At 48.0% G+C, this 115,343-nt stretch carries 119 protein-coding genes, 1 tRNA gene and 1 other RNA gene; 46 read left to right on the top strand and 75 right to left on the bottom strand.

Annotation, left to right across the window (positions count from 1 at the left end; all coding sequences use genetic code 11):
• Window positions 1-56: 56 nt before the first annotated feature.
• The 13 genes from WC734_00605 (at window position 57) to alr (ending at window position 12,318) form a co-directional block, all read left to right on the top strand.
• A complete protein-coding gene (locus tag WC734_00605; protein MFA6197643.1) occupies window positions 57-1,109 on the top strand; it encodes a rod shape-determining protein in 1,053 nt (350 codons plus the stop codon).
• 2 nt (window positions 1,110-1,111) lie between these two features.
• On the top strand, window positions 1,112-1,924 hold the full coding sequence (gene mreC / locus WC734_00600; GenBank protein MFA6197642.1) for a rod shape-determining protein MreC: 813 nt from the start codon (window positions 1,112-1,114) through the stop codon (window positions 1,922-1,924).
• Entirely contained in the window at window positions 1,921-2,451 is a 531-nt protein-coding gene (locus WC734_00595) for a hypothetical protein (GenBank protein ID MFA6197641.1), read from the top strand. Before mreC ends, WC734_00595 begins: the two co-directional genes overlap by 4 nt.
• 2 nt (window positions 2,452-2,453) lie before the next feature.
• A complete protein-coding gene (gene mrdA / locus WC734_00590) occupies window positions 2,454-4,397 on the top strand; it encodes a penicillin-binding protein 2 (GenBank protein MFA6197640.1) in 1,944 nt (647 codons plus the stop codon).
• Window positions 4,398-4,474: 77 nt separating this feature from the next.
• The gene (gene greA / locus WC734_00585; protein ID MFA6197639.1) at window positions 4,475-4,948 is read left to right on the top strand and encodes a transcription elongation factor GreA; all 474 of its coding nucleotides are present in this window, start codon (window positions 4,475-4,477) and stop codon (window positions 4,946-4,948) included.
• 228 nt (window positions 4,949-5,176) lie between these two features.
• Complete coding sequence (locus tag WC734_00580) at window positions 5,177-5,917, top strand: hypothetical protein (protein MFA6197638.1); 741 nt, start codon at window positions 5,177-5,179, stop codon at window positions 5,915-5,917.
• 8 nt (window positions 5,918-5,925) lie between these two features.
• Window positions 5,926-6,480 (top strand): SprT family zinc-dependent metalloprotease, encoded by a 555-nt coding sequence (locus WC734_00575; GenBank protein ID MFA6197637.1) that lies wholly within the window; start codon window positions 5,926-5,928, stop codon window positions 6,478-6,480.
• Window positions 6,481-6,591: 111 nt separating this feature from the next.
• Window positions 6,592-8,055, top strand: a complete 1,464-nt coding sequence (gene lysS / locus WC734_00570) for a lysine--tRNA ligase (protein MFA6197636.1) — start codon at window positions 6,592-6,594, stop codon at window positions 8,053-8,055.
• A gap of 5 nt (window positions 8,056-8,060) precedes the next feature.
• Complete coding sequence (gene serS, locus WC734_00565) at window positions 8,061-9,335, top strand: serine--tRNA ligase (GenBank protein ID MFA6197635.1); 1,275 nt, start codon at window positions 8,061-8,063, stop codon at window positions 9,333-9,335.
• Window positions 9,336-9,364: 29 nt separating this feature from the next.
• Window positions 9,365-10,087 (top strand): hypothetical protein, encoded by a 723-nt coding sequence (locus WC734_00560; GenBank protein ID MFA6197634.1) that lies wholly within the window; start codon window positions 9,365-9,367, stop codon window positions 10,085-10,087.
• A 135-nt stretch (window positions 10,088-10,222) separates the two neighbouring features.
• Window positions 10,223-10,477 carry a hypothetical protein gene (locus WC734_00555; protein ID MFA6197633.1) on the top strand — a complete coding sequence of 85 codons (255 nt, stop codon included), beginning with the start codon at window positions 10,223-10,225 and terminating at the stop codon, window positions 10,475-10,477.
• Window positions 10,478-10,672: 195 nt separating this feature from the next.
• Window positions 10,673-11,095: a hypothetical protein gene (locus tag WC734_00550; protein ID MFA6197632.1), complete on the top strand. Its 423-nt coding sequence runs from the start codon at window positions 10,673-10,675 to the stop codon at window positions 11,093-11,095.
• A gap of 98 nt (window positions 11,096-11,193) precedes the next feature.
• The gene (alr, locus tag WC734_00545) at window positions 11,194-12,318 is read left to right on the top strand and encodes an alanine racemase (GenBank protein ID MFA6197631.1); all 1,125 of its coding nucleotides are present in this window, start codon (window positions 11,194-11,196) and stop codon (window positions 12,316-12,318) included.
• A gap of 60 nt (window positions 12,319-12,378) precedes the next feature.
• Here alr and WC734_00540 read toward each other — a convergent pair whose 3' ends face one another.
• The 3 genes from WC734_00540 to WC734_00530 form a co-directional block, all read right to left on the bottom strand.
• Complete coding sequence (locus tag WC734_00540; GenBank protein MFA6197630.1) at window positions 12,379-12,681, bottom strand: hypothetical protein; 303 nt, start codon at window positions 12,679-12,681, stop codon at window positions 12,379-12,381.
• Between the two features lie 119 nt (window positions 12,682-12,800).
• Window positions 12,801-14,537 carry a threonine--tRNA ligase gene (gene thrS / locus WC734_00535; GenBank protein ID MFA6197629.1) on the bottom strand — a complete coding sequence of 579 codons (1,737 nt, stop codon included), beginning with the start codon at window positions 14,535-14,537 and terminating at the stop codon, window positions 12,801-12,803.
• Window positions 14,538-14,887: 350 nt separating this feature from the next.
• Entirely contained in the window at window positions 14,888-15,151 is a 264-nt protein-coding gene (locus WC734_00530) for a hypothetical protein (protein MFA6197628.1), read from the bottom strand.
• A 234-nt stretch (window positions 15,152-15,385) separates the two neighbouring features.
• Here WC734_00530 and WC734_00525 point away from each other — a divergent pair, with 234 nt between their 5' ends.
• The 8 genes from WC734_00525 to WC734_00490 all read left to right on the top strand — a co-directional run bounded on the left by WC734_00525 (window position 15,386) and on the right by WC734_00490 (window position 22,324).
• A complete protein-coding gene (locus WC734_00525; protein MFA6197627.1) occupies window positions 15,386-16,120 on the top strand; it encodes a hypothetical protein in 735 nt (244 codons plus the stop codon).
• Window positions 16,121-16,634: 514 nt separating this feature from the next.
• Window positions 16,635-17,132 carry a hydrolase gene (locus WC734_00520; protein MFA6197626.1) on the top strand — a complete coding sequence of 166 codons (498 nt, stop codon included), beginning with the start codon at window positions 16,635-16,637 and terminating at the stop codon, window positions 17,130-17,132.
• Window positions 17,133-17,214: 82 nt separating this feature from the next.
• Window positions 17,215-17,748, top strand: a complete 534-nt coding sequence (locus tag WC734_00515; GenBank protein MFA6197625.1) for a hypothetical protein — start codon at window positions 17,215-17,217, stop codon at window positions 17,746-17,748.
• Between the two features lie 103 nt (window positions 17,749-17,851).
• A complete protein-coding gene (locus WC734_00510; GenBank protein ID MFA6197624.1) occupies window positions 17,852-19,039 on the top strand; it encodes an AAA family ATPase in 1,188 nt (395 codons plus the stop codon).
• A gap of 72 nt (window positions 19,040-19,111) precedes the next feature.
• Window positions 19,112-19,891, top strand: coding sequence for a heliorhodopsin HeR (gene heR, locus WC734_00505; GenBank protein MFA6197623.1), 780 nt, complete (start codon window positions 19,112-19,114; stop codon window positions 19,889-19,891).
• An 18-nt stretch (window positions 19,892-19,909) separates the two neighbouring features.
• Entirely contained in the window at window positions 19,910-20,488 is a 579-nt protein-coding gene (locus WC734_00500; GenBank protein MFA6197622.1) for a hypothetical protein, read from the top strand.
• Window positions 20,489-20,569: 81 nt separating this feature from the next.
• Window positions 20,570-21,157, top strand: coding sequence for an HD domain-containing protein (locus WC734_00495; protein MFA6197621.1), 588 nt, complete (start codon window positions 20,570-20,572; stop codon window positions 21,155-21,157).
• Window positions 21,158-21,229: 72 nt separating this feature from the next.
• Window positions 21,230-22,324 (top strand): hypothetical protein, encoded by a 1,095-nt coding sequence (locus WC734_00490; protein MFA6197620.1) that lies wholly within the window; start codon window positions 21,230-21,232, stop codon window positions 22,322-22,324.
• Between the two features lie 231 nt (window positions 22,325-22,555).
• Here the strand turns inward: WC734_00490 and WC734_00485 are convergent, their stop codons facing one another.
• The 3 genes from WC734_00485 to WC734_00475 all read right to left on the bottom strand — a co-directional run bounded on the left by WC734_00485 (window position 22,556) and on the right by WC734_00475 (window position 26,434).
• Window positions 22,556-23,878 carry a peptidoglycan DD-metalloendopeptidase family protein gene (locus tag WC734_00485; GenBank protein ID MFA6197619.1) on the bottom strand — a complete coding sequence of 441 codons (1,323 nt, stop codon included), beginning with the start codon at window positions 23,876-23,878 and terminating at the stop codon, window positions 22,556-22,558.
• A gap of 107 nt (window positions 23,879-23,985) precedes the next feature.
• A complete protein-coding gene (gene gltX / locus WC734_00480; GenBank protein ID MFA6197618.1) occupies window positions 23,986-25,467 on the bottom strand; it encodes a glutamate--tRNA ligase in 1,482 nt (493 codons plus the stop codon).
• A gap of 91 nt (window positions 25,468-25,558) precedes the next feature.
• Window positions 25,559-26,434 (bottom strand): WecB/TagA/CpsF family glycosyltransferase, encoded by an 876-nt coding sequence (locus WC734_00475; protein ID MFA6197617.1) that lies wholly within the window; start codon window positions 26,432-26,434, stop codon window positions 25,559-25,561.
• Window positions 26,435-26,574: 140 nt separating this feature from the next.
• Between WC734_00475 and WC734_00470 the strand changes: the two genes are divergently transcribed.
• From WC734_00470 to fmt, 4 genes are all read left to right on the top strand, one after another.
• Window positions 26,575-27,966, top strand: a complete 1,392-nt coding sequence (locus tag WC734_00470) for a hypothetical protein (protein MFA6197616.1) — start codon at window positions 26,575-26,577, stop codon at window positions 27,964-27,966.
• Window positions 27,967-28,072: 106 nt separating this feature from the next.
• Complete coding sequence (gene priA / locus WC734_00465) at window positions 28,073-29,947, top strand: primosomal protein N' (protein ID MFA6197615.1); 1,875 nt, start codon at window positions 28,073-28,075, stop codon at window positions 29,945-29,947.
• Between the two features lie 13 nt (window positions 29,948-29,960).
• The gene (gene def, locus WC734_00460) at window positions 29,961-30,449 is read left to right on the top strand and encodes a peptide deformylase (protein MFA6197614.1); all 489 of its coding nucleotides are present in this window, start codon (window positions 29,961-29,963) and stop codon (window positions 30,447-30,449) included.
• Window positions 30,446-31,387 carry a methionyl-tRNA formyltransferase gene (gene fmt, locus WC734_00455; protein MFA6197613.1) on the top strand — a complete coding sequence of 314 codons (942 nt, stop codon included), beginning with the start codon at window positions 30,446-30,448 and terminating at the stop codon, window positions 31,385-31,387. The genes def and fmt overlap by 4 nt, the downstream gene beginning before the upstream one ends.
• Here fmt and WC734_00450 read toward each other — a convergent pair.
• Window positions 31,358-32,878: a glycosyltransferase family 2 protein gene (locus WC734_00450; GenBank protein ID MFA6197612.1), complete on the bottom strand. Its 1,521-nt coding sequence runs from the start codon at window positions 32,876-32,878 to the stop codon at window positions 31,358-31,360. The genes fmt and WC734_00450 overlap by 30 nt on opposite strands.
• Window positions 32,879-33,149: 271 nt before the next feature.
• Here WC734_00450 and WC734_00445 point away from each other — a divergent pair, with 271 nt between their 5' ends.
• Window positions 33,150-33,629, top strand: coding sequence for a hypothetical protein (locus tag WC734_00445; GenBank protein MFA6197611.1), 480 nt, complete (start codon window positions 33,150-33,152; stop codon window positions 33,627-33,629).
• 83 nt (window positions 33,630-33,712) lie between these two features.
• On the opposite strand, the gene WC734_00440 is transcribed toward WC734_00445, so the two are convergent.
• The 6 genes from WC734_00440 to WC734_00415 all read right to left on the bottom strand — a co-directional run bounded on the left by WC734_00440 (window position 33,713) and on the right by WC734_00415 (window position 35,829).
• Window positions 33,713-34,141 (bottom strand): type II toxin-antitoxin system death-on-curing family toxin, encoded by a 429-nt coding sequence (locus tag WC734_00440; GenBank protein ID MFA6197610.1) that lies wholly within the window; start codon window positions 34,139-34,141, stop codon window positions 33,713-33,715.
• Window positions 34,134-34,391, bottom strand: coding sequence for an excisionase family DNA-binding protein (locus tag WC734_00435; GenBank protein MFA6197609.1), 258 nt, complete (start codon window positions 34,389-34,391; stop codon window positions 34,134-34,136). Before WC734_00435 ends, WC734_00440 begins: the two co-directional genes overlap by 8 nt.
• A gap of 75 nt (window positions 34,392-34,466) precedes the next feature.
• Window positions 34,467-34,634, bottom strand: coding sequence for a hypothetical protein (locus WC734_00430; GenBank protein MFA6197608.1), 168 nt, complete (start codon window positions 34,632-34,634; stop codon window positions 34,467-34,469).
• Between the two features lie 12 nt (window positions 34,635-34,646).
• A complete protein-coding gene (locus WC734_00425) occupies window positions 34,647-35,015 on the bottom strand; it encodes a hypothetical protein (GenBank protein ID MFA6197607.1) in 369 nt (122 codons plus the stop codon).
• 1 nt (window position 35,016) lies between these two features.
• Window positions 35,017-35,262, bottom strand: a complete 246-nt coding sequence (locus WC734_00420; protein MFA6197606.1) for a GIY-YIG nuclease family protein — start codon at window positions 35,260-35,262, stop codon at window positions 35,017-35,019.
• Between the two features lie 165 nt (window positions 35,263-35,427).
• Entirely contained in the window at window positions 35,428-35,829 is a 402-nt protein-coding gene (locus tag WC734_00415) for a hypothetical protein (protein MFA6197605.1), read from the bottom strand.
• A 55-nt stretch (window positions 35,830-35,884) separates the two neighbouring features.
• Here WC734_00415 and WC734_00410 point away from each other — a divergent pair, with 55 nt between their 5' ends.
• The 8 genes from WC734_00410 to WC734_00375 all read left to right on the top strand — a co-directional run bounded on the left by WC734_00410 (window position 35,885) and on the right by WC734_00375 (window position 41,840).
• Window positions 35,885-36,136, top strand: a complete 252-nt coding sequence (locus tag WC734_00410) for a hypothetical protein (GenBank protein MFA6197604.1) — start codon at window positions 35,885-35,887, stop codon at window positions 36,134-36,136.
• A 97-nt stretch (window positions 36,137-36,233) separates the two neighbouring features.
• Window positions 36,234-36,617, top strand: a complete 384-nt coding sequence (locus WC734_00405; protein MFA6197603.1) for a helix-turn-helix transcriptional regulator — start codon at window positions 36,234-36,236, stop codon at window positions 36,615-36,617.
• 25 nt (window positions 36,618-36,642) lie between these two features.
• Window positions 36,643-38,007, top strand: coding sequence for a permease prefix domain 1-containing protein (locus tag WC734_00400; protein ID MFA6197602.1), 1,365 nt, complete (start codon window positions 36,643-36,645; stop codon window positions 38,005-38,007).
• Between the two features lie 254 nt (window positions 38,008-38,261).
• Window positions 38,262-39,224: a hypothetical protein gene (locus WC734_00395; GenBank protein MFA6197601.1), complete on the top strand. Its 963-nt coding sequence runs from the start codon at window positions 38,262-38,264 to the stop codon at window positions 39,222-39,224.
• Window positions 39,205-39,822, top strand: coding sequence for a hypothetical protein (locus WC734_00390; GenBank protein MFA6197600.1), 618 nt, complete (start codon window positions 39,205-39,207; stop codon window positions 39,820-39,822). Before WC734_00395 ends, WC734_00390 begins: the two co-directional genes overlap by 20 nt.
• Window positions 39,823-39,869: 47 nt before the next feature.
• A complete protein-coding gene (locus WC734_00385) occupies window positions 39,870-40,217 on the top strand; it encodes a nucleotide pyrophosphohydrolase (GenBank protein MFA6197599.1) in 348 nt (115 codons plus the stop codon).
• Window positions 40,214-41,338 (top strand): hypothetical protein, encoded by a 1,125-nt coding sequence (locus WC734_00380; protein MFA6197598.1) that lies wholly within the window; start codon window positions 40,214-40,216, stop codon window positions 41,336-41,338. The genes WC734_00385 and WC734_00380 overlap by 4 nt, the downstream gene beginning before the upstream one ends.
• A gap of 19 nt (window positions 41,339-41,357) precedes the next feature.
• Window positions 41,358-41,840 (top strand): hypothetical protein, encoded by a 483-nt coding sequence (locus WC734_00375; protein ID MFA6197597.1) that lies wholly within the window; start codon window positions 41,358-41,360, stop codon window positions 41,838-41,840.
• A gap of 221 nt (window positions 41,841-42,061) precedes the next feature.
• On the opposite strand, the gene WC734_00370 is transcribed toward WC734_00375, so the two are convergent.
• From WC734_00370 to WC734_00355, 4 genes are all read right to left on the bottom strand, one after another.
• Entirely contained in the window at window positions 42,062-42,253 is a 192-nt protein-coding gene (locus WC734_00370; protein ID MFA6197596.1) for a hypothetical protein, read from the bottom strand.
• On the bottom strand, window positions 42,250-42,948 hold the full coding sequence (locus WC734_00365; GenBank protein ID MFA6197595.1) for a zeta toxin family protein: 699 nt from the start codon (window positions 42,946-42,948) through the stop codon (window positions 42,250-42,252). Before WC734_00365 ends, WC734_00370 begins: the two co-directional genes overlap by 4 nt.
• Window positions 42,949-43,214: 266 nt before the next feature.
• Window positions 43,215-43,568 (bottom strand): nucleotide pyrophosphohydrolase, encoded by a 354-nt coding sequence (locus WC734_00360; protein MFA6197594.1) that lies wholly within the window; start codon window positions 43,566-43,568, stop codon window positions 43,215-43,217.
• Between the two features lie 49 nt (window positions 43,569-43,617).
• The gene (locus tag WC734_00355) at window positions 43,618-43,875 is read right to left on the bottom strand and encodes a GIY-YIG nuclease family protein (protein MFA6197593.1); all 258 of its coding nucleotides are present in this window, start codon (window positions 43,873-43,875) and stop codon (window positions 43,618-43,620) included.
• 238 nt (window positions 43,876-44,113) lie between these two features.
• Here WC734_00355 and WC734_00350 point away from each other — a divergent pair, with 238 nt between their 5' ends.
• Window positions 44,114-44,407, top strand: a complete 294-nt coding sequence (locus WC734_00350; GenBank protein ID MFA6197592.1) for a hypothetical protein — start codon at window positions 44,114-44,116, stop codon at window positions 44,405-44,407.
• A gap of 174 nt (window positions 44,408-44,581) precedes the next feature.
• Window positions 44,582-44,725 (top strand): hypothetical protein, encoded by a 144-nt coding sequence (locus tag WC734_00345; protein ID MFA6197591.1) that lies wholly within the window; start codon window positions 44,582-44,584, stop codon window positions 44,723-44,725.
• A gap of 242 nt (window positions 44,726-44,967) precedes the next feature.
• Here WC734_00345 and WC734_00340 read toward each other — a convergent pair whose 3' ends face one another.
• Complete coding sequence (locus tag WC734_00340) at window positions 44,968-45,156, bottom strand: hypothetical protein (GenBank protein ID MFA6197590.1); 189 nt, start codon at window positions 45,154-45,156, stop codon at window positions 44,968-44,970.
• A gap of 191 nt (window positions 45,157-45,347) precedes the next feature.
• Between WC734_00340 and WC734_00335 the strand changes: the two genes are divergently transcribed.
• Entirely contained in the window at window positions 45,348-45,566 is a 219-nt protein-coding gene (locus tag WC734_00335; GenBank protein MFA6197589.1) for a hypothetical protein, read from the top strand.
• Window positions 45,567-45,653: 87 nt separating this feature from the next.
• On the top strand, window positions 45,654-45,866 hold the full coding sequence (locus WC734_00330; protein ID MFA6197588.1) for a hypothetical protein: 213 nt from the start codon (window positions 45,654-45,656) through the stop codon (window positions 45,864-45,866).
• A 62-nt stretch (window positions 45,867-45,928) separates the two neighbouring features.
• Here the strand turns inward: WC734_00330 and WC734_00325 are convergent, their stop codons facing one another.
• The 8 genes from WC734_00325 to WC734_00290 form a co-directional block, all read right to left on the bottom strand.
• On the bottom strand, window positions 45,929-46,465 hold the full coding sequence (locus WC734_00325) for a hypothetical protein (GenBank protein ID MFA6197587.1): 537 nt from the start codon (window positions 46,463-46,465) through the stop codon (window positions 45,929-45,931).
• A 68-nt stretch (window positions 46,466-46,533) separates the two neighbouring features.
• Complete coding sequence (locus WC734_00320) at window positions 46,534-46,704, bottom strand: hypothetical protein (protein MFA6197586.1); 171 nt, start codon at window positions 46,702-46,704, stop codon at window positions 46,534-46,536.
• Window positions 46,705-46,728: 24 nt separating this feature from the next.
• A complete protein-coding gene (locus tag WC734_00315; GenBank protein ID MFA6197585.1) occupies window positions 46,729-47,691 on the bottom strand; it encodes a S49 family peptidase in 963 nt (320 codons plus the stop codon).
• A 19-nt stretch (window positions 47,692-47,710) separates the two neighbouring features.
• Window positions 47,711-48,967 (bottom strand): serine hydrolase, encoded by a 1,257-nt coding sequence (locus tag WC734_00310; GenBank protein ID MFA6197584.1) that lies wholly within the window; start codon window positions 48,965-48,967, stop codon window positions 47,711-47,713.
• A 49-nt stretch (window positions 48,968-49,016) separates the two neighbouring features.
• The gene (locus WC734_00305; GenBank protein ID MFA6197583.1) at window positions 49,017-50,138 is read right to left on the bottom strand and encodes a glycosyltransferase family 4 protein; all 1,122 of its coding nucleotides are present in this window, start codon (window positions 50,136-50,138) and stop codon (window positions 49,017-49,019) included.
• A gap of 97 nt (window positions 50,139-50,235) precedes the next feature.
• Window positions 50,236-51,705, bottom strand: coding sequence for a hypothetical protein (locus tag WC734_00300; GenBank protein MFA6197582.1), 1,470 nt, complete (start codon window positions 51,703-51,705; stop codon window positions 50,236-50,238).
• Between the two features lie 9 nt (window positions 51,706-51,714).
• A complete protein-coding gene (locus WC734_00295) occupies window positions 51,715-53,748 on the bottom strand; it encodes a putative glycoside hydrolase (GenBank protein MFA6197581.1) in 2,034 nt (677 codons plus the stop codon).
• Window positions 53,726-54,958 (bottom strand): glycosyltransferase, encoded by a 1,233-nt coding sequence (locus tag WC734_00290; GenBank protein ID MFA6197580.1) that lies wholly within the window; start codon window positions 54,956-54,958, stop codon window positions 53,726-53,728. The genes WC734_00295 and WC734_00290 overlap by 23 nt, the downstream gene beginning before the upstream one ends.
• Window positions 54,959-55,135: 177 nt before the next feature.
• Here WC734_00290 and WC734_00285 point away from each other — a divergent pair, with 177 nt between their 5' ends.
• From WC734_00285 to WC734_00275, 3 genes are all read left to right on the top strand, one after another.
• Window positions 55,136-56,206, top strand: coding sequence for a hypothetical protein (locus WC734_00285; GenBank protein ID MFA6197579.1), 1,071 nt, complete (start codon window positions 55,136-55,138; stop codon window positions 56,204-56,206).
• 130 nt (window positions 56,207-56,336) lie between these two features.
• Window positions 56,337-57,539: a glycosyltransferase gene (locus WC734_00280; GenBank protein MFA6197578.1), complete on the top strand. Its 1,203-nt coding sequence runs from the start codon at window positions 56,337-56,339 to the stop codon at window positions 57,537-57,539.
• Window positions 57,490-58,911: an O-antigen ligase family protein gene (locus WC734_00275; GenBank protein MFA6197577.1), complete on the top strand. Its 1,422-nt coding sequence runs from the start codon at window positions 57,490-57,492 to the stop codon at window positions 58,909-58,911. The genes WC734_00280 and WC734_00275 overlap by 50 nt, the downstream gene beginning before the upstream one ends.
• Before the next feature lie 72 nt (window positions 58,912-58,983).
• On the opposite strand, the gene WC734_00270 is transcribed toward WC734_00275, so the two are convergent.
• The 8 genes from WC734_00270 to WC734_00235 form a co-directional block, all read right to left on the bottom strand.
• Entirely contained in the window at window positions 58,984-59,526 is a 543-nt protein-coding gene (locus WC734_00270; GenBank protein MFA6197576.1) for a hypothetical protein, read from the bottom strand.
• 32 nt (window positions 59,527-59,558) lie between these two features.
• Window positions 59,559-60,473, bottom strand: coding sequence for a hypothetical protein (locus WC734_00265; protein ID MFA6197575.1), 915 nt, complete (start codon window positions 60,471-60,473; stop codon window positions 59,559-59,561).
• Window positions 60,474-60,487: 14 nt separating this feature from the next.
• Window positions 60,488-62,392, bottom strand: coding sequence for a hypothetical protein (locus WC734_00260; protein ID MFA6197574.1), 1,905 nt, complete (start codon window positions 62,390-62,392; stop codon window positions 60,488-60,490).
• Between the two features lie 255 nt (window positions 62,393-62,647).
• Window positions 62,648-63,595, bottom strand: coding sequence for a Wzz/FepE/Etk N-terminal domain-containing protein (locus WC734_00255; protein MFA6197573.1), 948 nt, complete (start codon window positions 63,593-63,595; stop codon window positions 62,648-62,650).
• 207 nt (window positions 63,596-63,802) lie between these two features.
• Window positions 63,803-65,296, bottom strand: coding sequence for a thymidine phosphorylase (locus WC734_00250; GenBank protein ID MFA6197572.1), 1,494 nt, complete (start codon window positions 65,294-65,296; stop codon window positions 63,803-63,805).
• Between the two features lie 68 nt (window positions 65,297-65,364).
• Window positions 65,365-66,618, bottom strand: coding sequence for a ribulose-bisphosphate carboxylase large subunit (locus WC734_00245; protein MFA6197571.1), 1,254 nt, complete (start codon window positions 66,616-66,618; stop codon window positions 65,365-65,367).
• Window positions 66,615-67,532 (bottom strand): translation initiation factor eIF-2B subunit, encoded by a 918-nt coding sequence (locus WC734_00240; protein ID MFA6197570.1) that lies wholly within the window; start codon window positions 67,530-67,532, stop codon window positions 66,615-66,617. Before WC734_00240 ends, WC734_00245 begins: the two co-directional genes overlap by 4 nt.
• Before the next feature lie 362 nt (window positions 67,533-67,894).
• Complete coding sequence (locus WC734_00235; protein ID MFA6197569.1) at window positions 67,895-68,245, bottom strand: hypothetical protein; 351 nt, start codon at window positions 68,243-68,245, stop codon at window positions 67,895-67,897.
• Between the two features lie 303 nt (window positions 68,246-68,548).
• Here WC734_00235 and lexA point away from each other — a divergent pair, with 303 nt between their 5' ends.
• From lexA to WC734_00220, 3 genes are all read left to right on the top strand, one after another.
• Window positions 68,549-69,205: a transcriptional repressor LexA gene (gene lexA, locus WC734_00230; GenBank protein ID MFA6197568.1), complete on the top strand. Its 657-nt coding sequence runs from the start codon at window positions 68,549-68,551 to the stop codon at window positions 69,203-69,205.
• A 286-nt stretch (window positions 69,206-69,491) separates the two neighbouring features.
• Window positions 69,492-69,740, top strand: coding sequence for a hypothetical protein (locus tag WC734_00225; protein MFA6197567.1), 249 nt, complete (start codon window positions 69,492-69,494; stop codon window positions 69,738-69,740).
• Between the two features lie 349 nt (window positions 69,741-70,089).
• Window positions 70,090-71,310 carry a hypothetical protein gene (locus tag WC734_00220; GenBank protein MFA6197566.1) on the top strand — a complete coding sequence of 407 codons (1,221 nt, stop codon included), beginning with the start codon at window positions 70,090-70,092 and terminating at the stop codon, window positions 71,308-71,310.
• Window positions 71,311-71,376: 66 nt separating this feature from the next.
• Here WC734_00220 and WC734_00215 read toward each other — a convergent pair whose 3' ends face one another.
• On the bottom strand, window positions 71,377-72,519 hold the full coding sequence (locus tag WC734_00215) for an aromatic amino acid transport family protein (GenBank protein ID MFA6197565.1): 1,143 nt from the start codon (window positions 72,517-72,519) through the stop codon (window positions 71,377-71,379).
• A gap of 151 nt (window positions 72,520-72,670) precedes the next feature.
• Window positions 72,671-73,120 (bottom strand): hypothetical protein, encoded by a 450-nt coding sequence (locus WC734_00210; GenBank protein MFA6197564.1) that lies wholly within the window; start codon window positions 73,118-73,120, stop codon window positions 72,671-72,673.
• Window positions 73,121-73,184: 64 nt separating this feature from the next.
• Here WC734_00210 and WC734_00205 point away from each other — a divergent pair, with 64 nt between their 5' ends.
• Window positions 73,185-73,424 carry a DUF5654 family protein gene (locus tag WC734_00205; GenBank protein ID MFA6197563.1) on the top strand — a complete coding sequence of 80 codons (240 nt, stop codon included), beginning with the start codon at window positions 73,185-73,187 and terminating at the stop codon, window positions 73,422-73,424.
• A gap of 3 nt (window positions 73,425-73,427) precedes the next feature.
• Here WC734_00205 and WC734_00200 read toward each other — a convergent pair whose 3' ends face one another.
• The gene (locus WC734_00200) at window positions 73,428-73,778 is read right to left on the bottom strand and encodes a VanZ family protein (protein MFA6197562.1); all 351 of its coding nucleotides are present in this window, start codon (window positions 73,776-73,778) and stop codon (window positions 73,428-73,430) included.
• 165 nt (window positions 73,779-73,943) lie between these two features.
• On the opposite strand from WC734_00200, the gene WC734_00195 reads away from it, so the two are divergent.
• Window positions 73,944-74,022, top strand: a tRNA-Asp gene (locus WC734_00195).
• A gap of 82 nt (window positions 74,023-74,104) precedes the next feature.
• Here the strand turns inward: WC734_00195 and WC734_00190 are convergent.
• The 38 genes from WC734_00190 to WC734_00005 all read right to left on the bottom strand — a co-directional run.
• Complete coding sequence (locus WC734_00190; GenBank protein MFA6197561.1) at window positions 74,105-77,347, bottom strand: FG-GAP-like repeat-containing protein; 3,243 nt, start codon at window positions 77,345-77,347, stop codon at window positions 74,105-74,107.
• 19 nt (window positions 77,348-77,366) lie between these two features.
• Complete coding sequence (locus tag WC734_00185) at window positions 77,367-78,233, bottom strand: MBL fold metallo-hydrolase (protein ID MFA6197560.1); 867 nt, start codon at window positions 78,231-78,233, stop codon at window positions 77,367-77,369.
• Window positions 78,223-79,695, bottom strand: a complete 1,473-nt coding sequence (locus tag WC734_00180; protein MFA6197559.1) for a ComEC/Rec2 family competence protein — start codon at window positions 79,693-79,695, stop codon at window positions 78,223-78,225. Before WC734_00180 ends, WC734_00185 begins: the two co-directional genes overlap by 11 nt.
• A gap of 40 nt (window positions 79,696-79,735) precedes the next feature.
• Window positions 79,736-81,142 (bottom strand): CAP domain-containing protein, encoded by a 1,407-nt coding sequence (locus WC734_00175; GenBank protein MFA6197558.1) that lies wholly within the window; start codon window positions 81,140-81,142, stop codon window positions 79,736-79,738.
• Between the two features lie 63 nt (window positions 81,143-81,205).
• Entirely contained in the window at window positions 81,206-81,880 is a 675-nt protein-coding gene (locus WC734_00170) for a class D sortase (protein ID MFA6197557.1), read from the bottom strand.
• On the bottom strand, window positions 81,864-83,729 hold the full coding sequence (locus tag WC734_00165) for an NEW3 domain-containing protein (GenBank protein MFA6197556.1): 1,866 nt from the start codon (window positions 83,727-83,729) through the stop codon (window positions 81,864-81,866). The genes WC734_00170 and WC734_00165 overlap by 17 nt, the downstream gene beginning before the upstream one ends.
• 20 nt (window positions 83,730-83,749) lie before the next feature.
• Window positions 83,750-84,319: a DUF5668 domain-containing protein gene (locus WC734_00160; GenBank protein ID MFA6197555.1), complete on the bottom strand. Its 570-nt coding sequence runs from the start codon at window positions 84,317-84,319 to the stop codon at window positions 83,750-83,752.
• 159 nt (window positions 84,320-84,478) lie between these two features.
• The gene (locus WC734_00155) at window positions 84,479-85,918 is read right to left on the bottom strand and encodes a L,D-transpeptidase family protein (GenBank protein ID MFA6197554.1); all 1,440 of its coding nucleotides are present in this window, start codon (window positions 85,916-85,918) and stop codon (window positions 84,479-84,481) included.
• Between the two features lie 208 nt (window positions 85,919-86,126).
• A complete protein-coding gene (gene pgeF, locus WC734_00150) occupies window positions 86,127-86,846 on the bottom strand; it encodes a peptidoglycan editing factor PgeF (GenBank protein ID MFA6197553.1) in 720 nt (239 codons plus the stop codon).
• Between the two features lie 103 nt (window positions 86,847-86,949).
• Window positions 86,950-87,684 carry a hypothetical protein gene (locus tag WC734_00145; protein MFA6197552.1) on the bottom strand — a complete coding sequence of 245 codons (735 nt, stop codon included), beginning with the start codon at window positions 87,682-87,684 and terminating at the stop codon, window positions 86,950-86,952.
• 61 nt (window positions 87,685-87,745) lie between these two features.
• Window positions 87,746-90,058, bottom strand: coding sequence for a DUF4012 domain-containing protein (locus WC734_00140; protein ID MFA6197551.1), 2,313 nt, complete (start codon window positions 90,056-90,058; stop codon window positions 87,746-87,748).
• Entirely contained in the window at window positions 90,055-91,179 is a 1,125-nt protein-coding gene (locus WC734_00135) for a glycosyltransferase family 1 protein (protein ID MFA6197550.1), read from the bottom strand. Before WC734_00135 ends, WC734_00140 begins: the two co-directional genes overlap by 4 nt.
• Window positions 91,176-92,315, bottom strand: a complete 1,140-nt coding sequence (locus WC734_00130; GenBank protein ID MFA6197549.1) for a glycosyltransferase family 1 protein — start codon at window positions 92,313-92,315, stop codon at window positions 91,176-91,178. Before WC734_00130 ends, WC734_00135 begins: the two co-directional genes overlap by 4 nt.
• Before the next feature lie 4 nt (window positions 92,316-92,319).
• On the bottom strand, window positions 92,320-92,928 hold the full coding sequence (locus WC734_00125) for a hypothetical protein (GenBank protein ID MFA6197548.1): 609 nt from the start codon (window positions 92,926-92,928) through the stop codon (window positions 92,320-92,322).
• A 14-nt stretch (window positions 92,929-92,942) separates the two neighbouring features.
• Window positions 92,943-94,043, bottom strand: coding sequence for a glycosyltransferase (locus WC734_00120; GenBank protein MFA6197547.1), 1,101 nt, complete (start codon window positions 94,041-94,043; stop codon window positions 92,943-92,945).
• 9 nt (window positions 94,044-94,052) lie between these two features.
• Window positions 94,053-95,441 carry a sugar transferase gene (locus tag WC734_00115; protein MFA6197546.1) on the bottom strand — a complete coding sequence of 463 codons (1,389 nt, stop codon included), beginning with the start codon at window positions 95,439-95,441 and terminating at the stop codon, window positions 94,053-94,055.
• Window positions 95,442-95,457: 16 nt separating this feature from the next.
• Window positions 95,458-96,165: RNase P RNA component class A (gene rnpB / locus WC734_00110), an RNA gene on the bottom strand.
• Between the two features lie 149 nt (window positions 96,166-96,314).
• Window positions 96,315-97,277, bottom strand: a complete 963-nt coding sequence (locus WC734_00105) for a phosphotransferase (GenBank protein MFA6197545.1) — start codon at window positions 97,275-97,277, stop codon at window positions 96,315-96,317.
• Window positions 97,261-97,746 (bottom strand): NUDIX hydrolase, encoded by a 486-nt coding sequence (locus WC734_00100; GenBank protein MFA6197544.1) that lies wholly within the window; start codon window positions 97,744-97,746, stop codon window positions 97,261-97,263. The genes WC734_00105 and WC734_00100 overlap by 17 nt, the downstream gene beginning before the upstream one ends.
• Before the next feature lie 2 nt (window positions 97,747-97,748).
• The gene (locus WC734_00095; protein ID MFA6197543.1) at window positions 97,749-98,609 is read right to left on the bottom strand and encodes a metal ABC transporter permease; all 861 of its coding nucleotides are present in this window, start codon (window positions 98,607-98,609) and stop codon (window positions 97,749-97,751) included.
• On the bottom strand, window positions 98,560-99,291 hold the full coding sequence (locus WC734_00090; GenBank protein ID MFA6197542.1) for a metal ABC transporter ATP-binding protein: 732 nt from the start codon (window positions 99,289-99,291) through the stop codon (window positions 98,560-98,562). The genes WC734_00095 and WC734_00090 overlap by 50 nt, the downstream gene beginning before the upstream one ends.
• On the bottom strand, window positions 99,288-100,178 hold the full coding sequence (locus tag WC734_00085; GenBank protein MFA6197541.1) for a metal ABC transporter substrate-binding protein: 891 nt from the start codon (window positions 100,176-100,178) through the stop codon (window positions 99,288-99,290). The genes WC734_00090 and WC734_00085 overlap by 4 nt, the downstream gene beginning before the upstream one ends.
• A 14-nt stretch (window positions 100,179-100,192) precedes the next feature.
• Window positions 100,193-100,588, bottom strand: a complete 396-nt coding sequence (locus WC734_00080) for a Fur family transcriptional regulator (protein MFA6197540.1) — start codon at window positions 100,586-100,588, stop codon at window positions 100,193-100,195.
• Window positions 100,589-100,671: 83 nt separating this feature from the next.
• Window positions 100,672-101,088 (bottom strand): ribonuclease HI family protein, encoded by a 417-nt coding sequence (locus WC734_00075; GenBank protein ID MFA6197539.1) that lies wholly within the window; start codon window positions 101,086-101,088, stop codon window positions 100,672-100,674.
• Complete coding sequence (recJ, locus tag WC734_00070) at window positions 101,085-102,791, bottom strand: single-stranded-DNA-specific exonuclease RecJ (GenBank protein ID MFA6197538.1); 1,707 nt, start codon at window positions 102,789-102,791, stop codon at window positions 101,085-101,087. The genes WC734_00075 and recJ overlap by 4 nt, the downstream gene beginning before the upstream one ends.
• A 48-nt stretch (window positions 102,792-102,839) precedes the next feature.
• Window positions 102,840-103,295, bottom strand: coding sequence for an NUDIX domain-containing protein (locus tag WC734_00065; protein MFA6197537.1), 456 nt, complete (start codon window positions 103,293-103,295; stop codon window positions 102,840-102,842).
• On the bottom strand, window positions 103,292-103,600 hold the full coding sequence (locus WC734_00060) for a hypothetical protein (protein ID MFA6197536.1): 309 nt from the start codon (window positions 103,598-103,600) through the stop codon (window positions 103,292-103,294). Before WC734_00060 ends, WC734_00065 begins: the two co-directional genes overlap by 4 nt.
• Window positions 103,597-105,699 (bottom strand): acetate--CoA ligase family protein, encoded by a 2,103-nt coding sequence (locus WC734_00055; protein ID MFA6197535.1) that lies wholly within the window; start codon window positions 105,697-105,699, stop codon window positions 103,597-103,599. Before WC734_00055 ends, WC734_00060 begins: the two co-directional genes overlap by 4 nt.
• A complete protein-coding gene (locus WC734_00050) occupies window positions 105,680-106,705 on the bottom strand; it encodes a carbohydrate kinase family protein (protein MFA6197534.1) in 1,026 nt (341 codons plus the stop codon). Before WC734_00050 ends, WC734_00055 begins: the two co-directional genes overlap by 20 nt.
• Window positions 106,706-106,720: 15 nt before the next feature.
• Entirely contained in the window at window positions 106,721-108,316 is a 1,596-nt protein-coding gene (gene gpmI / locus WC734_00045; GenBank protein ID MFA6197533.1) for a 2,3-bisphosphoglycerate-independent phosphoglycerate mutase, read from the bottom strand.
• Window positions 108,316-109,587: a phosphopyruvate hydratase gene (eno, locus tag WC734_00040; GenBank protein MFA6197532.1), complete on the bottom strand. Its 1,272-nt coding sequence runs from the start codon at window positions 109,585-109,587 to the stop codon at window positions 108,316-108,318. Before eno ends, gpmI begins: the two co-directional genes overlap by 1 nt.
• A 2-nt stretch (window positions 109,588-109,589) precedes the next feature.
• Entirely contained in the window at window positions 109,590-110,780 is a 1,191-nt protein-coding gene (locus tag WC734_00035) for a phosphoglycerate kinase (GenBank protein ID MFA6197531.1), read from the bottom strand.
• Window positions 110,781-110,829: 49 nt separating this feature from the next.
• On the bottom strand, window positions 110,830-111,714 hold the full coding sequence (locus WC734_00030; protein MFA6197530.1) for an alpha/beta fold hydrolase: 885 nt from the start codon (window positions 111,712-111,714) through the stop codon (window positions 110,830-110,832).
• Window positions 111,715-111,793: 79 nt separating this feature from the next.
• Window positions 111,794-112,192, bottom strand: coding sequence for a pilin (locus tag WC734_00025; GenBank protein ID MFA6197529.1), 399 nt, complete (start codon window positions 112,190-112,192; stop codon window positions 111,794-111,796).
• 175 nt (window positions 112,193-112,367) lie between these two features.
• Window positions 112,368-113,129 (bottom strand): hypothetical protein, encoded by a 762-nt coding sequence (locus tag WC734_00020; GenBank protein MFA6197528.1) that lies wholly within the window; start codon window positions 113,127-113,129, stop codon window positions 112,368-112,370.
• Between the two features lie 204 nt (window positions 113,130-113,333).
• The gene (locus tag WC734_00015) at window positions 113,334-113,939 is read right to left on the bottom strand and encodes a hypothetical protein (protein ID MFA6197527.1); all 606 of its coding nucleotides are present in this window, start codon (window positions 113,937-113,939) and stop codon (window positions 113,334-113,336) included.
• Between the two features lie 62 nt (window positions 113,940-114,001).
• Complete coding sequence (locus tag WC734_00010) at window positions 114,002-114,469, bottom strand: NUDIX domain-containing protein (protein MFA6197526.1); 468 nt, start codon at window positions 114,467-114,469, stop codon at window positions 114,002-114,004.
• Between the two features lie 151 nt (window positions 114,470-114,620).
• Window positions 114,621-115,343 (bottom strand): FlgD immunoglobulin-like domain containing protein (locus tag WC734_00005; protein MFA6197525.1); only part of this gene is annotated, 723 nt, incomplete at its 5' end.

The raw sequence follows: 115,343 nt of genomic DNA, 5'->3' as shown, positions 1-115,343 counted from the left end.
ACAGTGTTGGTTTTAGTGCATATATAATCAAAACGGAAGAGAAATAATAATAGCCTATGTTCAGCATATTTAATCGTTTTTTTGGACGCTTTTCCAAGGATATGGGGATCGATTTGGGCACGGCCAATACTCTGGTCTATGTTAAAGACCGGGGTATTGTTATAAACGAACCGTCAATAGTGGCCATAAACACAAGAACTGATCAGATTTTGGCTGTTGGTGAAGAAGCGCGGCGCATGATCGGCAAAACACCGGCACATATTATCGCTTCAAAAGCACTAGTTGACGGGGTGATATCAGACTTTGAACTCACCGAACGTATGTTACGCCATTTTATTGAAAAAGTGCATCGGGAAACATTTACCGTATTACCTCGTCCGCGAGTAGTAATCGGCGTACCTTTGGGAGTCACTGAGGTAGAGATAAAGGCAGTAGAAGATGCTACTTTGAATGCTGGAGCCAGACAAGTATTTTTGATCGAGGAACCAATGGCAGCCGCTATCGGTGCTAGGTTGCCGATACAAGATGCCTCTGGCAATATGATTGTAGATATTGGCGGCGGTACGACAGAAATTGCCGTAATATCTTTGGGCGGAGTCATAGCGTGGCGCTCACTTAGAATCGCAGGCGATGAATTGGATCAGAATATTGTTCAGTATGCCCGTGAAAATTTTAATTTATTGCTGGGGCAGCCAACAGCTGAGGATATTAAACTTAAAATATCCATGGCCGGGGACATAACCGAACCATTAGAAACAAAAATGCGCGGCCGAGATCTAATTACCGGACTGCCGAAAGAAGTGGCTATAAATAGCCATCATGTTCAAGAAGCTATTCAAAGGTCTCTGCGCTTGATTACTGAAAATATCAAGGATACGATCGAAGCCACACCACCCGAGCTTGTGTCGGATATTTATGAGCGGGGTATTGTATTAACTGGCGGCGGCGCATTATTACGTGGCATTGATAAGCTAATCAGCCAGGAAACGCAAATTCCGGTTCATATTGCAGACGATCCATTAACTTGCGTTGTCCGTGGCACCGGATTAGTACTAGATGACCTTGAAAAGCTAAAGGACGTACTTTCGGTGTCAACTAAGGAGGAATAATCATGGGTCGAAGGCTCCTAACAATTGGAGCAATTATAATAAGTAGCATCGTATTGCTAATTACTTTTAGAAGTGTGGCCTGGATACGCCCGGTAGCCGATAGTTTTACGTATATACTAAAACCACTAAACGGTAAGATTTATCCCGGATCTGCCGCGATTCAAAAATATCTAAATGAATCAAAGACGAATTCGGAATTACTTCAAAATAATGACATAGCACAAGTAGAAATTGATAGATTAATGCAGGAAAATAGCCGGTTAAAACAGGAAATGTCAGATTTGAAACTACTGCGCGAAGAGCAAGAATTCTTAAATCAACTGGGTTATCGTTATCTATCAACTCATGTAATTGGACGATCGACTGACAATTTTACACATACGGTTATTATCGGCATCGGCAGCCATGAGGGCGTGGCTGTTGGGCAAGCTGTTATTGCCGAGCGGGGTTACATGATTGGTAAAGTAACAAAGGTTGGAACCACCGTGTCCCAGGTGTTGTTGATTACCGACAGCCAAAGCCAGGTTGCCGCCGCTGTACAGAACGAAACCAGCTCTCCAGGCTTGGTTGTCGGCGAGCGCGGTACGTCGATTGAAATGCAGCTTATCCCACAGAATGAGGTAGTGACCAATGATCAAATGGTGATAACCTCGGGCCTTGAACCAACCATACCACGCGGTTTATTGATCGGTAAAATCATAAATACGACCACCCCAGCTGGTGAAATATTTCAAAACGCGACAATAACAACTAACCCCTTAACCGAGCAGGCGGGCGTGGTTTCGGTGGTGATTAATCAAAACAACTCGCTATGATAAAGCAAATATTTATCGGATTAGCGTGCGCGTCGGTTATATTATTACAAGTATCTTTATTATCTAATTACTCATTAGTAAGAAGCAGTATCAATGTATACATACTAGTATTAGTTTGGTTTATGTTAGCTTTTAAGTTAAAGCAGTTCTTAGTCTGGGTGTTGCTTTTGGGATTGGGTCTCGACGTCTATTCCAGCCTAGGATACGGAATCATTACAATATCACTATTGGCATCAGCCATAATGGCATATCTACTGTATATGAATTTTTTTTCGCACCAAACATATTTTAGTTTAATATTATTAACGGCGGTAATGGTGGTGGTATACAACCTATTCCTTTCTTTAGCATCGGTGGTTTTTTATGCCGTAGGATTTAGTTGGATTTATGTATCGATAGATTTGCCTTGGATGATTGGATTGGGTTGGCAATTACTCGGAACCTGTACGGCATTTATCGTTTTCTACGTCATATTCCACCCAACAATTGAACGTTTTCGAGAACAATTTATGATCCGACGTCATTAAAAATGAGCTACGATCCATTTTCTACATATACCAGCTCTGATGATATCCGGGATAAGAATGTTCGCGACTATTCTTTTAAACAACACCTGGGCGACGAATACCGCCCAGAAGATGATAACAAGGAGTCGTTTCGTCTTAGCATCTCCACCCAAAAGCTAAACTATCTTTATTACTTTGTAATTTTGGTATTTATCGCACTCTTTTGCCGTAGCGGGTATCTTCAAATTGCCAAAGGTGCGGATTATCGCGAGATGGCTGAAGGTAATCGTATCCGAATTGAACGGATCAAACCAGCTCGCGGCATAATCTACGACGCACAAATGAGGCCATTAGTAGAAAATGTGCCGAACTTTACTCTTCAGGCGGTACCAGCTGACATTCCAAAAACTATTGAACAGCGCACCGACGTATACGGCCAAATCATGCATATAATGGGCTCAAGAGATAACGATTTTGAAAGCCGTTTGCCTCATGATAAGGATAAACCCGGTACGCTTCTATCAACATATCAGCCAGTAACTTTGATAGAGCACTTACCGATGGATAAGGCGATATTACTCAAGATACGCAGCAGTTCGCTCCCTGGTATAGTGGTTTCTGCCGATTCGTCTCGTCATTATCTTATGGGTAATGAATACTCCCAACTATTGGGATATATCGGTAAAATTACCGACACAGAACTGTTATCAATGAAAGATAAGGGTTATGCGATAGATGATTATACAGGTAAAACAGGCCTTGAAAGATCCTACGAGGCATATTTACGTGGCAAAATTGGTCGACGCCATATCGAGGTAGATTCGCTCGGTAAAATTAAGAAGGTGGTTGCGTCAGAACAGCCCAGACCTGGACAAAGCATCGTCATGTCAATAAACAAGGATTACCAGGCCAAACTACAACAACTACTGGACGATACCGTAAATCGTTTGAGAGTGCCGGGCGGGGCAGCTATTGCACTTGACCCAAGAAATGGTGAAGTATTAGCTATGGTGACAAGCCCAACATACGATAACAATCTATTCAGTCAGGGTATTAAATCAGACGAGTATGGTGCATTATTAAATGATCCGCGCCAACCCTTATTTGACCGCTCGATCAGTGCCGAGGTACCCTCGGGGTCAACTATCAAACCTATGATTGCGGCGGCGGCTTTAGCCGAACATTTAATAACTCCCAGCACGACAGTAAACAGTGTTGGCGGCATCAAGATTGGCCAATGGTACTTTCCAGACTGGAAAGCAGGCGGACACGGCTTAACCAATGTTACCAAAGCAATAGCAGAATCGGTTAATACATTCTTCTACGCTATCGGAGGGGGATTCGAAAATATAACCGGCTTAGGAGTTCAGCGTATCAAGGAATACGCCACTCGATTCGGTTTCGGCAGTGGTCTCGGAATTGATTTGCCGGGTGAAGCTTCCGGATTTATACCCGACCAGGCCTGGAAAGAACGAGTTAAAGGAGAATCGTGGTATATTGGTGATACTTATCATATGGCAATTGGCCAAGGAGATGTTATGGTCACGCCTTTGCAGATAGCGAACATGACGGCCACAATTGCAAACGGCGGCACGTGGTACAAACCGCACATAATTCGTGCTGCCATAGATCCAGAAAACAACCAGACAACCCTAATTGAACCAGTGATTGTTAATCAGCAAGTGGTGCCCAGTTTTGCTATCGAACCAGTCCGTGAGGGTATGCGCCAGTCAGTTACTTCTGGTAGCTCAAGGGCGTTAAGTAATTTACCCGTGCCCGCAGCCGGCAAAACCGGGACGGCACAGTTTACCCAGGAAAAGACTCACGCCTGGTTTACTGGGTTTGCACCTTACGATCATCCTGAAATATCAGTTACGGTTTTTATAGAGGGGGGTGGCGAGGGGAGCGCAACCGCCATACCCATTGCACATGATTTTTTAGCTTGGTATTTCGGAGGCATGAAATGAAATCTGGCACTTGACACCTTTTAATAGACGTACTATATTTCTCAAAGTAATTTACAGACTATCACAAGACAGACCCCATGACTGAAAAAATGAACTACATTACCAGCGAAGGTTATGAAAAGATCGTTCAGGAACTTAACGAACTAAAAAGTGTCAAGCGTAAGGAAATAGCTAATCGCATCCAAGAAGCCAAGGAGCTGGGTGATTTGTCAGAAAATGCCGAATACGCCGAAGCCAAGAATGAGCAGTCATTTACCGAAGGAAGAATATTCCATTTAGAAAATTTTATACGCAACGTTACCATCATTGATAAAAAAGCCCATAATCACAAAAGCAAACGCATCGAAATTGGTTCGATGATTACTATCAAATCCGGTGAAAACGAAGCGACATATACGATTGTAGGGTCAAACGAGGCCGATCCTCTAAAGGGATTAATATCGAATGAGTCCCCCATGGGACAGACATTTATTGGTCACTCCATAGACGACGAAGTTCAAGTGGCCGCTCCCAAGGGGATTATTACCTATCGAGTGATAAGTATCAGCTAGCGCTTCAAAATACGGTTTACGCCCCGTTTTTTAGTTGCACTTGTCATCGATGAGGTTATCATCTAAGATTACTACTGAAGAACAAACAACCAAATCATGACAACCCAAAACATTGATTATCATCGTCGGCCATACAGGAAATATTTGTTCTGGACATTTTTGATAATGGGTATAATTTTGATGTTTATAGGCGATTTGACGGTATATACAGTGCGCAGCAGTTCAATTATGTCTGATATTAAGGATACCCTACGTGAATCTGCTTCTAGCATAGCCAGTTTAGTGCCGACTCAGATACATGAATCATTAATAGACCCAGCACAACAAAGCTCATCTGATTATAAGTTTATTGAAACTGATTTTAGATTAGTCATGGCTGGCAATCCTAATATTGCCGATATATATACGCTTAGGCCAACCACCAAACCGCATACGATGATTTTTGTGGTTGATGCCCAAATAACGGAGGATTCTAATCACAACAACGTTATTGATGATGACGAAATCAAAGCTTCACTAGGTGAATCTTTTGACACAGGATTGTTGCCTCGTCTTGAAGAAGCGGTAAACCAACCCACGGTTGACGACGAAATAAACTATGACAAATGGGGCGCTTGGCTTTCTGGATACGCCCCTATAAAAGATGACTCCGGCAAAACTGTCGCTGTTTTGGGCGTTGATTATTCAGCTGATTATATTTCAAAATTGCGAAACGAGACATGGCACACGATCATATACATTGATCTGATACTAATACCATTGATTATATTATCGGCCTGGTATGTCAGCCGCCGAGTCAGTCGACCCTTCTCAATTTTGGCCTATGGTTTGGAAAGGCTATCTCATGGCGATTTTGAATACCGGCTACCCATATCCAAGCATAAGGATGAGCGTATTTTTGAGGAATTATTTGATCGCATTGTTTCATTGTTCAATACATTAAAGAGTCGCAAGCCGCCGGAGGATTAATAATCGTGGTGCCTCCTTTGCTCGAGACTGATTATCGTATCAGAGTAAGTCCGCGCGCCAAACACCTCCGGTTGACCATTTCTAACCAAGGAAGCGTGGTTATCACAATACCACGCGGTTTTTCGTTATCTAAAGCCTGGGATTTTGTGGCCGAAAAAGAGAGTTGGATTCAGAAAAAACTGCGTCAAGTTCGGAGTCAAAAACCTAAGTATGCCTATCCATCCGGCATTCAAGCGTATAAAAAATATCACAAAGCTGCAGAAACCTTAGTGCGCCATAGGATTATCCAGTATAATAATTTCTATCGCTTCAAGTATCGCAGCATTAGCATTAGAAATCAAAAAACTCGTTGGGGTAGCTGTTCAAATCGTGGCAATCTGCAATTTAACTATCAAATAATGTTTCTACCCATACACCTAGCTGACTATTTAATTGTTCACGAGCTTTGCCATCTTTCCGCCATGAATCATTCGTTAAATTTTTGGCAGCTGGTTGAAAAAACGATACCAGACTACAAGTTAAGACGGAAAGAATTAAGAACGCTTGGTTTGCATACTGGGTAGCATAAGACCTTCCACATTTGGCTATTAATGCTTGTTTATTATTGAATAAATGCTATACTTTGTAGGAATTGCAATAATATTCGTTAATTTATTAATAATTGTTCGCTCGGTATGGGCCGACTTGAAGAAACACGCGATATTCGACTAAAAAAGCTGGCTCTTATCAAAGAATTGGGTATTGACCCGTATCCAGCGCAATCACTCCGTACCCACAGTACAGCCGATTTAGCAAATAATTACGAGCGTCTAGCTAAGTCCGAACGGCTTCTCACCATAGCGGGCCGAATTCGTTCAATCCGACGTCATGGCGGATCGGGATTTGTTGATGTCGAAGACGGTACTGGTCATTTTCAAGTGTTTATAAAGAAAGATGCTTTGGGAGAAAATGATTATCGTAACTTTACGGAGCTGATTGATTCAAGTGATGTTGTGGAATTTACCGGCAAACTGTTTCTAACGAAACAAAATACTAAGACTTTGGAAGCAAAAACATTTAGATTGCTAACAAAATCTATACGGGCAATACCCGAGTCATATTTTGGTTTGAAAGACATTGAAACTCGTTTACGCAAAAGATATATCGACTTGGCAGTAAATCCAGAATCTCGCGAATTATTTGTCAGGAAATCGATGTTTTGGAAAGCGATCCGCCAGTTTCTTGAAGACCGTGACTTTATTGAAGTACAGATTCCAGTATTTGAAGATGTGCCTGGTGGGGCCGAGGCTGAGCCTTTCGTAACACACCACAATGCGCTCGACCGAGACTTCTTCCTGCGCATATCGCTTGAATTACCACTGAAGCGTTTACTAGTTGGCGGTTTTGAGAGAGTATACGAAATTGGACGTATTTTTCGTAATGAAGGGATATCGGCCGAACATCTTCAAGATTATACACAAATGGAATTTTATTGGGCCTATGCTGACTACAACAATTTGCAAAATATGTTGATTGCTTTTTACAGATCGATAATAGAGAAAACGTGCGGTTCTCTTGTAGTAAAAAGTTGCGGCCATGAAATTGATTGGGGCCAAGAATGGAAAACATATGATTACTATCAGCTGTTTAATGTACACGCGGGAATCAACTTACACCAAACAACGGAATTAGAGCTGAAGAAAAAAGCCGATGAATTAAAAATTAAATATGAAACTTACGTCAAAAAAGGCCGCTTGATTGACCTGATATACAAAAAAACAATTCGCCCATTATTGATTAAACCCGGCTTTCTGATCAATCCGCCTGTAGAAATTGAACCCCTCGCCAAAAGAATGCCCGAAGATCCCGATCGTGTTCAGCGTCTGCAAGTAATGGCTTGGGGTACCGAACTTGGCAAGGGCTTTTCGGAACTGAATGATCCCATCGATCAACGTCAGAGATTTGAAGATCAAATGAAACTACGCCAAGCCGGTGACACGGAGGCACAGCAGCTCGACGAAGACTATATTGAAGCCCTAGAGTACGGCCTGCCGCCAACTGCCGGTTTCGGTTTATCTGAGCGATTATTCTCGGTGTTGATGGATCGGCCTATCCGAGAAACGACCCTTTTTCCGCCTATGAAATCAACTGATAAATAACATATATGCTGGATATAAAATTAATCCGCAGTAAACCGGAATTATATATTAAGGCGCTGGATAGGCGCGGTTGCGGTCATTATATTTCGGAATTGTTAAAAGTTGATGCTGACCGGAGACGGATTACCAAAGAACTCGACGATTTAAGGGCAGCCATGAACAATGCGGCAAAGGAAATTGGCACCTCTTCCAATAAAGATCGTGTTGATAAAATTGAATCAGCCCAAAAGTTAAAAAGCCGGGTTAAAAACGCTGAGGATACGCTTAACTTGGCTACAGCGAAGTATAACGAATTAATATATAAGTTACCCAATATCCCATTTGAAGAAGTTCCGGTAGGTGACAACGAAGAAGCAAATGTGGTGCTTCGCGAAGTCGGTAAAAAGCCTAAGTTTACGAAACCTCAAGATTATCTAACTATTGCGGAAAAAAAAGACTGGATTGATATCGAACGTGCATCAAAAGTATCTGGAACTCGCTTTGGCTATATCAAGGGTGATTTAGCGATGGTACAGTTCAGTTTGGCTCAAATGGTATTTCGTCGTTTGGGGGATCAAAAATGGCTCTCCAAGGTAATAAAAAAAACCAAGCTAGATCTGCCCAATACCTCGTTTGTTCCGATGGTGCCGCCAGTCATGATTCGGCCGGAGGTATTCCGCGCCATGGGAAAACTTGATCCGGGACAGGAAGAGGAGCGCTACCATTTGCCGAGCGATGGCTTATATTTGGTTGGTAGCGCCGAACATACACTTGGGCCATACTTTATGAACGAAACATTATCAGCCAAAGATCTGCCGATACGATTCATTGGTTATTCAACTTGCTTCCGACGCGAAGCTGGAAGCTACGGCAAAGATACCAAAGGCATCCTCAGGGTTCATCAATTCGACAAACTTGAAATGTTTTCGTATTCAATACCAGAATTTTCAAGAATGGAGCATAAATTGTTCTTAGCAATTCAAGAGGAGTTAATGCGGGAATTAAAGCTGCCGTACCGCGTTGTCCATGTTTGCACTGGCGACATGGTTTCAACCGACGCCGAGCAATTTGACATCGAAACATGGATGCCGGGACAAAACAACGGGCTGGGGGAGTACCGTGAAACACACTCAACATCAAACTCCACCGATTTTCAAGCACGTCGTTTGAATATCAAGTATCGTAACGGCGAAAAGACCGAGTTAGTACATACGATCAACGGCACCGCCTTTGCGATCGGTCGGACGCTGATTGGTTTGATTGAAAATACTCAAGGAGATATTGGCTCAGTAAATATCTAATACTTTTACTCGACCAAAAATACACACATATGACTGACTTGAACGAACAACCACAGGCAACCGAACCAATTAAAGCAAAACCGCACCCAAAGCATAAGGGCTGGGTTTGGGCCGTAATAATTATTTTTGTCTTGTTGCTTGTTATCGGAGCTACAGGACTGGTAAGCATTCCCGTTATATCTTCGATATTCAATATGAACAAACCTAAGGATTTAGGTATTAAAGCCAGCCCCGAAGCACTGGCCAGTATTCAAGCAAAAGTGCCCGTAGAAATTATCGGCAACTCAAATGAACTGTGTTTGGCCTGTAAACAGACGTACGATGGTCAAATAGCCGTTACGGCCAAACGTACCTCAGAAGAAATGACTTCGTTCCTTCAACTATTTCCCCGCCAAGAAGGCGATATACTGAAAAATACCCAGGTTAGGTTTATCGAGGGTGGAATGGAAATCTCGACCAAACTTAATAAATATATTAGTGCGCCGATCTATGTGAAAGTAATGGTTAATCGTACCGGAACAAAGACCGTAGATTTGCGCATCACTAACGGAAAGGTTGGTTTATTTAATGTACCATCAAAATACCTATCTCAAGCTAATGAATTTTTCACCAAATTGACCAACGATCATCTGGCCGAAGTCACCGGATTCTCAATGGACAAACTTGAATATCATGCTGGTTATTCTGATTTTAGCGGTACCTATCCAAAAACAGTTAAACCCTCCCCAGGACAGTGGACCGACGTATTTTAACTGTATTTTCTTGATATAATATATGTGTCGCGGGCAGTATTGACAATACTACTATAATAGTATAGAATCGTTTTGATTATAACGTTTGTCGTCGCTGGCAGAGTTTTTCTGATGTCATCACAAGGGAGGGTGTTGATGTACGAAAACTGCAATCCAGTTCCGGCTCGAAACGCGGGAAGGTGTAACATCTTCAGCCGATTGGGTTTCAAGGCTGTTCGTCGGTGGCAGGCTGATGCGCCGGTTATTCAACGTTGGATTGATGGCAAGCCGCCACTGCGTGACGAGGTTGTATCAGAACCGGTTTCGGTGACGAGACCGCGCGGCCAGACGGTTGGCGAGCTAATTGCACTCGCGATGGCTAATGGAGGACGCTCCCGCCGTTACAATTGAATCAAGCGTCTGTCGCTTATATCGATACCGACACACGCACTCCGGGAATAGCCACTTCCCGGTTTTCTTTTTTATATGCTTGAAACTTGACGAAAATTATCTGCGGGAGTAGCTTTAAGTCAACTTGGGCCGGCAGAGAGCCGGTGCGAGTGGCTACAACCGGAGAGGAGGATCTGGAAGGGTGGGTGAATCGTTATGGCGCATCGCGCTGTTGCTGGCAGGTATTATGCACACGCCACAGCAAAACATCACCCCCAGCCGCACATTTCGGCAGTACCAGACGGTGTTTACGAAGTAGCCGTGGACACACTGGTTGATCCCGACGGGACTATCGTACGAGCCCACACACGTCCATCTGCGGTTGTGCCAGTCGCCGTGCTGGACAAGGCCATGTCTATGGTTGGTTCGCTTGAGATGATGGGCGAAATTCCTACCGAACACGAATGCCACGATTGGGAAACCGCGCAGGACGATGTTCGAGATGTAACGGCGAAACCCAGGCAATTCGGCCGTCGCGTGTCACATCACGAAATGATCGTTGTCATTGTGTGCGCATCCAAAGGGAAACTTGAAGAGATTCACTACGACAACCCGCCGCATCACCCTGTCGCGATCTGAGAATCAGAGGAGGAAACGCGTGGAGGATATCCATTGCTTTCCGGGTACCAATGAGGCACCCGGTTTTCTTATTATGTGTTATTATTAGCATCATGAATATGCTACATTCACACACGTGGGTGGAAATCAGTGCCGCAGCAATTCGACACAACTTCGAGATTTTTAAGAATCTTGTTGGCTGCGATGTTGATGTTATACCAGTTATAAAAAGCAACGCCTATGGCCATGGCATGGTTGAGGTGGCCAGGATTTTTAGTCCGCTATGTCGCACCCTGGCCGTAGCCAGCGGCCATGAAGCGATAGAATTATATTCTGCAGGAATCAGATCGTCCATTTTGATATTGAGCTTTGTACATCCTAGCGAAATATCGCGCCTGGCTAATACTAATGCAATTCTGCCCGTATCAACTTTATCTGAAGCAAGAATAATCAATCGAATCGGTAAACTTTCCAGAAATAAAATAAGAATTCATCTCAAAGTTGATACCGGCACAACGCGTATTGGCGTGTTGGCTGATCAGGCGATAAATTTGGCCAAAGCTATCACCAGGTTTGATGGAATAAATTTTATTGGCGTTTATTCACATTTTGCCGATGCCGAAAACATAAAGATTGAAACCACACTACGTCAGTTTGACTTGTTTAAAAAAGCAATATCAGGCATAAAACGACACGGAGTATCTTTACCCCTGACTCATATAGCTTGCACTGCGGCGGCGTTGCGTTTGCCACCAAGCCATTTAAAAGCAGTTCGTCTAGGCATCGGACTTTATGGATTGTGGCCGGCCGAATCAATAAAGCAAACTTACCGAAGTAAATTTCATCTTCAACCAGCGCTTTCCTGGCATACCAAGGTAATTCAGATTAAAAGAATTCCGGCTGGCACCAGCATCGGCTACGGCAGTAGCTACACCGTCAACCGCAAATCTACCATTGCCATCTTACCGGTTGGTTATTGGGATGGGTTTGATCGTAAACTTTCTAATAATTGCGACGTATTGATCGGCGGGCGACTGTGTCCAGTTGTTGGACGCATCTGTATGAATTTAACAATGGTAGACGTCACCAAGGTACCTCGGGTTAAAGTGGGTGATAAGGTTACCCTAATTGGGTGCCAGGGTTATAAACAGATAACAGTCGAGGATATGGCTGGACGTACTGGAACAATACATTACGAAATTGTAACCCGCATCAATCCTTTGCTGCCTAGAATTATTATCTAAATAGAAAACGGCTTGTCGAATCGGCAAGCCGTAGCACGACACCATCTGCCAGAATCACATCTAATCCTCTGGGCGCAGCAACGTGGATGAAACCATCTGGCCATCGTCCATACCCTCCAATCGTACTAGCTGATCATCGGGGTGGGGCATGCAGGCACAGTTTAGCGGGTTTGGACATCCACTCCAATGTCTCAGTTCCGAGTACTTAATCTCCACCACCCTCCTGGATTTTTTTTCTGGAATACCAGCCGGCATACCGATAGCGTGCCTTGGTATCCGCTTGAAAACAACTCTTTGCCCGACACGAAAGACCATGACTACCTCCTGTGGATAACATCCATACATACGGATGTATGATATCATCTTACTATATCATACAATAATAGACAATACTTGATTTTTTTGCCCCAGCTGTCGATATTTACTAGTAAGTAAAATCGGCCGGAAAATATTCCAGCTGATTTATTAAATCATATCATGATTTATTTGCTACGTTTCTTTATTTTATCCGAGACTTCACAAATAAAATCTGCCCGTGAAATGATGCGCGTCTCGCGGGCACCACGATCTCGCACTGCTAGGCTATCAGATTTGGCTTCTTTGTCGCCGAACACCAGTAAATAGGGAATTTTCTCAACTGTAGCTTGGCGTATCTTGTGCCCAATCGTCTCGTTGGCGTCATCAACCGCTACCCGAATGCCCTTGCTCGTGAGTTTCTGAGCCAGCTCATTGGCCGGCTTAACGTGATCCGATCCAACTGATAACAACTTTACCTGTACCGGCGCCAGCCATACCGGAAATATACCGGCATAGTGCTCAATTATAATCGACATAAAACGTTCGAGCGATCCAGCTACGGCGATGTGCAAAATAGCTGGACGGGATTTTTTACCGACCTTATCAGTATAGTCCAGTTTGAATCGCTCCGGCTCGACATAGTCCAATTGAATAGTCGACAATTGCCACGAACGGCCAATTGAGTCCTTTTGAATAAAGTCTATTTTCGGCGCATAAAATGACGCCTCGCCCTCGCCCACAAAATATTTTTCTCCCAGCGAATCTAATAGTTTGACCAGCTCGGCTTCGGCCCGTGCCCAAGTAGCGTCATCGCCCAGATAACCGGACTTTTTCTTAGGATCACGAACTGATAAGCGAATCGTGTGCTCCATACCAAATGTATTGCTGAATTTCTTGATTATCTCATAGGCATGGCGCATTTCTTCCTGGATCTGATCCGGCCGGCAGAAGATATGATTATCATCGATTGAAATCGAGCGTACCCGCGACAGTCCCAATAGTTCGCCGGCCTGTTCGTCACGATATTGTTTGGTAACTTCAGAGTAACGCACCGGCAAATCGCGCCAACTTCTTGGTTTGCTGGCGTATATCTGCATATGGTGCGGGCAATTCATCGGTTTGAGCACAAAATCTTCACCATGCCCGTGGACCGTGAATATGGAATCCTTATATTTATCCCAATGACCGGAGGTTTTGTACAGATCCACTTTGCCAATATGGGGGATATCGACAAATTCATAGCCATGGGCCACCTCCAGCTCATTTAATAACCCGGTAATCGCGCGCAACATAACCACACCTCGCGGGGTATACATCGGCAATCCCGAGCCGACTAGCGGTGATATCGTAAACAAATCAAGCTCCTGACCCAACTTACGATGGTCACGTTTGGCGGCCTCGTCTTGTTGGTTTAGATAGTCGGCCAATTCGGCTTTGGAGTCAAAGGCGACGCCGTATATACGCTGGAGCATGGCTCGCTTTTCGTCGCCCCGCCAATAAGCCCCAGCTACTTTGGTTAGCTTGAAAGCTTGGGGGTCAATCGCGTTGGTTTTGGCCACATGCGGACCAGCGCAGAGATCGGAAAACTTTCCTGACTGGTAATAACTAATCGGCGTCTTGTCTGCCACTAATTCATCAATCAATTCGAGCTTGTACGGCTGCCCCTTGGATATCTTTCTGGCCTCGACCTCACTTGCTTCAGATTTTTCGAATGCCAAATTCTGTTTGATATAGTGCCGCATCTTTTTTTCCAGCTCAATCAGCCGTTCCGGAGTAACCGGCTCAGGCAATTCAAAATCATAATAAAAACCAGTATCGATCACCGGGCCGATGCCCAACTTAGCGTCGGGCCATATTTCCAATACAGCCGAGGCTAGTAAGTGCGATAATGAATGGCGGATTGATTCAATTGGCTCTGTCATATATTTCATTTCTCAAATAATAAACAATCCCAAATACTTTCGCATTGGGGTCCTCGACTAACTCGGGACGGTTCCACCCAACTTTTTTGCCATCGCTGGCAAAACTCTTAATTCACTTGCGCCTTAGGATGATACTACCCCGAACTAGAACGTCTAGTGCGGTGCAAGCCGGTTGGTAGCCGGCTCAATCAGCGCTTGGGTGTATTATATGTTTTCAGCAAAATAATGTCAAATTTTTACATGTTCTGGAATATGAAGCGACCCCCGAAGCATAAGCCCGAGGGTCGAAGATATGTGAGTCCCGCAGGACCGGTGCGCTAACGTTTAGCCACCGACGGAGGCTTGGTGGTTTAGATACCGCTCGCCGAGACGAACGCGCTGAGACTCCCGTCGGTACCCGACTGCATCAGGTAGATGAGGCCTCGCTCTATGTCCGTCTTGGGCTCTGCTCTGGACAGCTGCACCTGTTTGACGGTTCCGTCCGGTTTGACTACCCGCGCAACGAAACCACCGTTAATGGAGTCGGCTTGCAGTTCAACACACCGGACAAATCGATACAGCGGCGGTTGGCCATTCTCGACATGCCGTACGCCAAGGCCGATTCCGAGTGCCATGAGAATCAAGACGCCGGCTGCGATCGTGTCTGCCCAAAAAGAACGACTCGGACTACGCAACATGCACCTCCTGTGTATTATCGGGATCCATCCCGATACCCCCCCCAGAACGCATTGGCCACACAACAAACGGGTATATTAGCAAATATATGCCAAATTGTCAATAGTAAGACTTTGACGATATACTGTGTAGGTAATATTATTACTGCGTATTAACAAAATAATCATAAAATCATGAAACATTCAGTACGTAAATTAACCGTTGGTGTAATCTCAACTCTGGCCGTATTTTCCATTGTGGGCGGGGTTACTGCCGCTACCACATTCAAGGGTCAGGGTACGGTGGAGTTCGATTCCGTGAAAATTAATGGTGTCACGACTTTTAACGGGACGATGATTAACACTACCAAGGGTACCAATAATTTCGACAATCCAATCGCTATTGGTGATAATTTAAGAGTTGATGGTCGCGTATACCGCGGAACCACTCCGGGTACAACTGATTCCAAACCTTTCATCATCAATGACAATGCCCAAATTGACGGCAGCTTGACCGTAGTCGGAAGCTTAACCTCAAATGGCCTGCCGGTATCAACAACCAAGCGATATGATGGTACGTTTGATGTTACCGCCGATGGTGATTTTGTTTCAACCAGTAGTTATGGCAATCAGTGCGCCGATTATCCAACGTCCATCTTGTATTACCACGAGCATATGAAAAAAGTAGCTGTCGCAGAAGCCAGCCTAACTAACCCAGCCAACATCCGCGTTTTTTATAAACCGGCTGATGATTCTGTTTATACCGCCGGGCCGTATCCAAACGGAAACAACGCCTGGGTATCGGCTGGATATTCGCAGATTGATGGTTACGTGTATTTTACCTACAAGCAGGTGACCGAGACATGCGGCGGAGTCTTGACGCCCGGGTATTATGCTAAGGGGGAGTACAACATTATTGTGCAAAAATAATATAGCATATATCAACTGGCACCGGTTATTACGGTGTCTTTTGATTATCGGCTGCATTAATTGACTGTATCGAATTATTCTGATATTCTATTTTAGCTAGGGAGGGACTCTGGCGTGGTTCGTATCCTACGGGGGTGTACATGGATCCTACAATAAATAGACGGCGTCGGGGCGTGCTATGCCTGCCCATCCAAAGATGCCGTTGCGGTGCCAAAGTCGGCTTTAGTTCTTATTGCGACAAACCGGGATGTCGCGAGAGCGATGATCGGTGGTTGTTCAGGGAGCTCAATCAAACCGCCGTCGACTCAGCCAATATGACGCCGGCGAAAAAGCCGACACTGCAAAATCGTCTGCGTAAACAAGCGGGCAGCGATCCATCGTTTCCGCGATAACACCGAAACTACCACAAGAATTTCAGTCCGCTATCAGTGGGGCCATCGGGGTCCCTTTTCTCTTGCCAAAAGCAGCTTCACAAGGTAATATATCAGCTGTATACACTATTAATATCCCTCATATGGACACCCAAGAAACAGCACAGGCCATCAAATCCGACTGCTGCCCGCCATTCAAACCCGAGCTTTGGCAGGAACAGGTAATTACTTGGAACGATAAGAAGTTTGTCAAAGGCAACGTAAAGTCTTTCTGGCACATGCCTTTGAACATGGGCTCAGTCATTACCAATCTAAGTAACAAGATTAAGGCGGCCGGTGCCGAACTGAACGAAGACACCATCATGTTATCTGATGAGTCCTCGGCATGGTCTAGTGAACAGTATATTTCGGTCAATAAAGAGGTGTCAGGTTGCGCTAATGTAACCGTATCAGGCACTTTCTTAACCAAGGTTTTTGAAGGTCCATACCGAATGGTTCCAAAATGGCATAAAGAGATGGAGCAGTATGTCGCCTCAAAAGACAAAAAGATAATCAAGCTTTATACTTATTACACGACTTGTCCAAAGTGCGCCAAGATATATGGCAAAAATTACGTAGTATTATTTGCCCAAGTATCATAAAGTCCTAATAAATGTTTTTGCTTGCCAGGGTGCTTCATAGTATGAAATAATATAAACAAGAAGAGCTAACCGCCAAAATTTCATGAAAAAAAAGACATTAGTACTTCTAATCATCGGCGTGGTTGTGATTGCCGGCGCCGGCATTGCCGTAAGATTCGCTACCCGAAAAGGCGCCGAAAAGATTGCTGAAAATATCATCGAAAAGTCAACCAATGGACAGGTTGACGTTGATTACGGCAGCAACACTGTCACAATAAACACCAACTCCGGTTCGTATTCAGCTGGTGAAAATGTAAGTCTTCCCAATGGCTTTCCATCGGACATTTATGTGATTGAAGGTGATCTAAAGGCGGCCGTTTCAAGCGGTGATGATGGATATAATCTGACCATCGAGACATCCAAAACACCGGCCGAAGCCAGCGCGATATATGATCGGGAACTAAGAGCCGACGGTTGGACAATTAGCGGTACGGCCAACTATAGCGGAGTTTATTCTATCGCGGCCCAGAAAGGAAACCGTTATTTAAGCGCCGGGTTTACTACCAGCGAAGGTAAAAACGCGGCAGTAATTACGGTCTATCGCCAAACTGACATACCCACACCACCCACACAATAGTTTTTTATCTTATAATAGATATCTATTCTTTAACAGTCGCCTGCTAGAGTATATCGAGTAGTCGACTGTTTGTTTTCATATTAATATATAATTATACGCCCCCGTGTTAACTGCCGATCAAAAACACGCGTATCGAAATATACTGAAATGGATTGAACAGCCGTCAAAACAGTTTCTTACTATGGGCGGTTATGCCGGAACGGGAAAAACAACATTATTGGCATATTTACGCCGTCAGATGAATCGTCGTAAAATTTATCGTGATATCCAGATCGCGTTTGCCTGCTATACCGGAAAGGCGGCTAATGTATTAAGACAAAAGCTCTTGGCAATTAATGCCATCGAACCGGATGATTTTTGCTCTACTATACATCGCTTGATTTATAAACCGATCGAGGACGATGCCGGTAATATAATTGAGTGGGTCAGACGTGATAGCTGGGAGTTGCGCTGTGATTTGATTATTATTGACGAAGGTTCGATGGTAAATCAATCTATATGGAAAGATTTATTATCATTTAATAGGCCAATTCTTGTGGTGGGCGACCATGGGCAGCTACCTCCGGTTGACGGAACCTTTAATCTCATGGAGAACCCGGATCTGCGTTTGGAAACCATCATGCGGCAGGCGGCTGATAATCCGATCATCGAATTATCCAGAAGGATACGCCAGGGCGGTCGGTTATCGCCGGGCAAGATCGGATCTCGGGTCATCTGTGTAAAACAATTACCAGCGGCTGTAGAAAAAACAATATATTCTCGTTACTCTGATCAAAGCTTGGTATTGTGCGCGCGTAATCAAACTCGCAATCGCTTAAACAGTCGAATCAGGCAGGCGTTGGGATATATCAAAGAACGTCCCGAAGTGGGGGAGCGGGTTATTTGTTTAAAAAACGATCGTCGCAAGAATATTTATAATGGCATGCTAGGTCGCATTGCAGGGATTAAGTCCCATCGTAAATATTGGTACCGAACTGACATCAAGCTAGACGGCGAACCACTCCTATACCATGGCCAAATTTTAAAGGGACAATTTGGACGTACGAGTACGATCCAAACCGATGCCGATCTAAAAGCATCCGATATCAACACTACCGTACGGAAAATGGGCAACCTGTTTGACTGGGGTTACGCCTTAACGGTCCATAAAGCCCAGGGTAGCGAAGCTCCCAATGTCTTGGTATACGATGAATATCTCCGCGCCCAAGACAAGGACTTGCGGCAACGTTGGCTATATACCGCCATAACTCGCTCCACAAATAACTTGGTGGTAGTTTCGGAATTAATGTAATTATTGATGCCGAATTAGATTATTTTTCGTATTATTGCTATAATATTTGAGTATTATTAATTGCTAAATCTAATGTCAATATTTTCGAATGACGATCAATTTAAAAGGCTAAGAGTATGGAATCTTTGTGCCGGGGGGTTGCATTTGATCCAGGGCATTCTAATGCTGATTTTGAGCACAGATTTTACTTTACCCGTGACGACTGCTTTTGTAAGATATGATCTGGCGGCTCAACGATTATTGCCGTTTATTAATGAATCATTTTCTGTACCGATCGGCCCGCTCGTGGCTGGTTTCTTGTTTTTATCAGCTTTAGCGCATTTGATTATCAGTCTACCGGGTGTTTTCGCCTGGTATACCAACAACCTTAAGAAGGGGATGAATATCGCTCGCTGGGTTGAATACTCGTTTAGTTCGTCATTAATGATGGTTGTGGTTGTCATGCTGGTCGGGATGTATGATGGTGTCAGTCTATTGTTGGTATTCTTTTTGAATGCCATGATGATTTTGTTTGGTTGGATGATGGAGCTGCACAATCAAACCACCGAACGGACTAATTGGACGTCTTATTGGTTTGGCGTGATTGCCGGAGCGATTCCTTGGGTAGCTACGGCGCTATATTTGTTTGGTTCAGGTACGGACGGCTCCAAGCCACCGACCTTTGTTTATTGGATATTCTTTTCCATTTTTCTGTTTTTCAACGTATTTGCGATTAATATGGTGCTTCAGTACAAAAAGATTGGGCGATGGAAAGATTATCTTTATGGCGAGCGGACATATATCATCCTGAGTTTAGTGGCCAAATCACTCTTAGCCTGGCAAGTCTGGGCCGGTACATTGCGTCCCGTTTAGATCACACACTACCTTTTTATGGCAGCCAGCAAGCGGCGGCGAACAAACACATCCAGCAAGCATCGATCTAAACCATTACTGCCTGATGCCAAGTTGCTGTCTGCAATGCCTGAGGAAAAAACTCACCACAGAAAGTTCTGGCTGCGCCGTTCATCGGGTAGTAGGGGATCGATGGAATTAAACAGCTCTACGTTTTTTTTCACCCTTTCGATTATCATTATGCTGATATTCTTAGCTGTGGCATTTGTCGGAGCTTATTATTTTTTCCAGCGCGGTGCAAACGATAAAACCTCGCATAGCTCACTAAGGAATAACTCTCTTTATCTTACCAACCAGGCGGCTCGATATCGCTCTAATCAAAATAAGAACGCGATTTTAAACAATAGCACCAATCGTCAATCTGCCTGCACATCGTTAAGCAACATTGTAGAATGCCAGTCGCGGCCTGATTGCACGGTGGAGTATAGTTGTGTCTGCGATTCCGCTAGAATGCAGGCCGATAAATGTGATTATGAACTGACGCCAGCCGAAGATTGTATTTGCGGGCAAAGCGGCTTTGATCGATGTATTGAGCTGGTTTGTCCAATTAATCGATAATATGCCTAGTAATTACCGCTGACACTTTCATAAATGGTTGGCTTGTTTGGTTTTTTAACAGCAAAAAGGTATAATTCACCAATGATATTGACCCCGCTTATCCAACGCGCGATCAATCGCGCCAGCGAACTGCATCACAATCAAAAACGCCGGATCGGCGGTTTACCTTTTATTGTCCATCCATTTTCGGTTGGGTTCTTACTATCACGCTATACCGATAATGATCAGATTATCGCCGCGGGATTATTGCACGATGTCCTTGAGGACGTATCGGGATATACCGAATCCGATATGACGCGCGAATTCGGCCCCGAGGTAGTCCGAATCGTTAAGGAGGTCACCGAAGATAAGAACCCCGACGATTCGATAGAAACCAATCGGGCTACGTGGGAAACGCGCAAAACGAACTATCTAAGCCACTTAAAAACCGACAGCTTTGAGGGCTTGATGGTCTGCTGCGCCGATAAAATACATAATCTGCAATCGATGCTGGAGGCGCATTATGATCTGGGTGACGCCATCTGGTCGAGATTCAACGCACCCAAGGATCAATTGATCTGGTTCCACAAAGAGGTAATGACCACGTTAAAAGCCTCGTTACACAATGACATTCTGACCGAATACAAGCACGTCTACGCCTTAGCTGCCAAGGAATTTGATATTAAATAGTATTTTGCGACACTAGAGTTAGGAGTCTAACGTGGGGGGAGAGGCAGGGACAGCTAATTACTTATAACTTTTATGGATATTCGTCGCCCAAACGACCAAAACCCGTCACGAAAATACGTTAGTCAACAGCTGCAATTTCGCAATCCTTATTTTCCACGGACAACGCCAAAAGAAACTAGAAAGCGTCGGGCTAAAATATATTTCTGGTTAGCCTTAGTGGTGCTGGCCGGATTAGCATATCTAGTGGCTTTTAGTGGTTTCTGGCGCATCTCTAATATCACCGTTACGGGCGCCACACCCGATCACGAACGCATGATTAGAGATTCGCTGTCAGACTACTTACAACAGCGACGCGTGCTGTTCTTACCGGGCGATAATGGCTGGCTGATTAATCCTAACGGGCTTTCCCAGACACTTTTAAAAAAACTAGAGGGCCGGGCTTCATTTGAGTCTTTCAATGCAACCAAACCAAATCTGAAAAAGATTGTGATAATGGTAAAAGAGCGCACCGCGGCGATATTGTGGCAGGTTGATTCGAAACAATATTTTTTACTTGATAATAGGGGAGTCGTATTCAGTCCTGTAACAGTTTCCGAAGAACAACCCGCACCTGATCTTCCTCTAATAAAGAATATCGCCAAAGCTACTACCACGATCGGTGCTGAAATAATAACAGCGGCACAAGCAGAAACAATTATCGATGCCAGCCAACGTATCAAAAGTCGCTTCTCCGAGCTAAAAATAAATTACGCGACACCGATCATCAGGGAAAGTGTTCGCACCGTATGTATTGATGAAGCCGATTCAAATTCTAATAACAATTCGAATAGCAACTCGAATCGCAACGGTAACACAAATTCGTCTACCAGAAATGCCAATATACGCCCCGCTAACGTAAATTCTAACTCAAATACGACATCTGATACCAATAACAGTCTAAATTCCAATACAGAGGCCCCCTGTGAGACCAAAGAGGTGCCCACCGGCCGTTATGCCCGGGAAGTCCTGATAAATGTGGCCAAAGACACCGATATCTATTTCTCAGCTGATGAGCTGGTCGATGACCAGATTAACGCCATCGGCGTGTTATTAAACGAGAAGATTACTGACATAAATAAAGTTTCATACATTGATGTCAGGTATCTGCCTAGGGCATACTATAAATAAATTCTAAATTTAGAATTAATAATTCAAAATGAATGACAAAACCGGGGATCGGCCCGGTATTTGTAAACCCCATTAAAACAATGGCTATATTCTATAGGGCCGTAAATTGTATATTGTGCGACGCCATAACAAATCTAGCGCTGTTGTCCCCTAATCACAAACAAAGCCTGTAAGGCTTGATAGGCGGTAATCTATAAATAACTAATTATCTATTCAGCCAATTAACTTTCTCTACGGCAGGTAGTTCAACGGATTAACCGGAATGCCGTCTTTACGGACCTCGAAATGTAGGTGCGAACCGGTGGTTAATTTACCGGCACCGGGCGTCCCAGGCATCCCACCGCTGAGGCCGATGATCTGTCCCCTGGTCACATAAGCGTCTTCTTGGACGTTAATCTGGCTGATGTGGCCATACACGGTCGAAATACCGCCCGCATGAATCAACATGATATAACTGTAACCAAGTCCAGAATCCTTAGCGCGTCCCACATAACCCGACGCGGCTGCTTTGACTGGGGTCCCCTGCTTGGCTCTGATATCTATAGCCGGATGTTCAAAGAGGCGTCGGAAAATATAGGTGGGATCATGAAATGTCGCTGTTATTCCATTTGACGGATTCACCGGCCAAGATAATACTTTGCTGTCATCTGTCAGCTGATTATCCCCCTCCAGCTTTGACCTTAGACTAGTTTCAATTTGACTCAGTTCAGAATTTACCGAACTTTGCTCTGTTTTTACCGCAGCTAGCATTTCTTGATATTGCGCCTCGTTGTCCTTGGTCGCGTCCAGCAAATTACTTTTGTAATCCAATTGGCCGGCTAATTCTTCCTTGGTACCCTCAAGTTTCGCCGTGGCATTGTCTAGATCGGTTTTTTTACGCTCCAAATCATCCTGCACACTTTGGAGTTCTTCACGCAACAGCTTTACTTCATCCAGCGAACCTTTGAGCCGGTGCTCCAGATCTTCGACCGAATTCAGTTCGTTAAAGAAATCGGAAAACTTATCATTAGCTAACAGCACCTGGACCAAATTCGTATTTTGCATCCGGTTCAGCTGGCGGACATAGCCGCTCAACTGATCTTTGCGGTCGACGATGTCCTTCTCTCGATCGGCTATTTTGCCATCGACTTCTTTGATTTGAAGCTTAAGAGTATCGATCTCGTTATTCGCGATATCAATTTCAATCTGCGTTTTCTTGGCTTGTTCATCAAGCGATCCGATCTCACTGCTTAGAGATAATGCTTCCTGCTGTTTCAAGGCCAAATTTCGCTCATATTCGGCTTTTTGCTGATTGAGTTGATCCAGCGCCTGTTTCTTTTCCTGAATCTGTAGATTTAGCTGAAGAACTTCTTCGTTGGCGCTGAGACCGTCGGCATTGCTCCCCTCCCGCTGGGTATTCGGCGTACCGTCAGTATTGGTATTCGCGTTAATATCGGCATTGTCATTTGTCTGCGCGTTGGAAGCAATTGAGCCCAGTCCGAACACAATAAACAACGCCGCTATGGCGAAAGCGATTCGACTATATCGCAAAATTTGAGTGTATTTTGTATTCATTACATGGGTATTATACCAAAATGGCATTTTTATTGCAAATACATACACAAATACTAATATCGAATTTCTAATTCCTAAACAATACCGAATTGCTTATGATTTCAATATTAGGATTTCGTATTTAATTTGCCTATTGCCGCATCGATTCGTTTGATCGCTTCTTCCTGACCCAAAACTTCCGCGATTTCAAACACATCCGGCGAAGCGGCTTGTCCGGAAAGCGCCACCCGCAAAGGCCAGAGTATGGAGGTGTTATTGCTGCCTACCCGGGAAATCATTTCAGTCAGTGCTTGTTTCAATGCGGCACTGGTGAAGTTTTTAGATTCGATGCTTTGTAAAGTTTCGCTCGAGAGTTCTAATGACTTTTTTATCTTTTCAGTGTCTGTTTCTTTTTTAGGCAACAGCAACGCCGCTTCATATTCCGATAGATCGAATATGAATTTTGCCAAGTGGCCAATTTCCGTCAGATTTACTAATCGGTCTTTAACCAGGGCCGTCACTTTGGTTAGTTTATCAGCGTCGTCTGTCGGTATTCCCGCTTGCTGATAGAATGGCATTAACCTTTTTACTAAAAGGTTAATATCCAGTGCGCGAATATACTGACCGTTGAGATAATCGAGTCTTTGCTTATCAAACACGGCGCCGGCTTTGTTGATATGTTCGATCTTAAACTCTTTGACCAGATCATCCAGTGAAAATATTTCCCGCTCGGTTTTGGGATTCCAACCCAAAAAAGCGATGAAGTTTATTACCGCTTCCGGCAGATAACCTTCGTCCAAATATGATTGGGCCGATACCGCGCCATCGCGCTTGCTTAGCTTGCCGCCCTTGGGGCTTAGAATTAGCGGTAGATGGGCATACAACGGCGGTGTCCAACCGAATGATTCATAAAGATACAGGTGCTTCGGCGTACTGGGCAGCCATTCCTCGGCTCGCAACACATGGCTTATTTCCATCAGATGATCATCCGCTACCACGGCCAGATGATATGTGGGAAAACCATCGCTTTTGAGCAACACGGAATCATCCAACAGCGCGTAGTCGAATGACACATCACCTCGGATTAGGTCCGTAAATGACACACTCCCCTGCTCCGGTAGTTTTTGGCGGATGACAAACGGAGTTTTGGCAGATTCTAATTGTTCAATTTCATCGGCCGATAAGTTACGGCAATGCCGGTCGTACCGCGGCGGCTCTTTACGAGCCATTTGCAATTCGCGAACCTCGGTGAGACGTTCCGGCGTGCAGAAGCACTTGTAAGCCGCGCCTTTTTCTAACAACCGGTTGGCGTGTTCACGATAAATATCTAAGCGCTGTGATTGCACATATGGCCCATATTTACCTTCTTTACCCGGGCCTTCATCATACGACAAACCATATTGCGTCAGCGTATTAATCAAGCGCTGTTCGCTCCCTTCCACGAAACGGGCTCGGTCAGTATCTTCAATGCGCAATACAAAATTTCCACCGTTTTGACGGGCAAATAAATAATCAAAAAGCGCTGTGCGCAAACCGCCAATGTGCAGTTCCCCGGTGGGGCTGGGGGCGAAACGAACGCGGATATTAGATGATGATTGATTGTTATTCATGGTGTTTTCAAGGGTATCACATATAGGTGAATACGTTAACTACGATATTGTTATTATTTCCGTCAATGGAGGTTTAAAAACCGCCGCTACTTTATGTCGAATTTTTTATCTGATATTTGTTACTTGTTAATTTGTATCTAATCATTTCGCCGATTAGCCCAAATGTGGCTCGATAGATTCTTTTGGCCCTTTTTGGCTGGGTAAATAAACGGAATAACCACTCCAGGCCCGTATAACGCACCAGACGGGGTGGATTGGAGCGTTTACCGGCGATATAGTCAAATGTGCCTCCCAGACCGATCGCGGCTTTTACGGGCAAAATAGCCCAATTGTCCACGATCCATTGTTCCTGTCGGATTGGCCCATAGGCCACCATCAATATGTCTGGTTTGACAGCTTTGATATCCTCTAACGAGGTCTTGTTTTCCGGATTCTTATTCGATTCGTGTACGGTTAGTTTTGGGTAGCGCCGTCGAAATATTTCGGCTACGCGCGCGGACGTATCGTCAAATCCCCCCAGCAAATAGACTGACCAATTGTTTTTTTCGGCCAACCCGGCCAAATCCCAGGCGAAATCAGCACCGACAATTTTTTCTGGAATAATCGAATAAACATATCTTGGCTTGAGTAATATCGAAGCTCCGGTGTATTTCATTTGCCAAATGGCTTGAATGAATCGTAACCAACGCGATCGAGCCGTTAATCGCAGTGATAAGTATTTGGCCGCCCAGATGACGCCAATGCCATCGGCAATCGCGATATCCGAACGATTGAGCGTATCCAAAACCTTCGGGTCGCGGCGGGCGGCCAACAAAAATTCCGAGTACGGCGTGGTAATGAATGTTTTATATCCTTGCTGCAGACGTTCGCTAATTTGGCGAAGGATCACCGTTTTTGATTCTGCGGTTATTTTCAATCCGGCTAGATTGATGATTTTTACGCGCGCAGAGTAATGATTTTCAGACATGTATCTTAGATTTATTGCATTTAACAACTAAATTCTGAATAATTCTGTCAATATGTATTATACCATATGAAAAATCCGGTTGGACACCAGCGTTCATCGTGTTATAATAATCGAGCAAAATACTATTACCGATTCAACAAATGTTTAAGAAAATCATCATTCTCCTATTTGTGGGGGCATTTATCATGCCGGCACCGATGCTGGCTGCCACATTTCGTCCGGGATATTTGATTTCGGACGACGATCTGATGAATGCCAACACCATGTCCAGCGCCCGTATCCAGAAGTTTCTCGAAACCAAAGGTAGCGCACTGGCGACCATGAAATTTGATACCTTAACCGGCAAAAAGTCGGCCGCCGATGTAATCTACGATGCCGGTAAATACTGGGGCATCAGCCCAAAATATTTGCTGGTCCGGATGCAGGTAGAACAGAGTCTGGTGACCGACTCCAACCCAACGCAGAAGCAAATCGATTATGCCACCGGTTTTGCCTGCCCAGACAGTTCGGGTTGTAACCCAGCCTATAAGGGGTTCTTTAACCAAGTTAATTGGGCCGCCAAATCATTACGCGGTGATTATTACCTGGGCGGAATTGCGAAAAACGGTACGACCATATCGGGCTGGGGCCCAATGATAACGAAACAAACACTTGATGGTATTTCCGTCACACCAATGAACGCGGCTACAGCGGTTTTATACACTTACACTCCCTGGGTCGGAAAATGGGGCGGCGGACGTCAGGATGTAGGTGGCAGTTCCTTGGTTTGGAAAAAATATGAAGAATGGTTCGCGACCGCTTATCCCGATGGCACATTACTCCAGGTAAAAGGAAATCCCGCCGTGTATTTGATTCAGTTTGGCACCAAGCGCGCCTTCTGGTCCAAGTCGGCTTTCACCGCCAACTATACTTCAAAAAATGTCATCCAGGTTCCCCAACAGGAATTGGATAAGTATCCTGATGGCAAACCGATCCGCTTCTCCGAATATAGTATTCTGGGTGGTCCAGATGGCAGCATGTATTTAATCCTGAACGGACAAAAACGTTTGATCGAATCACAAGAAGTATTTCGTCAGTTGGGCTACAATCCCGAAGAGGTCATCACCGTGACGGAAGCTGATCTGAAAGACTACACCAATGGCACTAACATTACCCTGAACAGCATTTATCCGACTGGCGCCCTGTTGCAATCGAAACAAACCGGCGGTATTGTTTTCGTTGAAAATGGCGTGCGGCACGCCATCTGGTCTAAAGAAATTATGCAGTCTCGTTTTCCCAAGACCAAAGTTATCAGAATCGACGAGTCCGAAATTGCCGGCTATGCCGCGGGTGATCCGGTCAAGTTTAAGGACGGCGAGCTGGTCACTTCACCGAACTCGAAATCCGTCTATGTCATTTCGGACGGACTAAAAAGACCGATCGGTTCTATGGACGCTTTCAACCAGCTGGGTTACAAGTGGAAAAACATTATCAAGACATCGGATAAGGCGCTGGAAATGCACCCGACCGGAGATCCAATCAACGTCAATTAATCACACGACTTGAATCAGCGAACGAATGAGTACCTAATTGGTACTCAGTTTGGGTTCCCGGATGAAAATGGTACAATATCAGCGTAATCTAGTCTAATGTTTCCCTATGTATCTCAAGCTAATACCATCGCTCAGACTGCCTCGGTCACTCGATATATTTGACTACTCTTTGCCGGAAGAATTAGCCAGGCAGGTAATGCCGGGCAGCGTAGTCCTGACTAAATTCCGGCATCAGACTGTACCGGCGGTAGTTTGGTCAATGAGCGCTCGTTCGCAGCTCAAGCCGTCGCAAATCAAGCCAATCCAAAGCGTAATAGAAAATATTAGGTTCAGCTCCATCCAACGACAGCTGATCGATCGGTTTGCCGAAGATTTTCTAGTCTCACCCGGCACGGTGGTAAATATGATTATCGGCGATATGCCCCGGCGCGGGATCTTGGCTCCAACCCAGGCTGTGTTAAAACATCCCAGTCTTCGAAAATCAAAAACCATCTGGCAGTCCGACAGCCTTGTCTGGCATCTGACTAACCAAGAGAAAGTCGAGTATATCAACGAGCAGGTTAGCCAAGCTATCAAGCAGCGCAAGCATATCTTGATTATTAGCCCGGAAATACGTCAAGTCAAAGCTTGGGAATCGGCGCTATATAATCATCGTCCGCTGGTCATACACCGTCAATTACCTCGGTCGCTCTACTGGCAGAAAGTGGCCGCGTTGTCATCTGGACAGCCGGCCGTGGTTATCGGAACGCGTTCCGCGCTTTGGCTTCCCCACCAGCGCCTGGATTTGATCGTTATTGACGCGGAAGATAATGCCAACCATCGCCAGACGGAAATGAATCCGCGCTATCACACCGAACAAGTAGCGCGTCTGTTGCAGGAAATTACCGGCGCGGGCATCCATTGGATCAGTCCGGCGCCGCGCTTGTCTACCTGGCGCGCTTATCGCACGGGTAAAATACAGTTGGTTGATTTGCGTTCGACGCGACCCGCGCCAACGAGTTTCATCGCCAACATGAACGATGAACGCAAAGTTGGCAACCGGACTATGTTGAGCGAGCGCGTTCAACGTTTCATAGCCGCTAACCTGAAAGCGCATAAACAAACGGTGCTGTATCTCAACCGGCGCGGTGAGTCAACTGGTTTTGTTTGCCGCGACTGCGGGCACGGTTTTAGCTGCCCGCGCTGCCAGCGACCATTAATTCTGCATCGATTTAAACCCAAACACCAGATTTTGTGCTGTCATTTGTGCGAATATACTATGGATATGCCGATAAACTGTCCGACTTGCCAGGGTACGGATTTTAAACACAGCGGGTGGCGTGTTCAGCTGCTTGAATCCGAAGTACGGGCACTGTATCCGGATGCTAAAATTGCTCTGCGTGAAGCCGGCAGCGCCCCAATTCCAACTGATACCAATATAATTATCGGGACGCAGATTATTTTAACTGCGGAGATATTGGAACGGGTTGATCTAATTGTATTTGTGTCGGTTGATCAATTGCTGGCGCTGCCCGATTTTTCCGCGCCGGAACAAACTTTTCGACAAATGTCATTGGCGGTGGCCGAAACCAAGCCTGGCGCCACTTTGGTATTTCAAACTTTCAAACCCGAGCATCATGCCGTACGATTTGGCGCCCAAGCTGACTTGGACGGATTCTACGCCGAGGAGATGAGACAGCGGGCCTTATTTCACTATCCACCCTTAAAAGATCTAGCGCGGCTGATTCTAAAGGGCAAGATTCAGAAGAAAGTGATCCAAGAGGCGGAAGAGCTATCCGCCGAGCTGGAAAAACGAGCCGCGAAAATACCGGACGTGGAAATTCTTCACGCCAGTCCGTCATTTATTGCCAAAACGCGCGGGCAATACCGCTGGGAATTGGTGCTCAAGTATCCGCCGAAGTATTGGCCGGAGATACGCGATCTGCTAAAATTAAGCAGTGACCGATGGCTAATGGACCTGCAGCCTCAGTCATTATTGTAAATTATCACCTATTATGAAATTGAAAATAATTACCGAAGGCGATCCCCGCTTACGACAAAAATCGACGGCCATAAAGTCAGCCGATTTGACGCAACCAAAATTTCAGTCTTTCGTGCGCGATCTGACTGAAACGATGTATCAATCCGACGGCATCGGCATCGCTGCGCCGCAGACTGGCCAAAATATCCGTCTGGTCATTATCGCCGGTGAAGAAGGCGCCATGACCCTCATTAACCCAGTTATCACCCGACGTTCCTGGCGCAAAGAGTCAGACGAAGAAGGCTGTTTGAGTGTCCCGGGCGTTTACGGCATGGTGCGCCGCCCGCGCATTATTTCCGCCCAATGGACAGACATCACCGGACAGCGGGTCAAGGTTAAAGCCGAGGGCTTATTGGCGCGAGTGATCCAGCATGAGATTGACCATCTGGATGGCGTGTTATTTATCGACCGTGCGCACAAGCTGCACCAAGCCAAACCCGGACACGCGGAGTCAAAGTTGTGATCACCCCATCGCTCAAAGTAGTTTTTTTTAGCACACCTGAAATCTCGATATCTTTTCTAGATGCGCTAGTGAAGAACAGCTTGGCGCCGGCGCTGGTGGTGTCCCAGCCGAACCGCCCGGTAGGCCGCAAACGCGTTCTAACGCCGCCGCCGGTCAAATTAGCGGCTCTACGACATGGATTGCCGGTGTTGCAAATTGCCACGTTTAAAGATCCATCCATCGTTGAACAGCTTCGATCGATCAACGCCGACGTATTCGTGGTCGTAGCATTCGGTTTAATCTTTCCTAAAAGCATACTAGAGCTGCCCAAGTTCGGTTGTTTGAATCTGCATGCTTCCCTGCTGCCGAAATATCGCGGTGCCAGTCCGATCCAGTGGGCTGTGCTAAGCGGTGATAATGTCACCGGCTGGACCTTGATGAAAATGGATCCGGGACTTGATACCGGACCGATTCTTTCCCAGATTGAAGTATCGATCGAACCCAATGAAACCACGCCCAGCCTGACTGCCAGGCTGGCGGCCGTAGGCGGTGATTGGCTAGCCCAGCAATTGCCAAAGTATATCCAAGGTGAACTTCACCCCCAACCACAGGATAACAGCCTGTCTACGGCTACCACATTGCTCAGGAAAGAGTCTGGACGGCTGGATTGGTCCCAACCGGCCGTTAATCTCGAACGTCAAATCAGAGCCTTTCAGCCCTGGCCCGGTTCTTACACACAATGGCAAGAAATTAAAATCGAAATACTATCCGCGACCGCCACTAACGAAATAGTTAATCAACCACCAGGTACAGTATTTGAAAGCGATGGCCGGATTGGAATTGCGACTGCGCAGGGCGTGCTTTGGCCAATAACAATCAAGCCAGCTTCAAAGAATAGCCAATCCATACAGGACTTTGTCCGCGGCCACTCAGGCTTTTTGGGGAGCCGGCTCGGCTGATTTTGACCGGATCTTGTCGGTCACTCGGAAACCCAGATATTTACCCAGCATCAGGCGGGTCTGCGCTTCGGTAGCCGGAATCGAGCCAAACGCAATCATCGTAATCGGCAACAACGCCCACTGCAGCAGCATGATGGCAAATTTCGAACCGTGGTATTTGACCGGTTTCGGCGGCAACAGATAAACGCTCAATACGGCGCTAACGAGCAATCCTACCATGGCTAGCGTCATGATCGTTTGGAGTACGAACGGAGCGTTCTGGGCAATCACGGTAGACTTCACGACGTCATCGGCCATGCGTAACGGAAAATACCCCAGCACGAAGATTATAATCGGCGCGGTCGCCCAGGAATACATCCCTTCAACCAGATTCCAGACATAGTGCAGCTTCTTACTCAAAGCTATTTTATTATTTTTAGCAAAAAACCACACCATATAGGGAAAGTGTTCGACACCCCAGGCCCAGCGCCGTTGCTGTTTGTAAAGATTTTCCATCCCGTGCCAAATATTCCGCCCGGCTACCGCGTCCATCGAGATTGGTATATACATCGGTTTGACCACATAGTCGCCGTCGTATTTCATCAGACACTGTAGAAATATCCGCGAATCGTCTGTTACTATATCGTTCTGCCAAAAATCCACATCCACCAGCGCCCGGAAACTCATACTATGCGACGCGAACGTAAACAGCCGTTCGGGGCGCAGCTGTTCGCTCATCAGCCAAAACGTGGTGCTGGTTGATACCACCCGCATAATCGCCGGCACTTCCCAAATATTATTATTAAACAACGGGACCGGCTGGTAGCTCTGGCGTAAAGGCCGATCCGACTTCAAAAATTGATATGTTAAATAACTGAAATATTTCGGGTGGGCGCAGGTATCGACATCGAAAGCCGATACCAATATATCTTCGTATGGTATCCCCCGCTCATCCACGTATTTTTTGGCAATCCGTCCCGCCCAGGCCATATTCGCACCCTTGCCTGGCATTTCACCCTCGATACCCACCGGATGAAATGATACAATCATATCCGCGAACTTTCCGGCAAACTCTTGCTGAACCGCCGCGGCATAATTATGCGCGTTCACCGTGTCACGTTCTTCAAAACACATGACTATAATCATCTTTTCGCGTACGGGATAATCAACCGCAGTTAAACTTGTCAAAGTCATCCGTAATACTTCCAGCGGTTCTTTATAGGTTGGCAAGAACACCATATGATACATCCGCTCCCAATTCGGCTGCTGACGGCATTTCTCCATCCAGTCGATACCCAATGCGGTATGAAACTTTTTATACGATACTACCGTGTAGAATATGATATAGATCACCCGCACCATCCAGTAAAAATCAAATACAATAATAAAATATATCGCCCACAAGGGACGAAAGAAGATCAGCAGGATCACAATCAAAAACGAACTCCAGACGGCTACGCCGGGGATCATCTCTAACGTGCGATATTTGGCTCGGTCGGACAGATGAAACATATCCACCAATCAGAAGTTATAACGAGGGGTTAAAAAAACCTGACGAAACGCGTTTGTGCCTGTTTTATGGGCTCGGCGCGCCGGCCAGCTTTGTTGCGAATTCGCCAGTCATTTCCAGAATATTGTACTCCATTTGAATAATATTATCAAGTGGTAAATTCGTTAACCTGAATATAATCTGACTATTGAATTTTATAGCGGATATATACTAAGCAAAAATTCAGCCAGTTGATTTATTCTATTAATACCCTACGAATAGGGTAGATTGGAGGTGACAACAATACTAACTAAGAATAGATCTGTAATTATCGGTCTGGCAGTCATCGCGATTCTAATCGGCACCGGCATCGGTTCGCTTATCCGAACCAATCCGGCCAGAGCTGAAGATACCGCCCTGACCGCCACAACTCCGGTGACGACAACGGCAACAACGGACACCACGATCAATGCGACTCCAGCGAACCGAGCCAATTTTTCCAGGGGCATGCATAGAGGCGCAAACACTGGATCCGAAGAGCTTTTGACCGGCGACATTGCCACAAAAGTTACTGACGCCGCACTCAAAGCTTTTCCGGGTAGTACCATTCGACGAATAGTAAAAGTTTCGTCGGGTAGCGTCTACGAAGTACACTTGGCTAAAACCGATGGCAGCCGAGTACGAGCCTACTTCGACGCGGACTACAACCTGACCAGCCAGGAAGCTTGCCCGGGAGGTCACGGACATCAATCAGCCAATCTACCAATTAATTAATAAGTTAAACACAGGCAAACTCAGGCGCTCACCAACAGCGCTTGAGTTTGTTCTTGTTAGATATCGCAATAATCACTCAACTATCACAACCCCACTTGATTCGTTCGAATAAATTTTACGATGGCTAAAATGACTTCATCTTTTAGTTTCGGTGGACTTGAGGCTACCCAAACGGCGAAATTATAAAGTTCCTTTGTGTCCACCCGCAGCCATTTGTGTTGTTTGTATAGTAACACCAACATACCTGTCATCGCGATTCTTTTATTACCATTCTGAAAAGGATGATTTTTGATCATTAAATAAAACAACGTGGCCGTGCGTCGTTCAGGAGTAGAATGAAGTGATTTTCGATCTAAGCGTTGAAAAGGTTGCGCCAGACAACTTTCTAGTTTCCCAGGATACCGAGTCTGAAAGTCTGGTATAGGCTCGTTGAAACCCATAGTCTCTTGGGCTAATCGATGCGCCAAACGTTCTACTTCTTCGATTGTTAACACAACCGTATTCCTAGGCATTGCCTAACAATTTAAGCGTTTCACCATATTCGCGTACGGTTTTTTTGACTGCTCGGTCAATCAAGGCCTTATCAGCATCTGATAGGTTTGGTTTAGTCAGGCGCTCAATTTCAGTCACCGGCACAGCATAATTCCGGCCGATTTTATCCGCCTTGATATCGCCACTCTTTATCTTTTTGAAAACCGCAATCCTGCTGATGCCCAGCCGCTTAGCCGCTTCGATTGTTGAGATATATCGCGTTTGAGACATAATCTATGTTAACTAATCTAGCTACTATATACTTGTGTTAACATAGGTTAACTTTTGTGTCAATAACTCGCCCAATTAAACTCTTATCCCCCGCCGTTTGATCTCCTCGAGCATTTTTCCTTCCAACTTCCGACATTGGCAATTCCGAGCATGCGCCACGTGCCATTTTACCCGATCGTCGAGCGATGGTTTTTTTGGCATGCGATGAGATTTGTGCCAGATGGCGTTGATTTTTGAGGGCATGGTTGAGTAGAATTACTTCTTTTGTTTATCAATATAATCAAATGACTTATCTAAGATTACAAGTAAAACAATGAATATTATTAATCCTATGAAGAAGCCCAATATTGGCGGTTGAAATGTACTTGTAGCATTCAGACATACTTGTATCAAAGTAGCTATCAAGGCAGTGATCGCAATAATACCAGTATATTTATTTCTTCTGTCTGCTCGTGTTCCAGTCTCTTTTTTTCTATTTGACAATATCATTACTTGTTCGGTCAGCATAGGAAGCTGTCCGGTAACGCTTTTCTTTCGCATAGACTGCAAGAATTTTAAATCAGCAGCACTTAAGTTACTTGATGTATTATTCTTGCTCTGTTTGCGTTTTGATCTAATTACCATTCTAGTTTTTACCAATTAGGTTTAGCTTTTCTCGCTTCGATAATTGTTTGATTCGATGCTCTTCTTTGAGTGCTCTTGAACGAGTACGGAACTTTTTCATATATACCAGCTGCACCGGCCGGCGGGAGCGGGTGTATTTGGCTCCGCGCGGTGAATGGTTATGCTCCTCTACCCTTTTGGCAACATTTACTGTTATGCCGGTGTAAATAGTTTTGTCGGAACATTGGAGGATATAGAGAGAGTACATTTGAATATGATGTTTTGTATAATATAATCATACTCCCCAACTACCTATAATTACAAGATATTTTTGATAATGCGGAGGGAGGCTCGGGTCGGCAGGATTTGTTCTGGTGGTATGGCCGATTGCGCCTCTTAGACTAAATAAAGGAACCGGCCCAAATAGGTCGGTTCAGCTCCGCGGTCTGATTCCCCAGACGTGGAGATTTTTCACTTTGAGATCGATCCGGCTCTGGCAGTCGTTCTCATTGGTGCTGACGTACATGCCGAGATGGAACGAACCGTAGCGGCCATGGTCCGGCTCATGCTTCGGCGACAGTCCGATAGCGATCGGCTGGGTAAAGGTCGTGTCCACGGTGGTTTCGAAGTCTTGTTTGTAGTAGAAGTTGCCGCCGTAGTAATCAGAGTTGGTTACCCGGTAGCGGCCGAAACATCCGTACGAACCTTTTCCCCGGACAGTGACTTCCACCTGGCCGGTTGCCCAGACCGAATCGAAGTTGGCGTAGTTCGCAGGGTTGCGGGTGTTCAGAGCCCCGCAGGAGGCGCTACCGCACCAGGCCTTCATTGAAAACACGCCGTCCCGGAGTATCTGTTCGCAGTCCCGGGTGTCACAACCGTGGAAACCAAGGATGCTGCCGCAGATCCAGTCACCCGTCGAATCGCACGAGGCGATGAGCACGGTATCGACGGCTGCAGGAGTCGCCAGGTCCGGATTGTCCGTCACCGCCGGAGCGGTCGACGAATTGCAGGCCGCCACGGACAAGCATGTTAGGACCAAGGCGAAAGACCAAAGAGCTCTGGGGAACATAAAGGGGCCTCCTTTTCTAGACATACCAGCCATAATCGATCGATCCCATAAGCAATCGGATACTATATTCTAAAAACGAGAAATTGTCAACCCCCCGTGATATAAAATGCTCCTGAAATGAGCTTTTTACCCCCAATCAATCAACACTCCTTGACATACATAGTACTGCAATGTATCATATATTACATATGAAACCGGATGATTCAAATATCCAAAAAGACCTCGTAGCCGCTTCCGCCACCCCGCTAGTTCTGGCTATTTTGAGCGAGGGAGAGAGCTATGGCTATGCTATCATCAAGCGTGTGGCCGAGCTGTCGCGCGGGAAACTGCGCTGGACCGATGGGATGATCTATCCCCTGCTGCATCGTCTGGAACGCCACGGTTTCGTCAAAACATCTTGGGGTAAATCTGATACCGGCCGGCGGCGCAAATATTATCGGCTGACCAAATCAGGTACGGATCATCTCAATCACCAGCACCGTCAATGGCAGGTAATCGATATGACCCTGCGTGACATCTGGAAAAATCTGCCCCTGGCCGCGTCAAATCAATAAGTAATATTTTCTCATCACAAATAATATGACCCAATCAAACGACTCGCTCGAACAACGCATCGGCGAATGGAAATCATATCTGCGCCGGCACCAGACGGTGAGCGCCGCCGACGCCGACGAACTCGAAGATCATCTGCGCAGCCAGACCGAAACACTGACCCAGGCGGGCTTAAGCCCCGATGAAGCGTTTCTGGTGGCCGTAAAACGGATGGGAGAACTGGATGCCATTTCGCGCGAATTCGCCCATGAGTACTCCGAACGCCTGTGGAAACAGCTGGTAGTCGCCCCATCCAAATCCGACCCGGCCGTGAAACGCGAGACGATGGTGGCGGTCATACTGGCGGTCGCGGCGGCCCTGACCCTGAAACTGCCGGAACTTTTTGGCCAGAAACTCGACGGTTCCAGCAGCGAAATGATGTTTTACGCGCGCAATGTCAGTCTCTTCATCCTCCCGTGGCTGGTCGGATTCTTCGCTTACAAACGGCGCGTGCTGGCCGCTTATTGGCCGTGGCTGGCTTTCCCATTCGTCGTAGCGGCATTACTAATCAATTTCCAACCGTTCGTGGCCAACGGACATACCGAAGTCCTGGCAATCATCCACCTGCCGATCGCATTGTGGCTGGTGGTGGGCATTGCCTACCTGGGCCACCGCTGGCGCGAGGCGCAGCAGCGCATTAACTTCGTCCGCTTCTCGGGTGAATGGTTCATCTACTATACCCTGATGGCGCTCGGCGGAGGCATTCTGACCGGTCTGACGGTGTTTATCTTTGAAGCGATCGGTGCCAATGTCGAAACCGCGGTGGCGCAATGGCTCATCCCCTGCGGCGCGGCGGGCGCGGTGATCATCGGCGCGTGGCTGGTGGAAGCGAAGCAGAGCGTCATTGAAAATATGGCGCCGGTGCTGACCATGATCTTCACTCCGCTCTTCACCCTATTGCTGATCGTCTTCATGATCACGATGCTATGGACCGGCAGCACCATCAGCGTGGAGCGTGAGGTGCTGATCGGCTTTAACCTGCTGCTCGTGCTGGTGATGTGCCTGGTGCTCTATGCCCTGTCCGCCCGCGACCTGCATGCCGGACCGGGACGCTTCGACACCATGCGGCTGATCCTCATCATCTCCGCGCTGATCGTCGACGTGATCGCGCTGGTAGCGATGGTGAGCCGGATCTGGGAATTTGGCTTCAGTCCCAATAAGACGGTCGCGCTGGGATTGAATATCCTCCTGCTGATCAATCTGACCGGCTCGGCCTGGCTGTATGGCCGATTCCTGGCCGGGCGCACACCGATCGAGCGGCTGTTGCGGTGGCAGACGTCCTACCTCCCAATCTTCGCCGCCTGGGCACTCATCGTCGTCGCCCTTATCCCGCTCATCTTCCGTTTCAAATAGACGCTAATCTTAGAGTAGTTACAAGTTTCTAGTTACAAGTGACAAGTTTATGATCAGAATTTTAGGATTCCCGTCTTTTTTGTAACTTGTAATTTGTAACTAAATTCTGGTTCGGATCGGCAGGGTTGGTTTGATATACAGGGCTTATTGCGACCCACATGCCCTTATTGTATCTGTGTGGATTCAGGAGTATACTCTTGGCGTGAACAATATAGTATTATCTATTAAATATCTGTTTAATTAAATTTGCAATGATGTCCTACGTCTGGCCTGTAATTTTTTCTCTTCTTCTTATTTTTTTCTTCTATAGTGCATTTAAAAGCAAGTGGCCAGAGTTGTATTTTTCAGATGCTGATAAGGTAAGTTTTTTCATTAGTGTTAGCCCGCGTAGATATATACTATTCCGCATTGCGCCAGTTTTGATTGTTTCTACTATGGTTCTATCTGCATTTTCAAAATCTTTTCACCTTTCAGAGTTGGTTATCATGGGGTTGACTATTGGTTTTATACATAGCGTAACAACAAATGGCTTAGCATTATATAAATTAATTCGTAGGTCAAAAACAATAGCTAAATTTGTAAATCGTGTAACACAGATATCTTTTCATGTTTTATCAGTATTTTTATTGACTATAGTCGGCATTGTTGGTGGAATGTTGTCAAAAGCGGGTTTTATAAATAAAATAATGCCCACAACCGATGGTTTAGTTAACAACATTTGGTCATCAATTATTACCGCACTTGCGGCTGTATTTCTTTATAAAACATTTGAGAGCCAGCAGATGAGTGATGAGGAAATGCTACATAGATCATTGCGTAGCATCCCTCAAAATCTATTTGACTTAATTGAAAAGCACAGTGCGGAAAAAAATGCTGACCCAATCTTAGTCAAAGCAGTATGTTTAGTAGAAAATGTTCAAAGACCACTCTGGTTTAGAAGAATTGAAAGATTTAAATCTAAATTACATAAGTCTGGGTCATATGGAATAATGCAAGTACATAGCGACACGCCTTTAAATGATGAGCAATCAATCATATATGCAATTGATAAATACTTTATAGATACCACCAATCATACTTTACATGAGGATGCAGATGATTGTGTGACAAATGCTATAAAATCGTATAATTCTGAAGAAAAATATGCTGAGCTTGTTATGAAAGCATATGTTTTTATCGCACCTAATCTGCTTGGATATGCCTCTCTGCATCGATGATGTATTAGATAAGTATTATAAGGGTTGGATAGATGTTAAGTTAATTGACGGTACAGATGTTAAACTTTGTTATAAAACAATAGTTGATAATATTGAACGTTCGCGTTCAAAAAATAGATTCTTAATACGTGAGGGTAAATATTCACAGAATGAAGCAGAAGTACTTAACAGTTTTGATAGTAGAAAAATAAAAACAGCAACCTTTAATAACGCAGCGCAATTAAAACTGTCACGACATAAGCAATTATTGAATATTGATGGTGTTGGATCCTTAAATGTCATCTTGGGTAAAATACCCATTCCGTTAGGGTGCTATCATATTTTAATACCGACATACCCTCACGATAAAATACCAAAATTATATTTACAGGAAGAGCTGGGTGGGTCTCGGTTTGCTGAAACATGGTTTGAATTACGTTCTACTAAATCAGTAAATTTTGGTTACTTTTTACATTTCGGAAAATTTAGTGAAGGGTGCGTAACAGTCCCATATGAAAAATATTCGCAATCAGGCATAGTTTGGAATTCAATTTATCATTTGTTACTCTCATCGAGAGTGAAATACTCAGTAATTGGCACTCTCAATGTTATTGATTAAAGATCACAAATAGGGTTATAATCGAAATATATTATACTTCTAAATCTATGACTGACTTCGACGAATTAACAGATATTATTAACAACCACCGGGATGCACGGGATTGGCGCCAGTTTCATAAGCCAAAAGATTTAGCCTTGTCTCTCGTCCTCGAGGCAGCTGAGGTATTGGAACATTTCCAGTGGAAGAACGATGAGGAAGTAAAAGAGCTCATGGAAAAGAAAAAAGAGAATCTGGGTGAAGAACTAGCCGATGTGCTGTACTGGATACTCACCCTCGCCCACGATGCCGGTATTGACCTTAAGCAAGCGTTCCTTCGTAAAATGGAGATTAACGAAAAGAAATATCCGGTAGATAAGGCTAAGGGTAGCCATAAGAAATACACCGAACTATGACTGATAAAGATCGCAAAATTTATATCGTAGTTGCCACCGGTGGTCAGGATACCGATCGTCATTACTTTGATACAATCAAAACGAAGCGCGAACATGACGAGGCGTCCAAGTTTTTAACAGTCGATGAGCAAACAAAGTTAAAAGAAGTTTTTCACGATCGCCCGTTTGCTACTTGGGGTGCTGTACCGGGAAGTAGCAATACTCGACTGTGGGAGAATATGGAACCCGGTGATTATGTTTTTGTCTATCGAGCAAAGAAAATTATTCTTGTAGCTGAAATCGCGATGAAAGTGCATAACAAGGATTATGCTCGTTTCCTCTGGCGCGAAGATAGCGAAGGAAAAACTTGGGAACTCATGTATTTCTTGATTAATGAAGTTGAAGTAGATGTTCCTATGAATAAGTTAAATCAGTATTTGCAATATGGCGAGGACTACTTCCCGCGTGGGTTCATGGGTATCGATCAGGAAAAAGTAAATCAGCTGCTGGTTCATTATGGTGATCCAATATCACTTCTCGAACGAATTCAAAGTGGGCAGAAACCGGAAGAAATAGAAGTGGAAAAAGAAAAAGTATTTTCCTCGGTGATTGATGAGAAAATCGAGCGTGTTCCGACAGAACACGATGAAATGCAGTGGCGGCTTATTCGCTTGGGACACAAAGCGCATCTTGATGTCTGGGTACCGCCGAATGATCAGGGTAAAAGTTATGATGGAAATAACTTCCGCGAACATGTCATGAAAGAATTCCGTGAGGCGCTGGATATTCCGACATACATTAAGAATATTGATACCGTTTGGAAATTGGGCCTTTCCATTAAATCGGCTTTCGAGATAGAAAATTCAACCTCAATATATTCAGGCATTCTGCGACTGTCTGATCTTCGCGCCCTCGCTCCAAATTCTAACTATCCCCTATTTATCGTCGCACAAAGAGAAAAGAAAATGCGCGTATTTGAACAACTCCAAAGACCCACATTTGCGAACGATTATCTTCAACTAGATCGTACAGTGAGCTTTTTGTCTTATGACGCTGTACGAAAACTCGATGAAGATCTAAAGGGTGAAAGTGTTGGTTTTGATTTGGCATGGTTAATAGAACATGCAGATAAAATAAAATAATACATTTACGAGGACGACCATGAAAAAGTTCTTATTACTTACCGCTACGCTGGTATTTAGCGTCTTTTTGGCTGGATGCAGCACAGAAACGGAATCCACCATTAACAATTCGGCCAGTCAGGCGATCAATGCCGCTGGAAATGCCGTTAACGATGCCCAAAACAACCCCACCGTCCAAAATGCCGCAGATGCCGCCACTGATGTCATGAACGTCGTCCAAAATAATCCTACCGTACAAAACGCGGCCAATTCCGCCAGCAATGTGATCAACCAAGGTGTGGTTAAGGGCGAAGAAATCGTCAACGAAGCTACCACCGCTCCAACACCTATCCCCGAAGTAAAAATTGCACCTCAACCGATTCCCCAACCCACTCCGGCGCCAAATGTTGAAACTACAAAAACTTGCTGCAAAATGTGTTCCAAAGGAAAGGCGTGTGGTGATAGTTGCATATCAAGAAGTTATACCTGCCACAAAGCCCCTGGGTGCGCGTGTGATACGTAATAATTATTAACAACGACTAAAAGCGGCTCTGGGTGTGCGCGAGGGTCGCATGGAGCCAAACAACCGAACCAACCCGGTAGAGAGGGCGGGCTTCATGACAAATAACAATTAACAAGTAAGAATTAACAAATAATGAGGTCGAATAGAGACCTCAACAACAATACCAACCCTATCAGAAAATCCGCTTTTGGGCGGATTCTCTGTATTTAACTTGGCTATGTTTATTGAGTGGCGGTTTGCGATCGATGATACTTTTCCACCAAATCGCGCTGATCCTGGTTGGCCTCACGGACAACGCTGGATATTAGTTTTTTCTTCTCTGCAGATGAAGCTTTATGAAAAAACTCGGAAAAATCATTGGTCCGCTTTTTGGGTGCTTTCCTAGTAATAAGACGCTTTATGGTATTTATCATATGATTAGTGCGTTTAGCTCCTCTCTATAGTAGACTTTCTTTAAATAATGGTCAATATTATTGATGTTGGCTTGGTATTGTTCCAAGTTATTTTCGAAGTCCTTTACAATCAGATTAAGCACGATAGACTTACCGAATTGTGCTTTAGCTCGATTCACATTGGCTTGAGATTTTATAAACGCTTCAATAAATATCTCTTTGGAAACTTTTCGATGTTCGATCGCCTCCCTTTTCTTCGTAAACCCCCAAGCTTGCGCGGGATCCTGATAGATAAAATATATTTCCACTTTTCGATTATGGTCGAGTGATCTCTGAATATTGTCCAGCGAACCGCTATAGGCAAATGTACCGTCTAGAATAATATTAATATTCTTATGAAGCGCATAGTCATACAATATATGTACGCCTTTCGTGGCGGCTTTTTGAAAAATGTGCGCGTTCTCACCCGTGTAGCCGGGGCAGTACGCTCTGATCTCATCCGCGTCAACTCGCAGTGGCTTCTGATCGAAACGCGCCATCAGCCGTTTTGATATTTCAGTTTTACCCGCGCCCGGTGAACCGGCCATAAAAAACGATACCGGATGGTTGTCCGACTTGTGCTCAGAGTCTTTGACAAACTTTTGAATCAAATCACCGCGATGCGCCTTTATCCATTCGCTCGCTGATTCGGATTGCAGCGTTTCCGATTCGTTCATTGGAGTGAGTATTCCACATCTCCAATGCCTGTTTCAGATTATATTACTCCATAACCACTATATTATGCAAGTAAAAAACGCCGAGAGTCGTAATGACCCAAACAACCGAACCAACCCGGTAGAGAGGGCGGACCAATCAAGTAAAAAGTAACAAGGAATAAGTAACAGGAAAGAAGTAAGGAAAATAAGGAATTAGTAACAAATAATGAGATCAAATAATGACCCCACACGAGATGTCCGCTTTGTTACTTGTTATTTGTTAATTCTTAATTTAACTCGGTATATTTCTTATGACTCCCCTTCGCCTTATCGATCGGATACTTCTGCTCATTGATAAGCATCTTGCGATGAAAGGCTTGCTTCAGATCGATACCGGCATCGTGGGCCAGCGTCAGCGTCCAATATAACACATCGGCTAATTCCTCACCGAGGTGGTCTTTTTTCTGCTCGATGAACTCCTTTACTTCCGCCTCGTTCTTCCATTGAAAATGCTCCAGTACTTCCGCGGCTTCGAGGGACAGGGAGATGGCTAGGTCTTTGGGGTTGTGAAACTGACGCCACTCTCTAGCGTCTCTGTGCTTGTTGATTATCTCTATTAGTTCTTCAAAATCACTCGGCATATTTATGTCTCCTCGCCCGCCATCGCGAGCCTGCTTGTGCCATGCGTGGCTAGCTTGTGAAATAATTTTCTAACCTATTATTGAGGAATCTCCTACCAAAACCTGTCTTGAAGTATTTTTCTCTTTTTCTAGCATCCTTGCCATCTACACAACATTCATAATATACCAATTTGAAGTTTCCTCTGTGTTTTGTGGCAGTAACATTTCTCGACTTGTGTTCTTTTAATCGATTTGTAAGGTCGCTTGTGTATCCAATGTAAAACTTTCCGTCAGACTCGAAATATAATACATAAGTGAAATACTGCATATTTATTCTTTAGCTCGCTCAGGCGAGGCGGGCGGGCCACTCTCTGGCGTCTCTATGCTTGTTGATTATCTCGGTCAATTCGTCGAAGTCGGACATAGTTGATCGTTATTTATTTGTCTCAATATTACGCTCTATATAACGTTTTTACAAGTAAACATTGGGTGAAGAACCGCAGTCGTTGCATGTTGATAAATCATCGATTGACCGGGCTTATCGCGCGGGATAAAATGTATGGACGATGGCGGAGACTAACGGAGAGAATATGCCCGACTATGTAACCAAAAATCAACTCGAAGGAATTATGGCTGGCTTCCAAGACCAGTTTCGAGACTTTGTGATGCACTTTAATAAAGGACAGGGTATCCTAATTCAACGATTCGAAAGTGTGGACAATCGACTTGATAACGTAGACAGTCGTCTTGGTACGGTAGAAAAGCGGCTTGATGGCATCGATATGCGATTGGATACTATGGAGGAGCGTAATAATCAGCGATTTGAAGAAGTAAATAGCAAACTTGATCTGTTGATGTAATATTGTATCACCCAATGACCCGTTGGGTGTAGATAACTCTCGACTGACCGTGTTCGTAACCCGGGATAAAATGTATGGACGATGGCGGAGATTAACAGGATCCACATGTCAGACTATGTGACGAAGATACAATTTGAAGGAGCTATTAAAACTCTGAATGTCAGGCTTGGGGGGATGGAATCTGCTTTACGGCAAGACATTCGTGATGTTATTAGCTATGTCAAGGAAGAAAACGCACTTCGTGACGAAATATATAGTCGTCGGTTCGATGAAATTGATTCCAAACTAGTGGCGATTATGGAAATGTCGGCCAGTTAAAGACAAGCTCCCTGCCAAGGCGACATAAACCCGTTGGGTATAGATAACTAATATCTCAATGATAAGCCCGCTACTCACCTAGTCGAGAGCGGACTTTTTTTGTATTTAACTGGGAGGGTCGTAAGAATCCAATCCAGCGAACCAACCCGGTAGAGAGGGCGGGCTTCAGTTACCAAAATATATCTAAAATTTATATTTTGTAATTAATTATAAAAAGAAAAGAGTCGCCGGCTGTGAAAAGCTCAGGCCACTCTGATTACGCGCGGGTGCCGAATGAGTAACAGCCGTACCAGTGACAGGATTCGCCCGGGTGTTTTGATCAGTTGGTACAGGCCGTACAGGGTCAGCAGCAGTAGGATGCAAATCGTCTGTACGATCAGATTGTACAGAAACAGCAGGACCAACAGAACGGCCACTCCGAATTGCCACATTGATTCCCCCTCCGATGACGTCCTCGTACCATCGCGCCGCATCGTTCCACTCAAATCTAACCACGTCCGTCGGTGTGAGTCAATGCAACCTTACACCGACCTGTTGGGTGTAGATAACTCTCGATTGACCGGGCTTATTGCGCGGGATAAAATATATTAACAGCGGCAGGAATTTTAAAAGGACTTAATGTATGCCAAAGTATGTCACCGAAGGACGACTTGAAGGAATAATGGCTGAATTTACCGACCAGTTTAGAGATTTTGTCGCACATTTTAACAAGGGCCAGGGCGTGATCACACATTGGTTGCGGAAACACGATGAACGGTTTGAAGAGATGGAGGTGCATTTTGATGAAATTGAAACAAAACTGGAAGCCATTATGGATATGACCGCTGGATTGAGAAAATAGTTTCGTAGGTTGGATGTTGATAAACCACCGATTGAGCGGGCTTTTTGCGCAGGATATAATGTATGAACGATGGCAGGATATTAAGGAATGACCGAAGTTGCTACAAAAGATGACTTAAACGCCCTAACTCAAACGATGAATAGTCGGTTTGATGGTCTTATTAGTGCTTTCCATCAGGAAATACGAGAAGTAATTATGTACGTTAAGGAGGAGAATGCAATTAGAGATGAGAAATACGGCCGCCGGTTCGATGAAATTGATTCCAAACTGGACTCTTTGATGGAAATGTCGGCCACGTAAATAACTATATTATATAAGCAAAAACGGCCATGAATTATCTCGGGCCGTTTTTGAGCTTGTTGTTAAACGGTCGGCTTGGACATGTTCCGGCGGTTGCTGAGGATGGCGAATAGAATCAGAATCAGGATTAGCACGATGCTGGCAATGATTATCATCAGAATGCTATCCAGCCCCTCGTCCTCGGTGGTGGTACTGGTGGCGACAGTGCTGGCCTTATTGGTATTGACTCGGGCGTTGTTGGTAACTACCCGATTGGTGTTTGTATTAATGTTGGCATTGAGGTTGGTATTGGCGTTCGGGACGGTGCTATTGGTATTGGAATTGGCGATTACGACCAAACCCGTGTTGGTATTAGTATTTACGGCCGCGGAGTTGGTATTACTGTTGGAATTATTAACAACCAGGCCGGCACTGTTGGTGTTAGCGTTAACGTTGGTGTTGTTGTTTAGGTTTACCGTCCGATTGGTATTGGCATTAAGATTGGCCGTGACATTGTTCACGACGCTTACCGTGTCACCGGTATTGGCCAGGGCTTGTCCCACCAACAGCACTGAAATACCCAGCATTAGACCGACTACCCATACGTAAAGTTTTTTCATTTTCATATTTATTATGTAACTATAATAATTGATAGTTTGTGTAATGTTAATAAAATACGCCATTATTATTACATTGTCTCGTCTTCTTCGACAACGTCGTCGTCCTCATCCAGATCATCGTCGCTATCCACGTCTGGCTCATCCGGCTCAGGACTCACCGGCTCGGTGCCATCGTCTCCCAGATCATCGTCAACCTCGAGCGCGTCCGGCTCGTTGTCGTCATTAAATAAATCTACCACCGCGTGTCACCTCCTTTCAAGTTTCTAATACCAGCAGAGATCGGGCTTAATTCCGGCTAGGTCGGAAATAAAAGCTTCCACTTCGGGCATGCCGCCGATCCGATCGATTAATTTATTATCCAATCCCATTTTTCCCAGCATGCTCGATCCGTCGGCCAGTTTTTTCACTTCTTCAATCGGAATATGCCGGTTGCGCGAAACGTCGCTGATAAAATTGTCGCCCATAATGGCCACATCCCGTTCGAAATATTTCCGTTCTTCTTCGGTCAATGTTTTATCGGGATCGCCGGCGTCTTTTAGCTTTCCGGAACTTAACTGCTGGTAAGTTATGCCGTTGTTTTGGTTTTGCTTCGAATAATCAAGATATGACATGGTCACGCCGATGGCGCCCACGTCAGAATTGGCCGACGCGAAAATAGTTTGAGCGCCGGTCGCCGCCCAATACGCCGCTGAATCGCCATAATTGCGAATCAATGCGATGGTTGGTTTTTGAGTGTTCTTTAAAGCGCTGGCGATTTCCTCTCCGGCCACCGGCGAACCGCCAGTCGAATCAATCTCAAGCACGATGGCTTTTACTTCTGCGTCTTTATCGGCGCTTTTGATTGCGGCTACGATATCTTCAGAAGCCGATTGATCAGCCAGTGGTGAACCGTATTCATCAGTGTTGTTGGCCGGTAGGTATGTAACCAACTCGCCGTGCAATTCAATGCCGGCAACATTGCCGCCGCAGGTTTCATCGTTGGCGTCAGCCGTTACATCAGAAGTTATTTGAGCATCGTCCGTGGTGTACCACTGGGAATATATCATTGCCACATCGAACACCAGCAGATTCACAATAACAAATACGATCGCGATAATTAATAATATGCGGATGATGTTGGTTTTCTGTTTCGGAACGCAGCAAATATCAGCCATCGCGCCATAGGGCGGTTTTGGTACTATGATGGGCGGGGTGTTCGTTTTTTTGTTTGGCTTAATTTTGGCCATATGCCACAAAGGTTATTATTTATCCGCCGAGACCCCAACGGAGCAGCTTCTCAACTTCTTTTGTGCTCTGGGTGCGCGAAACCGAACCGAGAACGACCGCAGTTACTTCCGTTCCGGTTTTGTTCTTGGCTCGAGTCATCAGACAAAATCCGGCTTCATCCAAATACCCGGTCTTGCCGCTGATCAGCGTCAATGCGGAATTTGTAAGCAGATTGGTGTTTTTGATCGTATGGGTGCGTTTAGTGCTGATTGTTTTAAACACGTAGGCCTTGGTCGTAGTCGCTTTTCTAACTTCGGCTTGCTTCAATGCTTGATCGGTCAATTTCATATAATCCTGAGCGGTGGTCACATTGCCGGTGTCGAGACCGCTTGGATCGGTAAACTTGGTATGCGTGAGGCCGAATTCTTTGGCCTTTTTATTCATCTCCGCCACGAATTGTTCGCGTGATAACCCGGTTGAGCGGGCCAATGCTTTGGCGCAGTTATTGGCTGAGCCGACCAGCATGGTGTAAAAGATGTCTTTGACGGTTAATGTTTCACCCGCGTTAATGTACAATTTGGCGCCGATAGCGTTGTCTGATTTGTCCATTGCAATAACTTTATTGAACCCGGGATTGTGATCGAGAAAAACCAGCGCGGTCATCATCTTGGTCAGGCTGGCCATGGGACGTTCTTGGTCGGCATTCTTCTGATAGAGTACTTGACCGGTTAAATTGTTCATCACCAGCGCGGCTACCGATTGTACTTTGGGCGCCGGCGTGGTAATGACTGGGGCTTTGACGGCCGTAGTCCAGATGGCGAACACGCCGTTTAATTTAGTCACCGAAGCCGTGGCGTAGCCGTTGACAAATTTTGCTTTCAGCGGCTGCCATTTATTATTTTCCAGATTATAATATACCAGCACGGTTTTTGAGCCGCTGGCTGAATCATACTTGATCCGTAGCGTCAGGGGTTTGACGGTATCTCCCGAAATCATGCCCGGTACCACGACTTGATACGGTCCCGCAATCACCCTCTTGTCTGGCGGGATAGGTACGTCGGTGTTATCAATCTGGGCAATACGAACGACTTGCGCGGATTGAAAAGCCCCGCCGATGATGCCCAATTTTAAATTACCCCGGACATCGGCAACGGTGTAGCCCCGGCGGACCGTGTCTTCGTTCAACCGAAAAGTCCGCTCGTTAATTACGGCGGCACCGGCCGGATTCGCACCGACCCACCCGAATATCCCTAATCCTACAAATATAATTAACAGTCTATTTGGGTTTATTTTCATGCCAAAATTATACCGTGTTTGACCGGTACTGACAAGTTGGACCGCTTATTTAAACCGCGGAGTAGATTCGTTCCGTGTCGGTAGCAATATGACGCCAATTGAACTTGGCTCGCACCAGTTCTCGCGCTAACTGACCCAGCGAACGCGTCAAGGCCGGCCGTTCCAGCAACATATCTAATTTGCGAGCCAGGTCCTTCGAATTCTTGTTGCGGAACATGATGCCAAAATCGTGTCCGTGTGAACGCAGCACGGCCACATTAGCCGGGATATTGCTCACCACGGTGCACCGTCCAAAACCGGCTGCCTCGAGCAATGACAACGGCATGCCCTCGATCTCCGATGGCAGAACATAAAGGTAGGCATTAGAGTACAGCTCGGCCAGTATGCGACCGTTCTGGAAACCGGTAAACAGGATGCGCCGATCTTGTTTGGCCTGATCGTGCAGCTGCTGCAGATACCGATCGGTGTGGACGGATCCGCCCACGATCACCAGACGTTTGTCCGTATTCAATTGTCGATAAGCCGAGATCAGGTGGTGCAAACCCTTCGGCGGGATGATCCGCGACACTGTCAGGATATAGCCGCCTTTTCGCAAACCATATTTTCGTTTGATGATGTCCGCCGCGACCGGACGAGTGAATTCGTGTGAAACACCATTGGGTATATATGTGGTCTGCCGGCCATAAGTACGGCGGCAATAATCCCGCAGCTGTCGCGATACAACTATCGTTTGATGCGGGAAATATAGTGACGCTATTTCCCCCAGCCGTAACATGGTTCGAGCGAATATCCCCCATTTTTGGTGTAGCCGATCCATACTATGAAAAGTCGCTATTACTTTAGTCCTCGGACTAAACAGTCGCGGTAGGAACGATAGCAGTGACGGACCGACGCTGTGGTAATGGATTACGTCATAGCCGTGCCACATGGCGTGCCAGGTGGATAAGAAAGTGTGGGTAATCGCGTCAAAATGCTTGGTATGCAGGGTGGGCAAACTGACTAGTTTTATGCCTCGATAGTTCTTCCGACTGGCAGCCGTGTAGTATCGCCGCGTATAGACTGTGACATCGTGACCGCGTTTGACCAACTCCAAAGACAGCTCTTCGACGTGACGTTCAACGCCGCCGTAGATAGCTGGCATTCCTTTTTGGCCGATCATAGCGATTTTCATATATCTGGCTGTTGAATTTAGAATGGAATAGCTTAACATAGCTCGATCATTTATGTCAAGCCCCTTATGGCGGTACTCGCCTGTCTCTGTTTGATGACTATTTACTTACCCTGCCATGTGCTGGATCCTGATCGCCGATTAGGTCGGTGGTCAGGCCCGATACTGTAACTTTTACAGGCATTCCAGAACGATATTTGCCCGTCAAAGTCGTGACATTCAAGAGCGGCATGACCCGTCCCGCCCAAAGACTGGCGGGTGTGACCATAATCTCAAAACTAGCCGTGGCCATTTGCGCGTCGCTGGGAAACTCATCGAGGGTCCAGCTGACTTCCCGGCGCGTCGAATCATATCGTACAGACTGACCGATGCTGTTGGCGGCATTTCCTATCCAACTTACTTCATTTGGTAAGACGGCCGTTAGGCGGATGCCATTTACCGTTGGCCCGGTATTGCTTATCAGCCAAAATATCCGATAGCCGGTAAGCTGGCCAACTTTGGGCGGTATCGGACCATAGCCCAGCTGAACGCCAGTCGTACCGTAATATCGGGCCTCGGCCACCAGTGTCACGCTGGGCTTGGTTTCCGCGGGATGGCTGATTACTGTTTCGATAGTCGGCGGCGGCACGACCCGCCAATTGAACTTACCTTCACTCTGGATAAGTCGCTTAGCTGCTTGTCCGGCATAAGCTTGGGCGCTGGCCAGCAGTTCGCTTGATACTAAGCGATCGGACGTTACCGTCAGCGTGACTGATTGTTTTGACCCGGATGGTAGTTCCGACCACTCCCAGGTTAGACCATCTGACTCAACATCCGGTTGAGCTGATATCAACTTTGTCCCAACTGGTAACGTGACCGCAAGTATCGGTTTGGCAATTGATTGGCCGCTAATATTTTCAATCTCGGCCCGGATATTGTAAGCCACGCCGCTTTGGACGGTGTCAGCGCCGCTGATTGAAACATTCAGGGCCGGCCGACTTATTGCATATGATAGCTTGCCGGTCTGAGTGAAATTTTGATTACCGCTATAAAAGCTTAACAAGCCATTTATCGTGCCTCGGTTGGCAATTGACCCCATAACAATCAGGTCATAAGTCCGGCGCGCTTCCTGACCGGGCGTTAATTGGCCGATAGTCCAAATCGGCTGAACATCCGTTTGCGACTGTTCGGTATCGCCGCCAATAACCGGATGGTACTGCTGCCAAGCCACGCCCGTTACCGCCGTATCGCTGTCGTTTCTTATTACCGCCGTAATCTGATACGGGCCAATTTGATCAATCGTTCGATCGGCCGTTATGGTTACATCAAGCTTCGGAGCCGGTAGTGTTTCGCGGCTGGTAATGTGAAATATATTCCAACCCGCTAAAGCGAATATCACCAGCGCCAGGAGCGTATCTAACCAAAGATGCGCCGGATGACGATGGGCATAATGCCGATGCCGGACGTGCGCCACCGGCGGTAATAATAATCGAATTATATGTCGGCCGATCTTTTGTGTTTTCGAAGACTGGCCGTTTGGTGTGGCTTTTTCATCGCCATGATTATCGGGATGATAAATCGAATCGTTCATGATAGCAATTTAATAGATGGTTGGCGCGGACACCAGGATGTCCGCCACTCCGTCATTATTGACATCAGCGATGGTCACCGAGATGCCAGTCCGAAACGTCTTAGCGTAGGCGTAAAAACCTGGTGTCAGTGCTTTACCCTGGCCGTTAAATATTCTAACTTGGGGTCCGCCACCCGGCCCCGGCGCGGTCACTATTTCAGCGCGGCCATCGGCGTTGATATCACCCGCCGCCACCGTCACACCACCGCGAAACTTTTTATCATAGGCAAAGAATCCGCCAATCGCCTTTCCTTGGGGATTAAATATTCTTACTTGGGGTCCGCCGCCAAAACCGGATCCGGCAATAATTTCCGACCGTCCATCGCCGTTCAAATCACCGATGGCCACGTTGACGCCGCCACGAAACTTCGGATCATAGGCAAAGAAGCCGGGATTAAGCAATCGGCCGCCGGACGTGTATATCCTGACTTGCGGACCGGCTCCACGGCCCGTGCCGGTGATAATTTCCGCTGTGCCATCACCGTCCAGATCGCCGACGGCTATATTAACACCCAGATGGTATGCTTTACCGTAAGGGTATATTTCCCGCATTAGAAATCCACCGCTGTTATATATTTGAACCTTATTATTCCAACCTACGATCGTCTCGAGATTGCCATCGGTGTTAATATCCCGGGTGATCACTTTGGTACCGCCGGCAAAGTTACTGTTGGTTGTGAAAAAACCCTGGCGCTGCTGCCGGCCTTGTTCGTCAAACGCCAAGCCCAGCGCGCCATTAATATATTCACCGTCGTGGACGTTGATTTGTTTCTTTAGCAAAATTATACCATCATTAGGCTGGATCCAAACTGAGGTAGTAATCGCGCCATTATTGACTGACCGATCCTGCAAACCATTGAGTCGCTCGAACCCGCCGCCTAATTCTACCTTGCGCGCTTGGGCGGTCGAGTTGACCAGCACCACGGCATTAGTAAATTCACGACGCCAGACACTGGCTTCGTAACCAGACTTGGCCGGATGCAGCAAATTTTTGGCCGCGCCTTGGGGTTGACCCAAATATGTATCGTATTCATCGTACCACCACAAGTCGGCGTGGCGCAACGAGCCGTAATCGAAACTGGCAAATCCGTTGCGCAGTAGCGTACTGCACAGATTGAAACGCATCTGCCGATAATCAGACGCCGTACCGGTCGTGGTCCGGCTATTAATAATAACCAGTGTCGGCAGCGTAGATTGATCGGCAGCATCAGCGTACTTTTGCATCGCGCCGGGCCAATAATGGTCATAGGCGGATGGAAACTCTTCGATCAAACGCCCGTTGACTAGCGGTAAATATGCTTCCGCCCCGTTACCGATGATCAGAGTATTGCCACCCTCCCACCGTCGTGATTGACGCAGCAGCTCGCTCATACCGTCGCGCCACGACTGATCCAGCTGGCTCGCCGATTCAGCTTGTCCGTCATTGTTTATGTCCAGGTTGCCATTATTGATCCAGGATATGTCTTTGAAGGCGTTATCATAGAAAATGCCGTCCCAATAACCGGTGGCCAATACCTTTTCATGCATGAACCGAGCCAGATACTCATACCAATGTTCCCCATCGCGAACCGGGGCTGCCGGGGTAACATTGACCATGTGGGAACCGGGCCAAAATGATACCCGCCCGCCCTGCGCGTCACGCAGCCACCAGCCGTTCGGTAGATTGTGGACAAGTTGGTAGTGGGGGTGGTTCGGATCGGTGATATAGAATTGGCTATCAGGAATTTCTTCCGACAGGACGTAAGCCAAGATGATAATATCGGGGTTCAATTGGCGGATTAGTTTCAAGCTGTCCGGGCTGGTATACTGCACTTCCAATCCTAAAATTAACGTATCCCAGCGTGCCAGGCTGCGCGCCTCACTGAGACTGATCGTCGGTGTCAGATACACATTAGCCAGCCGGGGGTAATCATTGGCAATAGTGCGCGCTTCAGCCCGATGCCAACCACCCATGGTCAACCACAATCCAGCGATAATTATACTAGTTAGGATTCGATAACGCATGTGGCGATAATATACTTTGATATATTTTCATCAACGAATCGTAATACCGTTCCGGGTTATATGATTGCACCTGTTCGTAAGCCTGCTGACCCAGCTGGTTGGCCAACTTAGGTTCTCGCCATAATCTGGACATGGCCTGACGGAGCTCCGTCGCTGAGCCTGGCGAAACTAGCAGGCCGGTGCGGCCATCTACGATCAATTCCGGAATACCGCCGATGCGTGAACCAATTACGGCTCGCCCTTCCCGATATGCTTCCAACACCGCCAGCGGACAGTTTTCATACCAGATCGACGGCACGAGTACCGCCCGGGCCTGGCGAATCGCCATCCGCAGTGCCGCCCCGCCCAACCTTCCCGTAAACTCTACATTGTTCATTTGGTTACGCGCGACAAACTCTTTCAAACCGGCTAGAGCGGGCCCGTCACCGACAATCTTCAAAGACAGGTCGGTGCCGCGCACGGCGGCCAGTGTTGTGTCATAACCCTTTTCCTCCGATATTCTCCCAGCCGCGATAAAATAGTCACCCGGTTCGGCGGCAGGCGCCTCGTTGGCCGCAATAAAATTCGGTAAGCATTCTAACCGACGCACCGGCAAGCCTGATTGTTTGACTTTGCCGATCAAAAATCGACTGGGTGAGATGTAGCAATCCACAATCTGATAATATTTCCGCCAACGGTGAATATACATAGTTACAGCGGCCAAGGTTGATGCCAGATACGAATTCTTGACGCACCGGTGAGTGATCGTCCGATAATAAGCGCCGCGGATGGACCGTTCGCAAACGGCACCGTGGTCGTAGAGCGCGTAATTTGGCGAAATCAATTTATAGTCATGGAGTGTCATGACCGTCGGTATATGATGTTTCTTTAGTACGGATAATATCGATGGCGGTAATTGATGATAGACATTATGCAGGTGGGCAATATCCGGCCGTTCATCCCGAATCAGCCGTTCTAATTGCCGGTTGGCTGCGCGGGAATATAGCATCCGAGCCGCCACGCGTAGACCCTGCCAACCGAAACGAACCCGGCTAAAATCAACTGGCGACACGAAGTATTTTTGTTCGGGGCTGGGCATGTTGCGCGGGTCACGTACCGCAAACATAACCACCTTGTGGCCACGACTCTCCAGCAGCGCCTTCAAATCAAACACGTGCTTTTCGGCACCGCCTTGGGGATAATAGAATTTGTTTACTAGCAGTATTTTCATGAAAGTATCCTATCCATGGGGTAATGGCGTAGTATAGTATATAGTTCAACAATTGTCAAGGCCGTGGCACACCTTCGGAGCCTACGCCCACTTGACAAAATTGCGATAAAGACTAATATGACGCCGACATGAAACGACCCAGCATTCCACGGTTTGATTGTCATGGAGGGAGATACCATGTACTGCCGCAATGGATACCTGTACACGCTGGCCATCTGTCTGTTCCTTCTTAACACTGCTTGCGGTAATTCGACGAAGCAGCTTACCTGTCCCACGGCTCAGTCGCGAGACAAGGTGCTCTGGCCGTTCGCGCCTACCAGCCCTTGGAATATGCCGATCGGCAGCCGGGCGACTTACCAGCCGGCTGGATTCCAGCGGGCTGACTGGATCGCCATCGATCGCGACTACTTCTATTGGAGCGGTACGCTCCGGGAGTTGCGCGCCAATGGCGAGTGGCCAGCCAAGTGTACCGGCCATACGCTGATTGACAGCGTGCGAATTCCGAACGGAGCGTTGATCATGCCAGAGGGTAAGAACTCCGCTTCGGCCTTCCTAATGCCGGACGGCCGGACAATTGTCCAAGGCAACCCGACGGCACGCTGCGATTCAACCGGACCGGTGTATGTCGGCTGGTCGGCGCCAACCGAAGACATCTTCGGTGATGGGTTGCACGGCGGACACGGCGGATCGGGCCTGTCGAGCATTGGCGGCACGCTCAGGTTGGGCGAATTAACCAGTCGTCAGTGCCAGCCGGCTTATGAACCCGTGATCAGACACGTACTGAAGGTGGACATCGACGCCCGACGTTACTGCAGCCGGATCAATGACGGCTACCGCTGGCCGGCCGCCCGATCGGATGAGTATTCCGCGACCGAATATGACCGCTACGGCACTGCTGTCCCCGGTGTCCGCATGGGTGCGCTTCTCGCCCTGCCCGCCGACCTTGATCTGGCTTCCCTGCAACTGCAAACCGAGCCAGCTCGCCGCCTGGCTTGCACCTTCCAGGATTACGGCGCCTATGTGGCCGACGATGCCGGCTGGCACGTGTTCTACCTCTGCGTCGAGAACGGCGTACCCGAGGAGTTCCAGCGGACCTATGGGTACGACATCGAAGCGACCGAAGGCCCGTGGTACGAAGACATGATGCGGATTTTCACCCACCTCTGCGTGGTCGACAACAACTCGGTAGAAAACGTTGGTGGTGGTGGTCAACCCCGCCAGCCTCTGGCACCACCCTTTCGCAACTAGCGCATCCGATCCCCCGGATGCCTTTCTTTTTGGATGGCAGATATTTATATGCGTGCCAACTGGACAATCGTATTTTTATGTGGTATGGTATCGCATTCCACGCCGGAATCTTGTACAATGATACTATGTTATGAGAATACTCTGCCTGACCCACAATTTTCCATATCCGCCCGAAAAAGACGGCCAGACACTGATTGCCTATTACCTGTTGAAGCAATTGGCTTCGCGTCATCAAATTACATTATTCAGCTTCAGCGACCAGAGCGACTGCGTCAATGAACATCGCTTTACCGATCTGGGTATAGCCGTACGCTTGTTCCGACGACCCCAGCGACGATTATGGGCATACTATTTATCCCGTTGGCCACGGCGTCTAGCCTGGTTCCAATACCGGCTCTTTGACCCCGCCATGCTGGCGGCAATAACGGAAGCGGATCACAACGGTGCCTATGACATTATTTACATTCATGCCCCAGGTGTGTCCGGTTACATCAATCAGATCACCCAGACTCCCGTCGTCTACGCCAGCATTGATGCTATGTCAGCCTGGTTCGACCAATTTAACCAGGCCGAATCGAATCTATTGAAACGCTACCATTACGCCCGCGAGCGTGATCGATCCATTCGCATGGAAAAGGAAACGCTGCCCCGAGTCGCCGCCGTGACGGTCGTGTCCGACGTAGATCGCGACCTGATCGCCAACCACTCGCCCGGTTCCCGAATTGTAACCATACCTAATGGCGTCGACCTGGATTTCTTCCGCCCCAGCAATACCCCGGCCGATACTAATCTCATCGCTTTTTCTGGCACGATGAATTATCCGGCGAACGTCCGAGCCGTCTTGGATTTTAACAAAGACACCTGGCCGCAATTGAAAAAAGCCAACCCCGACTTGCATTGGCTGATTGTCGGCAAAAACCCCACTCTGGAAATATTCGAGCTGCAATCCACCGACCGTCGCATCACCGTCACCGGATATATCAAGGATGTCCGGACGTTCCTCTGGCGCTCGGCAGTGTATGTTTCCCCTTTGCAATTCGGTACTGGTTTCAAAAATAAGATCATTGAAGCCATGGCCTGCGGCAAGGCCGTCGTGGCCAGCCCGATCAGCCTGTCCGGCTTCCCGGTAACCGATGGCGTTAACGTGATGGTGGCTCGGACACCGGACGAATTCTACGCTAAAACGCTGCAACTCATGCATGATGTCAACCTACGGCACAACCTGGAGATTGCCGCCCGATCCTTTGCCGAGCGCTATTCCTGGTCACGTACCGCCAATGCTTATGAACAATTATTCCAACAAGTCATCGTCGCCCGCCACTCCAGCCGCTAAACTTCCGGTCTGGTGGTTGGTGCTGGGTCTAGCGGTTATTGAAATACCGCTGTTGCTGTTATTCGTCAACCAACCCGGCTGGCGGATTATTATCCAGATTGCCCTGATGCTTTTGATGATACCGTTCTTTCTGGTCGAGCATCGGTATGGTTTTGCCGCTCTGCTGATCTTACGTCCAGCCATGGATATATTCAGTAACGATGAACTGGCCAGGGTGGGTCCTTTTTCGTTGAACCTGTCATCGGTTATCGGCCTGCTGGCTATCGTCTGGATACTGACCTACATTATTGGGCGGCAAATCGCCATCTGGCGTATTCGGTTGTTTTGGCCATTCGCTATACTTGTTGGTCTTAGTATCGTCTCACTGACCTATACACTGGATATTGGCGCTTCACTCAGAGAAGTTGTCCGGATCGCCAGTATCTTTTTTATCTACCTATTGGCCGCCGCGCTGTTCGAGCGGGCAGGCAACCGGGCACTGATTATCAAAGCATTGCTCGCATCACTGGTTATTCCGGCCGTGGTGGGTTTGATCCAGTTCGTTACCGGTACCGGCACATCATTCGGTGGCGTCAACAATCGAATCTACGGTACCTTCGGCCATCCCAACGCATTGGCTTATTACCTGGTGCTCATGCTGGGAATTATTATCGTTCTGACGCAGACAGCGTCAAATCGATTTAGGCGTAATTGGTATTTAGCCGGTATCGGCCTGTTGGCATTGCTGCTTTTGCTCACGGGCAGCCGGGGGGCGTGGCTGGGGGCCGCCATTGTCGCCATTGGCCTGCTTTGGTCGGCGCGGAAAAATTTGATCCTGGGTCTGGCCGGTACCACAGTGCTTCTAATCTTACTATTCCCCTATATCAACAATTTCACCTTCAATCAATTTAATGTGAATATGAACCGCTGGCCATTGATTCAACGCTTGACTGATAGCAATGTGGAGGAAAGCTCGCTGACCTGGCGCATGAGCATGTGGAGCGAAATGAGACGGCATATTTCCGACCGGCCGTTGACCGGGTATGGCCTGGGCACCTTTCCGATTATCCGCGAACAATACGTCAAAAATTTCTTTGAAAGCACCGAGGCGCACAATGACTATTTACGGCTGACCATTGAATTAGGCTGGACAGGTGTCATTCTGTACGTTGTCTTGCTGGTAATTTTACTAATACGACTAGCACAGTATATCCGGCTTAAGACTGGCGGCCTACGCCGGTGGTACGTAGCTGGATTCGCCTTGGCGGTGGCATTTGCTGTCATGAGCTTCTTCGATAATTTGCTGCAAGGCACGGCGGTGCAGTGGGCGTTTTGGACCGTAATGGCTGGATTGCTATCACAATCATTAGTAGCTGACCGTCAACGTAAATAAAAAGCGCCAGGCATTCCCGAAGGAAGCCTGGCGAGTAACTAACTGCGAAAGAGCGGGGTTGTTCCAGCCGTGCTACTGCTTGGAGTACCCCCAGAACATGTGCGTCTTGGCGTCGTAGGTGGGATGGTAACCCATCCGACCATTCTGCTTGACGACGCACCGGCTCTCCTCCCACGTCCAGGGCCAGACGTCCTGGCCGTTGCCGTTGGTGGCCCGCAGGTACTGCAGGTCATCCGGATTCCACCTCGCGAAAACCTTGGGGGTAAGCGCGAAGACCACGAACATCTGTCCCGGCTTCCAGTCGCCCCGGATGTCATCCTGCTTCTTGCCAGACTTGTCGAATCCGGCGAGATAGACGAAACCGATTCCATCGGTGCTCTTGCCCATGGGGTTCACGGCGGCCGGGATGTCCACGTAGATGGACATGTAGATCGTTCCGTTGGAGCTGTCGTACCAATACATCGGCGAAGTCACGGGTGTGACCGTAGCCAGCTCGTCCTTGCTGTCCACCGACAGGCAGACAGCGGTGGCAGTGGCCTGGTCACCCGCCTGGACCGTAGTCCCGGCGCAGACCAAACCGACCATCACCATGAGGACCCAGATCATCTTCTTCATCGTTCGTTTCTCCTTCTGGTCGTTGACCCGACCTAGTGGACGCCGCCGCCGGCCTCGATGGGAAACCAGCGCTCGTCGTTGTTGGGACGCGGATTCCGGACTGTGCCATCCGAGAGCAGCTCCAGGATGAACATGTTGTCCGGGTTGAGGTTGATCATCTGCACGTTCCCAGGCACATTCCCGATCCAACACCCCGCCTTCTTGAGGCCGTCTTGGGCTCCGAACTGGAAGTAGAGCGTGTCCACTCCGGCCTCCGGGCGCAGCACTTTCTGGTGCCACACCCACTGAGCCGGCGTACCCGGCTGGAACGTCCCGGGAACCGAGAACATCCCAGTGAACGCGGTCCAGGCGGATGCCAGCCCGATGGTCTTCTCCGAAACTGCCGGGTCACCCAGCTCCGGGTGCTCCAGCGGGGCGATCCCGGTGTAGACCAGGGTGACATCCATCAGCCTGGCCTCGTTGTTGTCCAGCGGGTTGACGACCGCGTGTCCGTCCCTCCGCCCGACGGTGAAGCCCTTGGTTACCTGCCACGGGGTCTGGATGTAGTGGTGGAGTTCAACCCCACCCACCTTCTCAATCGCCTCGATGCGCTGGAATTTCCCCGAGGCAAACTCCTTGCCGTAAGCGAGTTCATAGCCCTCGCCGTCCGCCCGGACCCACCGCGCGTAAGTTCCCAAGATGGTCCACCCGTCGATGCCGACTTCTCCGAACTTCGTCCGGGCGTTGTAACCCGGATAGGTCGGCCGCCAGTCCCCGTTAAAGGAACCGGCCAGCCAGATCTGGGTACCCGGCAGCTCGTTGAGCTGCAGCATCCCGCTCAGGGTGAAATCAGTCGGCGGCCCGGTCTGAGCCGGAGGCCCGACGATTCCATGATCCTTCTGGCACCCCGCGGCGAACACCGCCGGGAGCAGCAGAACCACCAGTCCGAGAACCAACTGACGCTTCATCTTTCTGTCCCCCTCTAGAAGCGGTAGTCCGCGCCGATGCGGGATTCCCACTTCCGTCCGTTGTCTGTGACACCCAGCACCTTGTTCGTGTTCTCGTGGAACCCAAACCGCTTGGTGTCGGCCTTCAAACGCCAACTCTCCGTTATCCGCCATTCCGCACCGCCGCCCCATCCGCGGGAGATTGACCCCCAGACGGGCGATTGATAGTTCTGGCTTTCATAGAGAGCGTAGAACACCCACCCGTCCCAAGGCTTGACCCCGAGCCGGTACTGGGTTACCCGCATCGTGTCAGCGGGCATGGTGAGACTCGTGTTGTCGAAGTGGCGGGATTGCTTCTCCCGCAAGAGACGACCATAGCTTGCCCTGGCGTAGAACCAGGACGGTTCGACCGTCACGTAACCGCTCACGTCGTGTAGATACTTGCCGTTCCGAACCCACCCTTCAGTGTACGTTTCGTACGGAGCGACGACGCGCCCCATAGCGTACCACCAGGTGGCATCGAAGAACCTGGCCTGGCGTTTCCAATCCAGTCCCTGGTCCTCGCGGCTCTCCCACTCCCACCAGCTGCGCTGGGCGGCCGTATAGCCGTATCCAGCCTGTGGGAACACCTGGAAGCCCCACTTGTCCAGCACGCGCGCCTCCAACCCCAGGGAATAGTCCCCAGCGAAGTCGGCCTTGGTGCTGTCCGTCATGCCCTGATAACCCAGAGCCACCCGAGGAACAATGGCCAACTGGCGGAAAGGTCTCCCCAGTCCTCGGTCTCCCCATGGGTAGAATCGGATGATCCCACCCGCGAAGAAACTGTACTGGTCGCCCCAGTCGTCAGCCATCTTGCTCTTGAAGTGGTAGTTGATGGCGTCCATCCATAGGACGCCGCGGTGATAGAAGTCCCGAGAGTACTCTGGAATCTTGTTCTCGGGCGGTGGAGTTTCTTCAACTCCGGTTGGTGTTTCCTCCGGTGGCACCTCCTCGTTCTTTGGTGGCACGCTCACAAGCTCACCCTCACTCAACTTTATGCGGATGAAGGCTCCGTTCTGACATTTCTTGAACTTGATGAGTTGCCAGCTGTACCCACCGAAAACGAACGGCTTGTACACGTAGGCCTCTGCCTGCGTGACAGGAGTGGTGGTTCCAGCTTCGACCCAATCACAGTACGTCCTCCCCCAGGGCTTTACCTCGCTCCCAGGGTTTTGGCCGCCCATGATTAGGCCGTCCAGGAACAGTCGATGTTCCTCGGTGCTGTAGAGGGTGACCAGCGTGCCGTCCGACGCCTCGCTCTGGCTGCGCCAGTGCTGCAGGACTTCGTCCGGGATCTGATCATCAGGCGTCCGACACCGGTTGAAGATGTAGATCTGCTCGTTCAACGGTGTCCTGTCTCCAACCGGGTCACCATTGAAGCGTGACCACCGCTCGCAATACTGTCCGGGCAGTGGTTCCTCCATGTAGAAGATCTCACCCAGCAGCGGCTTCGTGTAGTTGGCGTGATTCCACTGCTGGAACTTCCACTCGGGTACACCGGCTTTCCGGGCCAGTTCGGCAGTGTTGGTTTCTTCGGTTACCCGTATTGTAGGTGGCAATTCCGGCCGGGGTACCTCCCCAGGCCTCATGTTCAGATGCGTTTCCAGCACTTCGTACCAGGTATTATCCCGGTAGAAGCCCAGGATTTGCCGCCGCTCGGGGAAAATCACATCGCCGGGTTCACTGACCCATACGAAGCAGCTATCCTTGGGCACGCTGACGCTCGTCCCATCCTTGAGAGTCAAAGACAACTCGTCATCTTCCCAACTGATCGTGTTCAGCCGCGCGACTTCCTGCCCGTCCGCCCAATGCGGCGGTTCGGGACAAGACGCCATGGCCGGCGCAAACAGAACACCACACGGAACCAGAAGTACCACCAAGAACAGACCGTAGTTGCGCATGACATTTCTCCCCCGCCGTTACTGGCGTGATTGGACCTACCTAGTTCGTATTATATTGCCAATGACAAGAATTACTGTGTGTCAGTATATTCAGTTGTCAAAGGCCATTCGTGCAAAACGACTCAATCGTCCCAGACGGTTTGTCCGAAACGAACCGAACCGTATTACCCTATTATTTTTCTTGATATGTTCACGAAGTGACCTACCGCTATTCTAGTTTCTTATCTTAATTCTGAATTCTAAATTGGCTTCTCTCTATTCGAAGTTGCGAAACTCTTCTTCGGGAAAATCAGCTTCGGGCGGTTTAGGCTTTTCTGCTATTTCCGTTCCGGTTTGAACGGAATGATACTGGTCATGCAGCGTGTGGATGGCAATACTGTCGTCTGACGGACGCTTAGTGGCATCGCCCTGGGCTGGCTCAGCCGCCACCTGACCATATTGATTTTGGAACATATACTGATTTGGTTGCTCGACCGAAACTGGAACACGTTCAACGCTGGGCGCAATTATTCCGCGCTTGATTTCCGCCTTCGGATAACTAAATTTGCTGGTCGCTTCGTTTGATGTATATGGTATTTCGGGTGTCCGACTCGAAGTTGGCTGACGGCGAATTGTCCATGCCGCTAAGTATCCGGTAGCGGCGCCACCACCCAAAAGAAAGCCGGCCAGTAAATTAAAAGGAATGTTTGGCCGCGCCGGTCGCTTGCTTGTTAGCGGATAGTCAACCACCTTTAGCGTGACGCCATCGCTGCCGCCCAAATATTCCGTACCTTGTTCCGACAGCACCATCGCCAAGGCGTTAGCTAGAGCTGTGGCATTGCTTGAATTACGATCATAAACCGAAATTTTCATCTGGCCAATGTCGGACATTACCCGCGTATCAATCCGCCGCTTCCATTCCGCTCGACGTTGCTGATCATCATTAGGAAAAATGGCGCTGTTCGGCATATATTTCGAATGCATCACTTTATCATAAAACGAGGTGGTATAGATAATCTGCCCCAATGATAAGCTCAATCGTTCCGCCGACTTAGCCGCTGTAAAAGCGTCCTGATTGTTTCCCTTTTCAATCACCAGCACCGAAAAAGTCGTCCGGTATTCAAACGGCTGTACCAGGGTAACCCCGATCGCCACAACAATACCAACCAAGGCCATCAATATGACCAAAGTCTTGTTGCGTCGTAATGTGTCAAAAACTTGCATATCTAAAAGTGTTATATATTGGCTAATATTATAGGATTATCACCGATAGTTTTGTGGCTGGATTTGCCTCAACAAAAGATAAGCAACCTTAGCAGACATGCTTGATTTTGTCAAGCATAAAATGGTTTCACGAATGTCATGGTCCACTAAGAAAACTACCCCAACCAAGTGCGCAGTTTTTTGTTATCTGCTCGACTGGCTACGGTATTACTTGATCTGAAATATTGGTAACTTTTTCAGGGCTGCCTCGGCTAATTCCATCCGCTGGCGGCTCTGGGCATACAGCGTGAAAGTTGGATCACCAATTTTCAATTTTGTCCCAAGTTGCTGATGGACGTGTATGCCGGCTAATTTTTCGTTTGGTGCTCCCAGTATCCGGGCAATATCATCAATCGCATGATTATCCACCCGATATATCATACCGCCACGTGGCGCGTAATAACGTTTTTTGATAGCACCCAGCGTTAATTCGTCCGCCTTGATATTTGGCTGGCCGCCTTGGGCTTTGATTATCTTTTGCATTTGTTTCCAAGCCTGCCCGGATTCAAGTACTTTGGTGGCGATTGCCTGTCCTTGCCCCACCCGGCAATAGCCGCATAGTTCCATCAGCTCTCCGGCCAGCATGGTTGATTTCTCTTCCAGATCCAGCGGTCGTAGCGGATGCCGCTGCAACACCCGCAGCACATCGCGCGCCTCGAGAGCTGGTCCGACACCCCGTCCAATTGGTTCGCGCGCTTCGGTCATCTTGACCTGGACTTTCATACCAAATCGTTTACCCAGATAGACAAACTTGCGTTCGATTTCCCAGGCTATTTTTAAATTCGGGATCTTGGCCGTTGGTCCGACCGGCATATCAATAATTAAGTATTTGATACCCATGGCTACTTTTTTTGACATAATACTGACAATCATCTTATCATACGGCTCAATACCGAGCGGGTGCGAGGCGCGAATGATATGATCATCGGCTGGAGCCATGTTGAGTTCCCCACCCCAGACTAAGCAACCTTTGTTACGGCGTAAAAACTCACGGACTTTCTTCATGGTGAATGCCACGGGCGCGAGCACCTCCATCGTATCGGCCGTACCGGCTGGTGACGTGACCGCGCGTGAAGATGTTTTTGGAATAATTATTCCCAACGATGAGATAATCGGGATCGCCACCATGGAAGTTCGGTTGCCAGCCAATCCGCCGACCGAATGCTTATCGACAATCTTTCCCTTCAGACGCAGTTGTTCGCCGGTCTCGGCCATGGCCTTGGTCAGGTAGTACAACTCCTCGTCCGAATAATGGCGGGCAAATCCGCTGGCCACAAAGTAGCTGATCTCACCGCGGCCGAGCCGCATTGAAACTATATCATCGATAATCGAACGCAGTTCGCGCTCGTTAAGTTTTTTACCCAATAACTTCTTTATTATCGCCTGAATGGAGGCAGGGCGTGATAATACGCTCACTTGGACAATTTGCCGATTCTTTATTGGGTATTCCTCCCAGATACTGCGAAAAAGTCCGATCTCTCCCGGCCTCACCCGATGCTCGGTCAAATCGGCCTCGGCAATAACCTTTTTTAGTCCAATTTTGATCTCCACGTTGTCCCCGGAATGGATACCAAAATTTGTCGCTTCAGATTTACGAAATACGGCGACATTGAGACTGGCATCGGACTCGAAATCAAGTTTTCTAGCGTGCAAAAAAAGCATTTATGAAATTTATTAATATTTCCTTATTACTTCTTAATTGCTACTTTTTACTTGTTTATTGACCTTCGTTACCAACCCAAGCGACCCCAATGAGCAATCGCCGCGGCTAGTTCGGGGTGTGTCCAGCTGTATTTGTCGAGTGGGATGTGCTTCAGCGTGGCTTCTAAGGATTGTCGTGCCGCGATGGCACCAGCCAGCGTTCCGCGCGGGTGACCGTGCAAACCTCCGCCAAAGTTCATAATCATGTTCATGCCAATATGCTTAATCAATTCTGGCACTAAACCAGGGTGCAGACCGCCCGAAGCTACCGGCAGCATCGGCTTCATCTTCCCCCACTTGCTGAGCGCGAATTTGTAAAGCTGTTTAGTCTCATCGGCCGTACCCTCCATTTTTCCCACTACCGTACCGAGATGCAGCTGGTCAATACCGGCCAAGCGCGCCAACTTAGCCAGTACCATCATGGATATGCCCTCTTGTTTATCGCGCGTAAAAGCGGCGTGCATAGCGCGGTGTCCGTGGAGAATCAAACCTAAGTTAGCATTTCGCAAGGCCTGAACTCCGGAAAAGCCCACCGTCACTATATCAACCATGGCACATCTACCGCCGTGATGTTTTATCAGCTGGGCGCGTCGGATCATCTCATCAGCTGGCGCGGTGACATTTAAAGCGCAAACTTTTTTACTGCCGGTTTCCCGTTCGGCTCGTCTGGCCAGTTTCAATATCTCAATGGTGCGCTTGGTAAAATCATTGAACTCTTGGCTGGTTAAATTTTCATCGTCTTTCACCAGGTCAATACCGCCCAAAAAAGCCAAATAGGCGTAGTGGGCATGCTGCCGCCACGTTAGACCCAGTTTCGGCTTCATAATGCTGCCCAGCAGCGGCCGCTTGTAGATACATAGCTTTTTTCGGATCCCACCGACTCCGAACGCCGGCCCGGGAAACGAATTGATATATTTATCCGGCATGTCCAAATCTTCCAATCGCAGCTTCTTAACCGATTTCATGCTGAAAATGTTTCCAGCCACACTCGACAAAAGTTGCGGTATATTACCAGGCTCGAATAATGCCAGCGGGTAGGCGATCTTAACTCGTTTGTGGGCATGATCAATCGCGATCACTTTGGCCGACAGTCGTTCGAATACCGCCCGGCGCATCGTTTTTACCTGGGTCCAGGTTCCGACTGATGATTCGGCCGCGATTATCTGAGCCTCGTGTTTGAGCGGATAGTTCGATTCAATCCGAAAAGTCGCGATGATGTGCGTCTTGGGGTCAATCTTTTTGTGAAGATGAAGATAGTCGAGCTGGGTGTAATCGTGCTTCATTGTTTCATCATCAAGGGATAATAGCGCACGACAGTTGACTTAAACGCTTGTGGTTTGATGATACCAAACTCACAAATAATGCCGGCGATCAGACGTTCCGGTACGATATCAAACGCCGGATTGAGGACATGCAATCCTTTGGGGTCGCGAGGCCAAACCTCTTTTTCCGAACGTTGCTCGATCGGCGGATTCTCGGCTGCGTAATATTTCAGTAATGTCGTGGCGACATAGACCGGTACTTTATTCTCGTGCGCGGCCAGACTGATGCCATAGCTGCCGATTTTATTAATCACGGTTCCGTCTGGCAGAATCAGATCGGCTCCGATCACTACTTTATTTATCCGCCATGACTGTTTTGATTCTGAGCTGAGAAAAAACGGCGCCGCCGAATCAACAATTGCGGTCACGGGTACGTGATGTTTTAGTAGATTCTTAGCCATAATCCGGCCCTGTAGCAATGGCCGGGTTTCAGTACTGATTATTCGACACCGCCGGGTGCGGTGCGTTTCGATCAACAATTGCTCGACCGTTGACGAGTGGCAGTGCGTCAGAACATGGTCGTGTTTCTTTATCACCGACCGGCCCAACATGGCGATGCTTCGTTGTGTGACCACGACCGTTTCGAGATATTCGTTAACCGCCGCCTTGAGCGTTAATCCGTTCGGACATTCCTTGATCCGGTGCCACACAAAATACAGACCATTTTGTGCCAATGGCTCGGTCGGCCGATTATGCTTGATAATATACAACAGGACGGACTTCATCTCAGCGCGCCAGTTGTCTGGCCGATGCAGTTTTAAAGCCAATCCGAAATCCCGGTACGCTGTCAGCGTCGCCGTTGCCACTGCCGTGGCACCCTGGTACTTGCACTCTTGAATCGCTCTTAGAGTTTGGTCTATTTTTTGATATTTCATGAGTTGATTATACAACAATGAAAGCAAAATGCAAAAGGAAGGTATTAAGCAACCGTCATTGCAGAGGTTCGTAAAGTATCACATCCTTGGAAATGAGTTCGTTAATAATAAGTCGTTGCGAATAAACCCACCAACACCTCGTCATTGCGAGTGAGTCTTCGAATGAAGCAATCCCATTACTAAACAACGGGAGATTGCCACGTCCGCCTCGCTGACTCGTCGTCCTCGCAATGACTGAAATAAAATACCCGATTTCTACATTCTAAATTATCAATTCTCAATTTCATAAAAAAGGCGGTCCCCCAACATCGTTGAGTTACCGCGTGCCCACGTTGTTCCGTGTCAGAAATTGGTCACGACGCTCAGGCAGTCAGCATACGAGCCCCGATCGACGGAAGGGAGTCGCAGCTCACGGTGAGAAGCAGCCGATCCGTATCCTGCCCCTTGCCAGGTATCGGAAGCCTTCCATTGCTGGATCGGCGCTGGATTATCTGTCCGGCCAGCGTCTTCCCGAAAACCACGCCGTTTCCCGCTTTCGGGATCTTGTCCGCGTTACCCTGGACAACAATTCTGCCCGTCTTGGATTCGCCGTCCCAAGACACATGTTCGACCACCTGCCCGACCCGAATACCCGGGACAACATTACGAGCAGGCCGTGGTTGTCTAGTGGGTGGCAACTCACGCCCGCAATCTTCAAGAATCGTATCCGCCATGTTTCCTCCTCGTATCACCAGACCCGTTTCCTTAGTAGCCGACCAACCAGACGATATTACTCCAACTGACCTTTTCTGGCAAGATCAATCTCAAAAAATTGTCGTTTTCGTGGTTTTTTTGTGATCTGTGGATAACTACCCTTGCGTTCGGTTTTTGTTCGGTATATAGTAAGAACGAGGCAATTAACAGGTAACAATTAAGAATTAACAAACTGCAAATTATGATTTATCAACCGACAAACATATTAGATTAAATGCTCGTGTTGTTAATTGTTATTTGTTAATTTTTAATTGTCCCCACATATGAATGAGCGATTAACCAAAAAACAAAAAGAGATTCTTGATTTCGTGTCCGAGTTTATCAAGGTCAACGACTACTCCCCCAGTTACCGGGAGATCGCCGATAATCTGGGCCTGTCATCTCCGGCCACCATATATGAGCACGTAAAGGGCCTGGAAGACAAAGGCTACGTCAAGGCCGAATCGGGCCGGGCACGTTCGCTGGAGCTGACCGCCGTCAGCCGCTTCAAGAAAGCCATCGAGCTGCCACTGGCCGGTTTGATTACCGCCGGCGAACCAATCGAGGCTATCGAAGAGCACGAAACTATCACCGTGCCGGCTAATATTGTCCGAGACGAAAATTCCTATGTCCTCAAGGTGCGCGGTGAATCAATGATCGAAGATGGCATTCTCGACGGTGATTACGTGATCGTGGAACGCAACTTTTATCCCCAGAATGGAGACGTGGTAGTAGCCTTGCTCGACAATACCTACGCCACATTGAAAAGATACTACCGCGAGACCAACCGTATCCGCCTACAACCGGCTAATTCGACTATGAAACCGATCTACGCCGAAAACCCGGCCATTCAGGGCATCGTCCGTGGTATTTTTCGCACGTTTGAAAAAAATTGGAATAACTACAAAGCCCATGCCAAGAGCTTTAGCCCGGCCATATAAGAATGCGGCCACAATACCCGCAAAAAAGATCGGTTGGCGACTCCGTTTCGCCGGCGCCTTTCGCCTACTCCCGCGCCGCGCCGCTGATCACGCTTATGGCCTATCGTTCGGTTGGAGATACTTCAAGCTGCGCAGCTAATCAGCACCTGTCATTGCGGATGAGTCCGCGAGCGTGGCAATCCCCTGGTCGGTATGTACGAACAGTGGGATTGCTTCTCCGGCTCTGCCGGATCGCAATGACACAATTCTATGCTAGCTCGTCGTCCTCGCAATGACTAACTAAAATATGCACGAAAAAATAGACCAACCTATTCAAGTGGTCGCTTCGTTCGCGGATCGAAAAGTTATGCCCCACTCTTTTGTCTGGGGTCGGCGGCGCTACATGGTTAAAACCGTCAACTTAGTTCACACCGATGGTTCTGGCGCGACGGTGCTTTTTCACTTTTCCGTCTCCGACGAAGCTAATACTTTCAAACTGTGCTTCAATCCCCGCGATCTGACCTGGCGACTAGAAGAAGTTTACGCCGACGGTTAGTTGCTGAAATAGAAAAGCCCCGCGGGTGTTGGTAAGACGTAACCGAGGGGTGTGTGCAGGATCCGAAAGAAAGGAGAAGAGATCATGAAGGAGGAGGAACCGACTTCGGACCGACACGGAGGTTCGAGACAGAACGGAACAGATCCTCTCCAGACCACAGACTCAGCCGCAATCGCATTCATGGTGGCCCGGTCGTTTAACGAAACCGTGCAGCACGCATTCTGAACGCAAGATCCACATTACGCCACACGGGTTATTGCCTGCGAAAAGAGCCGATCCCTCCTCGATATTAAGTATAGTCCATTTATCCACAGCGTCAAGTATGGACAAAATAATCCTCCATATCGACATGAATTCGTATTTCGCGTCCGTGGAACAACAGGCTAATCCTTTTTGGCGCGGTAAACCCTTGGGTGTGTGCGCCTACCTGAGTCCTAATGGCTGCATTATCGCCTCGTCGCGGGAAGCCAAGGCTCTAGGGATAAAAACGGGCTTTAGAGTGTCGGACGCATTAAAAATCTGCCCGACCATCGAGCTGGTCGAAAACGACCCGGCCAAATATCGTTCCACTACCGAAAAAATATTTACTATTCTCAATCGGCACAGTGACGATATTGAGCCCTACAGCATCGATGAGGCGTTTCTCGATCTGACAGGTCACGTGCCAGATTTAACCGCCGCGGCCGGTCTCGGTCGCCGGATCCAACAGTCGATCCGCGATGAAGTCGGCTCCTGGCTGGGCGCGTCAGTTGGTATTTCATTCACCCGCTTCCTGGCCAAACTGGCCGGCGACATGGCCGATAAGGGCAGCGTGCTGGTGCTGCGCCGCGACCAACTGGCCGAATTCTATTCGAGTCTTGAGCTGACTGATATTTGGGGCATCAACCATCGCCTGGAAGCCAGGTTCCACCAGCTTGGTATTACCACTCCACTAGAACTAATGCGCTATCCGGTAGCCAATCTGCTCCAGACGATGGGTAAAATGGGCTATTACCTTTGGGCCAGTCTCAATGGCCAGGATATCGGCAGTGTTCGCCGGCCAGCGCAACCAAAATCAGTTGGCCACTCCTATTGCCTGCCGATTAAGACAACTAATTTGTCTTACCATAAGCGTATTCTAATGAAGCTGTGTGAAAAGACCGGGCGGCGCCTGCGCCGGCTGGGTTTGTTGGCATGCGGCTTGAACCTATGGTGGCACGAAGAATCCGATGGCGGCCGAGGAACCCATCGGCGGCTGCCCGTTCCGATCAGTGGCAGCTGGGCAATCTATCAGGAAACACTCAAGCTGTTCGCTGCTCGTAACCATCGGCGGCGAATATTACAGCTGTCGGTGGCGGTATTCGACCTGGTGCCACCCAGCTCGCAAATGGCGCTCTTTGCCAACCCAAACCACGCCAACAAAATTTCCAGCGCCGTAGACGCTATCAATGACCGCTTTGGTGAATATACCGTCTTTTGGGGTGAGATGTGGGGATCAGGCAAAAACGCTCCCGACCGGATCGGCTTCCGCAAAACCTTAACACCCACATTTCACGATACGTCCAGCGTGACGCTCTCTCCTAATCCATAAATATTCAAAAATAACTCTCTATTCGAGAGCCCCGTTCTTTTAGATTTGATAATTTTGAAATGTTCCTTAAGCCATAAACTGATAATACAATTCGTAGGCTATGCCGGCGCCGAATATTACCATAATGACAAATTGTACCGCATGAGGAATATTTATCACGCATTCCGGCTTTCGTTTGCCTATGTGCCGAGCGCGCTGCCACATAAGCAAAATCATTATGGCATCAACGCCGCACATTACCCCGCCAACAAAGGCAATTGTAGACACAAAGGAGGTTAGCTTGAGCGCGAACACAACCAGGGGTGGTAATATGGCCGCTAACCAAGCGGCGGTATTCGGTAGACCGAGATCAAAATGATAGATCTCCTTCAATACCATGCCCAGGTTCATGAAGGCCAAGCTCATGGTCATAATTCCTAGCAGCGATCCAACGATAACTATTCCCTCACCGAGATAAGGTGCCAACCCAGTCATCGCGCCTTCGGTCGTACCGGCGCCACTCACCCCCACCACGACCAGTGTAAAAATGATATAGACAATTATAGGTATCGCGATACCCCAGGTAATCGCGCTGTTTAGTTTCTTCTTGTTGTCAATTTCGTCAACCGCGTCCGGTATTGCTGACGCCGCACTCAAAGCGAATAGCGCCACGCCATATGGTAAAAACACATACAATGGATCAAACGTCATCAATTGCTCAACATGAACCTGCCCCATACCTTTGAAAGCAATCACGCCTACAATCGCCAGTAGTACGACAACTAAATATTTTTCAATTCGACCAATTAACCCCAGACCAAAGAAGACCACAACGGCCATAGCAGCGATAAAAATATAGCTATAAGTTGACGCGTCGCCACCCAACGCTGAACCAAGTACCGCTTGCAGAAACCGTCCCACCTGGATAGTATAAGCTACTAAAGCACCAGTGATGCCAACCACAAAGGAAGCAAGTGATACGGCGCGCGCGCGCTTACCTAGATAGGCTCTGACATATCCGACAATTTGGTGTCGTTTCGGAGTTCGCAGAACAACTTCAGTATAAGCGCGTATCAGAATTATCGATACGCTTCCCAGCACCACCAAATATAAAGCGCCAACTAAATATCCGGCTTTGGCAAAAGCATAGGGCAAGGCAAAAATTCCCGCCCCGACCGCGGTACCGATTATTATTGATATAGCTCCGAAATAGCTTTTGTTTTTTTTCATTCTCTCCAATATCTTATATCAATGAAGTTACTCCTCCGGTTCATTCAAATTATTCCATTGTTTCAGCATATCAGCTTGTGTTTTTCGAAGGCATTCCTGGCAATAGCCATCAGCACCTTCGGTATAAGCCTGCTCGCATTGTCGACAATGTTTATTGTCCATTTTGAGCTTGATTAGCTTCGTTTGGGTTAGCATCCGACGCTGCCGTATTATGGTGGTCGTCTTTGCTATTAAACATTTTTCTGACGCCCTCTTCGATCTGCCGCCCCAATTCTTGCCCGAACCGTTTTGACTGCACACCGGTTTCCTGGCCAATCGACCGGCTCCAATTCTCTACCCGACTGCCAAATTCGCGCCCCCAACGTTCCCAGTCTTCACGGCTTTGATTATCAAACACGCGCCACCAGGGTTTTTCTCTTTGGCTCCGGATTATTAACCACACGCCCACGCCGATAACCGCCAATGCCCATATCATATCCCAAGTATGGGAACTCAGCAGTCCATTGGCAGAAAATAACCAGACAATCCCGATCGCGATAACTATCAGACCAATAATCATGGGCTTGATATTACGTATCTCAATATAAATGTACCACGTCATCAGCCCTCACGGCAAGCATAATATTCGTGGTATAATCTACTCGCTTATCACTAACCCTACGTGTATGAGTAAGGAAGTAATCAAATCCATGATAACGCTGGCAACCAGCGCCTTTGGCCTGGTAGCAGCGCTAGCTTGGAACGAAGCCATTCAGTCATTATTCAAACAGATATTTGGCGCTAAAGGCAGCTTGATATCGTTGTTCTTATACGCGGTCGCCGTAACAATCATTGCTGTCTTGGTAACTTCACGTCTAGGCAAAATCGCTGAACGGGTTGATACTAAGAAGTCTGGGCATAGGTAAAACTTATTTATTCAAAATTCTGGATTTTAGGAAAAACCACCCATGCAATAATATACCGGCCAATGCGCCGACTGTGTCTATCATTACATCATAGCGTGTCGCTGTACGACCAAAAACAAAAGATTGGTGCCACTCGTCTGTCACCGCGTAACCAGCCGCTATTAGAAAAATAACCAAGTATCGAATCCGATAGTTTACCGGCCGTGGTACTGCTGCGCGGCACAACAGCCAGGCTAGAATTGCATATTCAGACGCATGTGCTCCTTTGCGAAGTATTAGATCCCACGACCCTCCAAATTCCGTGTGTAGATTTGGCAGTGACGAAAAATAGTATATCAAACTTGCCCATAACATTACTGGCAGCCAATACCTCAAGAAATGATTCATAAAACAGTTTGATTTATTTTTATACCCGGCAAGTATACTCGGCTGGTCTCTTTTTGGCAATGGGCTTGCTTAATCTGATTGCTGTGCTATAATGCTTTTTGTTCTCAATATTCCAACAGAGCCACGATACGTGGACCCATGGTGTAGCCCGGTCTAACACGTCTCCCTGTCACGGAGAAGATCAGGGGTTCAAATCCCCTTGGGTCCGCCACTCGGAAACACCGGATACTTGTATGCGGTTTTTTCGTGTACCCAAAAGAAAGCTTTTTGGCTCAATAATGTTTGCTTATTTCTTACTCCGTCAGCGCCCCATTCTGGTTGTAGATTTTGACCATCGGGGAGGAGTTGGAGTACGGGACGGCAATAATCTCGTCTAGTCCGTCATCGTTAACGTCGCCGGATGTAATGTGGGCCGCACCGGTGAAGGTTTTGGGATAGAGGTAGAAGCTCTTGGATAGGGTTTGGCCGCTGTTTTTGAAGATCTTGAGGAGGGCCTGGGATTGGGGGCCGGGGGTAGTGAGTATTTCTTCAATGCCGTCGCCATCGACATCACCGCCGGCAATTGAGAGGCCGCCGCCGAAGGTGCGGCTGAAGGCGTAGATACCGGGATTCATGCGCTTGCCTTTGCCGGTAAACATCTGGAGATGAGGAGCGCCTTTCTCGGGAGCGGTGATGATCTCTTTGGAGCCGTTGCCGTCGATGTCGATGGCCGCCAGGACTATGCCGCCTTTGAAGTTCTTGGCGTAGGCCATGAAATTGGTCAGCATGGTGCCGTCAGATTTATGGATGGTGACATGGGGGCCGCCGCCGGGGCCGGCCGCTACGATGATTTCAGGACGGCTGTCGCCGTTGACATCACCGCAGGCAATGTTGGCTCCGCCGGTGAACTTGCCATCCAGGGCAAAGAACCCTTTGCCTATGGGGGTGCCTTTGCCATTGAATATTCTGACTTGAGGCCGGCCGCCTTTGCCTGGGACTGTGATTATTTCATCATAACCATCATTATTGGTGTCACAGGTGGCTACCCGGACACCAGAACGCAATGTTTGGGCGTAGGCGAAGAACTGGCTCAGAACCATGCCGGTGCCACTGAAGACCCGGACTTGGGGGCCGAGACCGCGGTCTGTCCCGACCACTATCTCAGCGGCAGACGTACCCATCACATTACCAGAGGCGGCAAAATAACCACCCCGTACTTTGCTGGAATATGCATAGAAGGAACCTTTTTCGTCTAATGGATGATCAATGTTTGGAACCGATGCGCCCGTTGAGGTTTTTACACCCAGACCTCGATAAAGTGATGCCGATTGACCATCTGTGTTAGTTACTGAAACGTCATACCAACCGGTTGATAATTGTTTTACCGGCAGCTCAATAACTAATTCCGTGCTTTTAACAACGTAGGTTTTCGTGGCATCAATTTGTCCAAATTTTACCGCTGCACCATGACGGAAGTTTTTACCAAAGATATTCACCCGCAATCCCGTCCCCTTGTCCCATGATAAAGCGATGGTATTGGGGCTAACGTTTGTTATCTCCGGCCCGGCCTCGGTAAATGGAGCGGTACCTTGAATATTTACTTGGCGAATAACATCATCATTGGAGTCGGCCACCATCACAATATTTGACCGACCATCAATCAACATACCCTTCGGATTGTTAAATTCCGCGACGGCTCTTGCTCCGTTGTGATAGCCTCGCTCTCCGGAACCGGCTACTAACTTCGTGATCAGGGTGTCTTTTTCGATCAATCTGACACGGTGCGATCCCGCTTCCGTGACATAAATATTTCCCGCCGTATCCACTCTCAAATATTCCGGATATGAAAATACCGCCCGGCGTCCAATCGCATCGTTATAGCCTGCCGAACCCGTCCCCACCAATGTGCTAACCATGTTACTGGCTAACGATATCTTTCTAATCGCATGATTGTTAGTGTCGGCGACGTATAGATTTTCGCCGTATTTATCCAACGACAAACCGTAGGGTTTATTAAACTTAGCTTCCCCGCCAGCACCATCCGTAAACCCGGCGCTTCCTCCGGCAATTAGTACTGTTTCGCCACTAGCAATGGTAATCCGGCGAATGCGATTATTCCCCGAGTCAGAAATATAGAGATATTTGTTATCGGGCGAGATGGCAATTCCGGCCGGTTTGTCGAATCTGGCTGTATCGCCCACACCTTCAGCATAACCGTTATTCTGCTCACCGGTACTGTTAATCAAGCCGCCGCCCGCTACCAGCGAACTTATCGATGTGGCGAGTTCTACTTTTCGGATACGATTATTCCACCGATCGGTCAGATATAGCGTACTGCCGTCGGAATTTATCGCTAGCGAAGTAATATTGCTAAACCGCGCGCTCGTGACATCACCTTCACGATAATTATCCACTACGCTGCCAATCAGATGAATAGCGTCCCCGGTAGCGTAGTTAATCCGGCGGATTTTATTGTTTTCGGCCACATATAACCATTGCCGATCCGGACTCAGCACCATGTCCCAGGGACGGCCCAGCAATACTTGGGCGGCGGCGCCATCACGATTGTTGAATCGATTGGCACCAGCGATGTCTTCGTTGACATTGGACGGATCGGCCAGACTAAAGCGTCTGATCGTACCAATACCCGAATTGGCAACATAAATATAGTTATTTGATACCACTAAGCCGCTGGGAAAGTTCAGTGTCGCCATCACCGCATCCTGTGCCAGCAGACTAGTAGTGGAATTTGACAGGTCGATAACTCTCAAGAAATCTGTGTAACCGTCGCCATCGGTGACATACAGCTTGTTGTTGTAGTACTCTACCCCCCAGATATTGTTAAAAGATGCCGCCGCGCCGGTACCTTCGACATAGCCCGCATTGCCCGAACCGGCGATATCAACCACATCGCCCGTCGATAGGTTTACCCGTTTTACCTTATGGCTGCCGCTATCGGCTACGTAAATATAGGTTCCACTGCTATCAATAGAAATCTTTTTGGGTGCGCTTAGATTGCTGGCTACAGTCTGAACCGCACCGCCAGCGGCTGGCAATCGTTTAATGGAGTTACTGCCGGTATCCGCAATATACACATACCCTCCATACACATCCACGCCCTGCGGGTTACTCAAACCGCTGGCTAAGGCCGAGACAGCTCCATATCGATCGATTTTACGTATTTGATTATTCTCGCTATCCGCCACATAAACATTCCCGTTGGTGTCGGTGACAACACCGCGCGGCGATGCAAATTCAGCCGCCGTCGCCGCTCCGTTAGCATCGCCATAGGAACCGGTACCGGCTAAAGTAGTGACAATGCCCTTGGTATCTATTTTCCTAATCACGTGGTTGGCGGTATCGGCCACAATAAGATTGTTATTAGCGTCAACTACCACGTCTTCCGGAAAATCAAAATATGCACTGATGGCTTGCCCACCATCGCCATCATATGGTTTTCCCAAATAAGTTGAAACGTCGCCGTAGGCAGCCTGAGCTTTATGCCCACACCAACCCAACCCAAAAACCACCAACATTAGAGCTATAGTTTTTTTCATTTATTTTCCATTAATTTGATTATAGCATAACACTTTTTTCGGTTTGCGTCACCCATTGGCCGTTTTTATAGATCATTTGAATGTCACCCGTTTGATCTGTCCGCCAATATATTATTCCCTGTTGCTGCAGGCGTGACAGTATCTCAGGTGCGGGATGGCCATATCGATTGGGTTGACCCACCGAGATAACCGCTAAGGTTGAGTTAATTGTTTTTAACCATAACTCCTGGCTTGCGAAATGACTGCCGTGATGCGCTACCTTCAGCACATCAACTCGGAGCGTTGGTTCGTTCATCATAATTGTCTCTTCCATGGCCTGCGTCATATCACCGGTCATTAAATACTTTCTACCTAGAATATTCACCTCGCTAACAATAGAGAGTTCATTCAAGTCCCGTACCGATGCCGCCGTGCGCTCCGTTGCGTAAATAATACTTATGGTTAGATTATCGTCATACCGCCATTTTTGACCGGTTTTCCCCCGAATTGTCGAGATGCCTCGTCGGCTTAGTATGCCGTCCCAAGTTTCAGCCAGTGAATCATTTGCGGGCATGTCAGTTTCGATTACTCGGTCGATTTTATAACGCTGGGCGACTTCCAACAAACCAGCTAAATGGTCCGCGTGCGGATGCGTTACCACGACAGTTTCGATGGTACGATCGTTAAAGGGCATATACTTGCCAAGTTTCTCTAGAATTCGCTGATCGGGTCCGCCATCAATTAGTATCTGGATGTTATTTGGCGCCGTAATCAATATGGCATCGCCTTGTCCCACATCGCAAAATATCACCCGGTATCCCTGATTGTGCCGCAAAACAACAATAACCAGCAACGCCACCGACAACAGACCGGCTCTAATGATGAGTTTTATAATTCTATGTCGCATTTTTCTTTCGATAAGCTGATAATTTCCTAAGTAAAACTATCAATATTGCCACACTATATCCGCCCAGTAGTTTTAATGTTGTATCTTGTTCGATTTTAATAGCCGCGTGGGGTAAATTACCGAACCAATGCGTAATGCTTAATATGTATGACAATCCCAGCCACCCAAACCAGCCGATGATTTGACTTAGCGTCGCGCTGACTGCGGCCGTGACGATAATAATCGCACCAACAGCCATTATCGCGGGTATCACCGGCAGTATTAACATATTTACTACCGGCGATATTAATGACACCTGACGAAAATTTCCGATCATGATCGGCAGGGTAAGGGCTGTGGCAGATAAAGTTGAAGCCAGAGATTCTCGTATACCGACTAATTGCGGTACCCATTTTAGGTATTTTTCAATTACCGGCGATATCCAAATCAACCCAGCGGTAGCCAGAAATGACAATTGAAATCCGGCATCATAAACTAGCACCATTGGATTGGCTGCGATCATCAATAGTCCGGCCACTAGCCAGATGTTGGTAATTGCACCGACCCGTCCGATTTTTTTTGCCAACAAGGCCATTATACCCATAATAGCGGCACGGACAACCGATGCCTGCGCCCCGGTCATAATAGTAAATACAAACAATACGGCGACTACCAACCAAAAACTTCGATTACGCCCCAGGTAACGGCATGTGACGGTGAAAATCATGGAGGCTATGATTGTAATATTGTAACCCGATATGGCAATAATGTGTGACACGCCGCTGGCTCGAAAATCGTTTGATACTGATTCGGGCAAACCGCTACGTGAACCGATCAATAATCCAGCCATAAGCGATGCTTGCGGTTCTGGTAAGGCCAGCTGAAGTCTTTCGGTGGTCCAATGCTTGGCTTGGAATAACAACCGCATAACAACATGGCTGCGTTGGCTCCCCTCAACTTCTACGTAAGCGGTCTGGCAGGTGGCGCGGATGTTCGATAGCATAAGATATTTATCATAAGCAAAATCATCGGTCGGCTTCGGCAGACTGGGTGAGCATTTTAATGTGACGATATCGCCATATTTAATCGCTTGCCCCAGCGGCAAACGAACCAACATCCTAGCCGAGCGGCTAACATTACCAATTGATTTGGGCGCGATAGTGAGCGTTTGGTGATCGATGCCTATTATCGGCTCGGCATCCACTGTGCCATATATTTGAAGCGGTTTATCACAACAACCCGCCACCCGCCCAGCTGTTCGTTGTGACAATGTGCCGGTAATATGCACCGCACCGATAATACACGCCAGCGTCACCATTACGATTCCCGACCAGGCTAACTTGTGCGTGCTATACGCTATCACAATAGACATTACAGCCACTGCGAGACAAATCAAAGCTGGTGGACGCCAATATGACCAGGCGCCCACTCCCAGAAAATAACCGATTGCCAGCCAGCGCAATAACAACGAGGGGTGAAGCATAGATTATGCCACTCCCTGCCGTTTGTTTCCGGATGGTATTTTAGAACAATTTCACGTTATTGCCAAGTACGTCCAGGAAATGGAAATGCGTCAGGTAAAGCAGCCCGGCTAATACAATTACCAGCATGGTGCGAACCAATGTGGGGGCGTGTTGAATTCTTATCTTGATAAATACGGTTAGCATCAACGCAACGGACAGTAAGGCGAATATGACCAAGTAGAAATAATCCGCATAGCGTACCAATATTGCCGTTAAGCCGATATTTGGTTGGCTGTAAGACTGTGCGGGAATGATACTGGCGGTGGATATGGTATTTTCAACTAATGATGTTGATTGACCATTTACCTGTCCCGATACGGGCAGTGGTGCCGAAACAATTATTGGAACATTAAACGAGCCGCCATCAATCCAGGTCAAATTTTCTGCCACTAACGCAAAATTTTCTTGATACGAACCGGGTGTATTCGGCGCCATAATCGGCCACTCGATTTTTACCTTTTCACCGGGTTTAACTTCGGATACTGGTAATATGCCGGCACGATAATACTCCGGCCAGCGATAGTGCTGGAATGGGCTGTGCCGGCCAGCCGGATCGGTGACATTAAGCGCAATAAAATGATCGCCGCTATTTTGCCAGACTGCTGTACCGGTATTTTTGAACTCGGCCCAAATCGAGGTTTCAGTTCCACTGGCTAGCTGAACAATATCCTGGCTTTGCTCCACCACCTGGGCGGTGTAGGTTGGAACCGGCGGAGTGATCGCTGGCACTTGAGCAGGTGGATTTTCTACTGGAGTCACAACAGTCGGTTTGACAGTGTTTGATTTGACTAGGTTGGCGTTACTGGTGGATCCAAACAGTTGCACCATCAAAGTGGTGGTTCGCCCTTCAAATGTTGCGTCAACTACCGCAATCCCGATATCGGAATATTTTTCATTCAAAATATTCTTTCTATGCGACTGGCTGTTCATCAGCGCCTTGACGGTACTTTGGGCGCTGGTAAAATCTTTCGCCAAATTTTCACCCGCATAAATATAACGATATCCGGTTCCAGCCACCCAGTCCCATGGTCGCCGCCCGTCCGGGCTGGTATGGTCAAAATAACCTTTGGCCACCATATCATTAGCCTTATTGAGTGCTGCTTTTTGCAATAAGCCGTTGGTATTCAACGCAGGTAGGCCGGCTTTTTCCCTTTCCGAATTAGTCAAACTGGCAATTTGTTCGGCCGTAATCGATGCAAACTGAGCCTGGCTGGGATACGATAAAAAGAGAAAACCGGTAACTGATACTTTTACCAGCAACAAGGCGACGGTGAAACCACGCAACCACCGGTATCTTAGAATTTTAGGTCGGTGGAAATTGCCATCGTGCGGAATAAAATAATGCTTAAAATACTCCGTACTTCGGCTACCAATGCTCTGTAGATTTGCGTATGATGGCTCATTCATATTTTTTGAACTTGGCTGTCCAATGCCGAATCATATCTCAAAATTGCTATTTTGTCAACGACTTCACGCGCCATTTGCAATGTTCACCAGCTTGGCAGTTACCACCAGCCGACGCGCCGTTGATAATATCGGCGTACAGGTAAAGAGCGTTAACCGGTCATCGTTGGTATTGTCTAAGATTTCAACTTGTTCGGGTTTCACTTCGCGTGATCCGGTTACCTGATAATTATACAGCTTGGCTGCCCATTGCACCTGGATCGCATCACCTGGCTGCAATTTATCCAGCAAATAAAATGTGGTGTTGTTGGGCGGCAAATATTTGAACCGATGGCCGCTAATTACTGTATTACCGCCCTGATCCGGCGTGGAGGTTTTGGGTATGCGCCAAGCACCCTGGTTGAGTGCCGACTCGTTTGGACCTTCGATAATCGGCGTATCGACCCCGATTGATGGTATTAACAGCCTGTTCTCATCAGTGAGTTGTTTGGTAGTAGAATCAGATCCGTTATTTACCACGTGGGGTGACACGGAGCTAACCTCGCCCGCTGACCAGCTCCAACTTTTGACATACGGGTAAGCCAACAATACCCCGGCCAAAGCGGCAAGCGCAATCAATCCGTAGCCAAACCTAACCGATAAAATATTCTGGCGTTTTTGAACCGCTGCCACTCGGCTTCGGACGTTGGCGCGCCGAACTTTTTTGACCGTTTGTCTAGTGGGTTTATTTACCCGTGGCATGATTTATTTTTTGCCGCAGCCGATACCAGTATATCCCCGAACCCAGCCATAACATTCCAATGGCCATAAGCAAGACATAGTCCGCCCAGCCAATTCCGGTCGCAGCCAATGTTTCAACCGTATCCGTAGGGCCTGTTTCGGCACCTAATACTTGTGGTGCCTTTACCTCGATATTGATAAATGCTGCTACAGCGGAACTAATACTAACCGAGGTGGCTACAGCTGACGCCTTACCAATACCGGCGGCAGCTGTTTCCGATACAATCCCGTCAACTGTAGTGGTAACTTTATTTCCTACCGCAATATTACCCAATGCCCACTCCCGTTCAGCCGAGCCGGTTTCTACGAAAGTCTGCCCGTCCGGTAATGTCATTCTCAAGCGCACATCAACCGCCGGTGCAGCGCCGGTGTTTGTCACTATTACCGTATATTTTATGGCATCGCCTGGATTGACAAATGTCACATTTGATTGGAGCGCGACGTCTAGGGTGGTGGTATTTGGCAGCACCACCTCAGGCAGACGCACCTCCACTGAAGAGCCTCCGTTAAGCATAGTATGATTATCAGCAGTAACTGTTAGCGTGTCTTTGTATATACCATTAATAGCGTCGTTTTTTATAGTCCCTTGATATTTCAGAGTCATGGTATCATTCGGCCCCAGCGCTCCACCGGAAGTTAATGTTTTCTCCGTTCCCAGTGAATCTGTGAAGAAAAGACCGCTTGGTAATGTTGCTATAACCTTAACATTCTGCGCTGCAGCATTGCCGGTATTTTTTATCGTGGCGGTATAATTGACTAATCCGCCAGGTTTCAAGAAGGTTGTTGCATCGTTCGTGACCGTTTGAGTAAGCAATGGCGCTACCACGACTGGTTCTAGTGGTTTAATAATATTTTCATCGGGATTCGAATCGGTTTTTGTCTTACTATTTACCGAGTAGGCCGCCCACCAAGCCGGGTCGTTAAATGCCATGCCAAACGACGCTTTATCTATCTCACTGACGTAACCATCTTGATCCAAATCGGCTCGCGAGTCGAAGCCTGCGTCACCAGCATGTTTAAGATATGAATCTCCGATTATTATCAGGTCGAGAAGATCTACTACGCCATCTCCGTTCATGTCGGGAGATTGTCTGACTACCGCGGTAAACTTATTTTTAAAATCATTGTTTGCGATGACTTTAGTATGACTATCGACAGAGATGCTATATGAATCCGGAGCCTGCGGTAATATTTGTGTCCAACCAGGTCGCAACGTTTCACTAACGGCCCAATTACCATCACTGTGTGGCAAGCTAATTACATATGCGCCATTGCTGTCCGCATTAGTTGTTATTGTATCGCTGCCCTTTGTAGCTTTTACTTCCCAGCTAATACCGCCGATATAATTATTGTCGGCATTCGGATCAATATATACATACCCGGTAACATAGGGATTAACTTGATACGCCTCCGTTTCGCTTCCAAACGTCACGTTATATTTTCCCCAATCATCGGTGTTCACCTTATAAACTCTAAAGCAAAATGTGCCGGTAGCATCAACCGTATAGACACCGTTTTTTACCACGATATTAGCATCGCCCGATTCGATTTGTCCGGCAACACTCCAATTCATATCACCCGCTGAGAATGACTCGCCATTCACAAAAATCCGATTCGCAACATCAGCATAATCTACCTTGTCACTTTTTGGACCGCATCCATTTGCAGTTAACCATATTTTCGAAACACCTGCTTGTGCCATTGTTGGCGTCAAGAATAAACCAACTCCGCCAGCGTTGACCAACAACAATGTGATGACATTTATTGCCAGGGCTACTCTATTTTTGTTGGATAGGGCGTGAAGTTTCATATGTATGGTAATTAATAATATTACGTTTGATGATCGGCTGCTTGATCATGATTTGCCGGCTGTTCGGACGTCGATTGACTTTCGTTATGCTTCGATCCGCGATTAGGCCGGACAATCAGCCAGAGACCGACTAAAATCAATATCACCGGCCAAACCTCCCGCCTGGCCGCGACCGACATGAGAATTAACACGCTTACACCCAACAGTATCCAAGCTGGTATTAAGTATCCACGCGATCGGTCGCCAAAATGATAGGCGGCAAAAAAAGCCAAACTTACGGCCAGCGTGTAGATAAATGATGTTTCCCCGCTGGTGGTATAGTCAGTCAAAGACTCAAACATAAAATACGCACCCAGTACCGTCAATATGGTTCCGGGTATCAATACCCCCTCCATGCCCTTATGCTGGCGCCGCGAGAAAAACATTGTCCAAAAAGCCAACCCCGGTATCAGCAGTACAACCGGCCAAAATTTCCCGGCTTGTATGTTCAAACCCAGTTCTTGCAGAAGAAACAATAGGCCGATGATTACAATGAATATCCCCCAGATAGAGCGGGTGTTTAGACTTGTTTTTGCGCTAGGTTGATTCATATTTGGTAATTAAATATCTCTGTTTCATTTTTACCATTTTCTAGCATTTTTGGCAAGTAGCCGAGCGTTTGTTTTTTTGTCGGTTTTATTATCAGCCGAGTAAACTAAAAAGCCGGTGGCTGCTACCGGCTCCGAAAGAGCGCTATATTTTATCTGCGACTACTGATGAACTATTACGGTTGTACCATTCTCGGCCCAGTTCCACAGCTTGGCCGCATCGGCGATCGATGACCGCACGCATCCATGCGATACTTTTCTTCCTAAATGATTCGCCCCCTCATAGTATAGTCCGCCATTTTTCATTTTCCAATACGGCAATCCGTGCAACCCGTGACCCTGCGCCGTAAATTGCATCCAGCTGGGCATATATAGTTTGTACTTGTTTGAGTAGGCTACTGTCTGCTTGTTAAAAATCTTAAACGTGCCGGTGGGCGTGTCCATACCGGGTTTCCCGCTGGAGATCTGATGCTCGCCTACCTTGATGCCGTTTTCAAAATATTTTAGTCTCTGATCTGACAAATCAATTTCAATATATTTGCGATAGTCGGTGCGCCCCTCGGCAACTTGGCTGCCGGGCATAGTAATAATCGAATCCGGGCCGTCTAATCCCAGGGTGTCTCCTGCCGCAACATTCACTCCGCCCCTAAATGTGTATTCATAAGCAAAGTAATTCACACCCAGCGGTTTGCCATAGGCTTCAAATGCGAGAACTTGCGGACCGCCATTTTGGCTGGCCGATACTATTACCTCGTCCAAACCATCTCCGTCTAAATCTCCGCCGGCTACATTTATGCCGCCGCGATAAGATTCTGGGAAGGCTATAAAGTCACCGATGATTGTTCGTTCGCTATTACCACGATATACTTTCACGTGCGCTACTCCATAAAAGTGGATAGCTGTGATCAATTCTTCTGTTCGGCCTCCATCAGCATTCAGACACGATACTGATACTCCGCCGCGATCCTGGTTTGAGAACGGCCGGAAGTCCAGCGCCTGCGCTGTACCAAAGCGATCAAATACGCGTACGTGCGGATCGCTATCGTTGCCGCTGCCGACGACGATTTCCGATGTACCGTTGCCGTCAAAGTCACAAGCTGCGACATGGATGCCGCCATGGTAATTTTTATCAAAAGCAAAAAATCCCGGCGTAAACATATCCTGTCCGCTGGCATTGAATATCTTTACCTGGGGGCCGCCACCCGCACCCGTACCAGCAATTATTTCCGCTGTTCCATCGCCGTTCAAATCACCGGCCGCCACCTCAACCCCGCCGGTGTAGCTGGCACCGTAAGCCAAGAAACTTTTTATTAATGTCCCGTCAGTTAGAAAAATATTTACCCTGGGTGATCCACCCGGCCCAGCACCGACGACAATCTCCGGTCGGCCATCGCCATTGACGTCATCAACCGCCACCGTACCGCCGCCCTGAAATGATTTATCAAAAGCTAAAAACTCACCGGTTGCCTGAAGAGTTTTTGGATCGCTTACTTTCACCATCGGCTCGCGCACACCGGCCGCTAGCGACATCTTTGGTAACAAAAAAGCGGCGCACATAATTACGCTGCCCAGACTTAATAACGCAAAACATGGCTTCTTCATTTTTGTTTTTGTTTTTGTATTTTACTAAACCCCCGGCACTTTTCTTTTTGGAACAACAGAGAGGGAACGATGGGGGCTAAGCGCCCTGTCCCAGTCGGCTTTTTGTAAGCCGTTTGAGGCTAGATTGACTCTTAGCCCCTCTTTTGTTTTTGTTTTTGTTGTTCCTATCTATAATGATATCAGATTTTTTGACATTTGTCAACCTGATTTACACCATAGTTATGTAAGCCAGCATAGTTTCCAATGGATCCACTTGGTCCCGTCGATGTGAAAAGTACTTTTCGCTCATGCAGTAGGTGCACTCGCCACAATCGTTTATGTTGTTTTTATCAATACCCTCATCTAGCAGCTGTTGAGTGATAATTTTTGGAAGGTCCACAAATGTAATTCCCTGCCTATTTTCTTTTGCATAGTCGGGAAATTCTTTTTCTATTTCCAGCTTGATAGAATAATGACGCGGCCGTATGCCTGGTCCAATGCCTACAATAATATTCTTTGGATTGCTGCCAAACTCTGATTGCATTTTATTGACCGCGTTTTGTATGATGCCTTTCACTGTCCCCCGCCAACCGGCATGAGCGATGCCAACGGCTGCTTTCTTGGGATCATAAAAATATACCGGGAAACAGTCTGCGGCCGTGAGACCGAGTAGAACATACCTATCATTGGTAATCAAACCATCAACGTTATTAATTATTTTATACATATCGATCGAGTTTACGTTTCTTACATCATTACCGTGAACCAACTTAGCCTGGATTAAATTGCTAATATCATATCCATGTCGCGCCAAATATTTTGCTCGGTTATTTCTATTAGCCTTTCCCAGCTCAAAATCATCCGACAAATACATTGACCCATCAGATTGTTCAGTGATGCCGTAACGGATATTTGGTTGCTTTTCAAAATTTTTAAAGCATAAAGTCATGCCACAAGTATAACATTTCTACCAAAAAGTAAAAACCATCATTCCTATTTCTGGTTGATGGCCATATTCTATTCGATATCCGGTTCGTTAAGACGACTAATTATCAAAGACTTTCGATATACGTACGCAATCGCTCTTTTGCCCTATTCATCATTTGTTCCGCATCTACCTCGCTATCAGCGTAGTCTGTTAGTAAGGTTTTGCCTTTTTCTTGTCTAGTTTTCCTAGCTTGAATAATGTCCGCGTGTTCAATCGCCGTATTTGGCACTCCGCCGTAGACGCAAAAGGCGTATCCGTATTCATAATCCGTAACGTGCAAACTTTCCGGGTCAAGAAAGACATTGCGTTTCAACTTAAGCGCCTGGCTATTTACATAAACTCTAGCGTACCTTCTCCCCACCGTTTCGTCGTCCATATATCCTTCTACGGCGAAATCTACAGTTTGCAAATAGGTGGGGGTTTTTTCTTCGGGCGATCCAAACACCGCCCCACCGTTATCAATATGACGCTGTAGATTTTCAAGTTCTGTGACGTGGCCAAGTTGTTCCGGTAAGATTTTCAGAGGTAGTAATTCGATCCGAATCCGTTCATCATCTAGCCTAACAATATTAATATATCCCCGGTTGGCCGCATCAATAATATTATCGACAGCTTTTTCGCTCCATCCTATTTCCCCGATCTCCCCTTCAATCACCGGATGTGGTAGTTCGTAATTGGCCTCAACTTCGTGTGATGATAGACGTTCTAAGTTGATCCGCGCGAGCACTCGATGTTCTTTGGCTGTATTTAGGCGATCTTGGAAATATGGATCGGCCGTTATTTCGTGTTCTCTCAGCATGATAAGTGGTTGCTTATATATACGAACACATCACAAACCGTAATATATTTGTTCTGTCGTACTATTTTTCGAACACCGTACCGAAAACATAATCACCCTTTAACACAGTATCGATTCGAAACGTACTATTATCTGCCTGAACTGCGTTGGGATCCGGCCATACGCCTGAAATAGCCCAGGACTCTGGATAACTTATGGTCGATCGATAGACGCTATTGAATGACCCCGATTGTTTTTGGACATACAGACTATAGAGCACCGCACGATTAATAACGCCATCAGGCTTTAAATTGATTGGCAGCCGATAGACCAGCCTAAGCTTGATGCTTTGGCCAGGCTCCACCTGCGCCCAGTTTCCAAATACGGTTTTACCAAATTCCTGATTGATCCTGGTGCCAGAACGCTCATCTATAATCACCCGACCTTCAATATTAGCCAAGTCAGCATCGGGCGCGTATTCCCGGCTGGGTGATTTCATTAGTTTGGGATCGGGTTGTTCGAAACCGGTCGCTTCTAATAGCGTAGCACCCTGCGGTACGTAGAGACGCAGGTAATCAACATTCTTAACCCCGGTCCAAGTATCGCCCGGTTGGCCGGTGTGGGTTCGGGTTATTTCTACCGTGGCCGTGGCTGTCCCATCGGTGTTAATTTCCAAATCATGATCAATGGTCTGATCAATCACCGCGTCGGTTTTACCGCCGCTAATATTACTATTTACTACCATCAAGTAATCGCCGGCCGTTGACTTGATATCACCGCCCCAGCCAAAATTCTTGACCTGGTTTTCTAATGTCGGATCATTGAGATACATCAACATCTGCCGGCCGTCGAGCGATTGACTCAATGAATCCAATACCGACAAAAAGGCCGTCTGGTTGCTGGCCAGCAGCTTGTTTAATAATTCCGGCAACAAATCAGCAATAAATTGTTTTGGCTTATTGGTGGTCTTGTCGTACACCAATTCGACCTGGTTCAAGGTTTCGTCAATAAAGTTTTCGCTGGTGATCGTAACGCCATATTTGGCTTGCATATCGATCGAGCCGGTGATTTTCAGTAAATTGGTAATAACTTCAGGCGTGAGACTGATGACGCCATCCACCGTCGGCCCGCCGCTTTTCTCATAAAACCACATGACTTTCTGAGCCGAAGTCGGCCAGTCGGGAAACCAATTGGCATCCTGAAGATACCAATTAGGGTTTACCAGATGCAGCGGCGCCGGCGCAATTACCTTTTCCTTGAGCTGACCCTGCATGTCATAGGGACCGCCGCCCGGTATCTCAATTTTCTTGATCGCTCCCCGCTCGACATCGATCAGCGCCATACTGCCGATAAAGCCTCCGGTCGGACGCATTTCCCGATTGTTTTGGAATATTAATAAATAGCGGCGCGTACCGGTGCCACCCAGCACTTGGTGCATGACTTGATTAAAATCAATAAACTGATCCATGTCTTTGGCTAGTCCCGGCAAAACGCTCTGAATCCTGGCAAAGTCGGCCCGATATTGTTCCGGCAAGGCCGCGCCGTCCACCTGGGCCACATGTTCCGCCGCCAGCTTTATTTTATCCCGGGCCGGTTCGATATATTCCTGGCTTTGTTCCAGCAGATCAACCACCGTTCGTTCATCCAAGATACTCTGATTTGGAGTTACGCCCGGGTTCAACATTTGCACCATCTGAGTCAAATCCTGACCCGCCAGAGACATCGCCTGGCCGGCCAACAACAGATGCTCACCCGAGCTGAGCAATTTACCCTTGACTGGCACGTATTTTAATAACGACAGGATAGATTTGCCCGATCGATTCAGTTCCCGTTGTGCGAGCGCAAAGGTATCTGTCGCCTCGGAAAATTGGGTTTTGGCCAGAGTGTAATCGCTCTGGGTGGCCGCCTGGCCAGCTACAACCAGCTGGCCAAAAGCCTGGATTGAAATCTCCGCCACGCGGTCGCGCATATCCTGCAGGCTTTGATACCCCCACAAACCATAAATAAACAACAATAACAACGCTCCCACTACGCCGAAACCCAACGCCGATCGCAAGGCGTAGCCTCGAATGCGCCACCGCGGCAGACTAAACTTCCAACTCGAACGAACTTTTTTAGGTGGTGCCGCAACCGAAGTCGCTGGTTGAGATACCACAATCGGCGCCCTGGCACGTGTACCGGCGGGCGCTATCGCGGATTTCTTTTTCAAACCGCTGAATATCGAGCCGCGTTGTTTTCGATCCAGCTCGTTTTTTAGCCGTTCGATTTCCTTTTGCAGAACAATTTCCCGGAGATTAATAACATTTGACTCCGGCACGGTTCGGGCGTCATCTTGGCTCTTGCGGTATTGGACGTTTTTTACTGTTTGATTCTTCTTCGTTTTGGGTGTGTTCATCGACTCATTGACTGATAAAGATCGACGGTCTGGCGAGCCATTGTCTCCCAGCTAAAATGCCGGACTCGCTCATTGCCTAACCGCACCAATTCATCCCGTTTATCGGGTTGTTCGATTAGATTGGCTAGTACATTTACTATATCATGTTTTTCGTTGGGATTAAAGTAGACCACGCCATTTCCCAGGATTTCTGGCAAGCAGGAACTGTGCGCTGCCGCTACCGGTACCCCGTATTGCATCGCTTCGAGCGGTGGCAGGCCAAATCCCTCGGAAAGCGAAGGGAATACGTACAGCAGTGCTTTCTGATATAGGGCCGGTAGGTGCTCGTCTGGAACATAACCCGGATAAATCACCGCGCCGCCCAATCCCATATCATCACTCATCTTTTTTAATCGCTGGTAAAAATAATCCATCTTGCCGACCAGCACTAATTTAACATCGGCGTGCCGTTGTCTCAACTCTTTAAATGCCGCAACCAGCATCTCTAGATTCTTGTGCGGATAGGCGTTACCCACATATAGCAAGTATGGCCGACTGATATGATATTGAGCCAACACCGTATCGGGATCGGTGGCTTCGCCTTGAAACAAGTCGGTGGCCTCATATGTCACGGCCACTTTTGTTTCAGGCAGCTTGAAGAACTTTACCAACTCATTTTTTACGAAATCGGAAACGGTAATTACCTTGCGCGACCGCTTAACAGCCGTGGCGATCACCCACTGGTATCCAAGCCGCTTGAAAAAATACTTGACAGGGCCCAGCGTGGTCGCTCGCGTAGTCGGAAAATGCGTGATAATCAAATCATGGATAGTAACGAGGTATGGCCGACGGTACAACAATGGCACGTTAAAGTGAGGGAAGTGAACTAAGTCCAATTTCTGCGCGTTTATTAACGCTGGAAATTTAAGTTGTTCCTCTACCGAATACCAGCGATATGGTGCCAGAACTTTGATAAAATTTGGATTCTTTGGTTGATACGTCTCGTAACTGCTGGGTTTTACAAAAATCCGATATTGGTTGGTCTGATCAATTTTTTCCAGATTTTCGATCAATTTCTGGGTATAGCGTCCCAGCCCCTTGCCTTCCGGTCCCCAAAAACGGGCGTCAATGCCTATTTTCATATTATTGGCGAAATTATTTCTTTAAATATGTTCAGTGTAGCCCGAGCAGTCTCTGACCATTGATATCGGGCATATAATCTTTCGGAGTCCCGGGTCAATCGCTCGCGCAAGGCTGGTTGATCTTCAATCGCTTGCAACGCCCGGGCTAATTCGTTGGCATTGTACGGATCGACCAGCAACGCCTGCCGCCCCAGCACTTCGGGTAGTGAAGATGCGTGTGCCATAATTACCGGAGTGCCGCATGCCAGACTTTCCAACGGTGGAAAGCCAAACCCTTCATAGACAGATGGGTAGACAAAGGCTAGAGCGCCGCGCAACAAACAATATTTATCCGGCTCGGACACATAGCCGGCGAACTGGACCGCCGAAGTTAAATCGAGCCGCTGCGCCAATATTTTTAGATGCTTGTCCTGCCAACTAGGCTGTCCGACTATAACCAACTGACTGCGGCCACCATTGGCGCGGTAGCGATGAAATGCTTCCAACAAAGCGACGGTGTTTTTTCTTGGTTCTAGAAAATTCAAGGCTAAGAAGTACGGTTGGGTGAATTTTAACCGAGCTAACACATTCACCACATCGTTTTCACTGGGTACTCGATCCGGACGCGCCAGTCCCGATGGTACCACGCTGATTTTGCCTTCGGGTACCCGGCATAGCTCAATCAAATCTCGGCGGGTACATTCGGATACGGCGATAATGCGATCCGCCCGATTTAACAACTGCCGTACGCCGATGAACCAGTGCCACCAGCGCCGCTTGCGCGACAGCAGATTGGGATATATGACATGGGACAAATCGTGTACGGTCAGTACCAGCGGACAATCGCGCGACAAACTGGCAAAATTCCAATTGGGCATGAAAAAGATATCCACGCCACCGCATAACCGATCCAGCTTGGGCTGATGGGCAAAACACTGCGTGGCATGAAATATCTTATTGGGCCATCGGCTGGCCGCGAGACGCACGTTTGGCTCAGAGCCTGACCAAGTGGCCGGTTTGCCCCAAGCATTGGCAAACAAAATGTATTCGTTATCAGAATCTATCTGCAATAACGACGCAACAATATTGCGGGTATACATAGCCACCCCGCCGGGATGAGCCTCACCAAGCGATCGTATGTCGATACCGATGCGCATCGGCCTAGCTGCGGAAGTAACGAACCAGGTAGACAAATCCCAGCGATGCCACCAATCCAACGATTAATCCCAGCACGGTGCGTACGGGTATATTTGAGGGTTGCTCGACAATTACCGGTTTCGCCCCGACAACTTCAAATAGCGCCTTTTGCTCGGAGGATTGATTGAGTGATTTGGTGCGCTGGCTGACATTTTGAATAATTCCGTTGGCGATTTTCTCCGCAGTGGCTCGGTCGCGCTCCGGGTAGGTCACTACGATATTTTGGGCTGAGTATTTCTTGGTCTTAAATTGCGCCGTGAATTTTTCCAGCGTGTCGATCTTTGGAGTCACTCCCGCTATATCATAAACTTCCAGAATGAATGACGGGGTATAAAACCAACTGACGACTGTTTGGGAAAACAGGTCGCTGGCCTGAATGGCGTAATAACCGTCGTACTGGTATTCGGCCGTATCCTGTTTGTTGATCCGATTGACCGCAAACGATATCGAAGTACGATAAACCGTCGGGATCTGCTTCGCCCAGACGTAGGATGACGCCCCGACCAATAAAGTTATGATCACTATCAGCCAGAGATACTTCTTTAACAATGCCGAATGTTCATTCGTGTTCATGGCCTTATATATGATTAATTATTTATCTGAGATGTAGTTCGCGTGTCGATATAGGCGCGAATATTATTCTTAAAACGATCCACATCAAATGTAGTCGCGTGGCGTTGTATGGCTGCCGGGTCAACGCTGTCGATCTTGAAACGCAACACCGTATCGGCCAGCGCCGCCCAATTCTGATCGTGGAAGAATACGCCGGTTTGTCCATCAATCACCGTTTCCAGTGCTCCCCCTTTGGCAAAGGCAATTACCGGCCGACCCGAAGCCATGGCCTCGATGACGGTGATACCGAAATCTTCCTCCTGCGGATTGATGAAGGCTTTGGCGTGGCTGTAGAGATCCGCCCGTTCTTCGTCACTCACCCGTCCGAGGAACTGAATATTGCTCTTGGCAATTTTTCGCAGATTCTTTTCTTCCGGCCCACTGCCGTAGACTTTCAATGGGAAACCCAGCTGATTGAACGCCTTGATCGCTTCGTCAAACCGCTTATAAGCCACCAAGCGCCCGCCAATCAAATAGTAATTACCAATTTCACTGGCAACCTTAAACCGTGATATTTCCACAGGCGGGTAAATAACCGTACTATCGCGGCGGTAGTATTTCTTGATCCGCCGCTGTACCGCGGCTGAATTGGCAATAAACTCGTCGACTCGCTGGGCGGCTAATTGATCCCACATCCGTATGCGGGGCAGCTGGGATCGAATAAGGTTCTTAAAAATGTTTGGGTAATGCAGTTCATCGACATACCGATGCGTGTCGCTCCACAAATATCGGGTCGGCGAATGGCAGTAACAAATATGCTTGGTATCGGCTAACGTAATCACACCCTTGGCGAACGCCGAACAGGATGACAGCACGACGTCAAACTCGGTCAGATCGAATCGCTCAATCGCGTCCGGCATCCATGGTAAATACCATTGATAGCGGCGCAATCCAAATGGCATCTTCTGCAGATATGATGTGTGTATTTTCTTACCTTGAAAAGCCACATTCGCCCGGTCTTTATCATAAACCAGCGTAAAAGTGGGCGCATTCGGATATAGTTCCTGGAATACCTGCAGCACCTTTTCGGCGCCGCCGTCCTGGGCCAGATGTTCGTGAATAAGGGCGATTTTCATGGTAAGCGGTTAGCTGACTGATTTAGCATTGAGCACCACCCAGGGTGTCCGTATAACCACCTTCAAATCCAGCAAGGGCGACCAATGTTCGATGTAATAAATATCCAGCTTGGCTTCCTCGTCAAAATTGAGCTCCGATCGGCCCGATATTTGGGCCAGTCCGGTCATGCCCGGTTTTATGGCCAGCAGTTTGCGATGTTCCCGGCGATAACGGATGACCTCTTCCGGTTCGTGCGGCCGCGGACCAACCAGGCTCATATTGCCCAATATTACGTTAAACAGTTGAGGTAATTCATCAATGCTGGTCTTGCGAATAAACTTTCCAACCCTGGTAATGCGCGGATCGTCTTTGATCTTGAACAGCGGCCCGTCGTTGCGTTCGTTATACTTCATCAATTCTGATTTCATGGCATGGGCGTTATTCACCATCGATCTGAACTTGTAGAGCGTAAACGGCCGATTTGACTCACCTACCCGACGCGCTTGGTAGAAAATCGGACCCTTGGTTTCCAACCGAATTATTACCGCCGTGATTAGAAATACCGGTGATAAAATAATTAACAAGATCACAGCCAAAATAGTATCGCCGATTCGTTTCAATATTCGGCCCCAGCCATCGAGCGGCGTGCGTTTTATTTCGATCAACTGCTGACCGGCCTGGGTTTCGAACCGAATATTGGATACTTTTGTATCCAATAGATCGGCGGCATATTTGAACGCAACGTGGTGGTCATTACATAAATCCAACACCTTCATGCGTTCGATCCGGCCCACAAACGGATCGGCTAAGATAACTTCGTCCAGTGGTTGCGCGTCCAAACGATCACACAGTTCATTCAATGTTTGTTCGTTTACCTGCGCCAACTGCATACCCACCCGATAACCCAAACCCGGATCGTTGTTGAACTTTTCCACCAAAGCCACCGCGGTTTCACCGTGTCCGACCACGCAGACCGTGCGCAACCCCACTCCCCGCCGCATCATCGATCGCTGGATTGACCGCACCACCAGCCGGCCGATGCTGGCCAAGATCATAGCCGCGACCCAGCCGACTAAAATAATAAAACGCGAAGAGAACATTTCGCGTCGAAAGAAGATCAATAATATGATTAACAAAACGCCCGTGGAACAGGCCAGTATTATCTTGATAAACTCATCGAAAAAACGCCGGGTACCGCCGATGGCATACAGTCCGCTGATGGCGAACACCAGCAACCAAACCAAGCCGACAATCAGTACAATCGGAATGTATTCCCGAATCGGCAGTTCGTACACGACCGGCCGCAGGCTGGCAATCTCCCAAAACCGAAGCCGGTAAGCCGCCAATCCGGCCGCTACGATCATCAGATAATCAACCGGGACTAAAATGGCACTGAAAGCAAGTTCAGCTCTTTTCATAGTGTGGTTTAATATTGTCCGAAGAAGGCCTGTAAGCCGAATTCTGTCCCCTTCGCTCTACGGACCTCGTGTGACAAGCTAACAACCGAAGTTAATCAGTGGTGTACTTGTCCACCGAAGCCCGCAGGGCGTAGGTGGATGGCCATCTATCTCGATCCGCCATTGCTGACGGACTCTAGCAACCTACCCGCCACCCCCACCCTAGCCCTCCCCCTTCTTCACCTTTTTGATAATCAAAGATGATTCAAGGGGGAGGGTTTGGGTGGGGGTGACCTATTCGGTCTTGCACCAGACAGGGTTTTTCACACTACCCCGTCACCGAGGCAGTCTGTGGGCTCTTACCCGCGCTCCAATTCTTTCGTCATGGGCGCGCCAACCGAAGCTCCGTTAGGAGCGTAGGCTGGCCACTCTTTTCACCCTTGCCCTTTGCCCGCCAAGTTATTAACAGGCCAGTGGGCGGTATTGTCTCTGTGACACTATCCCTGGGCTTCGAAAACTCAAAAAGTCAATTGAACTCATCGAATTTCCTGCTCCCGCTTTCATTTCGAAAGTGTCTCTTACCCCAACGTTTCCATTGGGAGGTGTTCGGACTTTCCTCCCAACTGCGCTCGCTTTCAGCGAGCTACGTTGGGCAGGCCCCTATGCCTTTTGTACACGGTAAGGGGGCCTGCCCTCCGAAGCTCACCACAGGTGAGCGCAGGAGGGCGGCCATCCAGCCTTCTTCAGACGCTTGTACAATACTGTATTACAGCTGTTTTGTCAAGCACAAAAAAACAAACGCTTTGTAGTTTATATCACAACACGCCTGTATATCATAGGAAGCACACGGAAGTTATACACTTCTATACGTCGCACGACCCAAGTATCACGACTTTAGTTGAAGCGACGCAGGCCAATTTTTCCTATATTGAGAAAATACTCGTTTTCCTTGGAGGTGTTATGTTTTGTCTTTTTCTCAAATGTCGCGCACAAAACATGCATGGCATGAGCTAATTTTATAAACAATGGTAAAGAGTTCTTTTCCCTTACTATTAGAGGGGTATATTTTTGGTACTCAGCCAAACCATGTGCTAGCATCCGTTCACTTTTTAGCTTACTGGTACGATCAAATAGAACATCACAAGCCAATACTGCCAATTCTTGAATTCGAGGATAGGTATTAGCGACAGAAAAATCGACTATCCATATTCGTCCATGTATATCTTTTAGTACATTCGTTTTGATGATATCTCCATGCGTAAAGCAATGGGGAAGAGATTGCGTGTTGAGTTTTTTTATATCACCAACAAGCGACTTAAATAGAGGCTGATCTGCTTTATCAAGATATTTCTTTTTCTTGTTAAATTCATGTAGAAAGTTTGAGATTGCCCAAGTGTCGTAAATTCTCTTTGGTCTTATGGACAGCTTGTTAATCATTGCAGTTTGATACACTATTTCACCAATGTCCTTATTGGTGAGTCGTTTTCCAGTAGTAAAGAAGTCCTTGCCTTCAACAAAGCTCATGACACAAATTCTCAACGTAATACCATTTTCTTTTACTACATGGAGATATCCCTGGCTTGACTCATAGAGTTCAGGGATCGCAATCCCGGCTCGATATACTTGAGACATAATTCCTACAATTCTTTTTGCGTCATCCGGTGTTCTTTGTGTGGAAAAGATTTTTACAAAATACCTACCTTTAGAGGTTCTTAGATAATAATTGAAATCTTCATACCCAATGGTGACAATTTTGTGGTTCAGATATTTTCCTAATGCAAAATCTCTCACAATTGTTGTTGAAAGATTTTTTAAACTCCCAGTATAATCTATTCTCCTTTTAAAACCGTTTTCCATGCTTACTGAAAATAATCTTTGTATCCGGATACATTTTCTCACTAATAATACTGGCCGGGATATTTCTATTCAACCGTAAATCCTTCAAAATGCGAGCAAACTTTCTACGATTTAAAAGGGTGCTCTTTGGTATTTTAGATAACTCGCTCAATGTGTACCATTTAAGTTCCTGTATTTCTTCGTGGTCTACGCTTATTTTTCCACTTCTTATAGTTACCTTAAATACAAAATTAATATAGTGGTTTTCTCGTTGACCTGTATAGATGCCTATTAGACTTTTAACTTTAATATTAAGATTCGTTTCTTCTTTTGCCTCGCGAATAACCCCCGCCACTAATTCTTCACCTGGATTCAAATGTCCGCCGGGGAAGTTCCATTTACCGCGGGTCGCTTGCTTGTTCTCTTTTACAAGAAGTATGCGACCCCGTTTATCCATTATCACCGCGCTAACGTGTATTAAAAATTGCATAATTATGTATTTGATTTATTCGTTCGTAAACTCCCCCACCCCAACATAGCGAAAAACGCCAGTGTGCCGGTCAAGACGATCACCGCGCCGGATGGCAGATTTAAGAAATATGATATCACTAAACCCGCGATCATAACTACTTCCGATAGTATGATTGTGACGATCAGTAATCGTTTGAAAGAGTTGGTGACCAAGCGAGCGGATGAAACCGGGATTAACAGCAGCGCACTGACTAGAATTACGCCCAGTAATTTAATTCCCAGCACCACCGACACAGCCAGGAAGATGTTCATTAATAACTGATACTTAACCGGCGATATGCCCGACACTTTGGCCAGATTCGGGTCGATCGACATTAACAGCAATTTGCGTTGTTGGGTGACCAGGAATACTAGAACCACAAACGATAGCGCTACCATCAATATCAGCTCGGCATTGCGAATCGCCAGAATATTGCCAAACAGAAAGCTGATCAACTCGGGCTGATAGCCGCTCTTGAAACTTAATAGCAAAACGCCAAATGCCATCCCGGCCGTAAACAGTAAACCAATAATCGAGTCTGATGACAGCTTGGTGGTTCGTTCAAGCACGGTTAAAGACACCGCCACCAGCAGACCAACCAGCAATGCTGTGATCAAAGGATTAACGCTGACCATGATGCCGATAGCGACGCCGGCTAAAGAAGCGTGCGCTACCCCGTCGCTGAAGAACGACATCTTGCGCAGTACCACAAAAATACCCAAGTAGGCCAGTATCGCGGCCAGTACCACGCCCGCCAGCAACGCCCGCTGCATAAATGGCAATTGAAACATCTCAATCATGGTGATGATCGGTAGCGTGTAAGTGTCCGCGGAAATCGACATCGTCTCCGTAAAGTTTTTTCAACACTTCTTGAGTCAGCGCGGTCTTGGGATTGCCCGCGCAAATCAAATCTCGATTCAGACAAATTATCTGGCTGGCGAATGAATAGACCATGTTGATCTCATGCGATATCTGCACGATCGTGACGTGATGTTCGGTATTGAGATGTTTGATCAAAGTGTAGAAGTCTTTCACGCCTTCGACGTCGATGCCGCTGGTTGGCTCGTCCAATAACAATATCTTGGGATTACCGATAATAGCTTGAGCAATCAACACGCGTTGCTGTTGACCGCCGGACAGTGCCCCCAAACGCCGCTGAGTCAAGGGAAGCATATCCACCTCCTCCAAAGCGGCTTTGATGCGACTTCGGTCAACTTTACCGCCAAACAACGCCAAAAACTCCTCCACGGTGAGCGGAAAGCTGGCATCGAATTCAAACTTTTGCGGTACATAGCCGATCAGATGGTGCGAACGTTCGACCGATCGTCCCATCACCTTGATATTACCGCTGTATGGCACCAAGCCCAGAATCGACTTGATCAGGGTTGATTTGCCGGATCCGTTGGGACCGATTACGGCCGATATCGTGCCGGTTTCAATTCGGATCGAGATATCTCGAAGAATCGCCTGTCCTCCCAGGGTAACATTAAGCTGATTTATCTCTATGGCGTTGGAAGATTTCATTTTAGGGCTTGGACAAGGGTATCTGCATTATACCGCATCATGGCCAAATAAGTATCCACCCCGGTCATGCCGCCCTCGGGGTCAAGATTGTACATCTGGATGCCCAGATCATTGACGAACGGCTCCAAAGTGCTGGTCGGTAATGTGGGTTCGGAGAAAATAGCCGGAATATTGTCCGCCCGAGCGATATCGTAAATCTTTTTGACATACTGCGGCACTGGCTCCTTGCCCGGCGAGGCTTCGAATACGGCCGCGATGGTAAATCCGTATTCGGCGGCAAAATAGTTCCAGCTGTCGTGAAAAGTGATTAACTTTTTATTAGTCATACCGGCAAAATCCTGACGCATGGATTGATCAAGCTTATCAAGCTCAATTTCATAATCCGACAGCCGCTGGTGATATTCATTCGCGTGCGCCGAATCCAGCTGGGATAATTTTTCAGAGATATTACCCGCCATAATTTTGGCATTCGGAATCGTCAGCCAATAATGCGGGTCAAATTCCTCCGGAGTTTCGCCCGGCTCCGGTTCGGCTTCACGCAGCTGAATGCCGTCATGCACCGCATACTTGGGTATGCCCAGGCTTTCCGCCGAGTCATCTATCCAGCCGTCCAGGACGTCGATGGTAAAAATTACTTGGGCGCCCGTCATGGCTTTAACTTTGTCAGGCGTTAATTCATAAGTATGCGGCGACGCGCCCGGGGGTAATATTTCCACAACCTCAAAACGTCCTCCCGCTATCACCCGAACCATGTCAGCGACAGGTTGGATGGTCGCAACGACCGTATTTTTATCTTCACTGGTTTTAGCGATGGGACTTTTCATTAACCAGTATATGGCCCCTGTCAGAACTACCGCTACCGCGACTAACCAAAGTGTTTTCTTCATTTTATCGATGTTTATTAATGACATTTTTGACACAAACCAAAGAACTCGAATGTGTGGCGCTTGATATTGAAATGATGCTGCGCGGTCATACGGCTAATAATTTGCTTTTCATTGGGAATTTCCACTTTGTGCACCTGTCCGCAATTATCACATACCAGATGATGGTGATGACGGCCAGCGGATTCATATCGGCGAATCCCATCGTCAAACATCACCCGCGTCAGCAAACCGACTTTTTCAAATTGATCCAAAATCCGATATATTGTGACCGGATTTATGGCGCCAAGTCTCTTTATAATCTGCTCAGCGGAGATCGGCCGGTTCTGGCTGTTCACATAGCTTAACAAAGCGCGGCGCTGGAAGGTCGTGCGAAGACGGGCTTGGTTTATCTGGATATCGAGGTTCTTCATATATGCAAGTTACTTGCATATACTATAAACCCGGCCTAAATACTTGTCAAATATTGTCTAATCCACCCTATTAATCGAATGGATCATAAATGCCGATCCAGCGCCTGATTGACCAATTGATCGGCGCGCTTATTTTTCTCGCGCGGTACGTGCGTAAATGTCACCGTCTTGAATTGCTGAATCAGATTCCAGGCTTTGACGAAATAGGGTTGCAGACCCTGATTCTTAACCTTGTACTCCAGTTTAAGCTGATTGACGATCAACTCGCTGTCGAGAAAGCAATCCACCAATGTTGCGCCTAATTCGTGCGCCTTGGTCAAGGCCAATATAACCGCTTGATACTCGGCCTGATTATTGGTTATCTCATCGCCAATGTACTCCGAAATGGTAGCCAGCTCGGTTGTTCTATCAAGCGCGCAGATGACCGCGCCGGCACCGCCCGGCCCTGGATTGCCGCGCGCGCCGCCATCGGTAAATGCGATCACGTGTTCGTGCGTCATACGTCTTTTTTTAAATCAATGATTTTCAACTGCAGTTCCTGGTTGCCGTTCCAGCTGTTCACGCCAATCTCATACACGGCGCTCAAGCGATCGCCGCCAGTAAGCTGTTCCGCCCAGCTGCCAAATCCGAAACCGATCATCTTGCGCGTGGTCATGGAATTGTCGCGTACCGTCAGCCGCAAATGCTTGCCGCCCGCGCCCACCAGATCCCATTGTAATACTTCCAGCTGTTCGGTCAAAAATGCCGGCACCGGATTTCCCTCACCAAATGGTGAAAATTGGCCGATCATCTCCACCAGTGGCCAGTCTATCTGGTCAAAACCGATGGCCGCGTCAATTTGCAGCTCTGGTGTCCGATCGGCTGATTTGAGATCACGGACGGCCAATTGGGACATAAGTTTTTTGAACTTACCGACCATTTCGGCATCTCGCATAGTAAATCCACACGCCTGACGGTGTCCTCCGTAATGGCTCAACAAGTGCTCCACTTCACGAAGCGCTTCGGTGATATGGAACTCTTTGACCGAGCGGCCTGAGCCAACGATCAGATCCTGCCGCTTACCGATGATAATGGTAGGCCGGTTGAATTCATCCATGATCCGCGATGCCACTAACCCAACCAAGCCGGCCGGCCAGTCGTCGCCCTGGGCGAATAGTATATAATCCATATCCGTGACCACGCCAATCTGCGTCCGAGCCTCTTGGGTGATCCGTTCGGTAATACGCTGGCGGTCTTGATTCAATTGATGCAGGTTCTGAGCCGCTGCCAACGCCGCGTCATCGTCCGGCGCCATCAGCAGTTCATAAGCCGCATTGGCGTGATCCACACGGCCAGCCGCGTTGATTCGGGGAACTATTTGAAACGAGACGGTGCGCGTGTCCAGTCCCTCGGTCTTCATGTTCATCACCAAGTAAAGCTGGCGCAATCCTGGTCGGCGGGTTTTGGCCAGTACTATCAAACCGTACTTAACTAATGTGCGATTTTCACCGATCAGCGGTACGTAATCGGCAATGGTACCGATTGCCACCAGATCCATCAGCCATTTTTCTTCCGCTTCGCCAAAGTTGTATTCGCGCAATAACGCCTGGGCCAGCTTGAAAGCCACGCCCGCGCCGCACAAGTGTTTAAACGGATAGGTTTCATCGGGTAACCAAGGATTCAAAATCGCGATCGCGGGTGGACGTTCGGGCGATGGCGTATGATGGTCGGTAACGATCACATCCATACCTAATTGATTGGCCGAGGTGATTTCTTCTACATTCGTTGTACCGCAATCCACGGTGATGATCAGTTTAGTCTTACGCCGCGCCAATTCTTTGACCGTGTCCATATTCAAACCATAACCTTCAATCTCACGGTGGGGCAAGTAAACTTCGATCGAATTTTTCGGCGCCACCATCTGCAAGGCGCTGACCAGTACCGCCGCGCCGCTGACACCGTCGGCATCATAGTCCCCGTGCACCACGATCGGTTCGCCTTCTAAGATGGCCCGTTTGATCCGATCCACCGCTACTCGCATTTCCCGAAACAAGAACGGATCCGGCACGTCCCGACCAAAGTCCGGTTTCATAAACTCGTCCATCGCCTGGTCTGTCGTCAAACCCCGGTTGTGCAATAATTGCAAAATGACCGGATGAAGTTCCGGAAATTGATCACGCACTTCTAATGGTATCTGATCGGCCACAACCCAACGTTTTGACATAGAGACACTTTAACATGGTTCGCCTATCCAGGCAAAACCGAACCGTGATTACTTTTTGGCTATTCTTAGCGTATTTTCTACCTTGGTTAATATATCCTGATAATTCCGGTGTCGCAACAACGAACGCGCCTCCGACCACGTTGCCCAGCGATACTCCCCATGTTCGGACGATAACCTGACTCGATCCCGAGTGGTAGCTAAATAGTAGGTGACCGTTTTGTGCACCAAGCCAATATGAGGCAGCGCGAAACGATATTCAATGTTCTGTCGCCAATGCGGACGGATTTTAACATTGCGAATACTGGTTTCTTCGTTAAGCTCGCGCCGGGCCGCATCAATATGCGATTCTTTTGGTTCTAATTTACCTTTAGCAAATTCCCAGTCTTTTCTCTTCATCGGCCTAATCACCAGTACTTTTCGATAGTCCGGTCGTGTCACGATAACACCGGCGCTGATTTGTATCCATCGCCCATGTTGTCTTTTCAAATACCGCGTTTGTGTCATGACCGAGCCTCGATTATCGAACGAATCCGAGCCGCCTCCTGCGCTACCACTGGTGAATCGTATTCGCCGGCGTGGGCGTGGCCCGACTCATAAGTCGGCTGTTTAGCGTCCATATGCAAATTGACCACCATACCCGTTTGCGGATCGCCATTGATGTAAACGTGAAACTGCGGATAACGCACCCGGCTTAACGGTCGCACGTAACTAATATCACCCGTTCGACGGTTAAAGAACTCAGCGTAGCCGCAAGCCCGCATTAAATTTCTCGGCGTATCGCGAAATGTTCTTTGAAATGCAATCTTCATTTCTTGTATTCACCAATTATAATCCGGGCATCGACTGCTTTTGTCCCCTCGCCCACCGGCCCGACGAACAAAGGATTGACGTCTACTTCGGATATCTCGTTGTGCTCACGTAATAATTGTCCCAGGTGGGAGGCAGCAGTCAAATAGGCCATTAAATCTAAATGCTGTTCGTGAATGAATTGCATCAAATCACGGCCGGCACTACCTAAACTCAACTGGCGCCGTAATGATTCACTAGTGAATGGCGGAAATGCAATGGTGATGGCTTTATTTTTTTCCACGTCCACGCCGCCCTTGCCCAATAGTACCATTGGCCCAAACGACGAGTCGCGCCGTCCACCGAGAAATAATTCAACGCCGCTATGAATCTGGTGTTGCAATAACCAGCCTTCGCCGATACCGCGACGATATTTAGCTGGGAATCGGCGTTCGGCAATTCTTAAAGTACGCAGCAGTTCGTGCTCGTTTTTAATACCAACCCAAACGCCTCCACCGGCCGCTTTATGTATCATGGATTGGCTGGATATTTTTAGAACCAGCGGGTAGCGCAGTGATTTGGCAGCCGCTTTGGCTTCGTGGTTGTCTTTGGCAAATCGGGTTGGAATCGTGTTGAAACCGTATGATTTCAATATACCCAAGGCCGGCTTGGGTAATATCAGCCCGGTCTGCTTGAGTGGTTTCTTGGATACGGCCGATTGAATCTTTGGAGCATGGTATTGGCCGTTTGTCCGCGCCCGCCAGAGCATATCGATCGCCGAAATGGCTTCCTCGGGATATTCGAAATGCGGTATGCCGGCTTTCGCCAAAGCAGTCCGAGCCGATGCCACGCTTTCACCGCCGAGAAAAGAAGCTACCCATAGCTTGAGGGGGTATCTCTTGGCGACTGCGATAATCGCTTGAGCCGTGGCCAGCGGCTGGGTAACAACTTGGGGTGTTAGTAATACCACCACGGCCGACACCGCCGGGTCGCTGCCGATAACTTTCAAAGCCAGTTTATAGCGTACCGCGTCGGCATCGCCCACCAAATCGAATGGATTTGATACGCTAGCCGCAGCCGGTAAACCGGCGCGTAGTTTTTTTATTGTCGTCGAGTCGGCTTGGCTTAGTTTCAAGTTGGAAGTTGCGATTGCATCCGTGGCCATAATACCAGCGCCGCCGGCATTTGTAACAATGGCAATATTATTTCCTTGGAGTTCACTACTAACCGCGCCTACCTGAGCGAATTGATACAATTCTTTGACGCTGTGAATTTGAATCGCACCGGCCTGGCGCAGCGCCGCCGCGACAACTTCACGCGGTGATGACAGCGCACCGGTATGAGATATGGCTGCCCGCTGACCCAATTCGCTCTCGCCAGATTTTATTATGACCACGGGTTTACGTTTGACCGCGGCTCGCACGGTGGCCATAAACTTTTCACCATGTTCTATGCTTTCGAGATATAACAAAATCGCCGATGTGCCGGGATCGGCCGCGAAGTAATCGATTAGATCATTTTCATTCAAACCGGCTTTATTGCCCAGGCTGATCACGGCGCGAAAACCTACGCTGGAACGGCGCGCCCAATCGGTCACCGCCACGGCTAGGGCTCCGGATTGCGATATCAGTGCCAGCGAACCGACTTGCTCAATCGGCCTGGCAAATGTCGCGTTGATGCCGGAACCAGCGTGCATGAATCCCAGACAGTTTGGCCCCAGCAGCTTGATACCATAACGCCGCGCGATGTTAATTAGTTCCTGCTCCCGGATTTTTCCCTCAACGCCCGTCTCACGAAATCCGGCTGAAATGATGACACAATTCTTGATTCTTTTTTTACCACAACTAGTTAATATCGTCGCAACCGTTGGCGCCGGCGTCACGATGACAGCTAAATCTACTCGGCCGGGAATCCGATCGACACTAGGATAGCACCGCACCGTGCCAATCTTATTGGCATTGGGATTGACCGGTACCACCCGGCCGTGCCACCGCCCCGCTAAAAGATTGCGATAGATTTGAGTGCCGAGTTTTTTTGATTCATTGGATACTCCCACGACGGCGATAACGCGCGGTCGGAAAAAACCGTCTAAACTATTGCGGCTATTGCCAGGTTTTGCCATAGTATTTTTTGGCCAGTTCTAATAGTTTCGCCCGCCGTAATAGTCCCGGCTGGGCGCCAATCTGACTCACCCCCGAACCAGAATTAATAGTTGCCATCCGCAGAGCCTTACCGATGTCATTTCGATATATTTGCAGTCCAGCCACGAAAGTGGAACCAAACGCGTCACCGGCTCCGGTCGTATCTTTCACCGGAAACGGCTTGATCGGTTCAAAGTAGCGTTTTCGTCCGTCAAACGCGTATGATCCTTTGCGTCCGCAGGTAATCAACACGATGCGCGGTCCCCAACTGCGGATAATCTTCAGCATCTGCCCAACCGATTGACCTGGCGCTGGATAGCCATCGGCCGCCACCAATTGAGTGGCCTCATCTCGATTAACGTTAAAGACTGTGGTGTGTTTCATTAGTCCGGCCAGACCGCGCCGTCCCTTGGCCAATTGATTCTCCCCCGGATTCCAGGCCAGCTGGACTTTCGGATGAGTGCGTAGATAAGCGATTAAATTGGCGGACGTGGTCGGCCAGCGTTCTTCCCCCAACGACGCGACATACAGCCATTTGGCTTGGGCGCGTTTGAGTTCGGCTTGGGTCATGACCATGGCATCGTTAGCGCCACGATAGAGATATGCAATATGCTCCATCGTTGGCTCCTGAATGGCCAAAAATGAAAAGCCGGTGCGCAATCTCTGATCTCGTTCGACAAACTTAGTTGCCACCCTTTCGCCAACCAAATCGGCTAAGATGGCGTCACCGTCCCGATCCTGGCCTACGCGTAAAAAAGCGGCCACACGCAATCCCAAGCGCGCAAAGGCTACTGCGCTGTTGGAACCGCCGCCGCCCAACAGAAAATGAATCTCTTTGGCCAGTATTTTGGCGCCATACTTGAATCCAATAAGCTTTGACTTGCCCGACTGGCTAGTGTCGGATACGACCCGCCCGGCGGGTGAAAAAAACATAATATCGCGCGTGGCACCGCCGATTGTAATAACGTCAAATGTACGCTGGAACATATTTGGTTTTGTTATTTATCCGTAAAGACCTTTAGGAAACATAGTAAGCTTGTGCCCGGTCATCGCCGCCGGTACATTGATTCGGAATAAATCCAATATCGTTGGCGCGACATCACCCAGCACACCCTCTTTCCTTAATTTCAATTTTTGAAAACGATTGGAAATTATGTACAGCGGCACCGGGTTAAGCGAATGCTCGGTGTTAACCTCGCCAGTAGTTTCATTTATCATGTCTTCGGCATTGCCATGATCACCCGTAATAAACATAACTCCATTCTTGGCCATTACGGATCGGTAGATTTGGCCCACGCATTCGTCCACTGTTTCTATGGCCAATGTTGAGGCTTTAATATTGCCCGTGTGCCCGATCATATCGGGATTCGCGAAATTTATACAAATGAAATCATACACCGACAGATTGACATTATCCACCACTACCTGAGTAATTTGTCTCGCGCTCATTTCCGGTTTGTCGGCATAATTGGCCACATCGGGTGATGGGATCATAATTCTGTCCTCGTGAGCTACGGGGTCGGCGTAGCCGCCATTGAAGAAATATGTAACGTGGGCATACTTTTCCGATTCGGCAATATACAGTTGCCTAAAATTTTTCAGCGCGACCGGCAACGTATCCTTCAGATCAACGCTGGGATAAGCCGTAAGAATGTGATCTAAATCAGGTCCAAAGTCTGTCATTGCTATGAAACGCAGATTTTTTAATACGCGCTGGCGCTTGAAACCGACAAAATCAGTCTGCACAAATGCCTTGGCCAACTGTCGCGCGCGATCGGATCTTAAATTGAAAAATATTATGGAATCATTGTCGCTAATTAACCCAGCCGGCCGGTTCTTTTCCTGTAGTACGGTAGGCTGGATAAATTCATCACTTTCTCCACGACTGTACGCTCCGACCACTGCCTCGTCGCCACTATTCTTTTTCAAACCCTCACCCATCACCAGCGCATTATAGGCCCGCTCGGTGCGCGACCATTTCTTTTTGCGATCCATAGCGTAAAAGCGCCCCATGATGCTGGCGATTTTAATATTATTCATTTTTTGTAGCAGCTTATCCAGCTCCCGCAGCAACCCAATAGACGCGAACTGCGGGGAATCGCGTCCATCGGTAAATAGATGCAGATATACCTTTTTCACTTTTGAAGCCTGTGCCATAGTTATTAGGGCCAGCAAGTGATCAGGATCGCTGTGGCCGCTCTGATTGCTGCTGAGTAGACCCATGATGTGCAGGGCGGATTTGTTGCGCTCGGCGTGGCCGATTGCCTCATGAAACGCCGGATTTTTGAAAAATGTTCCGTCATTGATTGATTTGGAAATCACGACGGCATCCTGATCCACGATCCGGCCGGCGCCAATGTTCATATGACCGGCCTCGGAGTTTCCATCCTGCCCGACTGGCAAACCGACGTATTTACTGGACGCTTGCAACTGGGTATGCGGATAGGTCTGGAACTTTTCAAAATTAGGCGTGTGCGCCAAGGTCACCGCGTTGCAATGCGACGGCGGTGCGATACCCCAGCCGTCGATAATAATCAATACCACCGGAATGTGCGGGTGTTTGCTGGGTACGGTATTTTTTTCAGTTGGCTTTATCACTAGATCTTTTTTAACTCGTCAGCTATGGCCATCAGTCGATTGTATTTAACTACCCGTTCGCCTCGGGATGGTGCCCCGGCTTTGATATACTCCGCTCTTATACCCACCGCTAGGTCGGCAATGAAATCATCGGCGGTCTCACCCGAACGGTGCGACACGAATACTTGATATTTATTTTTTTTGGCCAGTAGTACGGCATCGATTGTTTCGCTGAGCGTGCCAATTTGATTGAGCTTCACCAGCAGCGCGTTAGCCACCTTGGCGTCAATCGCCTGCCGCAATAATCGAACATTGGTGCACAACAAGTCGTCACCGATCAAGGTCATCCGGCGACCCAGCGTCACCGTTAGCTGCCGCCAACCGGTCCAATCCCCTTCACGCAAGCCATCCTCCAACCAACGGATGGGATATTTACTCGCCCACTGCTGATAAAGCTTGATTAATTCAGCCGTAGTGTAACTCCGCTGATCAGCCGATAGTTGATACCGATTGAGCTTAGGGTTGTAGAAAGTCGTCGAGCCGGCATCGACACCCAAACCAACGTCAATCCCGGGACGATAACCAGCCAACCGGATGGCAGTCATCATCCAATCAAATACCTGGGTGGTACGATCGACGGTGGGGGCGTAACCGCCCTCATTGCCCACGTCGGTATCCCGGCCGTCTTTATGGATCACGTCTTTCAAAGCGTGAAAAACTTCGGCGCCGAGTCGCACCCGGTCGGCGATTGACTTGGGGCCAACCGGCACCAGCCAGAATTCCTGCAAATCAATGTTGGTGTCGGCATGCTTGCCGCCGTTGAATACGTTGAATATCGGCGTGGGTATTTTTAACGGCACTTTTGTCAGACGCGCTAAACTGGCGATTCGTTTGTGTAACGGCTCCGATTTTGACTGGGCAGCCGCTCTAGCCACGGCCATTGAAACCGACAATATGGCGTTGGCGCCCAAACGTGACTTGTTGACCGTGCCATCCAGCTCAATCATTCGATGGTCGATCAAGCGCTGATCAGCTGGATTCATACCAGCCAATGTCTTTGAAATAATTGTATTCACATGATGGCAGGCCTTAAGCACGCCCAGCCCGCCGTAGCGCTTGGCGTCACCATCCCGCAACTCCCAGGCTTCGCTTGAGCCCTTTGACGCGCCCGACGGCACCGCGGCAACGCCAGTCGTGCCGTTGTTTAATCTGACAGTTGTTTGGACGGTTGGGTCGCCACGGGAATCAAGAATCTCATGCGCCGATATTGATTTGATCTTCAGATTCGACATATTTAGGAATGGGTTGATAATTTTAAGTATTTTAAACCGGGCAATGATTTACCGGCTAAATATTCCAGCATGGCGCCACCGCCAGTGGATATGAAATCGATGCGTTTTTCGACGCCGGAAAGCTCCAGCGCGGCTTCAGTGTCGCCGCCGCCCACAATCGTCTCGCCTTTGATCCGAGCTATGGCTCGCGCGATCGCAATGGTACCTTTGGCAAACTGCGGCATCTCAAAATAACCCATCGGACCGCTCCAGAGCACTGTTTTGGCTTGTTTAATAATGTTGGCATACAGTTTTACCGTATCTGGCCCAATATCAAGCAATAGTTCGTTGGACTTTACATTGCTGACGGCGCGCAAAGTTGTTCGCTCTGACGGACTAATCCGAGTGGCCGTGATCACATCGACCGGTATTTTCAGCTTATTATTGGTCAATTCAAGCCGGCGCGCCACTTTGACCGCTTCGTTGCTGACCCGCGATTTTCCCACCTGCAGACCCTTTATCTGCAGAATTGTATTGGCCGACATGCCACCCAGTAACACATAATCCGCAATGGACAGCAATTTCGTCACCAGCGCCACTTTATCTTCGATCTTGGCACCGCCGATAATGGCCACGAAAGGCCGCTTGGGTTGGCGCATCATCCGGCTCAGGGTCGACACTTCACGTTCGACCGTGAACCCGGATACGGTCGGAAGATACTTTTGCGGACCGACGATCGACGCTACATTACGATGCGCCTGGGCAAAAGCGTCAAAAACTTGCACATCGCCCAGCGCGGCCAGTTGCTTCATGAACTTGACCGACTTAGTCTCTTCTTCGGGATGAAAACGGACATTTTCCAACAATACTACCTCGCCCGGTTTCATTCCGGCCACGGCTGATGATACGGCTGGTCCGACGCAATCATTTAGCTTTTTGACCGGGTAGCGCAATAAAGCTGTCAGCTTTTTGGCTACTGGGTCGAGTTTGTACTTTTCAATCACTTCTCCATCTGGCCTTCCGGCCCAAGTCAGAATAACGATTTTGCAGCGTTGTTGTATTAAATAGCGCAAGGTCGGCAATGATGCGCGTATTCTGGAGTCGTCCTGTACCACAAAATGGCTGCCCCGCTGTTTTAGCGGCACATCATAGGCCACCCGATATAATACGCGGGCATTCCTTATTTTGGATTTATTCAATGTCGGTGTTGGCACGAATTTATTATAACACAAAACCGACCCCATCAACAAATGCCACCGAAGTTTAAAGAGTATCTTTGAAAAAGTCTCTTATTATTTGTTTGTACTCGTCTCGATGCCCGCTGAACAGGGTTTCATAACTACCCGCCACCGTCCACACGAGCGATTTCTCGGCTTGCAGCCGTGGCTTCATCGCCCGAACCGTCGCACCTGACCCGAATTCATCACCATCGGCTCCGATTAAAAAGATCGGCTGGTTAATCGACTCGATCTTGTCCGCTGGTGCGGCCAGATACGGATTGGACCCGCGGAACGCAATTGACCAGAGTTCAGCCAGCACTGTCAAGGGTCGCCGCGCTATCTTGTACTGATCGAACCAATGCCAAAATTCGTCGCTCAACCGGGCGCGCGGGCTATCGGCCACGATCGCCTTCACGTTCGGTAAATCTCGGGCGCCCAGTAAAACGGCACTGGCACCCATATCATAACCGAAGACACCGATCCGATCTTTATTCACGTCGTTACGACTGGCGACATAGTTGACCGCGCCAATCAGATCTTTGGTTTCCTTGTCACCATACGTAGTGACTGACGGAGCGCTTTCTCCATGTCCTCGGAAATCGAACAAAAACAAATTGTATTGATCGGCCAGATAGTATGACCAGTCGAGCGACTGGGCTTTCGACAGGCTCAATCCGTGCGCCACCACAATGGTCGGCTTGGGACCGGCATCCTGGTTTGTAGCCGGGATAAACCAGCCCTTTAATGCCTTGTCATCGGTGCTTTTGAAGTCGATAGTTTCAAAAGCCAGCTTGGTATGGCTAGGATTGCGGTCATCTTTGACCATAACCGGATGGGATTGATTGAAAAACGTGTAACCCGAAACAGCCAGCGCCGCTAGTACAACGATGATTACAATATCCCGAATGACTTTGTACAGAATTCCCATTGTTTGCACCGTTGTGGTAATACGGGTATTTTATCAGATTTCGGTCTGGTTGATAAGCGCGCCGACTAAAATCGCGCGCCTAGTTGGCCGCGGTGTTCACGCCATTAATGATGTAGCTGACTATCGCCCAAGATGGCAACACAATAACCAGTCCGACTATGGCTCCGGAAATAGTCCGTTTCGCCATGACCAGACGATCCTCGTTACCCAATGACATCAGCCACATAAACCCGCCGATAATCACCATTATCACGGCGATTATTCCCAGCAGGCTGAGCGCGTACTGAATCAAATTCAACACCGTTGTGACAGGATCGCTGGTCGGCAAACCCAACTGCCCTCCGACGTTGGTAATATCTTCTACATTCAGCGCCAGTGATATACTGGCGGCGTGTGGCGATACGTACGAGCTTGCATGGATTTGGCTAGGCAGTTCTAGCCTGTTCTGATTTAAATTAGAGCCATATAATATGGACATAATATGTTATCGTCAATAAATAATGATTTTTCTGTATTATATTGTATATCGGACATGCCGGGTTAATCTTACTTGTCTGCCAAAGACAATCCCGAGCTGTTGGGGTTCCGGTCTATTTTGCTACCCAAAATATAAAAGCCTCATCGCGTCGCTATCAACGCTTTGAGGCTATCGACTAGGCCGGCACGAACTGGAACGCGACCGTACAGTACATATTCACCAAAGTACCGATGGTGTAGCCCTCCGGGGTGTTGAATGATCCCGGTGCGCCACCGAACACGAGCTCAACGCCCAAGTACAAACTGGCTTGATCGGTCCAGATCACCACCGATTCACAGTTGCTGCTGGGGCAGATGGTCACCTGACCAATCGCCCGCTCCAGCACGATTGGAACTTCACGACGCACAACTAGTGGTCCGAAAGCACCGATACCGAAGTCAATTGCCCGCCCACCAATCTTCAGTACGGCTCCGCCAGCCACGTTGAGGTATGAGTGCAATGCCGGCAATACGGGCATCCTAGGAACAGTCTGTTGTGACATATTCTTGATCCCCAACCTGACTTCCAGCATATTCGGCTCTACGTCTTCGTATTCTTGAGTCAGCCTGTTGATAGTTCTCAGGTCGCAAATCCACCCGGGCTGTCTGCCGAGACGCAGTTCACCGCTGTAGCTAACGGCGTTTTGATCGCTACAGCACACCTTCATACCTAGATGACGTAACGGTCCGTGATCCGGCCAGCCCTGGAATAGTTCACCCGCGGGCGGCCTTCCCAGCTGGGGGAAACACCAATGCGAGTCCCCACGTAATCTGAGCCCATCGGCAGTTTGAACTTGCCGTATAGGTCCGAGTAGCGTATGTTCGCCATACGCCCAGAACGTGACTGAGCCGCCCTGGTCGGTAACGTGAGCCAGCATCTGCCCTTTTCTAATGTACATCGGCTCCTCCCAATTTGGCTGACTGTGCTTCCATCGCAGTCGTACCCAGCTAATTGCCGGGATATCTCGACAGCGAAGTAACTAGAATATTTTACCCAGTCACTTCGCTATCGAGGTATGCAAAAAGAACCATATTTGATTCAACACCTTATCAAAAACTGACATCGTTGTCAATGGCAGGTTGTTTGACATATTAATTATCTGTTATTTCATTTGCAGTGTCGGCTCGACCGCTTCTCTTATGATGCCACAACCGTGCAGTACGCCCGATCCATCGTCAAATCCCGTACCGCAACTCGAGGCAAACATTAGATTATTGCTGGTAATCTTAGTAGGATAGGTCTCGCCCCCGGCAATGCAGATGTTGAAGTCATTTTGGAAGTCCGCCAATGTGGCGTAGGCGGGACGGTTCGGCAGCACCACCACTCGCCAGTACGCCGGTTCCTGGCTAGAACCTTTGTATCGAAACTCATATTGGGTTCCGCGATCGGCATTAAATTGCGCCAACAATGCTGCGAAGTGTTCGCGCGTCAAATTGGTACCGCATTCGGACGACTGGTTATAAAGATCCTCAATATTAAACTGACTGGATACCGCCATTGAATGCTCGGTCACATTATATAGTTGATCATTCTGAGCGTATATCAGAAGTTCCGAGCTGGCCGGTGCGGGCTGTTTATCCCAGTTGACCCCGGCCGGATTAGTCAGCGCGTCCTGTTGACTGGTGTAATAGATGCCCAGTATTCCGCCGACACCAAAAACCAGCAATATTAGGATGCCATAGATAGGTTTAAGGCGGGGGTTGGTCATGGGATTTCTAAGTATTTATATTGTTGTTTGTAATTATACTCCACCTTCGTCGTAGAATAAAGTTACGCGAATTTATGAAACAAGTAATTATGCATACTGTCTAGTGGCCCGCGTATGAAATATTTCTGGTAATTACGTTTGGTGATCTTGATCCAGGCGTACTCTTTGTGCTCGAAAGATACGTTTATTTTACCGCCTAAATATTTGGTCTCAAATACTATCCAAAATAAATGTTGATCACGATGGGATCGCTTGGAATAATAAACATGACGACCCGTGGCCACGGGTATTTCTTTCAGCAAATACTTAACCTGGCTGCCAATTTCCTCGGCTATTTCGCGTTTAATTATTTTTCTTAACGAAGTATTTATTTCACCCCTGGTAACCCGGCCACCCGGCAAATCATAATACCCAGCCATTGAGTTATCATCCGGCTCCTTCAATAACAAGACTTCGCCCAGCTTATTTTTCAAGACAAGCTTCAGCGAAACGTGGTAATCCATGTTGACCGACCCATCTTTTATATTCATGTCTTTAAATAAATCAACGCAACGCTGATGTATTAATTAACTTTGCGTGGCCAGCTATATTTTACTATATTATTGCCCATCGACCAAGTGTGGTGTTAATAGAAAAGGACACATTGGATTGTGTCCCGTGCGAACGTGAAAAGGTGCGGCGCTACCTGACGACGATCAACGTCTTGGTATACGTCCGTTCGTTCATCCGGCAACGGGTGAAGTAGAGACCGCTGGGTACTCTGGTGCCGTGCTCGTCCTGGCCGTCCCAGAAGATTGACCGCGGTCCCGGTTGAAGCCGCCCGTCGTAGAGCACGCGGACTCTTTGTCCCGAGACATTGTAGACCTCGACTAGGACATTGGCAGGTGTTTCGAGAGTGAGGCGCATGACCGTACCCGCCCCCTTCATGGGATTGGGTGCCAGCACCAGATCGCCCGCGACTTCGGCTACTGACTGTGTAGCCCCGTCCTTCAGACTGATCTGTTTCACCCACACCGAGCTGGTCGACTTTCCAGCGTAGAGGTAGAGCGTGTCAACTGGATTCGGGGTCGTCACCGTGATCGTCTCGTGTACCGGGAGGTCCACGAGCCGTCTTAGCGCGTACCCTTTCCAGAGATGGAAGTTGTGTTTGGCTTCACTACCCACGGCGATGAAGACGCTGCAGGGTGAAGCGGCACCGAGGGTGAGGTCAAGCTGCAATTGACGGTTCGTCGGCAGTGGAGCGCAGGGTTGAAGTAGGGTGTACTCGTAGTAGTTGTGACCACCGTTCACATCCAGACGAGCCGAGTGGTCGTCCTGAACCGTGAAACCGGGCCACTGGAGATTGATGTAGCGCGGAGTCCAACAAGCGACCCCGCTGGTGAAGTTGCCGTTGCCGATGTAGCT

This window comes from Patescibacteria group bacterium (assembly GCA_041661625.1).
In the GTDB taxonomy this organism is placed as follows: Bacteria; Patescibacteriota; Patescibacteriia; order JAHIZJ01; family JAHIZJ01; genus JBAZUB01.
This window is presented reverse-complemented; position numbering and strand designations above follow the sequence as displayed.

Excerpts from the sequence above, each read along its gene's own strand:
- priA (MFA6197615.1), top strand. The coding sequence starts at position 28,073 with ATGTATCTCAAGCTAATACCATCGCTCAGACTGCCTCGGTCACTCGAT.
- WC734_00180 (MFA6197559.1), bottom strand. The coding sequence starts at position 79,695 with ATGCTTCACCCCTCGTTGTTATTGCGCTGGCTGGCAATCGGTTATTTT.
- WC734_00125 (MFA6197548.1), bottom strand. The coding sequence starts at position 92,928 with ATGAACACGAATGAACATTCGGCATTGTTAAAGAAGTATCTCTGGCTG.
- WC734_00605 (MFA6197643.1), top strand. The coding sequence starts at position 57 with ATGTTCAGCATATTTAATCGTTTTTTTGGACGCTTTTCCAAGGATATG.
- serS (MFA6197635.1), top strand. The coding sequence starts at position 8,061 with ATGCTGGATATAAAATTAATCCGCAGTAAACCGGAATTATATATTAAG.
- WC734_00185 (MFA6197560.1), bottom strand. The coding sequence starts at position 78,233 with ATGCGACATAGAATTATAAAACTCATCATTAGAGCCGGTCTGTTGTCG.
- WC734_00440 (MFA6197610.1), bottom strand. The coding sequence starts at position 34,141 with ATGCCTAGGAATACGGTTGTGTTAACAATCGAAGAAGTAGAACGTTTG.
- WC734_00140 (MFA6197551.1), bottom strand. The coding sequence starts at position 90,058 with ATGAACACACCCAAAACGAAGAAGAATCAAACAGTAAAAAACGTCCAA.
- WC734_00240 (MFA6197570.1), bottom strand. The coding sequence starts at position 67,532 with ATGAAATATCAAAAAATAGACCAAACTCTAAGAGCGATTCAAGAGTGC.
- WC734_00330 (MFA6197588.1), top strand. The coding sequence starts at position 45,654 with ATGACCGAAGTTGCTACAAAAGATGACTTAAACGCCCTAACTCAAACG.
- WC734_00165 (MFA6197556.1), bottom strand. The coding sequence starts at position 83,729 with ATGAAACTTCACGCCCTATCCAACAAAAATAGAGTAGCCCTGGCAATA.
- WC734_00530 (MFA6197628.1), bottom strand. The coding sequence starts at position 15,151 with ATGGCACTCGGAATCGGCCTTGGCGTACGGCATGTCGAGAATGGCCAA.
- recJ (MFA6197538.1), bottom strand. The coding sequence starts at position 102,791 with ATGTCAAAACGTTGGGTTGTGGCCGATCAGATACCATTAGAAGTGCGT.
- WC734_00395 (MFA6197601.1), top strand. The coding sequence starts at position 38,262 with ATGTCCTACGTCTGGCCTGTAATTTTTTCTCTTCTTCTTATTTTTTTC.
- WC734_00290 (MFA6197580.1), bottom strand. The coding sequence starts at position 54,958 with ATGAAAATACTGCTAGTAAACAAATTCTATTATCCCCAAGGCGGTGCC.
- WC734_00500 (MFA6197622.1), top strand. The coding sequence starts at position 19,910 with ATGGCAGCCAGCAAGCGGCGGCGAACAAACACATCCAGCAAGCATCGA.
- WC734_00160 (MFA6197555.1), bottom strand. The coding sequence starts at position 84,319 with ATGAATCAACCTAGCGCAAAAACAAGTCTAAACACCCGCTCTATCTGG.
- WC734_00400 (MFA6197602.1), top strand. The coding sequence starts at position 36,643 with ATGACCCAATCAAACGACTCGCTCGAACAACGCATCGGCGAATGGAAA.
- WC734_00485 (MFA6197619.1), bottom strand. The coding sequence starts at position 23,878 with ATGAATACAAAATACACTCAAATTTTGCGATATAGTCGAATCGCTTTC.
- WC734_00095 (MFA6197543.1), bottom strand. The coding sequence starts at position 98,609 with ATGTCGATTTCCGCGGACACTTACACGCTACCGATCATCACCATGATT.
- WC734_00595 (MFA6197641.1), top strand. The coding sequence starts at position 1,921 with ATGATAAAGCAAATATTTATCGGATTAGCGTGCGCGTCGGTTATATTA.
- WC734_00120 (MFA6197547.1), bottom strand. The coding sequence starts at position 94,043 with ATGAAAATCGCCCTTATTCACGAACATCTGGCCCAGGACGGCGGCGCC.
- WC734_00580 (MFA6197638.1), top strand. The coding sequence starts at position 5,177 with ATGTCTGATATTAAGGATACCCTACGTGAATCTGCTTCTAGCATAGCC.
- WC734_00130 (MFA6197549.1), bottom strand. The coding sequence starts at position 92,315 with ATGCGCATCGGTATCGACATACGATCGCTTGGTGAGGCTCATCCCGGC.
- WC734_00540 (MFA6197630.1), bottom strand. The coding sequence starts at position 12,681 with ATGATATCATACATCCGTATGTATGGATGTTATCCACAGGAGGTAGTC.
- WC734_00050 (MFA6197534.1), bottom strand. The coding sequence starts at position 106,705 with ATGTTCCAGCGTACATTTGACGTTATTACAATCGGCGGTGCCACGCGC.
- greA (MFA6197639.1), top strand. The coding sequence starts at position 4,475 with ATGACTGAAAAAATGAACTACATTACCAGCGAAGGTTATGAAAAGATC.
- WC734_00220 (MFA6197566.1), top strand. The coding sequence starts at position 70,090 with ATGAATTCGTATTTCGCGTCCGTGGAACAACAGGCTAATCCTTTTTGG.
- WC734_00515 (MFA6197625.1), top strand. The coding sequence starts at position 17,215 with ATGAAAAAAAAGACATTAGTACTTCTAATCATCGGCGTGGTTGTGATT.
- WC734_00405 (MFA6197603.1), top strand. The coding sequence starts at position 36,234 with ATGTATCATATATTACATATGAAACCGGATGATTCAAATATCCAAAAA.
- WC734_00025 (MFA6197529.1), bottom strand. The coding sequence starts at position 112,192 with ATGTCCATATTATATGGCTCTAATTTAAATCAGAACAGGCTAGAACTG.
- WC734_00145 (MFA6197552.1), bottom strand. The coding sequence starts at position 87,684 with ATGCTGAGAGAACACGAAATAACGGCCGATCCATATTTCCAAGATCGC.
- gltX (MFA6197618.1), bottom strand. The coding sequence starts at position 25,467 with ATGAATAACAATCAATCATCATCTAATATCCGCGTTCGTTTCGCCCCC.
- WC734_00250 (MFA6197572.1), bottom strand. The coding sequence starts at position 65,296 with ATGCTTTTTTTGCACGCTAGAAAACTTGATTTCGAGTCCGATGCCAGT.
- WC734_00260 (MFA6197574.1), bottom strand. The coding sequence starts at position 62,392 with ATGCGCAACTACGGTCTGTTCTTGGTGGTACTTCTGGTTCCGTGTGGT.
- WC734_00525 (MFA6197627.1), top strand. The coding sequence starts at position 15,386 with ATGAAACATTCAGTACGTAAATTAACCGTTGGTGTAATCTCAACTCTG.
- WC734_00300 (MFA6197582.1), bottom strand. The coding sequence starts at position 51,705 with ATGAACGATTCGATTTATCATCCCGATAATCATGGCGATGAAAAAGCC.
- WC734_00155 (MFA6197554.1), bottom strand. The coding sequence starts at position 85,918 with ATGAAGAAGCCATGTTTTGCGTTATTAAGTCTGGGCAGCGTAATTATG.
- lysS (MFA6197636.1), top strand. The coding sequence starts at position 6,592 with ATGGGCCGACTTGAAGAAACACGCGATATTCGACTAAAAAAGCTGGCT.
- WC734_00280 (MFA6197578.1), top strand. The coding sequence starts at position 56,337 with ATGAGAATACTCTGCCTGACCCACAATTTTCCATATCCGCCCGAAAAA.
- WC734_00375 (MFA6197597.1), top strand. The coding sequence starts at position 41,358 with ATGAAAAAGTTCTTATTACTTACCGCTACGCTGGTATTTAGCGTCTTT.
- WC734_00520 (MFA6197626.1), top strand. The coding sequence starts at position 16,635 with ATGGACACCCAAGAAACAGCACAGGCCATCAAATCCGACTGCTGCCCG.
- WC734_00430 (MFA6197608.1), bottom strand. The coding sequence starts at position 34,634 with ATGCCCTCAAAAATCAACGCCATCTGGCACAAATCTCATCGCATGCCA.
- WC734_00170 (MFA6197557.1), bottom strand. The coding sequence starts at position 81,880 with ATGCCACGGGTAAATAAACCCACTAGACAAACGGTCAAAAAAGTTCGG.
- WC734_00490 (MFA6197620.1), top strand. The coding sequence starts at position 21,230 with ATGGATATTCGTCGCCCAAACGACCAAAACCCGTCACGAAAATACGTT.
- WC734_00105 (MFA6197545.1), bottom strand. The coding sequence starts at position 97,277 with ATGGAAAACGGTTTTAAAAGGAGAATAGATTATACTGGGAGTTTAAAA.
- WC734_00550 (MFA6197632.1), top strand. The coding sequence starts at position 10,673 with ATGGCGCATCGCGCTGTTGCTGGCAGGTATTATGCACACGCCACAGCA.
- WC734_00010 (MFA6197526.1), bottom strand. The coding sequence starts at position 114,469 with ATGAATATAAAAGATGGGTCGGTCAACATGGATTACCACGTTTCGCTG.
- WC734_00210 (MFA6197564.1), bottom strand. The coding sequence starts at position 73,120 with ATGACGTGGTACATTTATATTGAGATACGTAATATCAAGCCCATGATT.
- def (MFA6197614.1), top strand. The coding sequence starts at position 29,961 with ATGAAATTGAAAATAATTACCGAAGGCGATCCCCGCTTACGACAAAAA.
- WC734_00205 (MFA6197563.1), top strand. The coding sequence starts at position 73,185 with ATGAGTAAGGAAGTAATCAAATCCATGATAACGCTGGCAACCAGCGCC.
- WC734_00325 (MFA6197587.1), bottom strand. The coding sequence starts at position 46,465 with ATGAAAAAACTTTACGTATGGGTAGTCGGTCTAATGCTGGGTATTTCA.
- WC734_00275 (MFA6197577.1), top strand. The coding sequence starts at position 57,490 with ATGAACAATTATTCCAACAAGTCATCGTCGCCCGCCACTCCAGCCGCT.
- mrdA (MFA6197640.1), top strand. The coding sequence starts at position 2,454 with ATGAGCTACGATCCATTTTCTACATATACCAGCTCTGATGATATCCGG.
- WC734_00190 (MFA6197561.1), bottom strand. The coding sequence starts at position 77,347 with ATGAAAAAAACTATAGCTCTAATGTTGGTGGTTTTTGGGTTGGGTTGG.
- WC734_00245 (MFA6197571.1), bottom strand. The coding sequence starts at position 66,618 with ATGAAGCACGATTACACCCAGCTCGACTATCTTCATCTTCACAAAAAG.
- lexA (MFA6197568.1), top strand. The coding sequence starts at position 68,549 with ATGAATGAGCGATTAACCAAAAAACAAAAAGAGATTCTTGATTTCGTG.
- WC734_00340 (MFA6197590.1), bottom strand. The coding sequence starts at position 45,156 with ATGTGGCAATTCGGAGTGGCCGTTCTGTTGGTCCTGCTGTTTCTGTAC.
- WC734_00435 (MFA6197609.1), bottom strand. The coding sequence starts at position 34,391 with ATGTCTCAAACGCGATATATCTCAACAATCGAAGCGGCTAAGCGGCTG.
- WC734_00470 (MFA6197616.1), top strand. The coding sequence starts at position 26,575 with ATGTTTAAGAAAATCATCATTCTCCTATTTGTGGGGGCATTTATCATG.
- WC734_00015 (MFA6197527.1), bottom strand. The coding sequence starts at position 113,939 with ATGACCAACCCCCGCCTTAAACCTATCTATGGCATCCTAATATTGCTG.
- WC734_00420 (MFA6197606.1), bottom strand. The coding sequence starts at position 35,262 with ATGTACTCTCTCTATATCCTCCAATGTTCCGACAAAACTATTTACACC.
- WC734_00030 (MFA6197530.1), bottom strand. The coding sequence starts at position 111,714 with ATGGGAATTCTGTACAAAGTCATTCGGGATATTGTAATCATCGTTGTA.
- WC734_00390 (MFA6197600.1), top strand. The coding sequence starts at position 39,205 with ATGCCTCTCTGCATCGATGATGTATTAGATAAGTATTATAAGGGTTGG.
- WC734_00360 (MFA6197594.1), bottom strand. The coding sequence starts at position 43,568 with ATGCCGAGTGATTTTGAAGAACTAATAGAGATAATCAACAAGCACAGA.
- WC734_00075 (MFA6197539.1), bottom strand. The coding sequence starts at position 101,088 with ATGACGCACGAACACGTGATCGCATTTACCGATGGCGGCGCGCGCGGC.
- WC734_00085 (MFA6197541.1), bottom strand. The coding sequence starts at position 100,178 with ATGAAGAAAACACTTTGGTTAGTCGCGGTAGCGGTAGTTCTGACAGGG.
- WC734_00270 (MFA6197576.1), bottom strand. The coding sequence starts at position 59,526 with ATGAAGAAGATGATCTGGGTCCTCATGGTGATGGTCGGTTTGGTCTGC.
- WC734_00560 (MFA6197634.1), top strand. The coding sequence starts at position 9,365 with ATGACTGACTTGAACGAACAACCACAGGCAACCGAACCAATTAAAGCA.
- WC734_00380 (MFA6197598.1), top strand. The coding sequence starts at position 40,214 with ATGACTGATAAAGATCGCAAAATTTATATCGTAGTTGCCACCGGTGGT.
- WC734_00345 (MFA6197591.1), top strand. The coding sequence starts at position 44,582 with ATGGAATCTGCTTTACGGCAAGACATTCGTGATGTTATTAGCTATGTC.
- WC734_00305 (MFA6197583.1), bottom strand. The coding sequence starts at position 50,138 with ATGAAAATCGCTATGATCGGCCAAAAAGGAATGCCAGCTATCTACGGC.
- WC734_00090 (MFA6197542.1), bottom strand. The coding sequence starts at position 99,291 with ATGAAATCTTCCAACGCCATAGAGATAAATCAGCTTAATGTTACCCTG.
- WC734_00255 (MFA6197573.1), bottom strand. The coding sequence starts at position 63,595 with ATGCAAGTTTTTGACACATTACGACGCAACAAGACTTTGGTCATATTG.
- mreC (MFA6197642.1), top strand. The coding sequence starts at position 1,112 with ATGGGTCGAAGGCTCCTAACAATTGGAGCAATTATAATAAGTAGCATC.
- WC734_00080 (MFA6197540.1), bottom strand. The coding sequence starts at position 100,588 with ATGAAGAACCTCGATATCCAGATAAACCAAGCCCGTCTTCGCACGACC.
- WC734_00135 (MFA6197550.1), bottom strand. The coding sequence starts at position 91,179 with ATGAAAATAGGCATTGACGCCCGTTTTTGGGGACCGGAAGGCAAGGGG.
- WC734_00370 (MFA6197596.1), bottom strand. The coding sequence starts at position 42,253 with ATGATAAATACCATAAAGCGTCTTATTACTAGGAAAGCACCCAAAAAG.
- eno (MFA6197532.1), bottom strand. The coding sequence starts at position 109,587 with ATGTCGAATCTGAAGATCAAATCAATATCGGCGCATGAGATTCTTGAT.
- WC734_00285 (MFA6197579.1), top strand. The coding sequence starts at position 55,136 with ATGTACTGCCGCAATGGATACCTGTACACGCTGGCCATCTGTCTGTTC.
- WC734_00100 (MFA6197544.1), bottom strand. The coding sequence starts at position 97,746 with ATGCAATTTTTAATACACGTTAGCGCGGTGATAATGGATAAACGGGGT.
- WC734_00450 (MFA6197612.1), bottom strand. The coding sequence starts at position 32,878 with ATGTTTCATCTGTCCGACCGAGCCAAATATCGCACGTTAGAGATGATC.
- WC734_00410 (MFA6197604.1), top strand. The coding sequence starts at position 35,885 with ATGCTGCCGCAGATCCAGTCACCCGTCGAATCGCACGAGGCGATGAGC.
- WC734_00425 (MFA6197607.1), bottom strand. The coding sequence starts at position 35,015 with ATGGTAATTAGATCAAAACGCAAACAGAGCAAGAATAATACATCAAGT.
- WC734_00385 (MFA6197599.1), top strand. The coding sequence starts at position 39,870 with ATGACTGACTTCGACGAATTAACAGATATTATTAACAACCACCGGGAT.
- WC734_00350 (MFA6197592.1), top strand. The coding sequence starts at position 44,114 with ATGGCGGAGACTAACGGAGAGAATATGCCCGACTATGTAACCAAAAAT.
- WC734_00295 (MFA6197581.1), bottom strand. The coding sequence starts at position 53,748 with ATGCGTTATCGAATCCTAACTAGTATAATTATCGCTGGATTGTGGTTG.
- WC734_00225 (MFA6197567.1), top strand. The coding sequence starts at position 69,492 with ATGCACGAAAAAATAGACCAACCTATTCAAGTGGTCGCTTCGTTCGCG.
- WC734_00365 (MFA6197595.1), bottom strand. The coding sequence starts at position 42,948 with ATGAACGAATCGGAAACGCTGCAATCCGAATCAGCGAGCGAATGGATA.
- WC734_00060 (MFA6197536.1), bottom strand. The coding sequence starts at position 103,600 with ATGAAGATTGCATTTCAAAGAACATTTCGCGATACGCCGAGAAATTTA.
- thrS (MFA6197629.1), bottom strand. The coding sequence starts at position 14,537 with ATGACAGAGCCAATTGAATCAATCCGCCATTCATTATCGCACTTACTA.
- WC734_00335 (MFA6197589.1), top strand. The coding sequence starts at position 45,348 with ATGCCAAAGTATGTCACCGAAGGACGACTTGAAGGAATAATGGCTGAA.
- WC734_00065 (MFA6197537.1), bottom strand. The coding sequence starts at position 103,295 with ATGACACAAACGCGGTATTTGAAAAGACAACATGGGCGATGGATACAA.
- WC734_00555 (MFA6197633.1), top strand. The coding sequence starts at position 10,223 with ATGTACGAAAACTGCAATCCAGTTCCGGCTCGAAACGCGGGAAGGTGT.
- alr (MFA6197631.1), top strand. The coding sequence starts at position 11,194 with ATGCTACATTCACACACGTGGGTGGAAATCAGTGCCGCAGCAATTCGA.
- WC734_00310 (MFA6197584.1), bottom strand. The coding sequence starts at position 48,967 with ATGAAAATAAACCCAAATAGACTGTTAATTATATTTGTAGGATTAGGG.
- WC734_00495 (MFA6197621.1), top strand. The coding sequence starts at position 20,570 with ATGATATTGACCCCGCTTATCCAACGCGCGATCAATCGCGCCAGCGAA.
- WC734_00235 (MFA6197569.1), bottom strand. The coding sequence starts at position 68,245 with ATGGCGGATACGATTCTTGAAGATTGCGGGCGTGAGTTGCCACCCACT.
- WC734_00265 (MFA6197575.1), bottom strand. The coding sequence starts at position 60,473 with ATGAAGCGTCAGTTGGTTCTCGGACTGGTGGTTCTGCTGCTCCCGGCG.
- WC734_00215 (MFA6197565.1), bottom strand. The coding sequence starts at position 72,519 with ATGAAAAAAAACAAAAGCTATTTCGGAGCTATATCAATAATAATCGGT.
- WC734_00200 (MFA6197562.1), bottom strand. The coding sequence starts at position 73,778 with ATGTTATGGGCAAGTTTGATATACTATTTTTCGTCACTGCCAAATCTA.
- WC734_00175 (MFA6197558.1), bottom strand. The coding sequence starts at position 81,142 with ATGAATGAGCCATCATACGCAAATCTACAGAGCATTGGTAGCCGAAGT.
- WC734_00355 (MFA6197593.1), bottom strand. The coding sequence starts at position 43,875 with ATGCAGTATTTCACTTATGTATTATATTTCGAGTCTGACGGAAAGTTT.
- WC734_00115 (MFA6197546.1), bottom strand. The coding sequence starts at position 95,441 with ATGAAAAGAGCTGAACTTGCTTTCAGTGCCATTTTAGTCCCGGTTGAT.
- pgeF (MFA6197553.1), bottom strand. The coding sequence starts at position 86,846 with ATGACTTTATGCTTTAAAAATTTTGAAAAGCAACCAAATATCCGTTAC.
- WC734_00475 (MFA6197617.1), bottom strand. The coding sequence starts at position 26,434 with ATGTCTGAAAATCATTACTCTGCGCGCGTAAAAATCATCAATCTAGCC.
- WC734_00315 (MFA6197585.1), bottom strand. The coding sequence starts at position 47,691 with ATGGCCAAAATTAAGCCAAACAAAAAAACGAACACCCCGCCCATCATA.
- WC734_00055 (MFA6197535.1), bottom strand. The coding sequence starts at position 105,699 with ATGGCAAAACCTGGCAATAGCCGCAATAGTTTAGACGGTTTTTTCCGA.
- heR (MFA6197623.1), top strand. The coding sequence starts at position 19,112 with ATGTCAATATTTTCGAATGACGATCAATTTAAAAGGCTAAGAGTATGG.
- WC734_00020 (MFA6197528.1), bottom strand. The coding sequence starts at position 113,129 with ATGTACATTAGAAAAGGGCAGATGCTGGCTCACGTTACCGACCAGGGC.